The 85035-nt window shown below is 70.7% G+C and carries 80 protein-coding genes; 45 read left to right on the top strand and 35 right to left on the bottom strand.

Annotated elements, in window-relative coordinates; translation table 11 throughout:
• Positions 1 to 1086: 1086 nt before the first annotated feature.
• The gene (locus AB0I89_RS30640) at positions 1087 to 1443 is read left to right on the top strand and encodes a PadR family transcriptional regulator (protein WP_357133841.1); all 357 of its coding nucleotides are present in this window, start codon (positions 1087 to 1089) and stop codon (positions 1441 to 1443) included.
• 1324 nt (positions 1444 to 2767) lie between these two features.
• Here AB0I89_RS30640 and AB0I89_RS30635 read toward each other — a convergent pair.
• Positions 2768 to 3190 (bottom strand): DUF4259 domain-containing protein, encoded by a 423-nt coding sequence (locus AB0I89_RS30635; RefSeq protein WP_357133839.1) that lies wholly within the window; start codon positions 3188 to 3190, stop codon positions 2768 to 2770.
• A gap of 182 nt (positions 3191 to 3372) precedes the next feature.
• Here AB0I89_RS30635 and AB0I89_RS30630 point away from each other — a divergent pair, with 182 nt between their 5' ends.
• The 8 genes from AB0I89_RS30630 to AB0I89_RS30595 all read left to right on the top strand — a co-directional run bounded on the left by AB0I89_RS30630 (position 3373) and on the right by AB0I89_RS30595 (position 13714).
• Positions 3373 to 4677, top strand: coding sequence for a DNA cytosine methyltransferase (locus AB0I89_RS30630; RefSeq protein WP_357133837.1), 1305 nt, complete (start codon positions 3373 to 3375; stop codon positions 4675 to 4677).
• A 395-nt stretch (positions 4678 to 5072) separates the two neighbouring features.
• The gene (locus AB0I89_RS30625) at positions 5073 to 5468 is read left to right on the top strand and encodes a very short patch repair endonuclease (protein ID WP_357133835.1); all 396 of its coding nucleotides are present in this window, start codon (positions 5073 to 5075) and stop codon (positions 5466 to 5468) included.
• A 337-nt stretch (positions 5469 to 5805) separates the two neighbouring features.
• Entirely contained in the window at positions 5806 to 8163 is a 2358-nt protein-coding gene (locus AB0I89_RS30620; protein WP_357133833.1) for an ATP-binding protein, read from the top strand.
• Positions 8160 to 9830 carry a DEAD/DEAH box helicase family protein gene (locus AB0I89_RS30615; RefSeq protein ID WP_357133831.1) on the top strand — a complete coding sequence of 557 codons (1671 nt, stop codon included), beginning with the start codon at positions 8160 to 8162 and terminating at the stop codon, positions 9828 to 9830. The genes AB0I89_RS30620 and AB0I89_RS30615 overlap by 4 nt, the downstream gene beginning before the upstream one ends.
• Before the next feature lie 4 nt (positions 9831 to 9834).
• Positions 9835 to 10419: a hypothetical protein gene (locus AB0I89_RS30610; protein ID WP_357133829.1), complete on the top strand. Its 585-nt coding sequence runs from the start codon at positions 9835 to 9837 to the stop codon at positions 10417 to 10419.
• Positions 10416 to 11828: a hypothetical protein gene (locus tag AB0I89_RS30605; RefSeq protein WP_357133827.1), complete on the top strand. Its 1413-nt coding sequence runs from the start codon at positions 10416 to 10418 to the stop codon at positions 11826 to 11828. The genes AB0I89_RS30610 and AB0I89_RS30605 overlap by 4 nt, the downstream gene beginning before the upstream one ends.
• A 77-nt stretch (positions 11829 to 11905) precedes the next feature.
• Positions 11906 to 12778: an Eco29kI family restriction endonuclease gene (locus tag AB0I89_RS30600; protein WP_357133825.1), complete on the top strand. Its 873-nt coding sequence runs from the start codon at positions 11906 to 11908 to the stop codon at positions 12776 to 12778.
• A gap of 165 nt (positions 12779 to 12943) precedes the next feature.
• Complete coding sequence (locus tag AB0I89_RS30595; RefSeq protein ID WP_357133823.1) at positions 12944 to 13714, top strand: transposase family protein; 771 nt, start codon at positions 12944 to 12946, stop codon at positions 13712 to 13714.
• Here AB0I89_RS30595 and AB0I89_RS30590 read toward each other — a convergent pair.
• The 8 genes from AB0I89_RS30590 to AB0I89_RS30555 all read right to left on the bottom strand — a co-directional run bounded on the left by AB0I89_RS30590 (position 13636) and on the right by AB0I89_RS30555 (position 20343).
• On the bottom strand, positions 13636 to 14583 hold the full coding sequence (locus tag AB0I89_RS30590) for an S-4TM family putative pore-forming effector (protein WP_357133821.1): 948 nt from the start codon (positions 14581 to 14583) through the stop codon (positions 13636 to 13638). The genes AB0I89_RS30595 and AB0I89_RS30590 overlap by 79 nt on opposite strands.
• Positions 14580 to 15440, bottom strand: a complete 861-nt coding sequence (locus tag AB0I89_RS30585; protein ID WP_357133819.1) for a CBASS oligonucleotide cyclase — start codon at positions 15438 to 15440, stop codon at positions 14580 to 14582. Before AB0I89_RS30585 ends, AB0I89_RS30590 begins: the two co-directional genes overlap by 4 nt.
• Before the next feature lie 14 nt (positions 15441 to 15454).
• The gene (locus AB0I89_RS30580) at positions 15455 to 15955 is read right to left on the bottom strand and encodes a hypothetical protein (protein ID WP_357133817.1); all 501 of its coding nucleotides are present in this window, start codon (positions 15953 to 15955) and stop codon (positions 15455 to 15457) included.
• A complete protein-coding gene (locus AB0I89_RS30575) occupies positions 15952 to 16314 on the bottom strand; it encodes a hypothetical protein (RefSeq protein WP_357133815.1) in 363 nt (120 codons plus the stop codon). Before AB0I89_RS30575 ends, AB0I89_RS30580 begins: the two co-directional genes overlap by 4 nt.
• Positions 16315 to 16414: 100 nt before the next feature.
• Positions 16415 to 17326 (bottom strand): AAA family ATPase, encoded by a 912-nt coding sequence (locus AB0I89_RS30570; protein WP_357133813.1) that lies wholly within the window; start codon positions 17324 to 17326, stop codon positions 16415 to 16417.
• Between the two features lie 118 nt (positions 17327 to 17444).
• Complete coding sequence (locus AB0I89_RS30565; RefSeq protein WP_357133811.1) at positions 17445 to 18449, bottom strand: ImmA/IrrE family metallo-endopeptidase; 1005 nt, start codon at positions 18447 to 18449, stop codon at positions 17445 to 17447.
• A gap of 47 nt (positions 18450 to 18496) precedes the next feature.
• The gene (locus tag AB0I89_RS30560; RefSeq protein ID WP_357133809.1) at positions 18497 to 19402 is read right to left on the bottom strand and encodes a hypothetical protein; all 906 of its coding nucleotides are present in this window, start codon (positions 19400 to 19402) and stop codon (positions 18497 to 18499) included.
• Positions 19403 to 19458: 56 nt separating this feature from the next.
• A complete protein-coding gene (locus AB0I89_RS30555; RefSeq protein WP_357133807.1) occupies positions 19459 to 20343 on the bottom strand; it encodes a hypothetical protein in 885 nt (294 codons plus the stop codon).
• 718 nt (positions 20344 to 21061) lie between these two features.
• Between AB0I89_RS30555 and AB0I89_RS30550 the strand changes: the two genes are divergently transcribed.
• Positions 21062 to 22144, top strand: a complete 1083-nt coding sequence (locus tag AB0I89_RS30550; protein WP_357133805.1) for an NAD-dependent epimerase/dehydratase family protein — start codon at positions 21062 to 21064, stop codon at positions 22142 to 22144.
• A gap of 83 nt (positions 22145 to 22227) precedes the next feature.
• Here AB0I89_RS30550 and AB0I89_RS30545 read toward each other — a convergent pair whose 3' ends face one another.
• The 7 genes from AB0I89_RS30545 to AB0I89_RS30515 all read right to left on the bottom strand — a co-directional run bounded on the left by AB0I89_RS30545 (position 22228) and on the right by AB0I89_RS30515 (position 28208).
• The gene (locus AB0I89_RS30545; protein ID WP_357133849.1) at positions 22228 to 23391 is read right to left on the bottom strand and encodes a hypothetical protein; all 1164 of its coding nucleotides are present in this window, start codon (positions 23389 to 23391) and stop codon (positions 22228 to 22230) included.
• An 87-nt stretch (positions 23392 to 23478) separates the two neighbouring features.
• Positions 23479 to 24228, bottom strand: a complete 750-nt coding sequence (locus tag AB0I89_RS30540; protein ID WP_357133803.1) for a ZIP family zinc transporter — start codon at positions 24226 to 24228, stop codon at positions 23479 to 23481.
• Between the two features lie 42 nt (positions 24229 to 24270).
• Positions 24271 to 25461, bottom strand: a complete 1191-nt coding sequence (locus tag AB0I89_RS30535; RefSeq protein ID WP_357133801.1) for a GNAT family N-acetyltransferase — start codon at positions 25459 to 25461, stop codon at positions 24271 to 24273.
• Positions 25462 to 25515: 54 nt separating this feature from the next.
• Positions 25516 to 26208: an ABC transporter permease gene (locus tag AB0I89_RS30530; RefSeq protein WP_357133799.1), complete on the bottom strand. Its 693-nt coding sequence runs from the start codon at positions 26206 to 26208 to the stop codon at positions 25516 to 25518.
• A complete protein-coding gene (locus AB0I89_RS30525) occupies positions 26205 to 27050 on the bottom strand; it encodes an ATP-binding cassette domain-containing protein (protein ID WP_357133797.1) in 846 nt (281 codons plus the stop codon). The genes AB0I89_RS30530 and AB0I89_RS30525 overlap by 4 nt, the downstream gene beginning before the upstream one ends.
• Positions 27047 to 27385: a PadR family transcriptional regulator gene (locus tag AB0I89_RS30520; protein WP_357133795.1), complete on the bottom strand. Its 339-nt coding sequence runs from the start codon at positions 27383 to 27385 to the stop codon at positions 27047 to 27049. The genes AB0I89_RS30525 and AB0I89_RS30520 overlap by 4 nt, the downstream gene beginning before the upstream one ends.
• A 103-nt stretch (positions 27386 to 27488) precedes the next feature.
• Positions 27489 to 28208, bottom strand: coding sequence for a protein phosphatase 2C domain-containing protein (locus AB0I89_RS30515; protein ID WP_357133793.1), 720 nt, complete (start codon positions 28206 to 28208; stop codon positions 27489 to 27491).
• 62 nt (positions 28209 to 28270) lie between these two features.
• Here AB0I89_RS30515 and AB0I89_RS30510 point away from each other — a divergent pair, with 62 nt between their 5' ends.
• Positions 28271 to 29293: an AAA family ATPase gene (locus tag AB0I89_RS30510; RefSeq protein ID WP_357133791.1), complete on the top strand. Its 1023-nt coding sequence runs from the start codon at positions 28271 to 28273 to the stop codon at positions 29291 to 29293.
• Between the two features lie 7 nt (positions 29294 to 29300).
• Here the strand turns inward: AB0I89_RS30510 and AB0I89_RS30505 are convergent, their stop codons facing one another.
• The gene (locus tag AB0I89_RS30505; protein WP_357133789.1) at positions 29301 to 29861 is read right to left on the bottom strand and encodes an XRE family transcriptional regulator; all 561 of its coding nucleotides are present in this window, start codon (positions 29859 to 29861) and stop codon (positions 29301 to 29303) included.
• A 57-nt stretch (positions 29862 to 29918) separates the two neighbouring features.
• Between AB0I89_RS30505 and AB0I89_RS30500 the strand changes: the two genes are divergently transcribed.
• Positions 29919 to 31145, top strand: coding sequence for a benzoate/H(+) symporter BenE family transporter (locus AB0I89_RS30500; protein WP_357133787.1), 1227 nt, complete (start codon positions 29919 to 29921; stop codon positions 31143 to 31145).
• An 85-nt stretch (positions 31146 to 31230) separates the two neighbouring features.
• Here the strand turns inward: AB0I89_RS30500 and AB0I89_RS30495 are convergent, their stop codons facing one another.
• The 4 genes from AB0I89_RS30495 to AB0I89_RS30480 form a co-directional block, all read right to left on the bottom strand.
• Positions 31231 to 31599: a hypothetical protein gene (locus AB0I89_RS30495; RefSeq protein WP_357133785.1), complete on the bottom strand. Its 369-nt coding sequence runs from the start codon at positions 31597 to 31599 to the stop codon at positions 31231 to 31233.
• Positions 31600 to 31655: 56 nt separating this feature from the next.
• A complete protein-coding gene (locus tag AB0I89_RS30490; protein ID WP_355048337.1) occupies positions 31656 to 31907 on the bottom strand; it encodes a hypothetical protein in 252 nt (83 codons plus the stop codon).
• Between the two features lie 81 nt (positions 31908 to 31988).
• The gene (gene mscL / locus AB0I89_RS30485) at positions 31989 to 32450 is read right to left on the bottom strand and encodes a large conductance mechanosensitive channel protein MscL (RefSeq protein ID WP_357133783.1); all 462 of its coding nucleotides are present in this window, start codon (positions 32448 to 32450) and stop codon (positions 31989 to 31991) included.
• Positions 32451 to 32489: 39 nt separating this feature from the next.
• Positions 32490 to 33185: an FCD domain-containing protein gene (locus AB0I89_RS30480; protein ID WP_357133781.1), complete on the bottom strand. Its 696-nt coding sequence runs from the start codon at positions 33183 to 33185 to the stop codon at positions 32490 to 32492.
• Between the two features lie 179 nt (positions 33186 to 33364).
• Between AB0I89_RS30480 and AB0I89_RS30475 the strand changes: the two genes are divergently transcribed.
• Complete coding sequence (locus AB0I89_RS30475) at positions 33365 to 34510, top strand: MFS transporter (protein WP_355048772.1); 1146 nt, start codon at positions 33365 to 33367, stop codon at positions 34508 to 34510.
• 13 nt (positions 34511 to 34523) lie between these two features.
• Here AB0I89_RS30475 and AB0I89_RS30470 read toward each other — a convergent pair whose 3' ends face one another.
• A complete protein-coding gene (locus AB0I89_RS30470; protein WP_007454464.1) occupies positions 34524 to 34880 on the bottom strand; it encodes an STAS domain-containing protein in 357 nt (118 codons plus the stop codon).
• Between the two features lie 166 nt (positions 34881 to 35046).
• Here AB0I89_RS30470 and AB0I89_RS30465 point away from each other — a divergent pair, with 166 nt between their 5' ends.
• From AB0I89_RS30465 to AB0I89_RS30425, 9 genes are all read left to right on the top strand, one after another.
• Positions 35047 to 35907, top strand: a complete 861-nt coding sequence (locus AB0I89_RS30465; RefSeq protein WP_357133779.1) for an STAS domain-containing protein — start codon at positions 35047 to 35049, stop codon at positions 35905 to 35907.
• Complete coding sequence (locus AB0I89_RS30460; RefSeq protein ID WP_355048333.1) at positions 35907 to 36317, top strand: STAS domain-containing protein; 411 nt, start codon at positions 35907 to 35909, stop codon at positions 36315 to 36317. Before AB0I89_RS30465 ends, AB0I89_RS30460 begins: the two co-directional genes overlap by 1 nt.
• Positions 36314 to 36733 carry an anti-sigma regulatory factor gene (locus AB0I89_RS30455; protein WP_357133776.1) on the top strand — a complete coding sequence of 140 codons (420 nt, stop codon included), beginning with the start codon at positions 36314 to 36316 and terminating at the stop codon, positions 36731 to 36733. The genes AB0I89_RS30460 and AB0I89_RS30455 overlap by 4 nt, the downstream gene beginning before the upstream one ends.
• On the top strand, positions 36721 to 37743 hold the full coding sequence (locus AB0I89_RS30450; RefSeq protein ID WP_357133774.1) for a SpoIIE family protein phosphatase: 1023 nt from the start codon (positions 36721 to 36723) through the stop codon (positions 37741 to 37743). Before AB0I89_RS30455 ends, AB0I89_RS30450 begins: the two co-directional genes overlap by 13 nt.
• On the top strand, positions 37733 to 39094 hold the full coding sequence (locus tag AB0I89_RS30445; RefSeq protein ID WP_357133772.1) for a sensor histidine kinase: 1362 nt from the start codon (positions 37733 to 37735) through the stop codon (positions 39092 to 39094). Before AB0I89_RS30450 ends, AB0I89_RS30445 begins: the two co-directional genes overlap by 11 nt.
• Positions 39095 to 39096: 2 nt before the next feature.
• Positions 39097 to 40635: a SpoIIE family protein phosphatase gene (locus AB0I89_RS30440; protein WP_357133770.1), complete on the top strand. Its 1539-nt coding sequence runs from the start codon at positions 39097 to 39099 to the stop codon at positions 40633 to 40635.
• Between the two features lie 201 nt (positions 40636 to 40836).
• Complete coding sequence (locus AB0I89_RS30435; RefSeq protein WP_357133768.1) at positions 40837 to 41373, top strand: PadR family transcriptional regulator; 537 nt, start codon at positions 40837 to 40839, stop codon at positions 41371 to 41373.
• On the top strand, positions 41370 to 42071 hold the full coding sequence (locus AB0I89_RS30430; RefSeq protein ID WP_357133766.1) for an ABC transporter ATP-binding protein: 702 nt from the start codon (positions 41370 to 41372) through the stop codon (positions 42069 to 42071). The genes AB0I89_RS30435 and AB0I89_RS30430 overlap by 4 nt, the downstream gene beginning before the upstream one ends.
• A gap of 8 nt (positions 42072 to 42079) precedes the next feature.
• The gene (locus tag AB0I89_RS30425) at positions 42080 to 43594 is read left to right on the top strand and encodes an FtsX-like permease family protein (RefSeq protein ID WP_357133764.1); all 1515 of its coding nucleotides are present in this window, start codon (positions 42080 to 42082) and stop codon (positions 43592 to 43594) included.
• A 46-nt stretch (positions 43595 to 43640) separates the two neighbouring features.
• Here AB0I89_RS30425 and AB0I89_RS30420 read toward each other — a convergent pair whose 3' ends face one another.
• A complete protein-coding gene (locus tag AB0I89_RS30420) occupies positions 43641 to 45737 on the bottom strand; it encodes a S9 family peptidase (protein ID WP_357133762.1) in 2097 nt (698 codons plus the stop codon).
• 96 nt (positions 45738 to 45833) lie between these two features.
• Between AB0I89_RS30420 and AB0I89_RS30415 the strand changes: the two genes are divergently transcribed.
• Positions 45834 to 47192: an FAD-binding oxidoreductase gene (locus tag AB0I89_RS30415; RefSeq protein WP_357133760.1), complete on the top strand. Its 1359-nt coding sequence runs from the start codon at positions 45834 to 45836 to the stop codon at positions 47190 to 47192.
• A 56-nt stretch (positions 47193 to 47248) separates the two neighbouring features.
• Here the strand turns inward: AB0I89_RS30415 and AB0I89_RS30410 are convergent, their stop codons facing one another.
• Positions 47249 to 49318: a SpoIIE family protein phosphatase gene (locus tag AB0I89_RS30410; protein WP_357133757.1), complete on the bottom strand. Its 2070-nt coding sequence runs from the start codon at positions 49316 to 49318 to the stop codon at positions 47249 to 47251.
• 251 nt (positions 49319 to 49569) lie between these two features.
• On the opposite strand from AB0I89_RS30410, the gene AB0I89_RS30405 reads away from it, so the two are divergent.
• Together AB0I89_RS30405 and AB0I89_RS30400 are read left to right on the top strand one after the other, a co-directional pair.
• Positions 49570 to 53937 (top strand): HAMP domain-containing protein, encoded by a 4368-nt coding sequence (locus AB0I89_RS30405; protein WP_355048323.1) that lies wholly within the window; start codon positions 49570 to 49572, stop codon positions 53935 to 53937.
• On the top strand, positions 53934 to 54488 hold the full coding sequence (locus AB0I89_RS30400; RefSeq protein ID WP_357133755.1) for a response regulator: 555 nt from the start codon (positions 53934 to 53936) through the stop codon (positions 54486 to 54488). Before AB0I89_RS30405 ends, AB0I89_RS30400 begins: the two co-directional genes overlap by 4 nt.
• A gap of 66 nt (positions 54489 to 54554) precedes the next feature.
• Here AB0I89_RS30400 and AB0I89_RS30395 read toward each other — a convergent pair whose 3' ends face one another.
• Positions 54555 to 55049: a helix-turn-helix domain-containing protein gene (locus tag AB0I89_RS30395; protein ID WP_357133753.1), complete on the bottom strand. Its 495-nt coding sequence runs from the start codon at positions 55047 to 55049 to the stop codon at positions 54555 to 54557.
• A 90-nt stretch (positions 55050 to 55139) separates the two neighbouring features.
• Between AB0I89_RS30395 and AB0I89_RS30390 the strand changes: the two genes are divergently transcribed.
• Both AB0I89_RS30390 and AB0I89_RS30385 read left to right on the top strand, forming a co-directional pair.
• On the top strand, positions 55140 to 56036 hold the full coding sequence (locus tag AB0I89_RS30390) for an ABC transporter ATP-binding protein (protein ID WP_357133751.1): 897 nt from the start codon (positions 55140 to 55142) through the stop codon (positions 56034 to 56036).
• Positions 56033 to 57676, top strand: a complete 1644-nt coding sequence (locus tag AB0I89_RS30385; RefSeq protein ID WP_357133749.1) for an ABC transporter permease — start codon at positions 56033 to 56035, stop codon at positions 57674 to 57676. Before AB0I89_RS30390 ends, AB0I89_RS30385 begins: the two co-directional genes overlap by 4 nt.
• A 116-nt stretch (positions 57677 to 57792) precedes the next feature.
• On the opposite strand, the gene AB0I89_RS30380 is transcribed toward AB0I89_RS30385, so the two are convergent.
• Positions 57793 to 58128, bottom strand: coding sequence for an STAS domain-containing protein (locus tag AB0I89_RS30380; protein WP_357133747.1), 336 nt, complete (start codon positions 58126 to 58128; stop codon positions 57793 to 57795).
• A gap of 143 nt (positions 58129 to 58271) precedes the next feature.
• Between AB0I89_RS30380 and hemL the strand changes: the two genes are divergently transcribed.
• The 6 genes from hemL to ccsB are packed head-to-tail and all read left to right on the top strand — an operon-like array spanning position 58272 to position 64318.
• Positions 58272 to 59609: a glutamate-1-semialdehyde 2,1-aminomutase gene (gene hemL / locus AB0I89_RS30375; RefSeq protein ID WP_357133745.1), complete on the top strand. Its 1338-nt coding sequence runs from the start codon at positions 58272 to 58274 to the stop codon at positions 59607 to 59609.
• A gap of 6 nt (positions 59610 to 59615) precedes the next feature.
• On the top strand, positions 59616 to 60263 hold the full coding sequence (locus AB0I89_RS30370) for a histidine phosphatase family protein (protein ID WP_357133743.1): 648 nt from the start codon (positions 59616 to 59618) through the stop codon (positions 60261 to 60263).
• On the top strand, positions 60263 to 60832 hold the full coding sequence (locus tag AB0I89_RS30365; RefSeq protein WP_357133741.1) for a TlpA disulfide reductase family protein: 570 nt from the start codon (positions 60263 to 60265) through the stop codon (positions 60830 to 60832). Before AB0I89_RS30370 ends, AB0I89_RS30365 begins: the two co-directional genes overlap by 1 nt.
• Positions 60832 to 61689, top strand: coding sequence for a cytochrome c biogenesis protein CcdA (locus AB0I89_RS30360; protein WP_357133739.1), 858 nt, complete (start codon positions 60832 to 60834; stop codon positions 61687 to 61689). The genes AB0I89_RS30365 and AB0I89_RS30360 overlap by 1 nt, the downstream gene beginning before the upstream one ends.
• A complete protein-coding gene (locus AB0I89_RS30355) occupies positions 61686 to 63341 on the top strand; it encodes a cytochrome c biogenesis protein ResB (RefSeq protein ID WP_357133737.1) in 1656 nt (551 codons plus the stop codon). Before AB0I89_RS30360 ends, AB0I89_RS30355 begins: the two co-directional genes overlap by 4 nt.
• Positions 63341 to 64318, top strand: coding sequence for a c-type cytochrome biogenesis protein CcsB (gene ccsB / locus AB0I89_RS30350; RefSeq protein ID WP_357133735.1), 978 nt, complete (start codon positions 63341 to 63343; stop codon positions 64316 to 64318). The genes AB0I89_RS30355 and ccsB overlap by 1 nt, the downstream gene beginning before the upstream one ends.
• A 69-nt stretch (positions 64319 to 64387) precedes the next feature.
• Here ccsB and AB0I89_RS30345 read toward each other — a convergent pair whose 3' ends face one another.
• Together AB0I89_RS30345 and AB0I89_RS30340 are read right to left on the bottom strand one after the other, a co-directional pair.
• Complete coding sequence (locus tag AB0I89_RS30345; RefSeq protein WP_357133732.1) at positions 64388 to 65752, bottom strand: hypothetical protein; 1365 nt, start codon at positions 65750 to 65752, stop codon at positions 64388 to 64390.
• 269 nt (positions 65753 to 66021) lie between these two features.
• Positions 66022 to 66498, bottom strand: coding sequence for a MarR family winged helix-turn-helix transcriptional regulator (locus AB0I89_RS30340; RefSeq protein WP_357133730.1), 477 nt, complete (start codon positions 66496 to 66498; stop codon positions 66022 to 66024).
• A gap of 59 nt (positions 66499 to 66557) precedes the next feature.
• Between AB0I89_RS30340 and AB0I89_RS30335 the strand changes: the two genes are divergently transcribed.
• From AB0I89_RS30335 to AB0I89_RS30325, 3 genes are all read left to right on the top strand, one after another.
• Positions 66558 to 67115, top strand: coding sequence for a carboxymuconolactone decarboxylase family protein (locus tag AB0I89_RS30335; protein ID WP_357133728.1), 558 nt, complete (start codon positions 66558 to 66560; stop codon positions 67113 to 67115).
• Between the two features lie 137 nt (positions 67116 to 67252).
• Positions 67253 to 68032: a helix-turn-helix transcriptional regulator gene (locus AB0I89_RS30330; RefSeq protein ID WP_357133847.1), complete on the top strand. Its 780-nt coding sequence runs from the start codon at positions 67253 to 67255 to the stop codon at positions 68030 to 68032.
• Positions 68023 to 68211, top strand: a complete 189-nt coding sequence (locus tag AB0I89_RS30325; RefSeq protein WP_357133726.1) for a DUF397 domain-containing protein — start codon at positions 68023 to 68025, stop codon at positions 68209 to 68211. Before AB0I89_RS30330 ends, AB0I89_RS30325 begins: the two co-directional genes overlap by 10 nt.
• 54 nt (positions 68212 to 68265) lie before the next feature.
• Here AB0I89_RS30325 and AB0I89_RS30320 read toward each other — a convergent pair whose 3' ends face one another.
• Entirely contained in the window at positions 68266 to 69081 is an 816-nt protein-coding gene (locus tag AB0I89_RS30320; RefSeq protein ID WP_357133724.1) for an alpha/beta hydrolase, read from the bottom strand.
• Positions 69082 to 69390: 309 nt separating this feature from the next.
• Here AB0I89_RS30320 and AB0I89_RS30315 point away from each other — a divergent pair, with 309 nt between their 5' ends.
• Positions 69391 to 70848, top strand: coding sequence for a menaquinone biosynthesis decarboxylase (locus AB0I89_RS30315; protein WP_357133722.1), 1458 nt, complete (start codon positions 69391 to 69393; stop codon positions 70846 to 70848).
• Positions 70848 to 71759, top strand: a complete 912-nt coding sequence (mqnP, locus tag AB0I89_RS30310; protein WP_357133720.1) for a menaquinone biosynthesis prenyltransferase MqnP — start codon at positions 70848 to 70850, stop codon at positions 71757 to 71759. Before AB0I89_RS30315 ends, mqnP begins: the two co-directional genes overlap by 1 nt.
• Here the strand turns inward: mqnP and AB0I89_RS30305 are convergent, their stop codons facing one another.
• Positions 71760 to 72728: a terpene synthase gene (locus tag AB0I89_RS30305; protein ID WP_357133718.1), complete on the bottom strand. Its 969-nt coding sequence runs from the start codon at positions 72726 to 72728 to the stop codon at positions 71760 to 71762.
• 160 nt (positions 72729 to 72888) lie between these two features.
• Here AB0I89_RS30305 and AB0I89_RS30300 point away from each other — a divergent pair, with 160 nt between their 5' ends.
• Positions 72889 to 73518, top strand: a complete 630-nt coding sequence (locus AB0I89_RS30300) for a UbiX family flavin prenyltransferase (RefSeq protein WP_355048303.1) — start codon at positions 72889 to 72891, stop codon at positions 73516 to 73518.
• A gap of 71 nt (positions 73519 to 73589) precedes the next feature.
• On the opposite strand, the gene AB0I89_RS30295 is transcribed toward AB0I89_RS30300, so the two are convergent.
• The gene (locus AB0I89_RS30295) at positions 73590 to 73856 is read right to left on the bottom strand and encodes a BldC family transcriptional regulator (RefSeq protein WP_007454516.1); all 267 of its coding nucleotides are present in this window, start codon (positions 73854 to 73856) and stop codon (positions 73590 to 73592) included.
• A 269-nt stretch (positions 73857 to 74125) separates the two neighbouring features.
• On the opposite strand from AB0I89_RS30295, the gene AB0I89_RS30290 reads away from it, so the two are divergent.
• Both AB0I89_RS30290 and AB0I89_RS30285 read left to right on the top strand, forming a co-directional pair.
• The gene (locus AB0I89_RS30290) at positions 74126 to 74584 is read left to right on the top strand and encodes an Lrp/AsnC family transcriptional regulator (protein WP_357133716.1); all 459 of its coding nucleotides are present in this window, start codon (positions 74126 to 74128) and stop codon (positions 74582 to 74584) included.
• Between the two features lie 22 nt (positions 74585 to 74606).
• Positions 74607 to 75698 carry a PLP-dependent cysteine synthase family protein gene (locus tag AB0I89_RS30285; RefSeq protein ID WP_357133714.1) on the top strand — a complete coding sequence of 364 codons (1092 nt, stop codon included), beginning with the start codon at positions 74607 to 74609 and terminating at the stop codon, positions 75696 to 75698.
• 37 nt (positions 75699 to 75735) lie between these two features.
• Here AB0I89_RS30285 and AB0I89_RS30280 read toward each other — a convergent pair whose 3' ends face one another.
• From AB0I89_RS30280 to AB0I89_RS30265, 4 genes are all read right to left on the bottom strand, one after another.
• The gene (locus tag AB0I89_RS30280) at positions 75736 to 76356 is read right to left on the bottom strand and encodes a putative glycolipid-binding domain-containing protein (RefSeq protein ID WP_357133845.1); all 621 of its coding nucleotides are present in this window, start codon (positions 76354 to 76356) and stop codon (positions 75736 to 75738) included.
• Between the two features lie 108 nt (positions 76357 to 76464).
• Positions 76465 to 78474, bottom strand: coding sequence for a DEAD/DEAH box helicase (locus tag AB0I89_RS30275; protein ID WP_357133843.1), 2010 nt, complete (start codon positions 78472 to 78474; stop codon positions 76465 to 76467).
• A gap of 293 nt (positions 78475 to 78767) precedes the next feature.
• Positions 78768 to 80480 carry a hypothetical protein gene (locus AB0I89_RS30270; RefSeq protein ID WP_357133712.1) on the bottom strand — a complete coding sequence of 571 codons (1713 nt, stop codon included), beginning with the start codon at positions 80478 to 80480 and terminating at the stop codon, positions 78768 to 78770.
• A gap of 112 nt (positions 80481 to 80592) precedes the next feature.
• Complete coding sequence (locus AB0I89_RS30265) at positions 80593 to 82146, bottom strand: NlpC/P60 family protein (protein ID WP_357133710.1); 1554 nt, start codon at positions 82144 to 82146, stop codon at positions 80593 to 80595.
• Positions 82147 to 82383: 237 nt separating this feature from the next.
• Here AB0I89_RS30265 and mqnE point away from each other — a divergent pair, with 237 nt between their 5' ends.
• From mqnE to AB0I89_RS30245, 4 genes are all read left to right on the top strand, one after another.
• Positions 82384 to 83553, top strand: coding sequence for an aminofutalosine synthase MqnE (mqnE, locus tag AB0I89_RS30260; protein WP_357133708.1), 1170 nt, complete (start codon positions 82384 to 82386; stop codon positions 83551 to 83553).
• Positions 83554 to 83576: 23 nt separating this feature from the next.
• Positions 83577 to 84014: a hypothetical protein gene (locus AB0I89_RS30255; RefSeq protein WP_357133706.1), complete on the top strand. Its 438-nt coding sequence runs from the start codon at positions 83577 to 83579 to the stop codon at positions 84012 to 84014.
• A gap of 38 nt (positions 84015 to 84052) precedes the next feature.
• Entirely contained in the window at positions 84053 to 84331 is a 279-nt protein-coding gene (locus AB0I89_RS30250; protein WP_357133704.1) for a DUF4229 domain-containing protein, read from the top strand.
• A gap of 78 nt (positions 84332 to 84409) precedes the next feature.
• A complete protein-coding gene (locus AB0I89_RS30245; RefSeq protein ID WP_357133702.1) occupies positions 84410 to 84883 on the top strand; it encodes a hypothetical protein in 474 nt (157 codons plus the stop codon).
• Positions 84884 to 85035: the final 152 nt, after the last annotated feature.

Genomic DNA, 85035 nt, shown 5'->3' with positions numbered 1-85035 from the left:
CCCTGACCCAAGCCGGGGCCGGCACCGTGGCCGCCACCGTGGCCGCCACATGCCGCCGAACCGCCCCCACCCGCCAGCTCGCCGGGCCGGTAACCGTCACCCGCCCTACGGGCGCGAACCGAGGCGACCGGAACCGGACTGCGCCCCGATCGGGAAGCTGTCAGAGTCTGTCAGCCACGCTGTCCGGCGCCCGCGCCCGCACTCACACCGGCGGCATGCCGCTGTGAGTTGCTGTGAGTGGCGAACGTCTTCACGCGACCCGCCGCCGACTCCGGCCGGCGGAACTCGGCGATCAATCTTCAGCGAATTCCTACCACCGCCCGGAGCGGCGGATCAGCCGCAGTGCCAACTATCGCCGAAAAGTGACAGTTGTAGCTGACCGGTCACAACAACCTTCGCGCCGCCAGTCGGAAAGCCGAAGAGACCGGACGACTTGATCTTTGGGCAAAGGTGAGCGTCGATCGTGTCCACCGTCCGTCCGGTAGTCCGTGCCGGACGACGTGACCGTCGACGAAAGGACTCCGTCATGCCTCGTGAACGCCTCAGCCTGCTCGCCGTGATCCCTAACGACGTGACCGACCCGCTCCTGTGGCGGCTCGCCCTCGACGTCACCGCCGCCCACCAACCCGACAACCACGGCGACTGCCGCAACCTGCAGTGCGCCGGCCAGCGCGGCATGTGCGCTGCCGCCCGCACCGCCCGCCGAGCCATGAACTTCGCCCGGCCAGCACGGTCAGCAGCCACCTCGTCCACAACCCGGCGACCGCACGGCCGAGCGACCGTGTCAGCCTCCAGGTCGCTGCCGTTTCGTGGCTGGTTCACCACTTCGCCGGCAGAGTCGGCGGCGGACAGGCACCCGCAGCGATCTCCTCGGCCATCCTTGTCGGCGCCGACGGCCGCATAGGACGACACCCGGCCTGACCGGCAAGATCCGCCAGCGATTGCCCTTGTCTAGGACCGGGCCGGCGTTTCTCAGCGCCTGGCCGCCGGTATAGCTTCATCACCGACATATTGAAGCCATGGCCACACCCACGCCGCTGCGGGAGCCCCACCTTCCTGATTCTTACCGCGCTTGCGCGGGAGCCCATGCACGGTTATGGCATCATCAGCGACGTCGCCGCGCTCTCCGGCGGTCGGCTGGCGCTGCGGCCCGGCACCCTCTACGGCGCGCTTGATCGCCCCACCGACGAGGGGCTGGTCGAGCGGGACCACGAGGAGGTCGTCGAGGGACGGCTGCGCCGCTACTACCGGCTCACCGCAGCGGGCCGGTCCGTGCTCACCGCGGAGACCGAACGACTGCGCCGCAACGTCGAGGCCGCCAGCCAACGGCTACGGATTCGGCCCGCAGGCATCCCCGCCGCCGGCGGCACCTCACGCGCCCCTGTCAACCTCCCGGGGGCGATCGCCCGCCCCACCCTTCGACCGACCGGAGGCCTGGCATGAACCAGCCCAACCCTGCGCCGGAGCAGGCCGGGTCACCGCTGGAGGCCCGTTACAAGCGACTGCTGCGGGCCTACCCGGGTGACTACCAGGCCGAGCGAGGCGACGAGATCGTCGCAACGTACCTCGACACGGTCGGACCGGGGCGGCGCTGCCCCTCCCCGCACGGCGCCCTCGACCTCCTCGGCGCCGGGCTCCGGGAGAGACTGCGCGGGTACGGCGCCCTCGGGCTGGCCGCCGCCTTGCCACTGGCCGCGACCGCCGCGCTGAACACCCTCGTCGCGGTCGCGGCCTTCCTGCTCCTGCAGGTCGAGCTGAACGACCCCCGCGTCACCGGGCTGGACCCGGCGGGTCCGTTCCAGACCATCAGCGCCGTCATCTGGCTGGGCTGGCTGGTCGTCGGCCTCACCGCGACGGCGCTGTGCGGGTCTTGGGCACGAACCGCTGCGGCCGGCGGCCTCCTGCTAACCGTCGCACTGCCACTCGTGGCCGCTCTCATCGGACGACCCGACCGCCGCTGTCCGTGCTGCTCCCCGCCATCGCGCTTGGCCTCGCCACCCTCGCGCTGGCCTCTCATCCCAGCTGGATCGCACGAGGCCTGCCGCTCCTCGCGGCCGGCTTCGGAACAGCCGTATCCGCGGCTTTCAGCTCCGCCGAGAACGGCGGGAATTGGTTCGTCTCGTACAGCTCGACCCCCGAACTCATGGCGATGGCCGGGGGCTTCTGTTCGCCCTGGTCCTACTCGTCGGACTCCGCGCCCTGCGCGCCGATGACACCGGACTCTGGGCGACACTGCTCCTCACCACCCCCGCCGGTCTGTTCGGCACCGATCAAATCAGCCCGGCGATCTGGGGGACCAGCGGCGGCGGACACACCCCGGCGGGCCTCGCCGGTCACCACTGGATCATTGATTTGTCTCGCCGGCGCGGCGCTGCTCACAGTTGCCCTCGCGTGTCAGGCCGCACGACACCGGAGCGTCCGTCGACGAGTGCTCGACAACGCCTGCGCGACCTGCGGACACCGGCCGGAAGCGACAGCAGGGGCATGACCATCCCGTAGTCCTCAGCTACCCCGGAGGTGGCCAGGCGGGTTCGGGCGTGGGTAGCTGATCGTCTCGTCGGTGTCGGGTCGGAGCCCGGCCGCCCGCGGGGAGGCGTCGAGGAGCGCTTGGCCTGTCGACCTGCCCTCGGGACTCGAGGCTGTCGTACGCGGGCCACTCGCCGACGAACGTGGTGGCCTGGACGGGCGCAGCGGCCAGACCCAGTAGCGTGCCACGCGCCGCCAGGCGTCCGACTTCGCGCCTTGTCGCCCGGACCTTGCGCCGAGGCTATGGCCGCTCTGCGGCGAGGCTAATTCGGAGATCCTCAATGACCTCCAACGCATCCTCCTCTTCGATGTTGTCGGCCCACCGTAGGCGCCACCTCGACTCCTCGGAGAGCACCATGTCGAGCGCCCGCCTGGCCAGGTCGCGCAGCGACGAGTTGACCCGAATATCGTCGCTGCCGAGAAGAAAACGGGGGGCGTAGGCCGAGTCTGACGATGGTGTGCCAGTGAGTGCCTGGAGCACCGTCGCGGCGGCGGCGATGGCTTGAGCGGCGCCTTCCGGGGCGAGGGAGGGTCCTGTCATGACGGCCGCTGCGAGAGTCTGACGCACGAGGTCTAGGCGTTGGTCGGGTGCGCTGCCTTCGAGTGCTCCGCACCACTCGACGGCGTCGTCGTTGTCGAACGGGCCGAGTTGCCACGTCGCCATTGCTCCTCCTTGCGATCGCGTAACCAAATCACACTGCGCGCGCGCCCGGCGCTGAGGCTCGGATTCCGGGTTTCTCATCTCCCAGCTCGAGCTTGATAAGAGCTTCGGTTGAAGACTGCTCCGACCGCCCAGGGCAAGGCGTGTCACTAGGATGATCCACAACTCCGCGGTATGCTTCTGGCATGCTTGAGCCGCCAGAAGAGCCAGTCTCTGATCGCACTTCCGTGGAGTTGTTCGCCGGCGGTGGCGGTCTGGCGATGGCCGTGCATCGCGCGGGATTTCGGCCTCTGCTGGTGAACGAACTGGTGAAGTACGCCTGTGAGACGCTCACGGCCAACGCGGCCGATGTGAGGGGCGACGAGGAGCGGATCCCCGAACCTGGTGAGCGCTGGCCCCTGGTTCCGGGAGACGTGAGCGGCGTCCAGTTCGAATACTTGTGGGACCGGGTTGACCTACTCGCGGGCGGACCGCCCTGCCAGCCGTTCAGCCTTGGCGGGGTGGCCAAGGGCGACGAGGATAAGCGCAACATGTTCCCGGAAATGTTTCGCGCTATACGCAAGATTCAACCCAAAGCCGTCATCTGTGAGAACGTTCGCGGTTTGCTGCGTCCGTCCTTCAAGCCATACTTCGAGTACATCGAGCGTGAGTTGCGACTACCGTTCGTGAATCGCGACCCCAACACCACCTGGCGTGAACATGACGAGGTGCTTCGGGAACAGCTGGCCGAGGAGCCGCCAGATCCGAAGCAGCGCTACGACGTCGTGACGACGGCCGTCAACGCCGCCGACTACGGCGTTCCCCAGATCCGCAACCGGATCATCATCGTGGCGTTTAGGTCAGACCGTGGAGTCGACATCGAGCGATTCAAGCAAGCAGTGCGCCCGCGCTACTCCGAGACGGCGTTGATCCGTTCGATGATGGACGGCTCCTACTGGGAGCGGCACACGGACGTCCCCGGAGACGTCCGTGAGCGTGTCATGTCTCGGCTGCCTGACACTGCTCCGAAGGATGACGGCATGCTTCCTTGGCGCACTCTGCGGGACGCGCTTAAGGGGCTTGACGGTCAGCGCCCGCTACCCGCAGTCCCGTGGGACAGGCTCGACCGGCGTGAATACCGACTCGGTGGGTTCACCGATCACATCGGGTGGCCGGACGCGCGCATATACGCGGGCCACACTCCAAACGAGCTTGATCGGCCGGCTAAGACGGTGAAGGCCGGGGTGCACGGCGTACCCGGCGGAGAGTCGGTGATGTTGACTGACGATCTGCTGCCCGAGCCGGTCGAGGGTTCACCGTACGTGTACAAGCACCGATACATGACGGTACGCGAGACAGCGCGAGTCATGACCTTCCCGGATGACTGGAAGCTCATCGGACCGCGGGGTGAGCAGATGCGCCAACTCGGCAACGCCGTGCCCGTAATGCTTGGCGAGTTTTTCGCCCGAGCAATCGCAACAGCCCTCGACGAGGCCGAGAGTGAACGGTGACTTCGACGGCAGCCCGGTCCGACAACCGATGGGCGGACAAACCCCCGAGCCCAAAGGCGTGGAAGGGTCGGCAGGGCCGCACAAGGAAGGCGGCGTCGCTCGAACAGGACCGCGCCGCTGGCGGGTCAGACCGGCGCTGGGTCGACCTCGGCGACGGACGGCGGGCCCGCGCGTCCGTCGAACTCAAGGTGCTGCCCCGAACTCGCCGGATCCGAGCTTACCTACGATGGTCCGATAGAGGACGCTCCCCCGCCCGCTATCTCGGCGAGGTCGAGCACGCCACCCGAGCCGAGAATCTGGCCCAGGGGTGGCGCCTAGCCTCGGCCAAGGGGCTTCTCGCCGCGCCGCATGTTCCCGAGGGCTCTTGGGCGAAGAGCCCAGCCGTGCGAGCGGCCATGCGCGCCAACAAGGCCCGCGATACCGGTCCCGAACGGCGCTTACGCTCGGCCTTGTATAAGAAAGGCCTGCGTTACCGGGTCAATGCAAGACCGCTGCCGGGTCTCCGCCGCACCGCCGACGTCGTGTTCTTCGCCGCTCGTGTCGCGGTATTCGTCGATGGTTGCTACTGGCACGGATGTGCTGAGCACTACCGTCCCGCCCGGGCCAATGACCGGTTCTGGCGAGACAAGATCGACGGGAACCGCGCCCGAGATCAGGAAACAGGCCAACTGCTCGCCGAGGCTGGCTGGACGGTGATCCGAATCTGGGAACACGAGGATCCCACTGAGGCTGCCTGTCGGGTGGAAGGCGTGATTCGCGGACAGCTCCCGCAACAGCCTTGCTCGGAATGACCCTTGATGTCGATCCGCCGCTGCGATCTTCCGCCAGGGTTCACGCCGATGGGAAGAGGAAGATCGAAGGTCCGGAGTGGCCGGGGCTACCACCCCGGAGGTGAGGCGCTCCGATCTGCCTGGCGGCGACATGGACCGATAGCTCGCGAGCGATCGACGTGGCGCTGCAGCTGAGCCAGTGCCCGGGACCACGGCCATCGTGAGGTGGCGACGACCCAGCCGAAATGTCAGAGGCGCCGTCTAGTCTCACCCCGCCCCCCACGGCGCGGGGTTTGGTGATATCAAACGGATTGCCATCTGGTCGCCCAGCGGCGCGATACGACTGGAGACAACACATATGAAGATCACGCCCTCCGCCCGGATCCTCAGCATGCTGGGTGAGATCGACTTCGACCCTTGGCAGTGTGTCGCCGAGTTGATCGACAACTCGTTCGACGACTTCACAGAGATCGTGCGGGCGGACCAGCCATGGGCAGGCGGTTTCAAGGTCCGGGTCAGCCTGCCGGGACCTGCAAAGTCCTCCGAAGCGCGTTTGGAGATCGCTGACACCGGGCGGGGCATGAGCCGTGACATTCTTGAGCTGGCGGTGCGCGCGGGATGGTCCAGCAACGACCGTTACGACAAGCTGGGTCTCTTCGGCATGGGCTTCAACGTGGCCACCGCACGCCTGGGTCGCCGCACCCGCATCCTCACCACCCGCGCCGGCGATCCTGAATGGATCGGCGTTGAGATCGATCTTGACGAGATCGGGGATGACTTCGAGGCCACTGACATCAGTGAGCCTAAACTCGACCCGAACGACCACGGTACGCGGATCGAGATCAGCAAGCTTGACGGGGACCGAGCCGACTGGCTACGACGCAACGCCAACAACCTCCGCAAGACCCTAGGCAGCGTCTATGCCTGGCTGCTGGACAACCGGCCCTTTGAGCTGTATGTGCAGGGTGTGCGGGTCAAGCCCCGTCGCCACTGCCGGTGGGGCGAGGACAGGTGGATCACCTACGGCGCGGGCGCCAAGGCCGAAACCATCCCCGCCTACATTGAGATCAACGAGAAGTACGCCGATGCTGACGCCTGTGCCGACTGCGGTAACTGGCAGGAGCCCGACCGCGGTGCCTGCCAACGGTGCGGCGGTGGCCGCCTTACCCGACGCGAGCGGCGCCTGCTCGGCTGGCTCGGTGTGCAACGGCACCTGGACAAGCGTGAGTTCGGGATCGACTTCCTCCGTAACGGCCGCAAGATCCTTCAATGGGACAAGCGAGTCTTCGACTGGCAGAACCCCAACGATCCGCTGAGCCTGGTCGACACGGAATATCCCATCGAACTCGCCAACCAGGGCGGGAGGCTCATTGGTGAGATCCACCTCGACCATGTGCCGGTCGTCTACCAGAAGAACGCCTTCGACTATGGCGATCGCGGCTGGCGTGCAGCGATCGACTATATCCGGGGGGAGGGCCCCTTGCAGCCGGAGAAGGCCAAGCGCCTTGGGTATCCGGAGAACGACAGTTCGCTGGGCCGGCTGTACAAGGGCTTTCGGCGTAATGCTGTCGGCAAGCGACACCTAATCCCCGGCGACGGCCACGGGCCCATCCACGATGAGACCCGTCGCTGGGCGCAGCGGTTCCACGACGGCGACCAGCGCTACCAGACCGACGACTTGTGGTGGGAAGCCGTCGAGAGTCATGAAGCGCGGGCCAAACGCGGCAAGCTCGACACCGCCCAGCGGGACAATCCCGCCACCCACGACGAGGCGGCCGTCCTGGAGGCGCTCGGCTTGTCCAGTGGGTCGGGATCGACCGGCGAACCAGCCGGGCCGGATGGAACCACAACGCCACCCGAGCAGAATCGACCCGCCACCGCGCCGACGTGGAGGAGGGAGACTAGCCAGGAGCGCATCGAGCGTTTACGCGCGGACTCAGAAGTCATTCCGGAACTGTCACGCGACTTCGGCCTTGCCCGTTTGGGTTACTTGACCGTCGAAACGCGACGCTTGTCCAGTGCCCGGCTGGTCGATGAGGACGGCCAGACGACCCCGGTGCTGCTCGTTCAGGGCTCTGGCGGCAGTGCCACCGCCTTTGTCGATCCGATTCATGAGACGTTCGCCAAGCTCGGTTCTGACGTGACCGAGCCTTTGTTGATAGAGATCGCCGCCGTGCTGAGAGTGCGGGCGGACAGCTCGACGAGCCTGTCCCAGTTGGTCGCGTCGCTGCGGTCGGAGTGTCTTCCCCATACCGCGCTCAACGCCCACGCCGTCGTCGGTGAGGCGCGAGAGCTACTCAGCGTCATCCGCACACGCATGGCCGCCTGTGTCCAGGACGAACCTCATCGCGCCTTTCAGTACCTCAGCCCCGACGAAGTTAGCAGCGTCGAGAACGACATGATCGCCAACGGCATGGTCTCCCGCACCGCCACCCTGGGTGAGGACGGCGACTTCGTTTTGCACGCCCCGCCTCTCTACCTGGTGACACTTTTGGAGTCTTGGCCCGAGGCTTTCATGGACGGCAAGACGTTCACTAACCCCTACGCTACGTTGACTTCCCGCGCTGCCGCCCGGTTGAGCCTTGCCCGTACGGCCGGTCCGCTCGGCGATGTTGCGATGCTGGTGGAGCACCCGAACGCGGACAACCCGCTGATCTTGCAGCGAACTCGTCTGAGTGTGCGCATGCTCGATGACCAAATCGCGGCCGAAGCATGAGCGATGGATTCCTCTCGGTTGAGGAACTCCTCAAGGGTGGCCCACGGGGGCTTACTCATGCCGTAGAGCGAGCGTTGTGGCACATGGGCTTCTCCGACGTGCGGATCGTCGACGGCGCTGGCGATGAGGGCGCCGACCTGCTGGCCGTTCGTGATCGCGAGCAGTGGGTGTTGCAATGCAAGTGGTCCAGCCGGGGCGCGATTGGCCGCGAGGGCGTCGATGACCTCGAACGGGCCCGCACCCGCTATCGGGCCGACAAGTGCGTCCTTGTCACCAATACCGCTGTCAATTCACCCGCCATCCAACGTCTGGAAGCGTTGGGGTCCATCGGCGTGGGTATCCGGGTGTGGGACGGCCCGACCCTCGCAGAGTTGTGGCAGCGCATGCCGGATCGGGTGCCGGCCCGCTACGCTCTGCGCGACTACCAGTCCGCTGCCACCGCCGCCATCGAGGCCGACCTCGCCGCGAATGGCACTGCCTTGCTGATCCTGGCCACGGGGTTGGGCAAGACGGTGGTAGGCGGGGAGACCATTGATCGGCTTCTGCGAAGACGCCCTCAAGCTCAAGTTCTCGTCGTCGCACACATGAAGGACCTCGTCGAGCAATTGGAGCGCGCGATGTGGCGGCACGTCGACAAGCGTGTCCCCACCCGGCTACTCACCGGGGACACCAAGCCCCACACCCACGACGGCGTCCTCGTCGGCACCGTCGAGTCGGTGCTTGGTGCCGTGAGGTCCGGGTGGCGCCCCGACCTGGTCATGGTTGACGAGACGCACCACGTTGCCGAGCAGGGTAGGTTTGCGGAACTGCTTGACCTGTGCGGTGATGCGCTGACGTTCGGAGTCACCGCGACCCCATGGCGGGGCGACAAGTTCGACATCACGTCCCGGTTCGGTCCGCCGAGCTTCTCCATGGGGATCGCCGAAGGCATGCGCGCTGGCTTCCTGTCGGCCGTGGACTACCGGCTCTTCGTTGACAACCTCGATTGGGACACGGTCAAGGAAGCAAGCCAGCACGGGTACTCCATCAAGGAACTTAACCGCAAGCTGTTCCTGCCTCAGCGCGACGAGGAGATCGTCGAACGACTCCGAGACGCCTGGCGTTCGACCCCCGATCCACGGGCCATCCTGTTCTGCCAGACCATCGAGCACGCGGAACGTATGGCCTCCCGGCTCGCTGGCGCCGATCGGGAGTGGCGTTCAGCATCATTCCTGCACAGCGGTTTGTCGCGCCAGCGCCGCCAAGTCTTGCTCAACGAATTTCGGCTCGGCCGTGTCCCCCTCATCACCTGCGTGGACGTATTCAACGAGGGCGTCGATGTCCCCGATGTCAACCTCATCGCGTTCCTGCGCGTCACTCATAGCAGACGCATCTTCGTCCAGCAACTCGGCCGCGGGCTGCGGCTGAGCCCTGGCAAGAAGGCGCTCAAGGTGCTCGACTTCGTCACCGACATCCGCCGGGTCGCCGCGACCCTCGACCTTCGGCGATCATTGGACGCCGCTGAGACCGAGGACTTGACTCTGTCCCGGCGGCACGGCTCGCGGATCACGTTCAGCGACGAGACCATCGGCGACCTACTCGATCACTGGATCAAGGACGCCGCCAGTCTGGAGACTGCGGCCGACGAGGTGCGCCTGCAGTTCCCTGCCGACGGAGGAATCGACTAAAGCTATGGCAATACCCAAGGAAGTCGAACTGGACATCGTTTGGTTCCTGTACGCCGATGCGCGAGACCTGGACTGGGAGCACCTGTCTGACACCGAGAAGAGCGCCAGCTATGACCAATGGGCGCAGGATCCCCGCTTCACTGACCGTCTGTCGCTATGGGTCAAGACTCCTCAAGAACGCAGGGTGTGGATCAAAGACGGGCCCATGAAGGAGTACGCCCGGGCCCGCAACGGTGTAGGCAAGTACGCGGCCGTCCTGGATAGCCCTACCGCCGAAGTCAGCGACCACGTCCGTTCGGCCCTTGGGGCCGGCTGGGAGGTCGACCCGGACACCTTGCAAATCAAGCCGCTGAGGGTCGTCGCCCGCCGGGCTGATGAGGCCATCCGCTTCGCCTGGGCGCCCGCCAAGGACTTCAAACATCTCGTCTGGGCAGCGCTTAAGGCCCAAGCGTACGGTGACAGCTATCCCTGGGTTCTTTGCGTGGTCAGCTCGTTCGCGAAACCCGCCAGACGGGAGGACCGACTCTTGCATGAGAAAATCGGTGAGCGCTGCGGGCTGCGCGTTGCACACATTACGAGCCGCGAATGACCGACGAGTCACTTATGACCGCGTCCCCGGCGCACATAAGCGATCATCGGATAGCGATGGCGTGGACCAGGCTGGACGACCGCGCCCGCGACATGATCGCTCGCCGCAGCACCGGGCAGACCCTCGATGTCATTGGCACAGCCCACGGTGTGTCCAGAGAACGGGTCAGGCAAGTCATCCGCGACACCGAAGGTGCCCTGGCGACCCTCGCCGATGCTTGCTGGCCCGGGTGGCGTGACCGTGTGATCAGCCAGGCAGCCGCCGAGGTAGTTATCGCGGCGGAAGACCTCAGAGGGATTCCAGCTACCGGCGTCCCGGAGGCCAGGCGAGCTCTGCTACGCCATGTAGGTCTACATCCCTCGATTACCTGGGCCGGCCGGCTCGACGATCTGTGGAGCGTCTCGTCGACCAAACTTGATCGCGCGCTGCGTGACTTGGCCGCGCAGGCCCCTTTTCTATCCGGCGAACTACGCGAACAAGCGGCAGCGCTCGGCATCCCCTTCGCTGTGCCCGTAGAGCGGATCGCCGGGCATCCGTCCAGTCCACTGACTCGCGACTCGCGAGGCCACTGGGTCCGGCGCCGTGCTGAACAGCGTGACGCGGCCTACCTGTGGCTCACGCAAGAGGGCGAGCCCCGTGAAGCCACCCGCCTCGCTGACGCCATCCAGGCCACCAGCGTTCGCGCCATCGAAGAGGGCATGCGCCGCGACGAACGGTTCCGCAAACTCCAACCCGAGGGGCTCTGGGCACTGACCGAGTGGCCCCTGCCTCACATCAGTGGGCACGGCAATGCCCTCGACGCCATGATCGAGGTGCTACGGGAGGCGGCACCGCTTACGCGCGATGAACTCTTCGCCCGCACCGCCCAGCGCTACCCGGTCACCCGAAGCCGACTGCAGCAGTGCTTGCTCAGCGATCAGATCGGCGTCGACGGCGACGGCCGCCTTGACCTAGTCGAGAACGGCGCTACACCTGTGGAGGAGAGCGAGCCACGCCGTCCTCCGACCATGGCCATCGACCCGGGCGGACGCGTGCTCGGGGCGCGCCTGACCGTGGACAAGGACCTGCTACGCGGCAGCGGTGTCATCGTGCACCACTGGCTGACGTGGCGCCTCGGTCTCCGGCTCGCCCCGACCTCACGCAACTTCCGCCTCCGGGGCACCGATGACATCCTCACCGTGCGGCGCACTACCAGCGCCGCCCAGGTTTCCGCCCTGCGCGCCCTCGTGCAACCGATGGGTGTGACGGTGGGCTGCCAGCTAGCTCTCCTACTCCGCCTGGACGACGGCGAGGCGGACCTGCGGCACACCTGCGATCCGCACGCATGTCAGGCCCGCTCAAAGCGAGTGGCGTCGAGCGCTGAACACGAGGCAGTGAGAGCGGGGTCGCGCGAGCCCGACGATGGCTGACAAACTGGTTAGCCCCTTACCGTCCGCATCCTGCGGCGGTCCATCACCTCGACATCGGCCGACGGGGGAGCACAACCATGGTCAACCAGCAGGACGGACCACCCATCGCCATCCCGCCTGCGGCTACCACAGTCGAAGGGGCCGCGAAGGGCAAGGGAGCCAAGCGCAGGCGTAAGCCCCCGCGAAGCAAGAAGTGGTTCGCGAACGCGGAGCGGCCTGAGTTTTACGACCCGCTTACCCTGGTCAACCTCGCGCGTAGCGTCGAACTGGCCCTTCTTGCCGGCGACCCGGTGCCATTGGCCGCGGTCCCACCGTTCCTCGGCGCTGGCGTCTACGCGATCTATTACACCGGCCCGCACGATCTGTACGCGCCCATTAGCGACCCCGGCTGCCATACGCCGATCTACGTCGGGAAGGCTGTCCCCGCTGGCGCCCGCAAAGGAAAAGTCGACGGTCGTAACCAGACGGTCGCCCTGTGGGACCGGCTCGAGGAGCACCGGGATTCTATTGCCGCGGTCGATAGTCTCGACGTCTCCGACTTCGCAGTCCGGTACCTGGTCACCGTCGAGATCTTCATCCCACTGGCAGAGCGCGTCATGATTCGGCAGCTCAAGCCGGTCTGGAACCTTCAGCTCGACGGCTTCGGCAACCACGATCCCGGCAAGAACCGGCGCCTAGCCCAGCAGCGTCCCGCTTGGGATGAACTGCATCCGGGGCGATGGTGGTCAACGCACGAGACGATGCCGACGCCTTGCGGGGTTAGCCCGGATATCTCCCTCGAGCGAATCCGTGCCCACCTCGACGTTCACGGCAACCAGGACCTCCGGGCCCTCGCTGATTCCAACGCGCTAAAGGGATATGGCCAGAGAGACCTCCTTCATGACGTCGCCGTGGAAGAAGAGGCGACGCGGAACAAGGAGACGGCGCAGGAGTTTAAGGCGGCTGAGTGAAGGTCCCCGAAGAAAGCGTTGCCGTCGTATCAGCCTCGTCTGGTTATTAAGCTACCTTAATGCTGAGGATTCGGAATTCTCTCTGGCGGCATCATCAGGTCCAGCAAAGGGACGTCTCGTAACCCCGGTGTCTGTCTAGTCAGGACGATCCGTCAGGATCTCTGGGTGCAGGTGATCACCGCAGTCAAACTTGACTGGATCTTTCCGTTCACCGGACTGCAGTCCGCCCAGTTCCCCACGTTGGTCCGGCTGGTCGCCGAGCGTGGCGGTGTCGCCGACGGCCGGCCGGGCCGGCAGTGGGCCCTAGACCTCGCCGATCGGGTGCTGCTGGTGGCCACCTACTGGCGCACCAACCTAACGATGCGCCAGATCGGTCCGCTGTTCGGGGTGTCGCACTCTGCGGCGCATCGGGTCATCGACACCCTCGCGCCGCTGCTGGCCCTGGCGCCGGTGCGCAAACGGCCGGTCGAGCAGATCGCGATCGTCGACGGGACTCTGGTCCCGACCCGCGATCACCGGCTGGCCGCCCGGAGCGAGAACTACCGGTACTCGACGAACCTGCAGATCGCCATCGACGCCTCCACCCGCCTGGTCATCGCCGTCGGCGACCCTCAGCCGGGCAACCGCAACGACACGATCGTCTACCGCACCTCAGGCATCACCGAGAAGCTTCACGGGCGGCCGGTGATGGCCGACAGCGGCTACCGCGGCAACCCGGAGGTGATCATGTCGTACCGCAAGCCCTCCGACGGCAGCGAGACGTCCCTTAGTGTGGACTCGCACTTTCGGTCGCGCCGTTCAGTAACTGGTTTGAGGCAGGTCGAATGTTGTGCCGAGCCATGGCCCGCGTATGCAGGTCATCCTGCTAGTCGTCGACGGTGGCCTTCAGCTGTGCTGGCGAAGTCACGTTCGTCGGCGTCACGATGGCGTCGATAGAACCATTCGGGCACCCGGGCGGCATCGAGGCGAGTGCGGAAGATACCGTCCTGGATGTCCCGGGTGATCTCACACAGCCTTCGCCTGTCCTCATAATCGATCGGACCCGGTTGTGCCTTACGTAATTCTGTCTGCACCAGCCCCGATAGCCGATCGCGTTCGTTAGCGACACGACGCTGCCCTGCCCAAATCTCGTGGGCTAGCTGAACAGCTGCCAACGACGGGATGAAGAAGCTGAGCAGCGTTTGGACGACGGCGGCGCCGGTGAGCAACCCGGCGAGGAAGCCGATGGCTGCCCAAAGGATCGCGGCGGTCGCTACCCAGTTGCTATAGATGCGGCGCAGCCGGGCGTCCCAGGCAAGGTTTTGATCTTGTGCGATGAGGACGTCATGGGGGTGATGAACACCGTTGGTGGGGTCGTACCAGCCGCTGGTGATCCTCCTGTCGCGGGTTCCGCCTGGCTTAAGGCCGCGGGCAAGTCTGAACACGTCGTGATCGGCCACTGGGTCGCCGGCAACGGCGTGCCGCCACGGCATCTGGAACAGGGTTGTGTCAAACGCCTCTTGAAGGAGGGCGCCCTCCCGGGCCGTTGATGAAGCCCAGCTCTTCAGGATGAACGCTGAGATCAGGAACCAGATGAACCCGCAGATCGCGGATGCGTTGCGGCCATGTCCAAGGAAGGTCACGACGAGACCGCCGGCGGCCAGCATGATCGCCAAGGTGTTGCGTACAGCCTCGATGATCTGGCCACGCCGATGGCTGGTCGAGGCAGCACGCTGCAGCAGCAGCAAGTCGTCGTCGAGCTGCCGTTCATGGATCGGCCGGACTGGGACGCCGCTGGGCCCAGCGGCGACATTCTCGGTGGTCACGGACGGGTTATCCGATCCCCGAACAGCTTCTTCCATTCGGTGTACGCGGCGCGGTCCTGCCCCTCGTCCTCAAGGTCGACGGCATGCTCGGCAATCTGCTGCGCTTGGCGTAGCGCGGTAGTGGCGGCGAGCTTGTCGGCTGGGGTCATCACGGTGTTGACGTCTCCGCCGAGTCCGGCCGGGTCGGGCCAGGTCTCGTCGATCCGGTCGGCGGCGGTGGCCAGGAAGAGCACAATCTCGTCCTGGTAGCGACCGACCGGAGTCTTGACGATGGTCTGGGCCATGACCTCGAGCAGGAAGGACGGCGAGACCGGCTCGTCGAGCTCCCGGTTGATGGTTTTGATCATCTTGACCAAGGGGACGTACTTGCCGCCGCAGTCGTCGTTCTTCGCGATGCTCAACTCATGGTGCCGCTTGGGGTTGGTCGCGATCCAGGCGCCCGCCGAGGGCTCAGGGATGAAGTAGCCGCCGTTGGTGCGCTTGAAGGCTGGTACGGCCTCGATCGACATGACATCATCGCCGTAGGGGATGACGATGGCCATGCCATCGCGATAGGCCTCGGGCCACCGCTCGTTGAGCAGCTCAAGAAGGGCGTTGAGGACGTCTAGCGGCGGCTGCTTGCGGTAGCCCCCCTGCGGGCCGCTTGGGGCGATGACGAGGAAGATGTCGACGTCCTTGAGCTTCTTCGTCTTGGTATCGCGCCGGTAGCTTCCGGTGAGGAAATCGTCGTCGAGGTCCCACTTCTCCCGGACGAAGTCCCGCATGGCGATGTGCCTGGAGGATGCGAGCTTCTGCTCGCTGGTGGTGATCTCGAGGTTGCTCTTCAGCTTGACGAAGGCGTCGTCGATGTAGCTCATGGTCTCGTCTCTGATCAGTGGTAGTAGCGCAGCCTGGCCGAGGCGTCCGGGGCGGAGCCAATGGTGCCGAAACTGAGGCTTTGCAAGTCGCTGGTGGAGGCGCGGGTCGTCGCTCTCCAGCCATCCTGTTGGCTGTGCGGGCCGTTGAAGGTGCATACCATCTTGAAGGTGGTCCCGGCTGGCACCCGGTCGAGCTTGGCCCGAAACCGGGCAAAGCGGGCGCGCGAGGTGGTGAAGTCGGCATCGCCGGTGCCGGATGCGGCGTAGGCGACGGGGAACTCGATCACCGGCTTCGCCGCCCCCGTCGGCGGATGGCACTCCAGCACGACCTGGTTGAGAGAACCCTCGGCGATCCAGGCCTTGATGGCGTTTTCGTAGATCGGCCATTGGCGCTGCAGCGGGCCGGCGCTGATGCCAAGGTCGGCGAGGATGTCCCCGATTGAACCGAGGATTACTTCGGTGAGATGCGTGGCCGTATGAACCCGTGTATAGCTGTAGGTCGAGGTGGCCGTCATCGTCCCGCCACCGCCTTCCGCAGAGCCTCGGCGTCCACCAATGCGCCGGACGCGGGGGTCTTGTCAGGTGCGGGAGGCGCCTCATCGGACAGGCAGGCGTGACCGGCGACAGCGTCGGCGACAACCTGCTTGTGTGGGTCAGGGGCCGGCAGGTAGACGGTGAAGGACGTGGCGAGCGCCGCGCCGGGGAGGGCGTTGAGGTTCTCCTCGGTACGCAACGCCTTTGCCCCCGAGATCGTGGTGATCTCGCAGTGCGCCGCTCCGGCGATCAGTACGACGGGGTGCCTGTCAAGGTGTCCGCCAGCGATGAGCATGTGCCCGGCCGGTGCCGCCGTCCGCATGGCGGCCTCGGCTTCCACTCGGGTGCAGGCTGCGGAAGTGGCCACTGTGTCGGCCACGAGATTGGTGATTACCTGCCAAGTGGCGGTCGCGCTGCGTACGGGTGACGCGGCGATGGTCCTACGCCGCAGCATCGTGGGCCCCCTTGTGCTCGGTGGGGTCCTCGGCCACGACGAGGCTGATGGTGTCCGCCAGGTCGTCGAGGGTCAGCCTTTCCGGGTCCAGGACGGTGTCGAGCCGCCGAGCGAGGGCCTGGAAGACGGTCTTGCGGGTGCGGCGGCCATCGAGTCCGAGGGCGCGGTCCGCGACAGTGCCGAGCCGGGCGTCGTCGGCGAGGTTGCGCAACTTCGGGTACTGCTCACCGAGCCGAATGAGCGTGGAGCGCAGGATGGCGAGCAGCGCAGGCTGGTTCGGCAGCGGCACGAGGATCGCGGCGTCCGAGCGGGAGAGGAACGCCTCGTCCAAGGCGTCGGTGAAGTTGCTGGTGGCCACGACGAACAGGTGAGGGTGCCGCTGGGCGTTGCGGTCCAGCGCGGTCAGGACGGCGTCGGTCGCCCTGTGCACGTCCGCCGGGTTGGCGGCGAGCGACGCCGCCGACCGGGCCACGGCCATGGACTCCACCTCGTCGAGCACCACCACCGTGGGCATGCCGTCGGCGGCGAGTGACGGCAGGTAGTCGCCGAGGAGCTCGTCGACCCGCTGCTGGGACTGGCCGTGCTCGGCGCTCATCAGCCCGTGCGGGTTGACCTCGATCAACCGCACCGCGCGGTCGCGCACGTACATGGCTAGCTGCTGCGGCAATCCGCGGGCCAGGGTCGTCTTGCCGGTGCCGGGCGGCCCGTACAACGTGACCATGCCGTGGAGCGCGGTGGTCACGAACGGCACGGCCGGGCGTACCATCAGCGCCAGCAGTGCCTGGTTCCTGATCTGATCTTTCACAGTGTCAGGGACGATGATCGCGTCCCAGAGGATCTCGTGGCGCTCGTCGTCGCGGACGATCTCGTCCGTGACGACACACTCCTCTACCTTCACGTGCGGGTGTCCCCCTCATCGATCACCGGCCCCCCGACCGGCGGGAGCCGCCGATCGGCTCCGTCAGGGGCAGACGACCTAACTCCCGGGACTTGTCTGGCGGCGACGCGAGGGTTGGTCAGGAGCAGCTGACGCAGCGGTCCGCCGGACCAGTGAACGCGCGGCTGGGCAGGGATAGAAAGCACGCGTCGCATCGGCGCTCGGTGACGGCCGGGGCGCAGGCACATCGCTCGCAGGCCGGGCAGGCTGGTTCGCGGCAGCGCTCGCATCGGGTTGCAAAGGCCGGGAACTCGTGACCGCACTCGGGGTAGCTGCAGGTCCACAACGTCGCAGTCGGGCCAGCATCAGGGGACGAGAGTGAGAAGGTCTCCCACGGGGCGTTGTCTACGACGGCGACAGCGACGAGGAACCCGTCCATCGGCACGACCTGGGCGTGTAGTTCCTCACCGAGAATCCCATCGCGGTATAAAAGGCGGGTTCGACCAGTGGCCCGGCCGGAGGGGCGAGGCAATGCGTCTCGAACGACAGCCGCCGAGGACTGATCGGTGCCGCGGCGAACCGGAGGCAGTCCGTTGCTTGCCGCGAAGGACACCTTTCCCACCTTGTCAAGGAGGACGACGTGTCCAGGAGCGGTGAGTCGCTGGCTCGCCCGCACACACACTGCGGCCCTCGACGCTGACCCTGCCGCCCACAGGTCAGCAACACTCTGTCCAGAGGGCCCCTGGGGCCCGATGTGGACATTGACGAGACGGTCCGGCAGCAGGACCTCCGCTGCGAAGGCGTCACACGCGGCGTCTTCTAGCGCCAATCCCCCGTCAGCCTGTTTCAGAAGCAGTTCCATCAGGCCGATTTGGGTGCGTTGCAGATGGTGCCCCAATTCGTGCAGGCCGGTGAACGCCTGGCGTCTCCGGCTAGTGGATCGGGCGATCGCCAGTACCGCTGGTCCCGTCCCTGCAAAGTAGGCGCCCGCCACACTGCATCGCGGCACATTCAGATCCTGCTCAACCTCGATGTCGGCGCCGAGTCGGACGGTGATGTCGGGCCAGGTTGCCAGCTCCGCCAAGGTGTCCTGCCGCAGAAGGTCGGCAGCGCCGTGTCGCAGCTGTTCCAACTCGTCGAGCATCGTACGGGCTTGAAGCGCCGCGAGGTCTCGCGACATCTGAATCACTGCTACTCCAGCACCATCGAAAAATATCTGTCGATGCGCTCGGCCCACGCGGGCTGGGCTACGCCACCCGTCTGCCGGGCGGCCAACTCGTATACTCCGAACGCGGCGACCTGCCACACATCACGTTCGTCACAACCCCACTCGAGCGCAAGGCGCGAGACATTTTCCCTACAGCGCGGCATGCTCAATGCCTGCACCAAGTCCGGCGGTAACGACGGGTTGGCGTTCAAGATCTCCGCTACGGTCAAGCTGAGCATGGCCGCGAGCCCTCGCGCTTCCCTCTCGCTGGCTGCGGCCTGGCCTCGGCGAATCGCCAAGGCTCGCTGCGGGGCCACGCCAAGTTGCTGTATCAAGTCGCTTATGGTGACCCCTGCAGCCGCGATCAAGTGACTTAATCGTCCTGTTCCTGCCGGTGCCCACGTTGCTTCCTCCAGAGTCGTCATCGCATCTAGAAGCCGGCCGCGAAATTCAGCGAGCGGATCGATAGCGCCGATCACTCGCCTTCCCCGGACCGCCCCATTTGCGGTGGCCCATTCGACCAAATTGAGGGTCGGATCAAGCCTTGTGTCGCCGATCTGACGGTCGAGGGCACACACGGGCACGTTGCGAGATGCCCCAGCCCAAACAGCGATCGGGCTGTTGAGGGTTGTGAGTGTGGGGGGCAGTACGACGGTGTCGACATCACCGAACGCGTCCTCCAGCGAAGCCGGAGCGGCATCCACCTCGCTGGCATCGACATGTAGCAACAGCACCAACTCGGTGACATCCGCCCAGCGCGCGCGCCAGAGCTGGCCGGGACGAGGGGGCCCCGGCCTCCCGTTGAATATCTGGAGAACCGGGTCTGGAACCCGGTCATGCGACAACGCTTCGAGCAAGCGGGCCCGAGCGATACTCTCGTGGGCGGCCATGGCAGACACCTCTTTCGCCCAATCAGGCACTTCTAGCCTCGACATATCCGGACGACCTAACCGTCAGGCAACTCGGCGCGGCATCGCTCTGCTAGCCGAAGAAGCAGTTCGTCCCGCGCTGCATCATCTACGGTTGCGTCGCGCAGCTTTGCCGCCAGGGCATGCCCAACCGCAGTCGCCGTTGCTACGCCGAGGCCCAAGAGGCCGGACCATCGGCGCGGCTCAGCGAGGTGCGGCAGCAGGAGCCGCTCGTTGGCAGAAAGTCCTCTCCACAGCAGCTCGACCTTATCGGCTTCGATGTCACTCGAAGAACCGGCCTCGTGCAACTCGGCACCGTGCAGCCAGACGTTGTCCGTCTCGAGCGGGGTAAAGACAGGAGGCCGGAGCAGCGCAAACCGCTGCTCGACGAGCCATGCTAGATCCTCGATCGCGACGGATCCTGCGGCATCCGTCAAGGCTGCCTGCGCTACCGCAAGGATCGCCATCCTTGCTTCGCGTGGTGTGGGTCCTGATTCGGGCAAGCGGCCGAGGGTGAGGCCACGCACCGCCATCGTGGCCTGCGCGAGGACCTGGCGGTCACCCTGCCATGGCCTGTCGGGGCATCCCGCCAAGATCCAGCGCAGTGGTGTCTGGCTTCGAGTGAATCGATCATCTCCGCTCAGGAGGGTCTCTAGCCTGCGCCGAAGTTTGCCGCGCTCGGTGCCCTTTGCTTGGTCAATAAGGAAGTTTCGAATCGCTGCCAGTAGCAAGCGCTCGAGCGACTGCCCGTCGGTTGCCTTCACGTAACAGGTCAGAACGAACTTATGCCCCGAGCCCGGTCGACTGAACATATCCGCAAGCAGATTCTCGACCGCCTCGTCGTTCCACGTCGAGTAGCCGTCGGGTGGGGGGAAGCTGTGCGAGCGCACAAATTGCCGACCAAGCCGCACCAGCAACTCCACTGTGGCAGGGCCAGCTCGACCAGATGACCTGAGTTCCGCAAGAGCGTGCTCGCCGTGCGAGCGGCTCTCGTTAAAGCTCACGTCGGGCACGGACCGCTGCCCGACGACACCCACTCCCACCCGCACACCGTCTTGCTGCCGCGTCATTCAGACCTCATCCAAGCCAGTCGTTCCCCTAACAGGAAACGACTGAACGACGATGAGGTCACGGCCTAGTTGCATAGTCGGCGTGAGACGTACGGGTTGCCGGTTGGGCAACCTAGTGCCATGAGCTCGCCAGCGTCTCAGGGCTCATCCTCAGCGCTGTCTCGGCCACATCCGACGGCACGATCAGGCGAGCACCCCGCGATGGGCGCCAGCCCACATAGGATGTGGGCCATCGCGTCTACACGTGAGAAGCCGCAGGTGAACCCGGCCATAATTTCGACGAGTGTCTATGACGCGCGACCGCGCCTATGGATTAAAAGTCCACAGCTCTGCCATTGAGCTAGCGGCCCGCGCGCTCAGGTTACCTGACAGTCAGCGATGCCGGCTCTCGGCTTCCGGCCGGCCGTCGATGCCTCGTCAGAGCACCTCGCCCTTGATCGACTCGCCGTCCGGGAAGTCGGGGTATCCGAGTGGCCGGGACGCCCCGGTTTTCGGGAAATTGAGTCGATCAAGAAGGCCGCGGCGGGACACACGGTGGTTGAGCTGGTCCTGGGCGGGTACGGGGTCGGGCATGCGGATCGTGGTGGTGGGGGCGAGCGGCAACGTCGGTACGGCGGTGCTGCGGCGGCTGCGCCGGGAGCGCGGTGTGGAGCTGGCCGGGGTGGCCCGGCGGCTGCCCGGACCGGATGCCGGTACGCCGTACGACCAGGTCGAATGGCACTCCTGCGACATCGGTGCGCCGGCTGCCCCGGCTCAGTTGGCGGAGATCTTCGAGGGCGCGGACGCGGTGGTCCACCTGGCCTGGCAGATCCAGCCCAGTCACGATCAACGGATCCTGCGGCGGACAAACGTCGACGGCAGCCGGGCGGTGTTCGAGGCGGTGGCGCGGGCCGGGGTGCCGGCGCTGGTGTACGCGTCGTCGGTCGGCACGTACGCGCCCGGCCCGAAGGACCACCCGATCAGCGAGCGGTGGCCGGCCACCGGAGTGTCCGGCTCGTCGTACAGCGAGCACAAGGCCGAGGTCGAGGCGCTGCTGAACGGGTTGGAGCGGGAGCACCCGGCCCTGCGGGTGGTGCGGCTGCGACCCGGTCTGATCTTCCAGAGGGACGCCGGCGTGGAGATCACCCGGTACTTTCTCGGCCCGTTCGCGCCGGTACGACTGCTGCGCTTCGGTCGGATTCCTCTCGTACCCACGAACCGGCGGCTGCGGATGCAGGCGGTGCATGCCGACGATGTGGCTGACGCGTACGCCAGGGCGGTTCTGGGTGATGCCCGCGGCGCTTTCAATGTCGCCGCAGACCCGGTGCTGACGCCGGAGCTGGTGGCTCGGCACTTCCATGGTTGGACGGTGCCGGTCGCGGCGCCGGTGCTGCGGGTGGCGGCGGCGCTGACGTGGCGGGCGCGGCTGCAACCGGTCGACGCGGGCTGGGTGGAGCTGGGGCTGAACGCGCCGCTGATGTCCAGCGAGCGGGCGGAGACCGAGTTGGGCTGGACTCCCAAGATCGACGCGTTGACCGCGCTGAAGGAGCTGTTCGCCGGCATGGCCGGTGGCGAACACACCCCCAGCCCGCCCCTGTCCGCCGCATCCCGGCAGCCCGGCCGCCCCACCGGCCTCCTGGCGGGCCGTCCCCCAGGCCAAGGAAACCCCTACTGAGGTGATCAAGAGGTTCGCGTCACCAGACGGACGAAATCTGACGCAAACCTCTTGATCACCGGGCCAGAAGACCAGAAGGGGGGTCAGGTGAGCGCCGCGCCTAGGAAGAAGATGCCGGGGTGGCCGGGGGTCTCGAACTTGCCGCTGGGGTTGCGGCGCAGGGTCGAGTTCTCGATCTTCATGGTGCCGGTGCGGTTGTTGCTGACGAAGAAGATCGCGCCGCCGCCCTCGTTGGCCCTGTTGTTCTCGATGATCGTGCCGGCGATGCGGACGGCGAACTCGTTGCCGTCGCAGTAGATCGCGCCGCCGCTGCCACCGCCGGGCGTCCCCGACTTGGCCGGGTTGGCGCCGTTGCCGATGGCCTCGTTGTTCCGCAGCAGGCTGTTCAGCACCGTCCACGACACGCCAATGCTGCTCAGCGCCCCTCCGTTCGAGCAGGAGCCGCCGTCGAAGGTGCTGCTCACGACGTACACCGGCTTGTTCTCGTACTGGCTCAGCACCCGCACGGCCGCGCCGCCCAGGTCCGGGCCGGTACGGTCGCAGCGGTTCCGAACGAAGCGTGAGTTGACGATCTTGAGCCGCCCGCCGCGGACGAAGATCGCGCCCCCGCCGCCACCCTCGGCCCGGTCGCCCGTGGAGTTGCCGTCGGCGAAGGTCAGGTTCTGCACGGTGAGCTGCGGGTGGTCCTGGTTCTGGCAGTGCGAGGTGGTCCAGCCCTGGGCCTCGTCGCAGGTGTTCAGGTAGAGGATGCGGCGCTGTCCCTGGCCGCTCAGCGTGACCTTGCCGCCGCCGTCCAGCACGACCTTCGGCCCGTTGGCGTTGCGGACCTTCGCCGTCGCGGCCATCTTGATCGTCACCGGGGCCGGTCCACAGTCGAACGTGATGACGCCACCGGCGGCGACCGCCTTCACCACGGCCGCGGAGGTGCAGCTCGCCGGGGTGCCGGTGCCGACGGTCCGGGTCGGCTTCGAGGTGTCCACGGCACGGGCCTCGGTGGGCACGCTCGCGTGGCCGTTCGGGTTGCCGGCCGCAAGCACCTTGGCTGCCGAAGTGGTCGGCTTCGGGCTGGCGCTGGCCCCCGGACCGCCGAGGCCGTCGCGTCCCGCCGGCACGACGTCCTGGTCGCCGGTCGCCACGGCCTGCGGCGAGGCGGGCGGCGTGGCGTTCGGCGTCGGCGCGTCGGACGCGCACGCGGGCAGGGTCGCGGTGGCGACACCGAGGACGAGCAGGGCGGCAAGCGACGTCATGCGCACCCCGTGACTCTAGGAGTCGCGACGCCGCGCCGCCGAATCCGCCGGGCCAGGTTTAACCCCTGGCTAAGGCTCGACCCGCGGTCAGGCGTGGGAGAGGGCGAACGCGGTCAGGAAGCCGGCGACCGTGATGAGACCGACCAGCAGGTGGGCGTTCTCGAACGCCTCCGGGACCATCGTGTCGGTGATCATGGCGAGGATCGCCCCGGCCGCCAACGCCGTGATGGCCGCCAGCACCTCCGGTGGCGCGCCACCCAGCAGCGTGTTACCGACCAGCGCGGCGAGCCCGCTGATCAGCGCGATCCCGGTCCAGAGCAGGAACACGTACCGGCGGGTCCGGCCGGCCTGGCGCATGCCGGCCGCGCTGGACAGCCCCTCCGGGATGTTGCTGAGGAACACCGCCACGACCGTGACCAGGCTGACCGCGCCGCCGGCCAGCAGGCTCGCGCCGATCACGACCGATTCGGGTACGCCGTCCAGCAGCGCCCCCACGGCGATGGCCGACCCGGAGCCGGGTTGCTCGCCCTCGGAGGGCTGCTGACCGCCCGAGCGCTTGCGGTGTCGCGCGCCGCGCCGGGCGAGGCCCACGTTGGCGAGGGTGTACGCGCACGTGCCGCCGGCCGCGCCGATCACCGTGGGCAGCATCCCGCCCTGGTCGTGCGCGACCTCGATCAGCTCGTACGAGACGGCGGAGAGCAGCACGCCCGCGCCGAACGCCATGACCGACGCGATGAGCCGCTGGGGCACCCGCGCGAACCAGCCGACCGCTGCTCCGATCAGCAGCGCCGACCCGGCCAGCAGTCCCCATCCGCCCGCCTGCAACCACTCCGGCATTCCCGGGACCGTACCCCGGGTGGTGGGGGCGGCAAACCGTGCTCAGAAGTCGGCGAAGAGGTACGGGACCGCGCGCGGAAAGATGCCGCGCAGCTCGGCGGCGGCGTCGAACGGCACCTCGCCCAGCCCTCGCAACGGCAGCTCGGACGGATCCAGCACCCCGTACGCCAGAGCGGAGAGCCCGGCCGCGGTGAGCGTCGCGGTCGGCGCCGGGCCGCGGTCGCCGGCAACGATCTCCAGGTTGCCGGTCGTGCCGTCCAGCAGGTGGGTGCCGGCCAGCCACCGGTCGTCGGTCAGTTCGACGCGGACCCGACCCGGCCCGGCGGGCAGCCCGCGCAGCGCGTCCAGCGACAGGAGCCGGGCCATCGGCGCGGACGCCCCGGGGCGGCCCGCCCGCGCCTCGACGTGCACGTCCAGGTCGGTGAGCCACAGCTCGGGCAGCTCGTCCGGCGGCACCTGGACGCTGACCCGTCCGACCTGGTCGACGTGCCGGGCGAGGAACTGCAACAGCAGCATCCGGGCGAGCGGGTCGGTGGCGAGCAGTTCGTTGCCGTGCAGCGTGCCGCCGTGCTCGTCGATCCGGTAGGTGACCGCGCCGGTGACCTCGCCGTCCACCCGGGCGGTGAGCAGCCAGTGCTCGTCGCGGTCCCGCAGCCCGACCGCCCGGTAGTCCGGGAAGACCGAGAAGCCGTGCCGGTCCCGCAGGCAGCGCTCGGTGAACGCGCGCCACGCCGGGTAGCCCGCCCCGATCCGCTCCCAGCCCACCTCGCCGGGGAGTTCGGCGCGCAGCAGCGGCCCGAGGTCGGCCGGGGTGAAGGTGACCGTGCGCGGCTTGGGGAGCCCCACATAGCCGAACCGGGCGTAGAAGCTGGGTCGGAACGGGTAGAGCGCGCTGAGCGCGTGCCCCTCGTCGCGCATCTCGTCGAGCAGTTGGTGCAGCAGCGTCCGTACGTGCCCCTGCCGGCGGGCCAGCGGATGGGTGGCCACACTGGCGACGCCGGCCATCGGCAGCACCACCCCGCGCAGGTTCTGCCGCATCGGGATGGCCGAGGCGGCGGCCAGCGTGACGCCGTCCTCCTCGACGGTGAGCGTCGTGTTGCCCTCGTTGTAGGGCAGGTAGTCACGGAACTGCTCGACCCGCGCGGCGCCCAGCGGTGACGAGTCGAACGCGTACGCGGCCAGCGGGAAGCTGGTGGTGAGACGGTCGTCGGCGGTCACCCGGCGGATGGTCATCCGCTCATCTCAACCCGCACGGCCTGCGACAGCAACCGGATTGACCAGATCCGCTCAGCCGACGGGTAGGTGGCGCAGGTGCCGGCGGCGGCGCAGCCGCACACTGGCCACGGTGGCCACGCCCACGACCAGCAGGGCGGTGACGATGAGGCCGTGCAGCACACCCCGGGTCAGGTAACCGTCGTCGGTGTGGTCCACCGCCCAGGTCGCGATCTCCCGGCTCGACCAGAACGGCGTCAACCTCGCCCCCGACTCGGCCGGGTCGATGAGCATCTGCACGGTCACCACCGTGAGCAGCAGCAGCGTGCCCTCCATCTCGCGGGGCAGCAGCGTGCCGATCAGCACCCCGAACGGCGCGGCCACCGCGACGCAGCACAGCAGCGCCGCGACCAGGCCGCCGTAGCGCAGGTCCGCGCCGTCGAGCATCGGCAGGAGGAAGAAGGGTACGGAGATGACGAGCCCCACCGCCCACAGGCCGAGCATCCGGCCCAGGTAGAGGTGGTGCGGACGATAGCCGGCCAGTCGAAGCCTCGGCTCCAACTCCCGCGCCGCGGTGGTCGCGAAGAGCGCCGCGGTGCTCACCGCCCAGCAGACGCCGAGCAGCAGCGACCGGACCGACTGACCGAGGTACGCGTCCCGCCGGATCAGGTAGAAGGTCAACGGCATCAACAACAGCAACAGGAGTACGCCCCGACGCCGCAGCAGCTCCCGTAGCGTCATCTCGGCGACGGTGACGAGCCTGTTCACGGGCGGCCTCCTCGAACACCGGGCGCGACCCGCCCGGACTGGTGTGCCGGGGTCAGGTCGAGCACGGTGTCCACCCGGTCGAGTTGGTTCAGGAGGTGGGTCACCACGACGATCGCCGCGCCCCCGTCCCGCAACCGGCTGAGCTGATCCCAGAAGTTGACGTAGGTGCCCTGGTCGAAGCCCTGGTACGGCTCGTCGAGCAACAGGACGTCCGGCTCGCTGAGGGTGGAGATGGTCAGGTTGAGCTTCTGCCGTGTGCCGCCGGAGAGGTGCCGGGCCTGCACGGTGCCGCCCGCCTCCCAGCCGAGCTTTCGGGCCGCCGCCCGGCCGGCGCGGCGGGCCGGTCCACGGGCGATGCCCTGGCCGGCGCCGACCAGCACGAAGTGCTCGTCGGCGAGCAGGAAGTCGGAGGTGCCGCCGGACTGCGGGCAGAAGCCGAGCCGGCCGTTGACGGTCACCTCGCCGGCGTCGGGCGACATCAGCCCGGCGCAGATCCGTAGGAAGGTGCTCTTGCCGCAGCCGTTCGCGCCGACCACCGCCGCGATCTGTCCGGCCCGGACGGTCAGTGAGACGTCCCGCAGCACCGTCTGCCGGCCGTACCGTTTGGTGATGCCCGCCGCGTGCAGCCGGACCGGTCCGGGGCGTGGCCCGGGCGCGGTGCCGATGCTCTCCACGATCGCGCCCGCGTACTGCTGGGGTGGACCGAAGACGACCCAGGGATCACCGCCGGAGTCGCGCAGGTGTGTGGCGGCCTCGGCGACCACGTGCCGGGCGGCGTCCGGCGCGACCCGGCGCTGGTGCAGCTCGGCGGCGAATGTCCGGAGCCAGTCGTTGGCGTTCACCCGGCAACCCCCTTCGTGACGATGTCGTTCACCGGCCGCACGAAGGTGAGCCAGGCGCTGCCGCCCTCGCGCAGCGCCGCCTGCCCGTCGTCGGTGAGCCGGTAGTACTTGCGGGCCGGCCCGGCGGTGCCCTCCCGCCACTGGGCGGTTACCAGACCGGTCTTCTGTAGGCGCAGCAGGACGGGGTAGAGCGTGCCGCCCTGGATCGGCCCGACGCCCGCCGCGTCGAGCGCCTGGGCGAGTTGGTAGCCGTAGGACTCGCGTTCGGCCAACAGGGCCAGGACGCAGATGTCGAGCACCCCCCGCAGCCACTGCCCGCGCCGGTCGGAATCCACAGCCGGGACACTAGTGCCGCAACCTAGATGGCACAACCACCTAGTTGAGGTGACCGGGCCCGATCGGGCGGCCCCCATGGGACCGTCGAGCGGGCCGGATCGGTCAGCGGGTGGTGACGTCCGAGACGACGACCGTGACATTGTCGGGAGCACCGGCGTGGTGGGCCAGCTTCACCAACTGCTCCCCGCACTGCTGGCGGTCGGAGTACATGCCCAGCGCCGCCGCGATGGCGTCGTCCTCGACGTAGTCGGAGAGCCCGTCGCTGCACAGCAGCAGCCGGTCACCCTGCGCCACGGTGAGCACACCGACGGCCGGCGGCGTGTCCGCGCCCTGCACGGCCCGGGTCACCAGGGAGCGCTGCGGGTGGTGCCGGGCCTGGTCGGGGGAGAGGGTGCCCTGGTCGACGAGCGCCTGCACGAACGTGTCGTCCCGGGTGAGCTGGGTCAGCTCCCCGTCGCGCAGCAGATAGCAGCGGGAGTCACCGACCTGGGCCAGCACCAGCGTCTCGCCGGCCAGCAGCGCGGTGGTCAGCGTGGTGCCCATCCCCTCGCGCGCCGGGTCCACGGTGATCGCGGCGTGGATGCGCTGGTTGGCGGTGCTGACCACGGCACGCAGGGCGTCCGCGGCCGCGTCCGGTTCGGTGGGTGGGGTCAACTCGTCCAGGATCCGGATCACGATCTCGCTCGCCACCTCGCCCGCGGGCAGGCCACCCATGCCGTCGGCGACGGCGATCAGGCGGTCACCGGCGAGGGCCGAGTCCTCGTTGTTGGTGCGGACCAGGCCGATGTCGTTGAGGATGGCCGAGCGGAGGATCAGCGTCATGGTGCCAGCTTGCCAAGAACACCCCGCCTTCGTCTCTACGCACTACTGCGTAGGGTTGAGAAATGATGCCGGTGTCCATGGTCGGACGCGCCGGCGAGCTCGCCGAGCTCGACCGGGCGTGGTCGTCCGTGGCCGCCGCCGAGCGTCGCGCGCCGACCGTCGCGGTGCTCACCGGCGCGGCCGGCGTGGGCAAGAGTCTGCTGGTCGCCGCCGCCGTGGATGCCCTCACGCCGCGTCCGTCCGTGGTGCTCTCGGGGGCCGCCCGGGTGTACGGTCCGGCCCCGTACGACTGGTTGGCGTCGGTGCTCACCGGCCGCGACACCGGCTCGCTCGCCCTGCCGCCGGACGCGCTGGCGTGGCTCGCCCAGCAGCCCACCGCGCCGCGCGAACGGTACGCGCCGGGCACCCTGCTGCGCCTCGCCGTCCGTACCGTCCAGTTGCTGGTCGGCCCCGGCCCGGCGGTGCTGGTCGTGGACGATCTGCACGCGCTCGACCCGGCCAGCGTCAACCTGGTCGGTGAGCTGGCCACCGTGGCCGAGCTGCCGGCGCTGCTGATCGTCGCCAGCCGGCCGGCCGCCGACGCGGTGGCCCCGGACCTCACCCGCCGCGCGTTGGCCCGCCTCTGCGGGGTACGCGGCGTCGTCCGCCAGCATCTGGGTCCGCTGCGCCCGGCCGAGGTCGCCGAGGTGTTGACCCAGGTGTACGAGGGTGCGCCGCCGTCCGACCGGCTGGTCACCTCGGTCTGGCGACACACCGGCGGCAATCCGTACGCGTTGACCGAGCTGCTGGCCGCGTACGCCGGGGAGGGGCCGGACGCGTTGCTGCGACGGTTACCCGGGCCGCGTACGCCGCCCGGCCCGGTCGAGGCGGTCGACGTGGAGTTGACCGCCCGGGAGGTCGAGGTACTGGGCTGCCTGGTCAGCGGTATGTCGAACAAGCAGGTCGCGAAGGCGCTCGGCATCTCGGTGCGGACGGTCACCGTGCACGTGTCGAACCTGCTGCGCAAGACCGGCTCGGCGTCGCGGACCGAGGTGGCGCTCTGGGCGGTACGCCGGCGGATGCCGGTCCCCGCCCCGGTGGACTGAGCCGGGTTCAGTTGCGGGGGTAGCGGAGCAGCAGGCTCGCGGCGACCTCCTCGTCGCCCACCGCCGCGTACGTGTGCGGCACGTCGGAGACCCAGCGGAGGTGACCGCCGGCCGGGGCGGTCAGTGGCGCGTCGGCCGGGCCGGCCCGCAGCACTCCGCCGAAGACGGTGATGTGTTCGGTGACGCCCGGCTGGTGGGCGGGGGACGTCTGCACGACGCCCGGTGCGACGCGCATCCGGTACAGCTCGTAGGTCGCGTCGGTGTCGGTGAACACTTCCAGCAGGGTGGCGGTGACGGCGGCGCCGTGCACGACGGGCCCGGGGGTCGGGTCGGCCAGCAGGGCGGTGAACGGTACGCCGAGCTGCGCGGTGACCGCCCAGAGCGTCTCCAGGGTCGGGTTGCGGGTGCCGTGTTCCAGGCCGGAGAGGGTCGCCTTCCCGATGCCGGCGAGCCGGGCCAGTGTGGACAGCGAGATGCCCCGCTCCTCGCGCAGGGCGCGGACGCGCCGACCGACGACGACGGGGTCCACGTCGAGGCCGGGACGGCCCGCTGGTGGTGGCTGCGGCATCCGACTATGGTGCTACACACTGCCGTTCCGTAAACGGAACGCTCCGGGGGTGGTGACATGGGTGGACGCGCGCAACCGGTGCTGGCCGGCGTGGTGACCGCGCTGGTCGGCTTCGCCAGCTCATTCACCGTCGTGCTGGCCGGGCTCCGGGCGGTCGGCGCGTCGGACGCGCAGGCCGCCTCCGGCCTGCTCGCCCTCTGCGTGGCGTGCGGGCTCGCCGCCGTGTGGCTGGGTTGGCGGCACCGCATCCCGATGAGCGTCGCCTGGTCGACGCCGGGCGCGGCGCTGCTGGTGGCGACCGGGCCGCCGCCCGGAGGTTGGCCGGTCGCGGTGGGCGCGTTCCTCGTCTCCGGGCTGCTGATCGTCGCGGCCGGTCTCTTCCCGCCGCTGAGCCGGGCGGTGGCCGCCATCCCCAAGCCGGTGGCCGGCGCGATGCTCGCCGGAGTGCTGCTGCCCCTGTGCACCGCACCGGTCCGGGCGCTCGTCGAGCTGCCCCTGGTGGCCGGTCCGGTGGTGGTCGGCTGGCTGCTGCTGCACCGGTTCGCCCGCCGCTGGGCGGTGCCCGGGGCGCTGCTGGTGGCGGTGGTGGCGCTCGCGCTGACCGCGCCCCCGGCCGGGCTGAGCGGCACCGCGCTGATCCCGTCGGTCACCGTGACCGTGCCGGCCTGGAACGTGTCCGCGCTGGTCGGCTTGGCCCTTCCGCTGTTCCTGGTCACGATGGCGGCGCAGAACGTACCGGGCATGGCGGTGCTGGTCGGCTACGGCTACCGTCCGCCGTTCGGCGCGGCCCTGCGCGCCACCGGGCTCGCCAGCCTGCTGGCCGCCCCCGCCGGCGGACACGCCGTGAACCTCGCGGCGATCACCGCCGCGCTGGCCGCCGGCCCCGACGCGCATCCCGACCGGGAGCGTCGGTGGGTCGCCTCGGTCACCGCCGGCGTCGGGCTCGCCCTGCTCGGGCTGGGCGCGGGCGTCGCCACGGCCCTGGTGGCGGTCGCGCCGCCGATCCTCATCGAGGCCGTCGCGGGGCTGGCCCTGCTGGGCGCGCTCGCCACCGCGCTCGCGGCGGCGGTGACCGACCCCGAGGGCCGGGAAGCCGCTGTGGTCACCTTCGTGGTGACCGCGTCCGGGGTGACGCTGGTCGGCGTGGGAGGCGCGTTCTGGGGGCTGATCGCCGGCTGCCTGATGCTGCTGCTCTTCCGTCGCCCGGCCGCGCCCGTCCCGCCCGCGCCCGTCCCGCCCTCGTCGGAGAGTTCGACCGAGCCGGCACGACGGCTCCCGGCCTGATCCACTCGGGCTTCTGGAAGGCGGGGTGTCCGGGGTGCGGTGATGCCGCTGTTTACGGGAAGCCGGGTCGATCAGGGCGACCGGGTTACTCCTCGCGGGGGAGGTCGGCCATGCCCACGGCGAGGAGGACCCGGCCGTCGGCCACCGAGCCGATCCGGTCGGCCGGGACATACACGGCTCCGTCGGCCGACTCGGTGGAGACCTTCAGGTAGCCGGTGTGCAGCAGACGTGCCGCCAGGTCGGCCGGCACGTCCGGCTCCTCGACCGCGGTCGCCTCGATCAGCTCGTCCAGGCTGCTGCCCGGGTCGGCGGTCGGTGTCTGCACGGTCACCGCGTTCGGGTCGCCCCGCTGGACGAGGTCCACGGTGCCGACCTCGGTGCCGGCCACGTCGATCACCGGCATCCCGGTGGTGATCCGCGAGATGGTCGCCTGCTGCGCGTCCTGCTGGTCCATCTCTCAGCGGTTCCCGAGGCGGCCCGCCGCTAAACGCCGCCTCCGGAGCCGCGCGCTCAGCCGTTCGGGAGGGTCCAGCCGCCCGGTGGGCGGGGAGACAGCTCCCGCCAGGTGTCCGTGCCGTCGAGCAGTGCCCGGACCGTCTCCTCGGCCTCGTCGGCGCTGCCGTACTCGTAGAACCGGGAAATGCCCTCGGCGCCGCCGGCCCGCTGCTCGACGTGCCACCGGTCGGCGTCCACCCGGAGGAAGACGTCCCGCCGGGCCAGCCGCCCCCACTTCCCGTTCCACCAGTGCTTGCGCTGCTCCATGGCCGGACTCTATCGAACACACGTACGAGAAGATGCGGCCCCTGCGGGAATCCCGCAGGGGCCGATGTGCATCCGTGTGGGTCAGCGCTGCGTCGGCGGTTCGATCCGGCGGCCCAGCACGTCGTCAAGCGCCCCGCGCTGCTGGCCCGGGGTCGTGTGACCGGCGGAGACCAGGGCGTCCCGGATCTCGGTGAGCAGCTTGACCTCCTCGCTGGGGGCCGCGGGCGGCGGCTCCTCGCCCCGCTGCCGCCGCTCGGCCAGCTTGTTCATCGGGAACACCACGAAGAAGTAGAGCACCGCCGCGGTGAGCAGGAACGTGATCACGGCGTTGATGAATGCCGCCCAGTCCACGTAGTTGCCCTCAGTGAGCTTCCATTTCCCGGCGCTGAGGGCGGTGCCTCCGCCGATCGCCTTGATCAGCGGTTCGAGGAACGACTTGGTGAGCTGGGTGACCACGCCGGTGAACGCGGCGCCGATCACGATGCCGACCGCCAGGTCGACGACGTTGCCGCGCATGATGAAATCTTTGAAGCCCTTGAGCATCCGTACTCCCGAGGTGTCCGGTTTTCCGTCGCGGACAACCTATGCCCCGTCGGCCGGCTCCAGAAAAGCACCGGCCTCGATCGCCGCCCGGCCCGCGTCGCCGGCCCGGATCGCCTCGACCAACCGGGTGTGGTCGACGTAGCGCTCGGGCGTGAGCGCGCCCCCCATCGCCTGGGCGACGGTGCTGCGCAGGGCGGCGCCGAAGGAGGCGTACAGCTCGGCGAGCATCGCGTTGTGCGCGGCGGCGACCACCGCGACGTGCAGCGCCGCGTCGGCCTCCACGAACGCGTCGACCCGGCCGCCGCGCCAGGCCGCCTCGCGGTCGGCGAGCGCGCCGTCGAGCGCCGCCAGGTCCTGCGGGGTACGCCTCAGCGCGGCGAGTCGGGCCGCCTCCACCTCGAAGGCACGGCGTACCTCGATGACCTCGGTCATCCGGTCGTCGCCCAGTCGACGGGCCACCACCGGGGCCAGCTCGTCGGTGGACACCACGTAGGTGCCGGAGCCCTGCCGGCACTCCAGCACCCCGGCGTGCACGAGGGCGCGGACGGCCTCGCGGATCGTGTTGCGCCCGACGCCCAGCGCGGCGACCAACTGTGGCTCGGTGGGGATGCGGCCGCCCACCGGCCACTCGCCGCCGAGGATCCGGGCCCGGAGCTGCTCGATGGTCTGGCGGACGCGGTGCCCCCGGGGAGGCGTGGCTGGCTGCGCGGCGGGGGAATCGACCGACGGTGGCACTGGTTACATCACCGGCCTGAAATTCATCCCATGATTGTAGGTTAGAGGTCATGACCCCGCCAGCCGCCGCCGCTCCGGCCCCGCCAGCACCCGTCCTCGCCGTCGACACCCGCCCGGCGGACGGCACCACGGCCCGGCGGACGCACCCGGTGACCGGTGGCGCGCTGGTGCTGGTCGGGATGCTGCTGGTCGCGCTGAACCTGCGCATGGCGGTCACCAGCCTCGGCGCCCTGCTCGACGAGATCCGCGCCGGGTTGGGGCTCTCCGGCGTCATGGCCGGACTGGTCACCACCCTGCCGACCATCGCGTTCGCCGGCCTCGGCGCGCTCACCCCGTGGCTGGTCCGCCGGGTCGCCCCGGCCCGGGTACTGGTGGTCGCCATGATCGTCCTGGCCGTCGGCCAGGTGCTCCGGGCCGCCACCGACTCGGCCTGGATCTTCGTGCTCACCAGCGCGTTGGCACTGGCCGGCATCGCGGTCGCCAACATCCTGCTGCCCATGCTCGTCAAGCAGCACTTCGGCCACCGGACCGGCCTCGTCACCGGGGCGTACACCATGGCGTTGACCCTGGGCACGACGGTGGCCGCGGCCTCCGCCGTGCCGATCGCGCACGCCTTCGGGTCCTGGCGGGCCGGGCTGGGCGTCTGGGCCGGGCTGGCCGCGGTGGCCGTACTCCCGTGGGTGCCGCTGGCGCTGCGGACCCGCCGGGGCGCGCGGCGCGCGACCCCGACGGCGGCCGTCGCCGCGCGGGTCCGGCCGGCGCGGACCCGGCTGGGTTGGGCCATGGCGATCTACTTCGGGGCGCAGTCGCTCAGCGGCTACGCCATCATGGGTTGGCTGGCCCAACTGTTCCGCGACGCCGGCTACCGGCCCGAGTCGGCCGGGCTGCTGCTCGCCGGGGTGACCGCGCTCGGCGTGCCGATCGCGCTGCTGATGCCCACCCTCGCCGGCCGGCTCGCCACCCTGCGCCCGCTGGTGTTCGGCCTGACCGGCGCGTCGGCGCTGGCCTACCTGGGGCTGGCGCTGGCACCGCACGGCGCCGCGCTGCTCTGGGTGACCCTGCTGGCGCTCGGCCAGGGCGCGTTCCCGCTGATCCTCACGACGATCGGTCTGCGCGCGCGGACCGCCGACGGGACCGTCGCGCTCTCCGCCTTCGCGCAGAGCACCGGGTACGTGATCGCCGCCCTCGGCCCGCTGTCGGTCGGCATCCTCTACGAGATCACCGGCGGCTGGACGGCGCCGATCGGATTCCTGCTGGCCGCGCTCGCCGTGCAGACGGCGGCGGGCATGGCGATCGCCCGTCCCCGCTACGTCGAGGACGAGTAGGTCGAAACAGTGGTCAGGAGGACGCCGGCGTCGGTTCGCCGGCGACGGCCTCGTCCACCGTCGGGTAGGTGTGCAGCACCTCGACGAGCCCGCTCACCTCGAGGATGCGCAGCACGCCACGCTGCGGAGCGGCCAGCCGCACCACACCGCCGGCCTCGTCACAGCTGTTCTTGGCGCGAACGAACACCGACAGACCGGTCGAGTCGCAGAACGAGACGTCCGCCAGGTCGAACACCAGCCGGTTGCGGCCCTTGTCGAGCAGGTCGGTGATCTGGTCCTGCAACTGCGGTGCGGTTGCCATGTCCAGCTCGCCCGCGACCGACACGACGACCACGTCGCCGCGTTGTTCCGTGTGCACCGTCAGGGACATTCGCCAGACCTCCTGTTATCGGGGGAACGGTATCCCACGACCGGGGTCGTACGCAGAACGGGAGCCGGCATCCGGTGGTCCCCGTCATTCCATTGCTACGGAGCAAGTAGTTGTGCAGGCCCCGGTGATAGAGTCCGGCCGGTCCAGGTCGAGGGGGGTTTTCGCGATGGCGTTGAACGCCGAGGAAAGTGGTCGACTGGCCGCGCTGCTGGGCGGCCACGCCGAGCAGATCACGCAGCGGTGGACCGACATCGTGGCCGGCTCGCTGCGGGGCCGGCTGAGCCACGCCGAGCTGCGCCGACAGGTCGAGGATCTGCATCAGGCCATCATCGGCGTCGCCCAGCAGGGCAGCTTCGACCTGTCCGCCGAGAGCACGGGTGAACTGCGCGCCACGCTCTCCGAGTTGTCCCGGGGCAGGGCCCGGCAGGGCTTCTCCGCCACCGAGACGACGATCAGCGTCTTCGCGCTCAAGGACGTACTGGCCGAGCTGCTCCAGGAGTCCGGCGGGGCCGACGCGCTGCACGACTTCGTCGCCTACTCCAAGCTCGTCGACGAGCTGGGCCTGTTCACCTTTGAGAGCTTCGTGCGTACCCGCGAGAGCCTCATCGCCGACCAGGCCGAGCAGTTGCTCGAACTCTCCACCCCGGTGGTGAAGCTGTGGGAGGGCGTGGTCGCCGTCCCGCTGGTCGGCACCCTGGACTCCGCCCGGGCCCAGGTGGTCATGGAGCGGCTGCTGCAGACCCTGGTCGACACCGGCTCCCCGTACGCGATCATCGACATCACCGGCGTCCCCGCCGTGGACACCCAGGTCGCCCAGCACATCCTGAAGACCGTGGTGGCCGCCCGACTGATGGGCGCCGACTGCATCATCTCCGGCATCCGGCCGCAGATCGCGCAGACCATCGTGGCGCTCGGCATCGAGTTCGGCGACATCGCCACCAAGGCCAGCCTCGCCGACGCGCTGCGCCACGTGCTGCGGCTCACCGGGATCGAGTCCGCCCGTCGCCAGTCCCGCAGGGACGCCTGATGGAACGCGTACCGATCCTCAAGATCGGTGACATCCTGCTGGTCTCCATCCAGCTCGACATGTCCGACCAGACGGCGGTCCAGCTCCAGGACGATCTCGCCGAGCGGATCGTGGCGACCGGCTGCCACGGCGTCATCATCGACATCACCGCGCTGGACATCGTCGACTCGTTCGTCGGCCGGATGCTCTCCACCATCGCGTCGATCTCGAAGGTCCTCGACGCCGAGACGGTGGTGGTCGGCATGCGCCCCGCCGTCGCCATCACACTTGTCGAACTGGGGCTGTCGCTGAACGGCATCCGTACCGCGCTGAACGTCGAGCGCGGCATGGAGCTGATCGCGGCGGCCAACGCCGACGAGCTCGATCACCAGCTCGACGACGATCCGGACGCCGAGACGGCCACGCCGTGACCACGGGCATCGACCTGGGCCACCCGCAGGCGCAGTCGGTCCGCAGCGACGAGGACGTGGTACGCGTCCGGCAACTGGTCCGGTCGGTGGCGGTCGCCGTCAAGCTGTCGCTGGTCGACCAGACCAAGGTGGTCACGGCCGCGAGCGAGCTGGCCCGCAACACCCTGGTGTACGGCGGCGGCGGCACCGTCGAGGTGGCGACCGTGGACAACGGCCGACGTAAGGGCCTGCGGATCGTCTTCGCCGACTCCGGCCCCGGCATCGCCGACCTCGACCTGGCCCTGACCGACGGGTACACCACCGGCGGCGGCCTCGGCCTCGGCCTCAGCGGGTCCCGCCGGCTGGTCGACGAGTTCGAGATCGAGACGTCGGCGGAGGCCGGCACCCGGATCACGGTCACCAAGTGGGCCCGGTGAACGGGGACCCGGTCACCGACAGCGGCATCTGGTTCCGGGTGGAGGCGGGCAGTACCGCCAGCGCCGTACGACGCGCTGCGGAACGCCTCGGCGAGCAGATCGAGATGGGTGCGGCCCGCATCGCGGACCTGGCCATCGTGGCCGCCGAACTGACCAGCAACCTCGTCAAGCACGCCGACAACGGCGTCCTGCTGCTGCGGCCGGTCCGCCGTGCCGGGCAGGCCGGCGTGGAGATGGTCGCCATCGACTCCGGGCCCGGCATGGCCGACCTCACCGTCTCCTCCCGGGACGGGCACTCCACCACCGGCACGCTCGGCATCGGCCTCGGCGCCATCGTCCGGCAGGCGAGCTGGTTCGACGGCTACTCCCTGCCCGGTAAGGGGACCGTCTTCGCCGTCCAGGTCTGGCCGGCCGAACCGGCGACACCGTCCTGGGCCGGTGGTCTCACCCGGCCGATCCCCGGCGAGACGGTCAGCGGTGACGGGTACGCCGTCCGGCTCGTCGACGGCCGGCACCAGGTGCTCGTCAGCGACGGTCTGGGGCACGGCCCGCTGGCCGCCGCCGCCACCGAGGCCGCGCTCGCCGCCTTCCGCAACGCGCCGGCCGGCGCCCCGGCGGCGGTGGTGAGCCACCTGCACCGGAGCATGTCGCACACCCGTGGCGCGGCGCTCGCGGTCGCCGAACTGGCACCTGGCGTGCTGCACTACGCCGGGCTCGGCAACATCTCCGGCGTGATCGTCGACGACGATGGCCAACGCCGCGGGCTCGTGTCGCTGCCCGGCATCGCCGGGCACCAACGGCCGACGGTACGCGGCTACGACTACCCGTTCGGGCCGGGTTCCCGGCTCGTCATGCACAGCGACGGCGTCGTCGACCGCTGGCGGTTGGCCGACTACCCGGGCCTCGTCGAACGGTCCCCGCTGGTGCTGGCGGCAACCCTGCTGCGCGACGCCGGAACGCGGCGCGACGACGCCTGTGTCCTGGTGGCGAGGTCCGGGCATGAGCGTTGATCCGGCCTCGGTGCCGCTGCTGCAGATGGCGCTCCGCGTCGAACAGGACATCTTCGTCATCCGCCAGCGTGGCCGCGAGGTGGCCGGCGTGGTGGGCCTCGAACACCAGGACCAGGTGCGGATCGCCACCGCTCTCAGTGAGGTCGCCCGGGACCTGCTGCGGCTGACCGGCGGCGCGGACGTCATCTTCCACCTCGAGGGGCGGCCCGACGGCCGCTTCCACCTCCGCGCCGACCTGGCGCCGGTGGGGCCGCTACCCGACGGCCGGTACGAGCCGCAGTCCGGTGCGGTGTCCCGCCTGGTCGACTCCCTGAGCGTGACGACCGCCGAGGGGGTTACGGTCGTAAGGATGTCCCGCAGAGTCCCGGCGAACGCGCCGATCCCGACCCCGGAGCGGCTGGCCGAGTTCCGTTCCGAACTCGGCCGCACCGCGCCGGGCAGCGCGTTGGACGAGTTGACCGTGCAGAACGGCCAGCTCATCGCGGCGCTCGACGAGGTGCGCAGCCAACGCGACGAGCTGGCCGTGCTCAACGAGGAGCTGGCCGAGACCAACCGTGGCGTGGTGGCGCTCTACAACCAGCTCACCGAGGAGCTGGAGGCGACCAACCGGGGAGTCGTCGCCCTCTACGCCGAGCTGGACGAGAAGTCGGCCCAACTGCGTGCCGCGAGCGAGTCGAAGAGCCGGTTCCTGGCGAACGTGAGCCACGAGCTGCGCGCCCCGGTGACCGCGATCATCGGGCTGGGACGCCTGCTCGCGGACTCCTCCTCCGACCCTCTCACCACCGAGCAGGTCCGTCAGGTCGGCCTCATCCGCTCCTCGGCGGAGGATCTGCTCGGTCTGGTCAACGAACTGCTGGACCTCGCCAAGGCCGAATCGGGCCGGATCGAGCCCGACTGGGCGGACGTGGACCTGCGCCCGGTCTTCGGTCAACTGCGCGGCACCATGCGGGCACTGGCCACCCGGCCCAGGGTGGAGCTGACGGTGGAGGAGCCGACCGTGCCGGCCGTGCTGCGCACCGACGAGGTGCTGCTCGGCCAGGTGCTGCGCAACCTGCTGCACAACGGGCTGAAGTTCACCGAGCGCGGCGAGGTGCGGCTGCGCGCCCGACGCCGCGACGACCGGTGGCGCTTCGAGGTCAGTGACACCGGCCCGGGTATCCCCCCCGAGCTGCACGATCGGATCTTCGAGGAGTTCTACCAGGTGCCCGGCGCGACCCGGGTCGGCGGCACCGGCCTCGGCCTGCCGTACGCCCGGCGACTGGTGACCCTGCTCGGTGGCACGCTGGAGCTGGCCAGCGAGCCCGGCCGGGGCAGCACCTTCACCGTCTCACTGCCCATCGGCGGAGCGTGACGGTGGACGCCGTACCGACGACCGTCCTGGTGGTCGATGACAGCCGTACCAAGCGTTACCTGCTGGTCAGTTGGCTCAGCCGGGCCGGGTACACGGTGCTCGAGTCGGAGAGCGGCACCGAGGCGCTGGCCCGGGTCGAGACGGAGCGGATCGACCTCGTGGTGCTGGACGTCCGGCTGCCCGACCTGAGCGGCTACGAGGTGTGCGAGCGGATCAAGGCGGCCCACCCGGCGCTGCCGGTGATTCACGTCTCCGCGCACGCCGTGGACGTGGCCGACCGCGCCCAGGGGCTCACCCGGGGGGCGGACGCGTACCTGGCCGAGCCGATCGAGCCGGAGGAGCTGATCGCCACCACCCGGGCGGTGCTGCGCTACTACCAGGCCCGGCAGCGTGCCGAACTGCTCGCCGAGCGACTGCTCGGCCTCGCCGACACCACCGTCGCGGTGCACGCCGCGGCGACGTTCGGGCGGCTCCTCGAGGTCGCCGCGGAGGGGGCCGCGCAGATCTTTAAGAGCCCCGCCGCAGTGATCGCCGAGACGTTCGACGGTGACTGCATCGCCGGTGTCTGCGCCGGCCCCGGCGCCGAAGCCGCCGTTGTGCCGTGGGTCGTCGACGACACCGGAGTGCCCACCGGCGCCACCGTGCGGGTGGAGCCTCCGGAGAACTGGGGTCTGCTCACCTGGCCCGCGGACGACACGGTGACCGTGGCCGCGGCCCGGCTGCGGGAGGACCGCGCGCCGCTCTACGTGGTCGTACCCACCGCCACCCAGACCGCCCGGACGCCGGTGCTCGTGCAGCTCGCCCAGGCCGTCGCGGCGGCCGTCGAGGCCCAGCGCTCCTTCGACGAGGAGCACCGGATCGCCGTCACCCTCCAACGCAGTCTGCTCCCGCGCAGCCTGCCCACGGTCGCCGGACTGGACTTCGCGGTGCGGTACGAGCCGGCCAGCGCGCAGACCGAGGTGGGCGGCGACTTCTACGAGCTGGTGATGCTCGACGGGCACCTCCTGCTCGCCATCGGGGACGTGGCCGGCCACTCGCTGCACGCGGCCACCGTGATGGCCGAGCTGCGGCACGCGGTACGGGCGTACGCCGTCGAGGGGCACCAGCCCGGCGAGATCCTGCACCGGGTCAACGAGCTGATGCGTACCCTGCTGCCGAACGAACTGGCCACGCTCTGCGTCCTGCTGCTGCACCCGCCGAGCGGTCACGTCCGGCTGGCCAGCGCCGGTCATCTGCCGCCGCTGCTGCATCGGGACGGCAAGGTGGAGTTCGTGCAGCACTCGGCACCCCTGCTCGGCGTCCGCGCGCCCCGACCGGCCGACCTGGAGTTCGTCCTCCCGACCGGCGCCACGCTGGTGTTCTACACCGACGGGCTGATCGAGCGCCGGGACGCCACCATCGACGAGGGGCTGGCCGCGCTAGCGGCGGTGTCGACCACGGTGGACGACAACCTGGACGACTTCTGCGCCCGCCTCCTGGTCGAACTCGCCCCCGACAAGATCCAGGACGACGTAGCCGTAGTAGTCCTCCGCCGCCACTAAACCCCCACCCCACCCCCCGGCCCTCCGCCCCCCAGGCCCTCCGGCCCCCTCTCTGCTCCGGTGATCAAGAGGTTTGCGTCAAATTTCGCCCTGTCGATGACGCGAACCTCTTGATCACGCGGGTGAAGGGGTGGGGGTGGGGGTGGGTGGGGGTGGGTGGGGGGTGTTGACGGGGGTATTCGCTGGGTGAATAGTGGGGCGGTGTCTACGCCGCATGTTCTGCTTGGGTTGCTGGCTGGGGGGAGTCGGCACGGGTATGAGCTCAAGCGGGCGCATGACCAGCGGCTGCCCCGGGCTCGACCGTTGGCCTTCGGGCAGGTCTACGCGACCCTCGGTCGCCTCGAACGGGACGGTCTGGTGGCCGCCGCCGGTCAGGACCGCGCCTCCGGGCCGGACCGCACGGCGTACGCGCTGACCGACGAGGGTCGCTCCACCCTGGATCGGTGGCTGTCCACGGTGGAGTCGCCGATGCCGTACGTGGCCAGCACGCTCTTCGCCAAGGTCGTCGTGGCGCTGCTGGTCGCCGACGTCGACCGGGCGCGGTCGTACCTGGTCGCCCAGCGCGCCGCGCACACCGCGCGGCTGCGGGAGCTGACGGCGGTCAAGACCGACCCGGCCGCCACCCTCAACGACGTGGTCGCGGCCGACTTCGCGATCGCCCATCTCGACGCCGACCTGCGGTGGCTGCACACCACGCTGGGCCGGGTCGCCGACTGGCACCGGGAGGTGCACGCGTGACGCAACTCCAGGCTCGCGGCGTGGTTCGGGCGTACGGCCCGACGCCCGCCCTGCGCGGTGTGACGCTCGACGTGGCCGAGGGCGAGATCGTCGCGGTCACCGGGCCGAGTGGCTGCGGCAAGTCGACCCTGCTGCACTGCCTGGCCGGGATCCTCCGGCCCGACGCGGGCGAGGTCACCTGGCGCGGCCACCGGCTCGACACCTGGTCGGAGGCGGCCCGGTCCCGGCTACGGCGTACCGAGTTCGGGGTGCTGTTCCAGTTCGGGCAGTTGGTGGCCGAGCTGACGGCGGCCGAGAACGTGGCGCTGCCCCTGCTCCTCGCCGGCACGGGGCGGCGAGAGGCGCGGACGGCCGCGCTCACCTGGCTGGAGCGGTTCGGGGTGGCCGACCTGGCCGACCTGCGGCCCGGCGAGATGTCCGGCGGCCAGCAGCAGCGGTGTGCGACGGCGCGGGCACTGGTCACCGAGCCGCGGGTGCTCTTCGCCGACGAGCCGACCGGCGCGCTCGACACGCTCACCGGCGAGCAGGTGCTCACCCAACTGGTCCGGCTCGCACGGGAGCAACGCACCTCCGTCGTGCTGGTCACCCACGAGCCGCGGATCGCCGCGTACGCCGATCGGGAGATCGTGCTGCGCGACGGCCTGGTGGACCACACCGGCCTGGGGCTGGACGTGCCGTTGGCGGGCGGCGCACGGTGAGGCCGGCGATGCTGGTGCGACTCGCGTTGGCCGGCAACCGCACCGACACGGCACGCGTGGTGCTGACCGCGCTCAGTGCGCTGCTGGCGGCGCTGGCCGGGCTGGCGGCGCTCACCGTGCTCGCGATCCAGAAACCGGCCGGCGACGCCTGGGCGCAGTCCGAGCAGTACCGCAACGCGCTGCTGCGTGAACCGGGACTGCGCGGCGGGACCGCCTTCGCGCTGCTGATGCTGGCCGTACCGGTGCTGGCGCTGGCCGGCCAGTGTGCCCGGCTCGGCGCTCCGGCCCGGGACCGGCGACTCGCCGCGCTCCGGTTGGCCGGCGCGACCCCCGGTCAGGTCACCCGACTGGCGGTGCTGGAGACCGGCCTGGCCAGCCTGCTCGGCACCGGTGTCGGGCTGGGCGTCTACCTGGTCGGCCGCGAGCTGCTGCACCGGCCGGACGACCAGGGCCGGTTGGCGCTGCCCACCGACGTGCTGCCCTCGGTCGCCGCGCTGGCCGCGGTGGTGCTGGGTCTGCCGGTGATCGCGGCGCTGGCCACCGCCCTCATGTTGCGTACCGTCACGACGAGCCCGCTCGGGGTCAGTCGCAAGGCGGCCCGCGAGCGGGGTCCACGCCCCTGGGCCGGAGTGCTGATCGGCCTCGGTCTGGCCTGCTTCGCGGCCACGCGCCCGATGCTCCGATGGGTCGACGGGAACGACGTGGTGCGGGGCTGGCTGGTGCCCCTGCTCTTCCTGGCGGGCGGGCTCGCCGCGATGATCGGGGTGGTCGTCGGCGTCGGCTGGATCTCGTACACCTGCGGGCGTCTGCTGCGCCGACATGCCCGCGGCGCGGCGGCGTTACTCGCGGCGGGCCGGCTGATGGCCGACCCGTGGGCGGGCAGCCGGACGTTCGCCGCCTTGCTGGCCGCCATGATCTTCGGTGCCGGCGCGGCGGTCCAGCGTGCCTACTTCGTTGCCCAGGCCGCGCTGGAACGGGAGCAGAACCGTCTCGCCGGGGTGGACGACGGCGGCGCCAACCCGTTCTACCTGTCGACAATGGACCTGGTCGACGCCGCAGTCGCCGTCGCGGTGCTGATCGCGGCGGGCGGTCTGCTCGTCGCGCTGGTCGAGGGAATCGTGGCCCGCCGTCGCGCGTACGCGGCGCTGGTCGCCACCGGCGTGCCCCGCAGCACGCTCAGCGGATCGGTGGCCTGGCAGGCGCTCACCCCCGCGGTGCCGGCGATCCTGCTGGCGCTCACCGTCGGCGTGCTGCTCGGTAGGGGACTCTTTCCCAGCGTCACCACGAGCACATCGTCGACGACGGTGTGCGACGCCACGGCGGCGCTCTGCGACGACCCGGCCACCCGTGACCAGTACACCCACCTCGTGCCGACCGCTGCGCAGGAGCGGACTGTCGCCGTACCTCTTGAGCACCTGGCCTGGCTCGGCGCCGGCGCTCTGGCGGCGGTGCTGGTGACGGTCGGTGTCGGCCTGCTCTTCCTGCGGGTGAGCACGGCGGTGGACGAGTTGCGGACGGCCTGAGCGGCCGTGCCGGCGGCGGCCCGCCGGCACGGCCAGGCCGGACCGCTCAGGCGCGGCCCAGGCGGTCCAGGATCCAGGCGTTGATGAACGCCTCCTCGCGCCAGGCGTCGTACCGGCCGCTCGGGCCGCCGTGCCCGGCGCCCATCTCGGTCTTGAGCAGGTAGTCGCCCTGCGGTGCGGTCGCCCGCAGCCGCGCGATCCACTTCGCCGGCTCGGAGTAGAGCACCCGCGTGTCGTTGAGGCTGGTCACCGCGAGGATCGCCGGGTAGTCCACCGCCGTGACGTTCTCGTACGGCGTGTACGACTTCATGTACGCGTACACCTCGGGATCGTCGAGGGGGTTGCCCCACTCCTCCCACTCCGTGACCGTCAGCGGCAGCGACGGGTCGAGGATCGAGGTGAGCGCGTCCACGAACGGCACCTGCGCCACGATCCCGGTGAAGGCGTCCGGAGCGAGGTTGGCGACCGCGCCCATCAGCAGGCCGCCGGCCGACGCGCCCCGGGCCACCAGCCGGTCACTGGCCGTCCAACCGGCCTTGACCAGGTGCCGGGCGCAGGCCACGAAGTCGGTGAAGGTGTTCTTCTTGGCCAGCATCTTGCCCTGGTCGTACCAGCGCCGGCCCAGCTCGCCGCCGCCCCGGGTGTGCGCCACGGCGAAGACCACGCCCCGGTCCAGCAGGGACAGTCGGGCTACCGAGAACCACGGGTCCATGCTGGCCTCGTACGAGCCGTAGCCGTACAGCTCGCAGGGCGCCGAGCCGTCCCGGGGCGTGCCGACCCGGCAGACCAGCGAGATCGGCACCCGGGTGCCGTCGTCGGCGAGCGCCCAGTCACGGTGCTGCTCGTACTCCGCCGGGTCGTACGGTCGGCCGTCCGGACCGGGCAGCACCGGCTTCTGCTTGCGCAGCACCATCTGCCGGGTGACCAGGTCGTAGTCGTACACCGAGTCGGGCGTGACCAGCGAGGAGTAGCGCAGGCGGACCTGCCCGGTGCGGTACTCCGGGTTGGCGTCCAGGCCCACGCTGTAGAGCGGCTCGGGGAAGTCGATGTCGTACCCGTCGTCGCTGCCGACCGGCAGCACCCGCAGGCCGGTGAGGCCGTCGGTGCGCAGCGACACCACCAGGTGGTTCGCGAACGCGTCGACCGCCTCCAGCCGGGTGCCCGGGGTGTGCTCGATCAGCGGAACCCAGTCGCCCGGGGTGTCCGCCGACGTGAACGCCAGCGCGAAGTCCTCCGCGCCGTCGTTGTGCAGGATCAGGAAACGGTGGCCGTGGTGCTCCACCGCGTACTCGACGCCCTGCCGGCGGGGCGCGATCACGGCCGGCGCGCCGGTGGGGTTGCCGGCCGGAATCACCAGCACCTCGCTGGTGATCTTGCTGTGGATGTCGATGAGGATGAACTTCTCCGACCGGGTCAGCTCGACGCCCACCCAGAACCGCTCGTCGTCCTCCTGGTGCACCACCACGTCGTCGGAGGCGGCGGAGCCGATGGTGTGCCGCCAGACCCGGTTCGGCCGCCAGGCGTCGTCGACCGTCACGTAGAACAGCGCCGACGCGTCGGCCGACCAGGCGGTGCCGTAGAAGGTGTCGGGCACCTCGTCGGGCAGCAGCTCGCCGGTGTTCAGGTCCTTCACGCGCAGGGTGAAGCGCTCGTCGCCGGAGAAGTCCGTCGAGTACGCCAGCCAGCGCCCGTCCGGGCTGACGTCGAACGCGCCCAGCGAGAAGAAGTCGTGCCCCTCGGCCAGCAGGTTGCCGTCGAGCAGCACCTCCTCGCCGTCGAGCGGGGCGCCGTCCGCGCTGACCGGTGGCTCGGACTCGCCGTCGCGGACCGCGCGCCGGCAGTGCACCCCGTACTGCTGGCCCTCGATCGTGCGGGTGTAGTACCAGTACCCGCCCTTGCGGGTGGGCACCGACAGGTCCGTCTCGCGGGTGCGCTGGCGGGTCTCCTCGAACAGCTCCGCCCGCAGGGCGGCCAGGTGCGCGGTGCGCTCCTCGGTGTACGCGTTCTCGGCGGTCAGGTAGGCGATCGTCTCCGGGTCGTCCTTGGCGGCGAGCCAGGCGTACTCGTCGACGACGGTGTCGCCGTGGTGGGTGCGCTCGGTGGGCACCCGCTTCGCCGCGGGCGGGGCAGTCTCGGTGGTCACGGCGGCCACGTTACCGGCCGACTCACCCTCCGTGCCGGACCAGCGGCATCCCGAACATCCCCACCCCGTCTTTCGTACACATGTACGATGGCCGGCATGGCGGCAGCAGCGAGTTCCCTCGGCCGGTCCGGAGCCCTCGAGATCACCCGGCGATTGACCGCGATCTGCGGTCCGCCGTTCGCCCGACTCGCCGGCTCGGCCGACGAGGTGGCCGGGCGGCCCGCGCGCTGGGTGGCGGTGCCCGGCGGGCCGCACGCCGCGGCCGAGGTGCTGCGGCTGGCCGCCGTCCACGATCTGACGGTGGTTCCCCGGGGCGCCGGCACGAAGATCGACTGGGGTGCCACCCCGACGCAGGTCGACATCCTGCTCGACACGGGTCGGCTGGCCGGCATCGGCCACGAGCCGGTGGGCGCCCCCGTGGTCGAGGTGGGCGCGGGCACTCCACTGCGGGCGGTACAGGCCACTCTGGAACGCACCGGGCAGCGGCTCGCGATGGACACCCCCTCGCCCGGCGCGACCCTCGGCGGGGTGCTCGCCGCCGGGGAGGCCGGTCCACTGCGGCACCGCCACGGCAGCCCGTGCGACCAGCTCGTCGGCGTCCGCTATCTGGCCGCCGACGGTGAGCTGGTCAGCGCCGGCGGCGGCGCGCCGGGGCTCGACCTGGCCCGGCTGCTCTGTGGTTCGCAGGGCGCGCTCGGCGTGCTGGTCTCGGCGAGCCTGCGGGTGCAGCCGGTGCCCGCCAGCCGGCTGTGGGTGTCCCGGCCGGTGTGGACCCCGCTGGAGGTCCACGAGCTGATCCGGTCGATCCTCGCCGCCCGCCTCGACCCGGCGGCCATCGAGCTGGACCTGCCCGGCGGCCTGCCCCGGCCACGCAGCGTGTACCCGCCGGGCCATCCGTCCGCCACCGCCCGCGAGCGCCACCCGTCGATGTCCGGCCGGTCCGGGGCCCCGTCCCGGGCGGGCAGCCTCGTCGTGCTGCTCGAAGGCGGCCCGGCCGAGGTGAACGAACGCGCCGAACGGCTGGTCGGCCTGCTGCACGGCGAGGCGACCGTGACCCATTCGGCACCGCCGTGGTGGCGTCGTTACCCCTTCGCGCCCGGCGACACGGCACTACGGCTGGAGGTGCCGATCAGCGATCTGCACGCCGCCGTGTACGCGCTGCGCGACGCGGCCGGCGCTCCCGTGCCGGTGCGGGGCTCGGCCGGTCTGGGTGTGGTGCACGCGGCCCTGCCCGGCGCGGTGCCACCCGACCGGGTGGCGTCCATCCTGGCCGCCGTCCGGGGGGTGCTGCTGGCCCGGCAGGGTCGCTGCGTGGTCGTCTCCGCCCCGGCCGCCGTCCGACAGGCCGTCGACCTGTGGGGCGAGTTGGCCGGCCTGGTTCAGCTCCGCGCCGCGAAGGAGCACCTCGACCCGGAGCGACGCCTCGCCCCCGGCCGCCTCCCCGGCGGCCTGTGAGGCCGCCCCGGCCGGTGCGGACGTGACGCAACGCCGGCGGGGTGAGCCTGCGCCGGTCAGACCGCGTCGTTGCGGAGCACCAGGACGGCGATGTCGTCCCGGGGTGGCTCGACCGAGAAGTTGATGGCGGCGGCGCGCAGGCGCGCGGCGACCACGTCGGCGGAGTAGCCGGCCAGCGGCGCCGCCGCGTCGCGCAGCCGGTCGGTGCCGAACAGCTCCCGACCGTGCCGCCGCTCGGTGACCCCGTCGGTATAGAAGATCAGCGAGTCGCCGGGGGTGAGCGTGATCTCCGTCGTCGGTGAGGTGATGGTGTCGAGCAGACCCAGCGCCGTGCCCCCGGCACCGACGAACCGGGCGCCACCCGCGCCGGCCAGCAGCACCGGCCGGTCGTGCCCGGCCAGGTGCAGCGACACGTCGAGGTGGTCGCCGTCGCCCGGCCCCACCGCGGCCAGGGCCAACGTGCAGTACCGGCCGCCGCCCCGCTCGACGAGCGTCTCGTTGAGCCGGGCCAGCGCCTCCGGCAACGGCTTGCCGTCACCCACCAGCACCCGGATCACGTCCCGGACGAGCCCGGTGACCGCCGCCGCCTGGACGCCCTTGCCCGACACGTCGCCGATCACCACGAGCCAGCGCCCGTCGGGCAGCGGCACCACGTCGTAGAAGTCGCCACCCACCTCGGCGTCATCGCCGGTGGGTACGTACTCGGCGGCGAAGCCGATGCCCTCCACGACCGGCAGCACGGGCGGCAGCAGGGACTTCTGGAGCGTCTGCGCCACCCGTCGCCGCTCGGCGTGGATCCGGGCGTTCTCGATCGCCAGCGCGGCCCGCCGCGCCACGTCCTCCAGGACGGCCACCTCGTCCGGGTCGTGCCGGTGCCGTTGGTGCCGGCCCACCGCGAGAGTGCCGAGACGCTGGCCGCGGGCGATCAGCGGAACCGCGAAGCCCTCCATCGGGCCGCCGAGCGGGATCTGCGCCGCACTCCGGGACGCCTCCCGCAGCCGGGCCTGGATGGAATCCGGGCCGGTCTCCGCCAGCACCCGGTGCAGTTGTGGCAGCACCGACTCGTCGGCGTGGCTGGTCGCGGCCAACCGCAGCCGCCCCCACTCGTCGGTCGTGTGCACGGCGCACCACTGGCCCAGGCGGGGCACCACCAACTGCGGAATCAACGCCATGGTCAGCTCGACGTCCAGCGACTGGGCCAGCAGCTCGCTGGCCTCGGCGAGGAACGTCAGCCAGGCCTGGCGGCGGACGTCCGCCCGGCGCAGCCGGTCGTTCTCCAGGTGCAGCGACAGCCGCTCCGCGGTGAGCACCGCCAACGGGCGGGCGTACGCCGATGGCGCTGCGTCCAGCTCCAACTCCCCGGCGTACGGGCGGTGCACGGTCAGCGGCACCCGGAGCAGTTCGCTGTCGGGGCGGGGCTGCCGGCCGAAACGTGCCAACAACTGTCGGCCCTGCCCGTCGCCCCGGTCGAGGCGGACGGCCCCACCGGCCGCGCCGACCATCTCGGCGACCCGGTTGAGCAGGCTGGCGGCGAAGTCCGGCAGCGGGTCGTCCGCGTACATGTCGGGGGCGGTCTGCATGAGTTCGCTCATCGCGCCCGCGCTCGGCGCCGAGCCGTCGCCGGCCCCGGGTCCGGCGGCCACCGACGTGCCGCCGGCGCTGGCGCCGGCGCCCGGCTCGGTGCCGGGCCGGTCCAGGCGGAACCAGACGCCCTTGCCGGTCGGCAGGTACGTGGTGCCCCAGCGGCTGGCGAAGTGGTCGACGAGCAGCAGTCCGCGACCTCGCTCGGAGACCTCGTCGATCTCCGCCGTGTCGTTGCGGGTGCCGACGGTCAGCTCGTCGTTGCCGGAGCTGGGCGCGAAGTCGGAGACGGTCACAGAGAGCCCGACATCGTCCGCCACGACCTCGATGTCCAGTTCGGTGCCGGCGTGCTCGACGGCGTTGGTGGTCAGCTCGGTGGTGAGCAGCAGCGCCTCGTTGACCAGGTCGTCGAGGTGCGCCTCGGCCAGGACGGAGCGGACGACCGCGCGGGCGGCGGCGGGCGTACGGCGGTCGGCGGGCAGACGGACACGCCGGACAGCCCCGTTCCGGGCCCCGGCCGTCGCGGGCCCCGCCTCGGCTGACACCCCCGTATCCTCTACCGTCCCCCGGCCGGGTGCCAAGCGGATCGGTGATCGGTGGGGGCGGCGCGGCGTCTCCAACGTGACGAGCGCCACTGGGCGACTTCTGTGTCCGGTTGGGTACCGCCGCGAGGATCCCGGGGGCCGACGGGTTCGATCGGCGGGTCGCGCACCCTGGCACTACGGCCGACGCGGGCACAATATGGGGTGCCGGTGTGTCTGTACGGGCACGGACCCCCCCAGGTGAGCGAGGCATCATGACCACGGCGAAGCAGTCGTACGCGGATCCGTCCGCGCCCGACCAGGACGCGCTCCTCGATGAGCTGACCGAGGCGCTGCGACGGGTTCGTCGCGGTGATCTGAAGGTCCGGCTGCCCCGTCGCGCCGGCAAGGCGGGCGAGGTCGCGGACGCCTTCAACGAGGTGGTCTCGGTCCAGGAGCGTCAGTACCTGGACCTGCGGCGGATCAGCCGGATCGTCGGTCGGGACGGTCGGCTCACCGAGCGGCTCGATGACGAGGGGCTGGACGGCTCCTGGGCGGAGGGGCAGCGGGCGATCAACTCGCTGATCGACGATCTGGGCCGGCCGACGACCGAGATCGCCCGTGTCATCGTGGCGGTCGCCGACGGCGACCTGTCCCAGCACATGGCGTTGGAGATCGACGGTCGGCCGCTGCGCGGTGAGTACCTGCGGATCGGGCGCACCGTGAACACGATGGTCGACCAGTTGTCGTCGTTCTCCAACGAGGTGACCCGGGTGGCCCGTGAGGTGGGCACCGAGGGCAAGCTGGGCGGCCAGGCCGACGTACGGGGTGTCGCCGGCACGTGGAAGGACCTCACCGACTCGGTGAACACCATGGCGTCGAACCTGACCGGCCAGGTGCGGTCGATCTCGCAGGTGGCGACGGCGGTGGCCAAGGGCGACCTGTCGCAGAAGATCACGGTCAGCGCGCGCGGTGAGGTGGCCGAGCTGGCGGCCACGATGAACTACCTCACGGACACGCTGCGGCTCTTCGCCGAGCAGGTGACCCGGGTGGCCCGCGAGGTGGGCACCGAGGGCAAGTTGGGCGGGCAGGCCGAGGTGCCGAACGTGGCGGGCACCTGGAAGGACCTGACCGACAGCGTCAACTCGATGGCGTCGAACCTGACCGCCCAGGTCCGCAACATCGCGCAGGTCTCCACGGCGGTGGCGCGGGGTGACCTGTCGCAGAAGATCACCGTGGCGGCGCAGGGCGAGATCCTGGAGCTGAAGGACACCGTCAACACGATGGTGGACCAGTTGTCGTCGTTCGCCGACGAGGTCACGCGGGTGGCCCGTGAGGTGGGCATCGAGGGCAAGTTGGGTGGTCAGGCGCAGGTACGCGGCGTCTCGGGCACCTGGCGTGACCTCACCGAGAACGTCAACCAGTTGGCCGGCAACCTGACCAGCCAGGTCCGCAACATCTCCCAGGTCTCCACGGCGGTGGCGAAGGGGGACCTGTCGCAGAAGATCACCGTTGACGCGCAGGGCGAGATCCTGGAGCTGAAGAACACCGTCAACACGATGGTCGACCAGCTCTCGTCGTTCGCGGACGAGGTGACCCGGGTGGCCCGTGAGGTGGGTACCGAGGGCAACCTGGGCGGTCAGGCGCAGGTCAAGGGCGTCAGCGGTACGTGGCGTGACCTGACCGACAACGTGAACTCGATGGCGTCGAACCTGACCAGCCAGGTCCGCAACATCGCCTCGGTGACCACGGCGGTGGCGAAGGGCGATCTGTCGCAGAAGATCACGGTGGACGCGCGGGGCGAGATCCTGGAGCTGAAGTCGACGGTCAACACGATGGTGGACCAGCTCTCGTCGTTCGCGGACGAGGTGACCCGGGTGGCCCGTGAGGTGGGCACCGAGGGCAAGCTCGGCGGTCAGGCCCAGGTGCGTGGGGTCGCCGGCACCTGGCGCGACCTGACCGACAACGTGAACTCGATGGCGTCGAACCTGACGGCCCAGGTCCGCAACATCGCCCAGGTCTCGACGGCGGTGGCGAAGGGCGATCTGTCGCAGAAGATCACGGTGGACGCGCGGGGCGAGATCCTGGAGCTGAAGTCGACCGTCAACACGATGGTGGACCAGCTCTCGTCGTTCGCGGACGAGGTGACCCGGGTGGCCCGTGAGGTGGGTACCGAGGGCAAGCTCGGCGGTCAGGCCCAGGTCAAGGGCGTGTCCGGCACCTGGCGTGACCTGACGGACAACGTGAACTCGATGGCGTCGAACCTGACCAGCCAGGTCCGCAACATCGCCTCGGTGACCACCGCGGTGGCGAAGGGCGACCTGAGCCAGAAGATCACCGTGGACGCCCAGGGCGAGATCCTGGAGCTGAAGTCGACCGTCAACACGATGGTCGACCAGCTCTCGTCGTTCGCCGACGAGGTGACCCGGGTCGCCCGCGAGGTCGGCATCGAGGGCAAGTTGGGTGGTCAGGCGCAGGTCAAGGGCGTCTCCGGCACCTGGCGCGACCTCACCGAGAACGTCAACCAGCTCGCCTCGACGTTGACCACCCAGCTACGTGCCATCGCCCAGGTGTCCACGTCGGTGACCCGGGGCGACCTGACCCAGCGGATCGCCGTCAAGGCGCAGGGCGAGGTCGCCGAGCTGAAGGACAACATCAACCAGATGATCGTCACCCTCCGGGAGACGACCAAGAAGAACGCCGAGCAGGGCTGGCTGGACTCCAACCTGGCCCGCATCGGCGGCCTGTTGCAGGGCCAGCGCGACCTCGGCGAGGTCTGCCGCATGATCATGACCGAGGTGACGCCGCTGGTCGACGCGCAACTCGGCGCGTTCTTCCTGGCCGACGACACCGACGGCAGCATGCGGCTGCGGTTGACCTCGTCGTACGGCTATGTGGCGCGGGGGCACGACGTGACCTTCGGGCCGGGTGAGGGGCTGGTCGGGCAGACCGCCCTCTCGCGTCGGACGATCCGGGTCAGCGCCCCACCGAACAGCCGCCTCACGCTGCGCTCCGGTCTGGCCGAGACACCCCCGACCGACCTGGTGGTGCTCCCCGTGCTGTTCGAGGGGGAGCTGCTCGGGGTGATCGAGTTCGCCAGCGTGTCCGCCTTCTCCGAGCTGCACCTGTCGTTCCTGGAGCGGCTGGTGCTCACCATCGGCATCGCGGTCAACACCATCCAGGCCAACCGGCGTACGGAGGAGCTGCTGGCCCAGTCGCAGCGGCTGGCGCACGAGATGCAGGAGCAGTCGGCGGAGTTGCAGCGCACCAACGCCGAGCTGGAGGAGAAGGCCACCCTGCTCTCCGAGCAGAAGGGCAACATCGAGACCAAGAACCGGGAGATCGAGCTGGCCCGCCTCGGCCTGGAGGAGAAGGCGCAGCAGCTCACCCGGGCGTCGGCGTACAAGTCGGAGTTCCTCGCCAACATGAGCCACGAGCTGCGTACGCCGCTGAACTCGTTGCTGCTGCTGGCCCGCCTGCTCGCGGAGAACTCGGAGCAGAACCTCAGCCCGAAGCAGATCGAGTTCGCCCGGACGATCCACGGCTCCGGCTCCGACCTGCTGCGGCTGATCGACGACATCCTCGACCTGTCCAAGATCGAGGCGGGCCGGATGGACGTCGAGCCGACCGAGATCCGCTTCACCGAGCTGCGCGGCTTCGTCGAGCAGGCGTTCGCGCCGCAGGCCGAGGAGAAGAATCTCGACTTCCAGGTACGCGTCAGCAAGGATCTGCCGCCGGCACTGGTGACCGACGCGCAGCGGTTGCAGCAGATCCTGCGCAACCTGCTCTCCAACGCGGTGAAGTTCACCGACAACGGCGCGGTGACGTTGCGGATCGCGCCGGCCGCGCCGAACGCGGTGTTCGACGTGCCCGCGCTGACGAACGCCCAGCAGGTGATCGCCTTCACGGTGATCGACACCGGGATCGGCATCTCCGACGACAAGCTGTCGATCATCTTCGAGGCGTTCCAGCAGGCGGACGGCACGACCAGCCGCCGCTACGGCGGCACCGGTCTGGGTCTGTCGATCAGCCGGGACCTGGCGCGACTGATCGGTGGCACGATCACCGTCTCGTCGGCGCCCGGCCAGGGCTCGACGTTCACGTTGTTCGTACCCCAGGTCCTCGCTCCGGACGCGGTCGTCGCGCCGCAGCCGCCGTCGCCACAGCGCGCCGGCCTGCCGTCGTCGCTGCTCATGCCGCCGCTGGAGCTGTTGCCGGAGCGGCCGGAGGCGCCGGCCACCCGGCAGCTGGACGGGGCCACTGTGCTGATCGTGGACGACGACGTACGCAACGTCTTCGCTCTGACCAGCGCGTTGGAGCTGCACGGCATGACCGTGCTGTACTCGGACAACGGGGCGGACGGCGTCCGCCTGCTGGCCGAGCATCCGGAGGTGGACATCGTGCTGATGGACGCCATGATGCCCGACCAGGACGGGTACGAGACGACCCGTCAGATCCGGCGTAACCACCGGTTCGCCGACCTCCCCGTCGTCTTCCTGACCGCGAAGGCGATGCCGGGCGACCGCGAGTCGGCGCTCGCGGCCGGAGGAAGCGACTACATCACCAAGCCGGTCGACCTCGACGACCTGATCGAGCTGATGTCGTCCTGGATCAGCGGCAGCCGCACCGAGGAGACTTCGTGACCCAGATGGCCAAGGCGCTGCTCGTGGACGACCGCCGGGAGAACCTGATGGCCCTGGAGGCGATCCTCCAGGGCCTGCCGGTCCAGTCGGTGGCCGTGGAGAGCGGCGAGGCGGCCCTCAAGCAGTTGCTGGTGGACGACTTCGCGGTGATCCTGTTGGACGCGCAGATGCCGGACATGGACGGCTTCGAGACGGCCAGTCACATCAAGCGCCGGGAGCGCACCCGGCACGTGCCGATCATCTTCCTCACCGCCGCCGACCGGGACGCCCAGCTCGCTCTGCGGGGCTACCAGGTGGGCGCCGTGGACTACCTGACCAAGCCGTTCGACCCGTGGGTGCTGCGGGCCAAGGTGTCGGTCTTCGTCGAGCTGTGGGTGAAGACCCGGCAGTTGGCCGCCCAGTCGGACCTGGTGCGGGATCGCGACGCGCAGTGGCGGCGACTCACCGACGCGGTCGACGAGGCCACCACCCTGCTGCGCTCGGACGACCGGGAGGCGCGGGACCGTGCAGTCGGGCTCCTCGAACAGGCCCGCTGGGGCAACACGGCCTGACCAGCCGCGTTCGGCAGCTCGTGGCTGGGGCCGGGCCGGCTCACGCTCGCGGCGCCGGCCTGCGGGTCAGGCTTCGCCGGGTCGGAGGTGGCCGGTGGCGGCCCGGCGGACGCGCCAGCGTTCGCCGAGTGAGTCGATCTCTTCCTGGACGAAGATAAAGAAGTCGCGCATCTCGGCCACCCGTTCGCCGGCCGGCGTCTCCGCGCCGAGCGCCCCGATGCCGCCCTCGGCCACGTCGATGAACGTCTTGTAGATCGCGGTCTTCGTGATGGTCCCCTCGTACCAAGGGTTCTCCGGCATCCGGTAACGGTCGCGGCGGGAGCGGGGGACCGGCTCGCGGATCAGCATGCCGAACTGGGTGAGGTAACGGACCGCGCCGCTGACCGCCGCCGCGCTGACTCCGAGCCGTTCGCCGATCTCGGCGGCCGTCAGCGGATCGTCCGCGCTCATCACGGTGAACAGCACCCGAGCGGCCATCCGGGGGAAGCCGACCTCGGCGAACGTGAGGGCCATCCGTTCGACGAAGAGGTGCACCGGGTCGTGGCCGTCGGCCGCTGCCATCTCTGCCCCTCCCGTGTGGTTTGTGGGCACCGATGGTGCCGCGCTCACACTGTCTTCACAACTTTGTGAAACGAGTGTAGCTTCCGATATATGGAAACTCCGATTGAAGTGTCCGGCCTGGTCAAGACCTTCGGCCGCGTCCGGGCGCTCGACGGTCTGGACCTGAATGTCCGCGCCGGCGAGGTGCACGGGTTCCTCGGGCCGAACGGCGCCGGCAAGTCGACGGCCATTCGGGCGCTCCTCGGTCTGCTGCGGACGGACGCGGGGGCCGTCCGCCTGCTCGGGGGCGATCCGTGGCGCGACGCGGTGGCCCTGCACCGCCGGCTGGCGTACGTGCCGGGCGACGTGACGCTCTGGCCCAACCTCTCCGGCGGCGAGGTCATCGACCTGCTCGGCCGGATGCGCGGCGGCCTCGACCCGGCCCGCCGAGCCGAACTGCTCGAATCCTTCGAGCTGGATCCCCGCAAGAAGGGCCGGACGTACTCCAAGGGCAACCGGCAAAAGGTCGGCCTGGTGGCCGCCCTCGCGTCGGACGCCGAACTCCTCATCCTGGACGAGCCGACGTCCGGCCTGGACCCCCTCATGGAGGAGGTCTTCCAGCACTGGGTACGCCGGGCGAAGGCCGACGGCCGCACCGTGCTGCTCTCCAGCCACATCCTGGCCGAGGTGGAGGCGCTCTGCGACCGGGTGACGATCATCCGCAACGGGCGGGACGTGGAGACCGGCACCCTGAGCGAGCTGCGGCACCTGCGGCGCACCTCCATCGAGGCCGAGCTGACCGGTCCGGTGGACGGGCTGGGTCAGCTCGCCGGCGTGCACGACCTGCGGGTGGACGGGCAGCGGGTGCGCTTCGACGTGGAGGACGCCGCGCTGGACAGCGCGCTCCGTCGACTCACCGAGATCGGCGTACGCAGCCTGGTCAGCCAACCGCCGACGCTCGAGGAGTTGTTCCTGCGGCACTACCAGGGCGAGCAGGTGCGCTCGTGACCGCGAGGAGTGAGCCGGGTTTGCGCGGCACCGCGTTCACCGGCACCCGACACCTGATGCGCCTGATCCTGCGGCGGGACCGGATCGTGCTGCCCATCTGGATCCTTCCGCTGGCCGTGCTGCCGGCCAGCTACGCCGGCGCGTTCACCGGCCTCTATCCGACCGCCGCCGAGCGGGCCGCCTACCTGGCCAGCACGGCGAGCAACCCGTCGATCGTCGCGCTGCTCGGTCCGGTGTACGGCGACAGCATCGGCGCGCTCACCGTCCAGCGAGCCGGGCTGTTCGCCATGATTGCCGCCCTGGCGAGCGTGCTGACGGTGGTACGACACACCCGCACCGAGGAGGAGGCCGGCCGGCGGGAGTTGCTGGGCGCATCGGTCCTCGGCCGGTACGCCGGGCTGACCGCGGCGCTGCTGGTCACGTACGCCGCGAATCTGCTGCTCGGCCTGCTCATCGCCGGCGGCCTGGTCGCGGCGGGCCTGCCCGGTGCCGGATCGCTGCTCTTCGGCGTCGGCGTGGCCCTGACCGGCATCGCGTTCGCCACGGTCGGCGGCCTGGCCGCGCAGCTCACCCAGAGCGCCGGCGGGGCACGCGGCATCGGGCTGGGCGTGCTCGGGTTGGCGTTCGCGCTGCGCCTCGGCGGCGACGCCGGAGGTTCCGGTGGCAGCGGCGGACGTGCCGAATGGCTGAGCTGGATCTCCCCGCTCGGCTGGGGGCCCCGGGGGCGGGCCTTCACCGGCGAGCGTTGGTGGGTGCTGCTGCTACCGGTGCTGTTCAGTGTGGCGGTGGCGCTGGTCGCGTACCCCGTCTCGGTACGCCGGGACGTGGGTGCCGGCGTGCTGCCGCCCCGGCTCGGCCCGGCCACCGCGGGCGGCGCGCTGGCCGGACCGTTCGGCCTGGCCTGGCGGCTGCACCGGGGCCAGTTGCTCGGCTGGGCGGTCGGCTTCGGGCTGCTCGGTCTGGTGCTGGGCGGCGCGGCGGACGCGGCCGGCGACGCGGTGCAGGGCAACGAGCAGGTCGCCGAGCTGCTGGCCCGGCTGGGTGGGTCGACGACGTTGGCCGAGGCGTACCTCGGCAGCACGTTGAGCCTGACCGCGCTGGCCGCCGCCGGGTACGGCATCCAGGCCGCGCTGCGGGCGCGGGCGGAGGAGACCGCCGGGCGGGCCGAACCGCTGCTCGCCACGGCGGTGAGCAGGTTCCGCTGGCTGGCGGCGCACCTGGTCTTCGCGCTGCTCGGCCCCGTGGTCGTGTTGGCCGTGACGGGGGCGGCGACGGGACTGTCGTACGGCCTCAGCGTCGGTGACGTCGGCGGCGAGGTGCCCCGGATGCTCGGCGTGGGGCTGGTCCAGGTTCCGGCGGCGTGGGTCCTCGCGGGGCTGGCGGCGCTGCTGGTGGGGTGGCTGCCCCGGTTCTCGTGGGCGGCCTGGGCGGTGCTCGCGGGCTGCCTGCTGCTGGGTCAGATCGGCGCGATCCTGGAGCTGAGCCAGTGGGTCCTGGACATCTCCCCGTTCACCCACACGCCCCAGGTCCTGAACAACAACTGGACCCCGCTACCCCTGCTGGCCCTGAGCGCAGCAGCAGCCACCCTCCTAACCCTGGCCCTGAAGACCTTCCACACCCGAGACATCCCCACCCCCTGAAGCACGCGTTGATCAAGAGGTTCGCGTCAGCGGAAGCGCGATTTCTGACGCAAACCTCTTGATCAACAGGGTGGTCGAGGTCGTGCGCGGGGTTGGGGGTGGGGGTGGGGTGGGGGTTAGCCGGTGGGTTGGTCGTTTTTGATCATCAGGGCGCTGCGCAGGCCGGTGATGTCCAGGACGCGGATCAGGAAGTCGCCGACGTGGGTGAGCATCAGCAGGCTCTGCGCGTGGCTGGCCTTGCGGCTGAGCACCACGAGCGTGCCCAGGCCCTGCGAGTCGCAGAAGGTGACGCCGCCGAGGTCGAGCACGATCCGCGGGGGCGGATCGGTCAGCACCTCGTTGACCACGGTGCTGAGCTGGGCGGCCGTGAGCATGTCGATCTCACCGGCCAGGCGAAGCACTGCTTCGTCGCCCGTCCGGTGTAGCGTGATGGACAGTTCGGCACGATCCACTCGGTCAGCCTAGCGCGATCCAGCCGACCCGGCCTGTCGAGGCGACGAGCCGGTCCATCGGGCACCGGAGCTGGGTGAGCCCGGTAACCCTCGCCCGGGGTGGCTGCTGGTTGACCGTCCGGCGCTGACACAATGGCGGCATCGTGACCGACATCGTTTCCGCCGGATCTGGCCGCTACCCGGCCGACGCGCCGGCCTCCGAGGCCCTGTTCGACCGCGCCCGCGCCATCGTGCCGGGCGGGGTCAACTCCCCCGTGCGCGCCTTCCAGGCGGTTGGCGGCACCCCGCGCTTCATGGTCCGTGGTGAGGGCCCGTGGCTGTACGACGCCGACGGTCGCCGCTACGTCGACCTGGTGTGCTCGTGGGGTCCGCTGATCCTCGGGCACGCCCACCCGGAGGTGGTGGACGCCGTGCAGACGGCCGCCGCCCGGGGCACCAGCTTCGGCACGCCCACCCCGGGCGAGGTGGAGCTGGCCGCCGAGATCGTCGACCGGACGCCGGTGGAGCAGGTCCGCCTGGTCAACTCCGGCACCGAGGCGACCATGTCGGCGATCCGGCTGGCCCGTGGCTTCACCGGCCGCTCCAAGATCGTCAAGTTCGCGGGTTGCTACCACGGGCACGTCGACGCGCTGCTCGCCTCCGCCGGTTCCGGTGTGGCGACCCTCGGCCTGCCCGACTCGCCCGGCGTCACCGGCGCGGCGGCCAGCGAGACGATCGTGCTGCCGTACAACGACATCCGGGCCGTCGAGGAGGCGTTCGCCGCCGAGGGCCCGCACATCGCCGCCGTGATCACCGAGGCCGCCGCCGGCAACATGGGCGTGGTCGCGCCCCGCGACGGCTTCAACCAGCAGTTGGCCCGGATCGCGCACGCGCACGGCGCCCTGCTCGTCGTCGACGAGGTGATGACCGGGTTCCGGGTCTCCCGCGCCGGGTGGCACGGCCTCGACGCCTCCGAGGCGGACCTGTGGACGTACGGCAAGGTCATGGGTGGTGGCCTGCCCGCCGCGGCGTTCGGCGGGCGCGCGGACATCATGGCGCGTCTCGCGCCGGCCGGCCCGGTCTACCAGGCCGGGACGCTCTCCGGTAACCCGCTGGCCTGCGCCGCCGGTCTGGCGACCCTGCGGCTCGCCGACGACGCGCTCTACCGCAGGCTCGACGACACGGCCGCCGTCGTGGGCAAGCTCGCGTCCGACGCGCTGGCCGCCGCCGGGGTCCCGCACCGTTTGTCGTACGCGGGCAGCATGTTCTCGATCTTCTTCACGGACGCCGACGTGGTCGACTACGACAGCGCGCGCACCCAGCAGGTGCCGGCGTTCAAGGCGTTCTTCCACTCGATGCTCGCCTCCGGCGTCTACCTGCCGCCGAGCGCGTTCGAGTCGTGGTTCGTGTCGGCGGCGATCGACGACGCCGCTCTGGAGCACATCGCCGCCGCGCTGCCGACGGCGGCGAATGCGGCGGCAGCCGCTGGTCACGGGGGGTAGTAGACAGTGGCGAAGACGGTGGTCCACGTGCTCCGGCACGGCGAGGTGCACAACCCCGACCAGATCCTGTACGGGCGGCTGCCCGGTTTCCGCCTCAGTGAGCTGGGCGTGCAGATGGCCAAGGCCGCCGCGCAGGGTCTCGCCGAGCGGGAGATCGTGCACGTGGTGGCCAGCCCGTTGGAGCGCGCCCAGCAGACCGCCGAGCCCATCGCCGCCCAGTTCGGGCTGCCGGTCGGGGTGGACGAGCGGCTGATCGAGAGCGCCAACTGGTTCGAGGGCAAGAAGGTCTCCCCGGGCGACGGGTCGTTCCGCGACCCGCGCAACTGGTGGGTGCTGCGCGACCCGGTGACACCGTCCTGGGGGGAGGCGTACCGGGTGATCGCCGAGCGGATGTTCGCGGCCGTGCACGCCGCCCGGGTCGCCGCCGAGGGACGCGAGGCGGTGCTGGTGTCGCACCAGCTCCCGATCTGGACGCTGCGTCGTCACGTCGAGCGCAAGCGGCTCTGGCACGACCCGCGCAAGCGCCAGTGCGGGCTGGCCAGCCTCACGTCGTTCCACTTCGACGACGCGAAGGTGGTGGGCATCGGCTACAGCGAGCCGGCCGCGCACCTCGTCGCTCTCTCCGCGACAGCCCGGACGGCCAAGGGGGCCTGATGACCGCCCGGAGGTGGACCGCCGGTCTGCTCGCCGCCGTCGCCACGGTGGCGCTGGCCGGCTGTACGTCGGCGAAGGGGCAGGAGAAGACCTGCTCGACCACCTCCGACGGCATCATCGAGTGCGCGCCGGACCAGCGTTCCGCGCCGCCGAAGCTCGCCGGTGAGCTGCTCACCGGCGGCACGTACGACGTCAGCGAGGCCCGTGGCCAGGTGGTCGTGGTCAACTTCTGGGGCTCCTGGTGCCCGCCCTGCCGGGCCGAGGCGGACGACCTGGAAGCCGTCTACCAGGCCACCAAGGGCTCCGGGGTGAGCTTCCTCGGCGTCAACGTGCAGGATTCGCGGGACAAGGCCAAGGCGTTCGAGCAGGGACGGGTCACCTATCCGAGCCTGTTCGACCCGCCGAGCAAGCTGGCGCTGTCCCTGGACATCCCGCCGAACACCGTCCCGGCGACCGTCGTGCTCGACCGGGAGGGCCGGGTCGCCGTGGTGATCCGGGCGGCCGTCACGCAGGAGGGCCTGCGACCGGTCGTCGATCGGATCGCGGCCGAGAAGCCGGCGTCGAACTGATGGGCGAGACGTTCAAGGAGCTGGCCCAGAGCGGGCCGCTGGTGCTCGCCATCGGCGCGGCGGCGCTAGCCGGCCTGGTCAGCTTCCTCTCCCCGTGCGTGCTCCCACTCGTCCCCGGCTACCTCTCGTATGTCACCGGCCTAGCCGGCGCCAACCTCGAAGGCCGTGTAAGGAAGGGCACCTTGTTACCGCCTGCGGTAGAGGAAGGGGCCCTTCCTTTCACTTCGGCGGGCGGGGGTGGAGCTGTTGCCGTACGGGAGCGGACCGCGGCGGTCGCCGTCAAGGGCCGGGTGCTCGCCGGGACGCTGCTCTTCATCGCCGGCTTCACCGTGGTCTTCGTGGCCACCGCGATCCTGTTCGCCAGCATCGGTCGGGTCTTCTTCGACTACGAGCGGCAGTTGGAGATCGTCGTCGGTGTGCTGATCATCGTGCTCGGCCTGGGCTACCTGGGGATGATCCCGGCGCTGCAACGCGAGTTCCGGATCTCCCGGCTGCCGTCGGCCGGCCTGCTCGGCGCGCCGGTCTTCGGGGCGGTGTTCGCGCTGAGTTGGGTGCCGTGCACCGGGCCGACCCTCGGCGCGGTGATGGGCATGGCGGCCACCAGTGGGCAGAGTGACCGGGCCGTGGTGCTCGCCGTGGCGTACTGCCTCGGGTTGGGGATACCGTTCGTCGTCTTCGGGCTGGGCTTCCAGCGCCTGCTCGGGGTCTTCCGCGCCATCCGGCGCAACAGCCGCTGGGTCACCCGGGTCGGCGGCGCCCTGCTCATCCTGATCGGCCTGGCGCTGGTCACCGGCGGATGGCAGAGCTTCGTGATCTGGTTGCAGACCACCGTCGGGGTGGGCGAGGTGAGCATATGACGGTCGTCGACGAGCGCCCGGAGGCCGAGGCCCCGGCGCCGCGCCGCCGGCCCAGCCGGCTGCTGGCCCTGCTGCGCAACTCGTGGCGGCAGCTCACCAGCATGCGTACGGCCCTGATCCTGCTCTTCCTGCTGGCGATCGCCGCGATCCCCGGATCGGTGCTGCCGCAGCGCGGGATCAGCCCGGAGAAGGTCAACCAGTACTTCGTCGACCACCCGGACTGGGCGCCTCGGCTGGACCGGATCGGCGCGTTCGAGGTTTTCGGGTCGGTCTGGTTCTCCGCCATCTACCTGCTGCTGTTCACGTCGCTGATCGGCTGCATCACGCCCCGGCTGCGCGACCACTTCCGGGCGCTGCGGTCCCGGCCACCGGTCGCGCCCAGGCGGATGGCCCGGCTGCCGCAGCACACCACGTTGCCCGCCCCGGCCGGCGGCGTGGACGCCGTCGCCGAGGTGCTGCGCAAGCGCCGTTGGCGGGTCGAGGTGCGCGGGAACGAGGTTTCCGCCGAGAAGGGCTACCTCAAGGAGACCGGCAACCTGCTGTTCCACACCTCGCTCATCGCGGTGCTGATCGGCGTCGCGCTCGGCTCCTGGTACGGGTGGAGCGGCAACCGTCTGCTGGTGGCGGGCGCGGACAACGCGTTCTGCAACACCCGCCAGCAGTACGCCGAGGCCAAGCTCGGCCCTCGCGTCGACAGCGCCGACCTGCCCCGCTTCTGCCTGCGGCTGGACGATTTCCAGGCTCGGTTCCTGCCGTCCGGCCAGCCGGAGTTCTTCAACGCCCGGGTGACCGTGGACGGCCCCGACGAGCCGACCCGCAGCGCGGACTTCTCGGTCAACTCGCCGCTGCGTCTCGCCGACGCGAGCGTCTACCTGCTCGGCCACGGGTACGCCCCGGTGATCCGCTACACCGACCGGTACGGCAACAGCCAGGTCAGTGACGAACCGTTCCTGACCACCGGTGACATGGGCCTGACCAGCGAGGGGCTGGCCGCCTTCCCGGACGCGAACGTCGACCCGGCGACCGGCAAGCGGGTACCGGGTGAGCAGGTGGCCTTCACCGGCATCTACCTGCCCACCGCGCCGCAGCAGCCGCCGTTCGTCCGCTCCGAGTACCCCACCGAGCGCAACCCGGCGCTGAACCTGGTCGCCTACCGGGGCAATCTCGGCATGGACGCCGGCATCCCCGGCTCGGTCTACCAGCTCGACCAGCGGCAGGTGCGCAACGGCAAGGTCAAGGAAGTCGGCAGCAAGCTGCTCCGCAAGGGCGAGAAGTGGACGCTTGACGACGGCACAACCGTCGAGTTCCTGGGCACTGAGCGGTACGTGACGCTCTCCGTCCGGCACGATCCCGGTTCGACACCGTTGCTGGTGAGCTGCGGTGTGCTGCTGGTCGGGCTGATGGGTTCGCTGTTCGGGCGGCGTCGCCGGGTGTGGTTCCGGGTGCTGCCGGCCGACCCCGCTGATGGATCTCCGACAGGCGGTAGTAGCTTGATGGAGGCCGGTGGGTTGCCGCGCACCGACTATCCAGGGTTCGCCGACGAGTTCGCCCAGTTGGTCGCCGCCGTGAACGGTGACGAACGGGCGGCCGAGCGGGCCGGTGCCGACACCGAATCCGGTGGCCCGGCCGGTGTGCGAGAAGGGACCGAGTGATGTCCGCGCTCTCCGACAATCTGGTGACCTTCGCGATCCTGACGTATCTGATCGCGATGATCAGCCACGCCGTCGAGTATGCGTTGGGCAACGCGCGTACCCGGGCCGCCGTGGCGTCGCCCGCTCGCGAGCTGGTGGGTGCCGGGGTCGGCGGTGCCGGCGGCGTGACCGCCGAGCCGTCCGGGCCGGTGCCGCCGTCCGTCGACGGCTCGGCCGACCGGGCGCGGATCGCCGGGCTGGTCGCGGTGGGTGCCACCGCCCTCGCCGCCGTCCTGCACCTCGCGGCGCTGGTCACCCGCGGTCTCGCGGCGGACCGCATGCCGTGGGGCAACATGTACGAGTTCGTGCTCACGGTGACGTTCATCGGGGTTGCGGCCTGGCTGGTGGTGCTCTGGAAGCGGCCGTCGCTGCGCAAGCTCGGGCTGTTCCTCACCCTGGTCATGGTGCTCCTGGTGGCCACCGCCGAGCTGGTCCTGTACGTGCCGATCGTGCCGCTGGTGCCGGCGCTGAACTCGTACTGGTTCGTCATCCACGTCTCGACCATCGTGTTCGCGTCCGGCATCTTCCTGCTCGGCGCGGTGCCGGCCGTCGGCTTCCTCATGCGCAACGGGTTCGAGCAGGGCAAGCGGAGCTTCCCGTACACCCTCGCCAAGCGGCTGCCCGCCGCGGTGAGCCTGGAGCGGCTGACGTTCGCGTTGCACGCGTTCGCCTTCCCGATCTTCACGTTCGCGGTGATCGCCGGCGCGATCTGGGCCGAGGCGGCCTGGGGTCGGCCGTGGGGCTGGGACCCGAAGGAGACCTGGGCGTTCATCTCCTGGGTGGTCTACGCCGGATACCTGCACGCGCGGGCCACGCCCAGCGTGAAGCGGAACGTGGCCACCTGGATCGCCGTGCTCGGCTTCCTCACCATGCTGATGAACCTGTTCGGCGTGAACATCTTCTTCACCGGCCTGCACTCGTACGGCGGGCTGAACTGACCTGGCAACACAGCGCGGGCCGGCCACGGAATCGTCCGTGACCGGCCCGCGTCGTCAGGGCGTGTGCGGTCAGCCCACGGTCACCGGCGCGACGTCGTTGCCCGGGTTGTCGTCCACCCGCGGGAAGCTGCCGTATCGCTGGACCTCGCCGGGCGTCCCGGAGAGGCTGTCGATCCGCAGGTCGAAGGTGACCGTGTTGCTGGTCCCGGCGGTGAACACGGCCCTTCCCCCGTCGCAGTACCAGGTCTTCGGGGCGTCGTCGCCGTTCTCCTCCTCCTCACTGCCCGTCTGTGAGCAGCGCGGGCTGCCCAGCACGGTGACGCCGGCGGGCGGGGTGAAGTAGAACGCGCCGACCGTGTCGCCGGAGATCGTGCCGTCCGGCACGCCCGGCCCTTCGTTACGGATGCCCACGGTGACCTGGACGGTGTCGCCGACCGCGCCGGTGACGGCGGCGCCCTGGGCGACGATGTCGAAGGCGCCGTGCACCGCACGCAGGTAGGTCTGCCCGCCGACGCCGTCGACCTCGACCGGGATCACGCCGAGCGGCTTTCCGACCGGCCGGAGCCGCAGTGCCTGGTCGCTCTCGCGGTGCGTGAGTCGCACACCGCTCGGAAGGGGCCCGGCGGTCGCCAGCGGCTCCACGATCTGGGTGATCCGCTTGTCGCCGAGGGTGGCCGGACCGACCGTGGTGGCGAGCCCGCCGCGCAGCTCGTGCCGCTGGCCGGGCGCGAACGTGCCCCGCACGGTGCAGACGACCACGGTGGCGAGCACCTGGTCGGTGCCGTAGCGGCAGTTGCGGTAGCTGGCCGGGACGAGGCCGACCGGGAAGCGCATGGTGAGCCGCAGGTCGACGGCCGGTTGGTCGCCGGCGTTGACCACGGCCACCGGGGCGGCGCGGGTGTCACCCACGTCGACGCCGTCGACGTACTCGTCGACCATGTCGAGCAGGTCGGGCCCGGACCGCACGGTGATCGTCGCCTGCTGGGTGGACACCTCGGTCTGCTCGCCGAGCGCGGTGTAGGTCAGGGTGCCGGTCGCGCCGTCGACCGCGCCGGGCGCGGCCCGGAACACCACCGGCACCGTGCCGGTGACCGTGCCGAACTCCTCGGTGGCGTCGGCCGGCATCGGGCAGGTGACCGAGGTGCCCTCGGTGACACACGCGGTGGGGAAGGTGGCCGTTGCGACGCCGGCCAGGCCGGTCAGGTCGAGGGTCACCCGGGGTTGGGCCGCGCCGGTGCTGGTCAGGGTCAGCGGAACCGTCCGAGCGGGAGCGTCCGGGCCGCCGACGGTGGCGTCGTAGAGCAGGGCCTCGACCCAGCCGGGATCGTCCTGCGCCAGGGCCGGCGTGGCGGCCACACCGACCGTCGCGGCGCCCACGACCAGCGCGGTGAAGCCGCGCAGGAGCCTGCCCCGTGATACACGCACAGATCTCATCGATCTCCTTGGTGAGGGGGACCGGTCGGCGTCACTTCAGCCCGACCGGCACCCCTGATCCTAGAGATCGCCTATGACAGTTTTCGATCAGTCGATCGGTGCGCGGACACCGTCGGATGGCCTTGATCCACTCCAGATCGCCGACGTGGGGGCAATGCCGGGCGTCGGATGCCGCCACATCGGCGATCCGGTGTCGATCACGATCGACGGCCCACCCACGCGAGCGGGCCGTCGATCACGATCAACGGCCGAACCGGGCTCGGTCGCGGTCAGCCGCCGAACCAGCCCGGCATGTCGAGGCGGAACCAGTTGGTGGCGGCCATCGTGCGCAGGTCGTCCTCGATCGCGGCCACGCGCTCCTCGCCCAGGGTCGCGGCCCACCGTTGCCGTAGCCGATCGAAGATCTCGGCCGAGCGACGGAGCCCGTCGACGCCGCGCGGTGTCATCCGGACCAGCCGTCGGCGGGCGTCGGCGGGGTCGTCGACCCGTTCCAGGTAGCCGACGGCGACCAGCCGGTCGACGGTCTTGCCGGCGGCCTGCTTGGAGATGCCCAGTCGCTGCCCCAGCTCGCTGGCGGTGGTGCCGTCGACGCCCACGGCCTGGAGCACGAACCCGTGCAGCGGGCGCAGCTCGGGGTGCCCTTCGCGGGCCAACTCGGCGTGCAGGTCGTCGATCAGCGTGCGGAAGCCGGCCAGCAGCAGCAGGGGGAGCTGGAAGCCGGGCCGGGACGGCTCAGGGGTTGCCATGTTCGACAACCACGTTTACTATTTCGTCAACCACGTTGACTATCTTAGGGCAGGCAACCATGTCCGTCTTCACCACCCACACCGCCGAGACCGCACCCGCCGCCGCACGCCGGGCCATCGAGGGAGTACGCGGCCGATTCGGCTGGCTGCCCAGCGCGGTGGCCCTGATTGCCGAGTCGCCACAGCTACTCAACGGCTTCCTCGCCGCCAGTGCGGGATTCGAACAGACCAGCCTCGCGCCCGTCGAGCGGGAGGTGGTCATCATGGCCCTCTCCACCTCCCACGAATGCCACTTCTGCGTGGCCCTGCACACCGGCAAGATCACTGAGATCGGCGCGAGCGCCGCGCTGATCACCGCGCTGCGCGCCGGCACGAAGCTGCCCGAGCCGCGACTGGAAGCGCTGCGCCAGTTCACGCTGGCCGTGCTCGAGCACCGGGGCGCGGTGCCCGACGAGGAGCTGGAAGCCTTCCTGGCGGTCGGCTACCAGCCCCGGCAGGCGCTGGACGTGGTGCTCGGGGTCGGGGCGTACACCATGTCCACCTTCGCCAACCGGCTCACCCGCGCGCCGCTCGACCCGCCGCTGGCCGCTCACGCCTGGACGCCGCCCGTGTCCTGAGCGAGCCGCGTTACCGCGACATGCCGGCAGAGGCTGACTCAGGGTCGCGGTTCCGCTACCTTGCGCCAGAAGGGCCGATGGGCCTCCTCGGCAGCGGAAGGTGAGGCGCGGTGACCACGACACTGTCCACAGCGGAAATGATCAGAGACCAGCTCCGGCGGTCCCGGCTCGCGGCCGGGCTCAGCCAGGAGGAGTACGGCAAACGGGCGCACTACTCACCGTCCATGGTGTCCTCGGTCGAGGTGGGCTCGACGGTGCCCAACCTGGCGTACCTGACCCGGGCCGACGAGGTGCTCGACACCGGCGGCCTGCTGGTCTCGCTACGCGAGCTGGGTCGTCGGCACGCCGAGCCGGTGTGGTTCCGCCCCTGGTTGGAGGTCGAGCGGGTGGCCACCCAGTTGCGGTGCTTCGAAGCGACGATGGTTCCCGGGCTGTTGCAGACCGCCGACTACGCCCGCGCGGTGTTCCGGCTCGACCTGGGGCTCACCGCCGAGCGGGTGGAGGAGTTGGTGGCCGCCCGGCTGGAACGGCAGACGATCCTCGACCGGGAGCACCCGCCGCAGCTCACCGCCGTGATCGACGAGGCCGCCCTGCGACGCTTCGCCGAGGGCAACGCCGGGGTGCTGGCCGGCCAGCTCCGGCACCTGGTGGCGTGCGCCCGCCGCCCGCACATCCGGGTGCACGTGCTGCCCCAGGCGGTCGGGTTGCACGCCGGCATGTTCGGGCCGTTCATCCTGGGCCGCACCGCCGACGGCAGTTGGCTCGGTTTTCTCGACAACCAGACCGGTGGCACCGCCGTCGACGAGAATAACGAGGTGGCGACCCTGCTCGGAAGGTGGGAGAGTCTGCGCAGCGACGCGCTGCCCCGGCAGCAGTCCATCGACCTGCTCGAGGAGATCGTGAAGCCATGGATCTGACCGGAGCTCAGTGGCGCAAGTCCACCCGCAGCGGCAACAACAGCGGCGCCTGCGTCGAGGTCGCCGACAACCTGCCCGGCCGGGTGCACGTCCGCGATTCGAAGGACCGCGACGGCGGCGTGCTGACCTTCAGCCCGGCCGCGTGGCGCTCCTTCGTCGAGCTGACCCGCACGCCCTGACCCCAGGGCTCCTGCTCAGGCCGCGTGGCCCGCACCCACTGACCTAACCCGGGCTCAGGCCGCGAGGAAGTCGCGCAGCAGGGCGAGCATCACGTCCGGGCGCTCCTCGTACAGCCAGTGCCCGCAGTCGTCGATCACCTCGCCGCGAACGGTGTCGGCGTACCGGCGTACCTGCTCGGCGACCTGGCCGCCGAGGCTGGCCGCCGCGCCGACGGCCAGCACCGGCATGGTGAGCTTCGTGGCCCGGTACGTCGCGTTGTCGGCGATGTCCCGGTCGAACGCCCGGAAGTGGGCGAAGCTCGCCCGCAGGTGCGCCGGGTCGCGCAGGTGGCCGGCGAACTCCTCGATGTCCGACGCCCTGATGCTGCCCTTGTGCACCATCAGGGCGTCGGTGAACCGGTCCACCCAGAGCGACTCCCGCCCACGGACCAGCTCCTCCGGCAGCCCGTTGTCGAGCGTGAAGAAGCCGAAGTTCCACACCGCCGGCCCGGCCGCGGTGAGCGCGGGAAACGTGTAGATGCTCTCGTCGGGGATCGGCGCCTCGGTGAGCGCCAGCCGGCTCACCCGGTCGGGATGGGCGGCGGCGTACGCGTACGCCACCATCGTCCCCAGGTCGTGCCCGACCACTCGCAGGTCGTTGACCAGGCCGAGTTGGTCGAGCAGGCCGTGCAGGTCGGCGGCGACGCTCTTCTTGTCGTACCCGTCGACCGGGGCGTCGCTGTCCCCGAAGCCGCGCAGGTCGGGCGCGACCACCTCGAAGGACCGCCCCAACTCGGGCAGCAGGTGCCGCCACATGTACCAGCACTGCGGGTACCCGTGCAGCAGCACCAGCGGTGGGCCGCTGCCACCACGGACATAGTTCATGGTCATCCGACCGACCCGTGCCCGTTGCTCGGTGAACCCCGCCGGAACCCGATCGCCACCCATCCGCCGCCCCCGTCTGCCGGCTGCCCGGCTACCCGCTCGACCGGCGGCCATGCCTGCGCACGGCGCGCATGCCTGCGACACGGCGCTCGAACGTTGATCGACTCGGGTTCCCGGAAGTCGGGCCGTCCCCGGCCGCTGGACACCCCGACTTCCGGAAACCCGACCGGACAGGCCGGGGCTCGCCGGGGTCGTCGCGGGTCTCACAGCACCCGGCGTGGGCCGCGCCGCACCCGGTGCGGGAGACTGGGCGACATGGCTCGTGGCTTCCCGTACACCGATCTCAAGGACTTCCTCGCGGCGCTGGAGCGCGCGGGGGAGCTGCGTCGGGTCGACGTCCCCGTCGACCCGACCCTGGAGATCAGCGAGGTGGTCACCCGCACGGTGCGCGCCGGCGGGCCGGCGCTGCTGTTCGAGCACCCCACCCGGGGTGAGATGCCGGTGGCGATCAACCTGTTCGGCACCGAGAAGCGGATGGCGATGGCCCTCGGCGTCGACTCGCTGGACGAGGTCGGCGCGCGGATCGGCGCGTTGATCAAGCCGGAGTTGCCGGTCGGATGGTCCGGCATCCGCGAGGGCCTGGGCAAGGTCATGCAGCTCAAGTCGGTGCCCCCGCGCAAGGTCAAGACCGCGCCCTGCCAGGAGGTCGTCTACCGGGGCGACGACGTCGACCTGGGCCGGCTGCCGGGGTTGCAGGTGTGGCCCGGCGACGGCGGGATCTTCCACAACTACGGGCTGACGCACACCAAGCACCCGGAGACCGGCAAGCGCAACCTGGGCCTCTACCGGCTTCAGCAGCACGGCCGCAACACCCTCGGCATGCACTGGCAGATCCACAAGGACTCCACCGCGCACCACGCGGTCGCCGAACGACTCGGGCAGCGCCTGCCGGTCGCGATCGCGATCGGCTGCGACCCCGTCGTCTCGTACGCGGCAAGCGCGCCGCTGCCCGGCGACATCGACGAATACCTGTTCGCCGGGTTCCTGCGCGGCGAGCGGGTGGAGATGGTCGACTGCCTCACCGTGCCGTTGCAGGTGCCGGCGCACGCTCAGATCGTGCTGGAGGGCTACCTGGAGCCCGGCGAGCGGCTGCCCGAGGGGCCGTTCGGCGACCACACCGGCTTCTACACGCCGGTCGAGCCGTTCCCGGTGCTGCACATCGAGGCGATGACCATGCAGCGCGACCCGGTCTACCACTCGATCGTCACGTCGAAGCCGCCGCAGGAGGACCACGGCCTCGGCAAGGCCACCGAGCGGATCTTCCAGCCGCTGCTCAAGCTGATGATCCCGGACATCGTCGACTACGACCTGCCGGCCGCCGGGGTGTTCCACAACTGCGCGATCGTGTCGATTCGCAAGCGCTACCCGAAGCACGCGCAGAAGGTCATGAACGCGATCTGGGGCGCGCACCTCATGTCGCTCACCAAGCTGATCGTGATCGTCGACGAGGACTGCGACGTGCACGACTACAACGAGGTGGCCTTTCGCGCGTTCGGCAACGTCGACTACGCCCGTGACCTGCTGCTCACCGAGGGACCAGTGGACCACCTCGACCACTCGTCGTACCAGCAGTTCTGGGGCGGCAAGGCAGGCGTCGACGCGACCCGCAAGCTGCCCACCGAGGGCTACACCCGAGGATGGCCGGAGGAGATGACCATGGCCCCGGAAGTCGCGGCCCTGGTCGACAAGCGCTGGAAGGAGTACGGGATCTGATGGCCGTCCTCGACGCACCCGTGGAGAAGCCGGGCCGGGTCAAGTCCTTCCTCAAGCTCGTCGCGATCGAGCACTCGGTGTTCGCGCTGCCGTTCGCGTACCTGTCGGCGCTGACCGCCATGCAGGTGAACGGCGGGCACGTGCGGTGGCTCGACCTGCTGCTGATCACCGTGGCGATGGTCGGCGCGCGGACGTTCGCGATGGCCGCCAACCGGATCCTCGACCGTCGGATCGACGCCCGGAACCCGCGTACCGCCGGACGGGAACTGGTCACCGGGGCGGTGAGCGTGCGGACGGCCTGGACCGGCGCGGCCGTCGCGCTCGTGGTGTTCCTCGCCGCCGCCGCGCTGCTCAACCCGCTCTGCCTGGTGCTCGCGCCGCTCGCCGTGGTGCCGCTGGTCGTCTACCCGTACGGCAAGCGGTTCACCAACTGGCCGCACGCCATCCTCGCCATCGCCCAGGCGGTCGGCCCGGTCGGCGCCTGGCTCGCGGTCACCGGCACCCTGGACGGCTCCGGGCCGGCCTGGCTGCTCGGCGCGGCGGTCGGGCTCTGGATCGGCGGCTTCGACCTGATCTACGCCTGCCAGGACTCCGAGATCGACCAGCAGATCGGCGTGCACAGCGTGCCCGCCCGGTACGGTCGCCGCTTCGCGCTGCACGCCTCGACGCTCGCGCACGTGGTGACCTTCGGGCTGTTCGTGTGGTTCGGGGCGCTGATCGGGTTCGGCTGGCTGTGGTGGGTCGGCCTGGCGCTGACCGCCGTCGCGTTCGCCTACCAGCACCTGGTGGTCAGCCCGACCGACCTCAGCAAGGTCAACCGGGCGTTCTTCACCGCCAACGGGTTCGTCGGCATCGCGCTGTTCGTCTTCGCCCTGCTCGACCTGGTGATCCGCCTCGGCCTGCGGCCCTAGCTAGCCGGCCGCGGCCGTCGGGTAGCGGCCGCTCTCCAGGGTCCAGTCGATGGTGCCGCGCACGGCGTACGCGACCCCGTCGAGATGGTCGGTGACGGCCTCGTCCAACGCCGGCCCGAACGACGGCACGGCGGCGCGGAGCGCCACGAACCGCCGCATCGACTCGCGCCAGCGCTCGGCCACCCGCCGTACCGCCTCGTCCGAGGACACGCCCCACTCGGCCTGTGTCGCCAGGACCAGGTTGTGCCCGCCCGAGGTGGCCCGGTCCTTCTCCAGCGAGGCCAGGTCGTTGTACCAGGAGAGCAGGTCGTTGCCGGTGCGGGCGATCTGGCGCAGCAGCGGATGGTGGTAGACCGGATCGGGCAGGGGCCGGCCGCCGACGAACTCCACCAGCGGATACGACACCTCGGCCGCCGAGGTGGCCCGTCGCAGCTCGACGTACTCGTCCACGCCGGGTCGGACGGCGGCCTCCTTGTTGGCCGCCTCCCGCCAGGTGCCGTCGAGGTGCCGGCCCACCGCGTCGGCGAAACGTAGCCGCCACCGGGACGGCATCCGTCTGCGCGGTTCCCGCCAGGCCAGCACCAGCAGTCGCCGCAGCGGCCCGGTCAACCCACCGTGCCGGAGGCGGGGACCGTCGTGCAGCAGTGCCAACGTCCCGTCGCGCAGCGCCCGGATCTGCGCCGGGCTGATTCGGTGCGGGCCGTCGCAGGCGTCGTCGACGAGGAAGAACCAGGTGAAGAGGGCCGTCAGCACCCGCAGGTCGGCCTCGCTGGCGTCCGGGTAGAGCCGTCCCGCGTACCGGGCGAAGCCGCCCCGAGCCAGCCGGTGCAGCGCGGCGTCGTCCAGCGGCATGCCCAGCTCGGGCAGGATGTCGACGAGCCACTGCTGGACCTGGTCGGCGTGCGGCGAGAGCCGGGGTGGGATCGGGCACTCGGCGCGCAGCGCCCAGAGGACCTCGCCGGTCGTCACCGATGCCTCCCGTGCGAACTGCTCCCGGTGCGAATCGCCATCGGCAGCATCGCAGGTCGGCGGGATAACCACCTACCCGGCCGGACAAGTCGGGCGGCTGCGGCGCGGCGGATCGTGGGGTGCCCAGCGGCGCGCGGCGTCGACCAGGCAGGCTGGGGGCATGCGGGAACCATGGGTGGTCGGTGTCTCCGGGGCCTCCGGTACGCCGTACGCGGCGGCCGTCGTCGGCGGGCTGCTCGACGCGGGCGAGCCGGTGGACCTCATCGTGTCCCGGGCGGCCCGGCTTACCCTGCTGGACGAGACCGGGCGCTCGTTCCGCGACGCGCACTGGGCCGAAGACCTCGCGGCCTGGCTGGGCCGGGACCTGACCGGAGCGGACGTACGCCACTGGCCGGCCGGCGACCTGGCCGCCGGACCCAGCAGCGGTTCCTACCGGGTACGCGGAATGGCCGTCGTACCCGCCAGCACCGCGGCCTGCGCCGGCATCGCGATCGGGCTCTCCAAGGATCTGCTGCAACGTGCCGCGGAGGTCAACCTGAAGGAGCGCCGACCGGTCGTGGTGGTGCCCCGGGAGACCCCGGTGACCCGCAGCCACCTGGAGCACCTGATCGCGTTGCACGACGCCGGCGCGGTCGTGCTGCCGGCCAGCCCCGGCTTCTACGGCGCGGGCGCGGCGGCCAGCGCGCAGCAACTGGTCGACTTCGTGGCCGGCAAGGTGCTGGACGCGCTCGGCGTGCCACACACCCTGTTCCGCCGGTGGTCCGGCCAACTCGGCGCGGCCCGGAGCTGAGCCGTCACCTGGGTTGCAGTGGTGCGCGGACCGGACAGGTGTCCGGTCCGCCTGACATTGTCCGCACCAGTTCAGTACATGCCGGCGTTGGCCGGACCCGGCCCGGTGGAGGCGGCCGGACCCACGTTGCGTGGCTTTCCGACCTCGTCCACCTCGTCCAGCATGCCCTCCCCCTCAAGCAGGGCTCGCACCTCGGATTCCCGAAACCGGCGATGCCCGCCTGGAGTCCGGATGCTTCCTATCCGGCCGGCCGCCGCCCATCTCGTCACAGTCTTCGGGTCTACCCGAAACAGCGCGGCGACCTCACCCGGTGTCAGCAGGCGATCTCCAGTGTCCACAGCCCCCTCCTCGCGTCGACGAAGCCCCTGGCTGAACACACTGCCCCCGGCTGGTGCGAGCCCAGAGCCGTCATGAGGGACGTATGGCAATTACAGCACCAGGGACCTGGCCTGTCCGCCAAACGCGAAAAATGCACTGACTGGGAAGTTAGTAAATGGTACTGGTGCAACCCCTACCTAGACCGTCAGTTTATGAACAGTTACTCACTGTTCTGACCAACGGATGCCGAAGGCCTCGCGTTACGCCCAACGCGTTAAGGTCACTCTCCGTGGACGCCATCGACCTGAGCCTCGTCGACCTGCTGCGCGGCAACGCCCGCCTGTCGTACGCCGAGCTGGCCCGACAGGTGGGCCTCTCCGCCCCGGCCGTGCACGAACGCGTCGGCAAGCTGGAGAGCAGCGGCGTGGTGCTGGGCTACCGGGCGGACGTGGCGCCCGAGGCGATCGGGCTGGGCGTCACCGCGCTGATCGGCATCGTCGAGGACTCCGGCGCGGACTCCGACGACATGCTGGAGTCGCTGCGGGTGCTGCCCGAGATCGAGTCCTGCTACTTCATGGCGGGCGTCGAGTCGTTCCTGCTGAAGGCCCGGGTCGGCACGATCGCCGAGCTGGAGCAACTCATCGTGCGGCTCAACCGGACCCCCGGGGTCGCCTCCACGCGCACCGCCATCGCCCTCTCCACCAAGTGGGAGAACCGCCCCCAGGCGGTCGGTCCGCAGCCCACCTGAGCTGGTTGCTAGGTTTCCGGGCGTGACTCATCTCGACCGGTGCGACGAGGCCAGCCGTAGCTGGGTGACCGAGGCGATTGCCGCCGTCGAGGCCGACGCCAACCGCTCGGCCGACACCCACCTGCTGCCCTTCCCGCTGCCCCGGGCGTGGGGGATCGACCTCTACCTCAAGGACGAGTCGTCCCACCCGACCGGCTCGCTGAAGCACCGGCTGGCCCGCTCACTGTTCCTCTACGGCCTGTGCAACGGCTGGATCGGGCCGCAGACCACGATCGTCGAGGCGTCCTCGGGCTCCACGGCGGTCTCCGAGGCGTACTTCGCCCGCATGCTCGGCCTGCCGTTCATCGCCGTGATGCCCGCCTCCACCTCGCCCGAGAAGATCGCGCAGATCGAGTTCCAGGGCGGCCGGTGCCACCTGGTGGACGACCCGGCGGGCGTGGTGGTCGAGGCCCGCTGGCTGGCCGAGGACTCCGGCGGCCACTTCATGGACCAGTTCACGTACGCCGAGCGGGCCACCGACTGGCGAGGTAACAACAACATCGCCGAGTCGATCTACGCGCAGTTGGAGCTGGAACGACACCCCATCCCGGCCTGGATCGTGGTCGGCGCCGGCACCGGTGGCACCAGCGCCACCATCGGCCGGTACGCCCGCTACCGCCGCCTGGCCACCAAGCTCTGCGTCGTGGACCCGGAGAACTCCGCCTTCTACCCCGCCTGGGTGGCCGCCGACTGGTCCGTACGCACCGGCAAGGGCTCCCGCATCGAGGGGATCGGCCGGCCCACGGTCGAGGCGTCCTTCCTGCCCTCGGTCGTGGACCGGATGGTCCAGGTGCCGGACGCGGCCTCGCTGGCCGCCATGCGCGCCGGCTCGACGGTGCTCGGTCGTCGGGTGGGCGGCTCCACCGGCACCAACCTGTGGGGCGCGTTCAGCCTCATCGCCGGCATGCTGGCCGAGGGGCGGACCGGCTCGGTGGTCAGCCTGATCTGCGACGCCGGTGACCGGTACGCCGACACGTACTACTCCGACGACTGGGTCGCCGCCCAGGGCCTCGACCTGACGCCGCACGCTGCGACCGTCGAGCGCTTCCTGAGCAGCGGCGACTGGCCCGCCTGAGCTGCCTGTCCGGTCCGACGACGGGCCCGCGCTGCCGTCAGCGGGGGTCGATCCGTTCGGCAAGACCGGGATAGCGCACCACGTACCCGTCGGCGTCCAGGTCGATATCGGCCGTGAAGGTGCCGCTGGCGAACCGTACCCGGCCCGGACCGAGCCCGGTGTAGATCTGCTCGGCCGGCACCACCTCCAGGCCCGGCAGCAGCACCCACGCGACCGTGATCCGGCGCGGCATGTCGGCCGGTCCGCGGGTCAACCCGAGCCGGCGTACCGGAAGGGCGTTGAACAGCGGCGAGCCACTCAGATCGACGTCGAGCGCGTCGGCGAGGCGATCCGGGTCGTCGGTGCCGGGCAGGCCGGCGCGCGGGTGTCCGGCCCCGACCAGTGCGGCATCCAGGTCGCCCTGCTCGGCGGTGGTGACCCGCCACCGGGACGTGGCCCGCTCGAGGGTCACGCGCCGAAGCCAACCCGACCCCTCGGCCTCGACCTCGACCCGGGCGGTGCTCCCGTCGGGCGCGGTCGTCAGCCGGTAGCGGGCGGTGAACGGAATCGGATCGACGGCGAGCACGGTGCCGCGCGCCGACAACGCGTCGCCGTCGTCGAGCAGGGCATGTTCGCTGCCGGCGGTGTCCGTCCGGGACCAGAAGATCGACTTGGTCATGGTCGCCATGAGCCGGACGTTACGCGACCCGGACGCGGTCGGCAGCGCATGCGCGAACGCCGCCGCGGAGCACAAGCTCCGCGACGGCGTTCGGCGTGGATCGGAAGATCAGTGGGTACGCGCCGGCGGCCGCCCGCCGAAACCCCGCCGATCATCACGCGGTCGGTCGTCCCGACCACGGCCCTCGGAGCGGTAGCCGCCCCGGCTGTCGCGGTCCGGGAAGCGCCGCTCACCCCGGTCGCCCCGGTCGGCCTGCGGCCGGTCGCCGTAGCGGCGCTCACCGGTCGGCCGGTCACCGTACTGCCGGTCACCCTGCGGGCGGTCACCCTGCGGGCGGTCGCCGAAGCGGCGCTCGCCCGTCGGCCGGTCGGCGTAGCGGCGCTCGCCCTGCGGGCGGTCGCCGTACTGTCGGTCGCCCTGCGGCCGGTCGGCGTAGCGGCGCTCGCCCGTCGGCCGGTCGCCGTACTGTCGGTCGCCCTGCGGGCGGTCGCCGAAGCGGCGCTCACCGGCCGGTCGGTCACTCCGGTCGGTCTGCGGGCGGTCGCCGTAGCCGCGACTGTCGCGATCGGCGTACCGGCGCTCGCCGGTGGGCCGATCGCCGTAGCGGCGCTCGCCCTGGGGACGGTCGCCGTACTGCCGGTCGCCCGTCGGCCGGTCGCCGAAGCGGCGCTCGCCGGTGGGCCGGTCGCCGTAGCGGCGCTCGCCCTGCGGGCGGTCGCCGTACTGCCGGTCGCCCGTCGGCCGGTCGCCGTACCGGCGCTCGCCCTGGGGACGGTCGCCGTACCGGCGCTCGCCCTGCGGCCGGTCGCCGAACCGGCGCGGGCCGCCGGAGCGGTCGTCGAACCGTCGGCCACCGCCGGAGCGGTCACCGAAGCCGCGCGGCTCCGCCTCGACACGAACCGGAACGCCGCTGGGCTCGCGGGCGCCGATCAGCTCCGCCAACACCGGGTCGCCGACCCGGACGCGGGTCTCGGCCGGCGCGACGCCGGCCTTCTCCATCATCGCGAGGGTGGTACGGCGCTGCTTGGGCAGCACCAGCGTGGCGACCGCGCCGGACTCGCCCGCGCGGGCGGTACGACCGGCACGGTGCAGGTAGTCCTTCGGGTCCTTCGGCGGGTCGACGTGCAGCACCAGCGTGACCCCGTCGACGTGGATACCACGGGCCGCCACGTCGGTGGCGACCAGGACGTTCATCCGACCCTCACGGAACTCGGCGAGGGTCTTGGTCCGCATCCGCTGGGTCTTGCCGCCGTGCAGCCCACCGGCCCGCACGCCGACCGCGGCCAACTGGTCGACCAGCCGGTCGACGCCCATCTGCGTACGCGCGAACACCATGGTCCGTCCGTCCCGCGCCGCGATCGAGGCGGTCACCGGAAACTTGTCGTGCGGCGGGATCAGCAGCACGTGGTGGTCCATGGTGGACACCGAGGCGGTGGACGGCGCGGTGGAGTGCGTCACCGGGTCGTTCATGAATCGCTTGACCAGCGCGTCGACGTCGCCGTCCAGAGTGGCGGAGAAGAGCAGGCGCTGACCGCCGGCCGGCGTCTTCGCCAGCAGTTCGGTCACCTCGGGGAGGAAGCCCATGTCGGCCATCTGGTCGGCCTCGTCGAGCACCGTCACCTCGACGTCGTCGAGCTGGCAGATGCCCCGTTCGATCAGGTCGCCGAGCCGGCCCGGGGTCGCCACGATGATCTCCACGCCCCGCCGGAGCGCGTCGATCTGGCGGTCGTACGGAACACCGCCGACGGCGGTCTTCAGGAACACGTTGAGCGCCTTGCCCAACGGCAGGAGCGCGTCGTTGACCTGCATGGCCAGCTCGCGGGTCGGTACCAGGACCAGGGCGCGTGGCCGCATCGGACGCGCCGGACGCCCGGCGGCGACGCGGGCCAGCAGCGGGAGGCCGAAGGCGAGGGTCTTGCCCGACCCGGTCTGCCCACGACCGAGCACGTCCCGCCCGGCGAGGGCGTCGGGGACGGTGGCCTGCTGGATCGGGAAGGGTGCGGTGATGCCCTGTCGGGCCAGAGCGCGAACCAGCGGCTCGGGCAGGCCCAGACCGGCGAAGTCGATCGACTCGGCGGTTTCGGCGGGAACGGCGTCAGACGTCTCGGGGGCGTCGATCGTCACGGGGGCGTCGGACGTCACGGGGGCGTCGACCGCCGTCGTGGCGGAATCGAAAACGGACGGAACGGTGCTGGGGTCAGCAGAGGTGGTCAACAAATGCCTTTCAAGCGGGGCGCATCTTCGCGATGGCCTGCCGCGGCTGTGCCGCCGGATCGCCCGCAAGATCGCCCATGGGCGCACATCGGGCGCGCCAGGTCAGTGATCCCGACCAGTGTACGGCGATTCGGCGGAGTCGCCAGCCGGTTGACCGACCGTAGTGGGCGGACTCACCCTCGCAGCCGTGGTGTCGATCAGCCGTCGAGCATGCCGCCCATCAGGCCGTCCAGGGCGTTGTTCGCGAGCAGGACGACCAGCACGCTGATCCCGATCAGGAGCCCCAACGCGGCGATCAGGACGATCACCACGCGGGTGTTCCGGGAGCGCTCCGCCGGGGTGTCCGACCAGCCCTGGGCGAGGATGTGCCCGGTCAGCGAGCCGGAATTCTCCACCGCCGCGTTCGCCGGTAGGGCGATCGTGGTGAAACCCGGCCCGTCGCCGCTGGCGTAGACGGTGCCCGCCTGGTCAGCGCCGCCGGCACGGGCTCCGGTACGACCACCGGCCGTCGTGCTCCGCCGCTCGGGCCCGCCGTGCGGGGTGGTCGTCCGGTGGTCCGAACCGCCGGTCAGGGGGGTGGTGGTGGACGGCGGCCACGTCGGCAGCGCGGGCGCGGGAACCACCGGCGGGGCGGACCCGGGTGTCCCGGCCCAGGCGCTGCCCGGGGCGGGCGGCGCGGCGGTCCATCCGGAGAAGGTGGCCGGCGGCGCGGAGACCGACCCCGTGGCGGGTGCGCCCGGCGTGCCGGTCGTGGCTGGTGGCGGCGGGAACGGTGGCGCCGGCATCGGGCCGGGCTGCGGCGGTGGCGCGGGCACCGGCGGGCCCGGCGGTGGCATCGGCGGCCCGGGGACGGGTGGCGTCGGCGGCCCCGGGACAGGCGGCATCGGCGAGGGTGGTGGCACGGGCGGTCCCGGAACCGGCGGCACCGGGTCCGGTCGGGGCGTGGGGAAGGGGCCCGGCGTCGGCGTCGGACCGGGCGGGTACGGCCCCGGGCTCGGTGCGGGCTCCGGCTCGCCCGGCCCCGGCGGTGTCGGTTCCGGGGCCGGACGCGCGGGCGGCTGCGCCGGCTCCGGGGGTTGCGCCGGCTCGGGCGGTTCGGGATTCACCGGTCCCGACCGGTAGACGGCGGACGTGCTCGCCCGGGGCTCCGGCGCGGCCCCGCCGCCGGCCGCGACCCGGCTGCTGCCGGGGACCGTGGCGCTGGCCCGCGCCGACGTCGGGCCGGTGGCGGTGCCCGTGGCGGTGGCCTGCGTCGGCGTCGAGCCGGTGACGGGCGCTGGCGTTGGGCCCGTGGCCTGCGTCGGCGTCGGGCCGGTGGCGGTGGCGCTGGCCGGCGCGGTGGCGCTGGCGGTCACCGACGCCGTCGCGCTGGCGCGCGCCGGGGCGGTCGAGGTGTCGGCCGATGCCGGTGCGGGCGAGCTGTCCCGCTGTGCGGGCAGTGTGCTGGCCGAGCCGGCCGCCCGGTAGGTGGTCGCGGTGGCTGGAGCGCTCACCGGCAGATCACCGGGGCGTGGGTGGGCTGTCGCGACGCTGGCCCGCGCCCGCACCGGGGCGGCGGTCGGATCAGCGGCGGCGTCCTCCGACGGCTCGACGTCCGCCCCGTGGCCGTGCGCGTCGTCGACGGGGTCGCCCGCGGCGTCGTCTCCGGCTGTCGCGTCGTACGTGCCGGCGGCCTTTCCATCGGACTCCGCGACCCCGTCGCCGGTGTCGCCGTCGAGCGCGGCGTTCCCGTCCCGCACCGCGGCGTCGGTGAGCGCGGTGTCCCGGTCGGCGCTGGTCAGCGTGGCGCTGGGAGCACCGGCCGGCGAGCCGGCGTCGGTCGTCGGATCAGCGGTCGTCGGATCCGCGGTCGTCAGCCCCGCGGCCCGGCCGACGTCGACACTCTCCGCCGGATCTCTCTGCTCGGCCATCTCCGCCCTCCGCGCCACGCTCGCACCCGGCCCGTGACGTCGGACCGGGTGTGCCTGGTTGTCACCGTGCCACAGATCGTCCCAGGCGGACAGCCGGAGCCCCGGTGGCGGATCAGCGTCCCGCGCTCGGGCTGTCGCTGGTCGTCCCGCTCCGGCTGGTGGACGGCGTGCTGGCGGCGGAGGCCGATGAGCTGGCCGGTGCCGTGGTGGGGGGCGGCGGCAGCGTCGTCGGCGTGTTGGTCGGGCTGTCCGTCGGGGTCGGCGAGGTGCCGCCGGTCGGCTCCGGCGTACCGGTCGGCGTACCGGTGGGCTTCGGCGTACCCGTGCCGGTCGGCGGGGTCGGCGGCTTCGTGGTCGGCTTGCCGGTGGGGGTCGGCTTGGGGGTGGGCGTCGGCTTCGCGGGCGGCGTCGGCTTGCTGGTGGCCGGCGGCGGCACCGGCGGAAGGGGCACGTTCGGGGTCGGCACCGCCCCGATCACCCGGGTAACGGCGTAGAGCCGGGACCAGTTGACCACCGAGACCTTGACCACGTCGCCGGTCGTGGGCGCCTGCACCATCTTGCCGTTACCGATGTACATGGTGACGTGGTGGATCGTGGTGTAGCTGCTGCCGGAGGCGAAGAACATCAGGTCGCCGGGGAGCGCCTCGCTGGGTCGTACGGTGCGGGACCGGGTGGCGGCGTACTGGTCGCGGGAGACCCGGGGCAGATCGAAGTAGTCGGCGCCCGGGGAGCGGTACGCGGCCCACATCAGACCCGAACAGTCGAACTGGTCCGGCCCCTCCTCGGACCACTTGTACGGGTCACCGAGCTGGGCGAGCGCGTACCGGACGGCGGCCAGCGCCCGCGGGTGCGCGGACATGCCGCTGGTGCTCTGGCCGGCGACGTAGCCCGATCCGAACTGCTGCTCGGCGGCCTCCTGCTGCCGTTCGAGCAGGATCAGCTGGGCGGCGTTGTCCTTGCGGAGCTTGAGCAGGCTGGCCTCGGCGGTGCGCAGGGCATTCTCGCCGGTGGCGAACTCCGCCTCGACGGCGTCGACGGCCGCCTTGGCCGCGGTGTGTGCCTGGTAGGCGGTCTGTTCGCTGGCCCGGGCCCGCGCCAACTCGCCGGTCACGGCGGTGGTGGCACCCTCGACCTTCTCGCCACGGTTGATGCGCTGGAGCCGGCTCAGGCCCTGGATGTCGTCGACGAAGTCACCCGGCGGCAGGGCGGCGGCCGCCTTGACCGCGTCCGAGGCTGCGGAGTCGGCTGCCTGCTGGGCGCGGAGGAGAGCGTCCTGCGTGGTCGCCAGCACCTTGCCGGCCGCGACGAGCTGCGCCTGCGCGTCGGTACGTTTCTGTCGGGTCAGCAGTAGTTGGTCGCCGAGCAGGCCGACCTGACTCTCGGCGGCGGCGATCTGGGCGGCCAGCGGGCCGTTGCCGAGGTTGACCGGGGGGGCCGGGACGCCGGCGAGGGGCGGGCTGCCGGGCACCTGCGGGGCACCGATGGCCGGTGGACGCGCGCCGGTGTCCGGCACGGTCGAGGGCACGGTTGGCTCGGCGTACGCGGGGGTGGCCAGCACGGCGGCGGCGATCGCGCCGAGCAGGGCGGCCCAGAGCTTCGGCCGCAGCACCGGCGAGATCACCGGGCTCCGTCGTCGCTGCCGTCGCCCGCGCCCGCTGTCGACCATTCCGCTCCCCGTCCGGTGCTCGTCGTCGCGCTCGGTGGGCGCGACCGTCGGGACGGTACCAGTGTGTGAGTTCCGCCCCACCTTGTCTTACCGCACGGCGGCAGTGATGTCGATGCATCGGCGGGTTACGGGAGGCTGAGAGTCCGGTGAAGTGGGTCGCTGTCGCGGACCGTGCCGCCCGGCCCACCGGGGGGTCGACGTACCCTCGGGAAAGACCGCAGGTGGAAGGGACGTGCCATGGACGCCGGACTCAAGCGTGAGCTCGAAGCGAAGGTGTACGCCGGTGAGCGGCTGACCCGGGAGGACGGCGTCGCCCTCTACGACAGCGACGACCTGACCTGGTTGGGGCGGCTGGCGCACCACAAGCGCACCGAGCTGAACGGTGAGCGGGTGATGTTCAACGTCAACCGGCACCTCAACCTGACGAACGTCTGCTCGGCGTCCTGCGCGTACTGCTCGTTCCAGCGTAAGCCGGGCGAGAAGGACGCGTACACGATGCGCATCGACGAGGCGGTCCGCAAGGCCAAGGAGATGGAGGATGAGCAGCTCACCGAGCTGCACATCGTCAACGGCCTGCACCCGACGCTGCCGTGGCGCTACTACCCGAAGGTGCTGCGCGAGCTGAAGGCGGCGCTGCCGAACGTCAAGCTCAAGTGCTTCACCGCGACCGAGGTGCAGTGGTTTGAGAAGATCAGCGGCCTGAGCGCCGACGAGATTCTCGACGAGCTGATGGACGCCGGCCTGGAGTCGCTGACCGGTGGCGGCGCGGAGATCTTCGACTGGGAGGTCCGCCAGCACATCGTCGACCACGAGTGCCACTGGGAGGACTGGTCGCGCATCCACGCCCTGGCCCACAGCAAGGGCATGAAGACCCCGGCGACCATGCTGTACGGCCACATCGAGGAGCCCCGGCACCGCGTCGACCACGTGCTGCGCCTGCGGGAGTTGCAGGACGAGACCGGCGGTTTCGCGGTCTTCATCCCGCTGCGCTACCAGCACGACTTCGTCGACTCGGCGGACGGCAAGATCCGTAACCGGATCCAGGCGCGCACGACGATGGCCTCCCCGGCCGAGTCGCTGAAGACGTTCGCCGTGTCCCGGCTGCTGTTCGACAACGTGCCGCACGTGAAGAACTTCTGGGTGATGCACGGCCTGTCGGTGGCCCAGCTCTCGTTGAACTTCGGCGTGGACGACCTGGACGGCTCGGTGGTCGAATACAAGATCACCCACGACGCCGACTCGTACGGCACCCCGAACACCATGCACCGCGACGACCTGCTGAACCTGATCTGGGACGCCGGCTTCCAGCCGGTCGAGCGGGACACCCGCTACAACGTCGTCCGGGAGTACGACCGGGCGCCGTCGCTGGCCGAGCGCCGCGCCGAGCCGCAGCAGGTCTGGGCCTGAGACACCACGTACCCTCGCAGTCGATGACCGAGCAGCGCAGCGCCGAGCAGCAGGGCGGCTTCCCCCGACGAGACGCCGAGGGGCGCGTCCGTACGCTTGGTGACCTGCTCGGGGTGTGCCTCGCCGGCCTGGTCATCGGTGTGCTGGCGCTCGTGCTGTTCGAGTGGGCGTTCGCCTCGTTCGGCGCTGCCGACTTCGGGCACACCAACGGTTGGCTCGCGGTGATCCTGCCGGCCTGGCTGTTCTGGGACGACTTCCGCGCCTGGGGGTTCGGGGCTGCCCGGGTGGTGGCGGCGCTCGTCGCGGCGGCGGTCGCGGTGTTCGTGGGGCTGCTGGTCGCCGGGCTGGGCGCGGGGTTGCCGCCGCTGCTGTCCGGCGCGTTGGCGGCGGCGGCGTTCACCGTGGCGTACGCGACGATCTGGTTCCCCGGCGTCCGTTGGCTGGCCCGCCGGACGGGCTGAGTGACCCGCCCATCGGGCGCGGAGAAGGAGTACATGAGGTGAGCGCGGCGCTCAAGTACACGCTGGGCCGGATCGGGCTGTTCGTCGCCGTACTGGCGGCCCTCTGGCTGGTCGACGTGGACATCTTCCTGAAGCTGATCCTGGCGCTGGCGTTCTCCGCCGCGCTCTCCTTCTTCCTGCTGCGCGGCTGGCGCGACGAGATGGCCCACGAGATGGCCGAGGCCACGGCTCGTCGCAAGGCAGAGAAGGAGCGCCTCCGCTCCGCCCTGGCCGGCGAGGACGAGCAGTCCGACGAGGGTGAGCGGCGGCAGCCGTAGGGCCTGCGGACGCGTGCCGCGCGGGGACCGTCGAAACGGGGCGGCGGGAGCGGCTGCCTGCCGTTAGTGTCTCCCGCCGTGGAAATCTTCAACAAGATCAGCGACTGGCGGGCCAAGATTTTCGTCTGGGTCGGCCTGCCTGTCATCGCCGGCATCGGTCTGCTGCTGGGCGTTGGTGATCTCGGACCGGCCTGGCAGGCCAAGGGCGGTGGCGGCACCGCGGGCACCTTCACGGCCGTCTCGGAGGAGTGTTCCCGTCGAAGCTGCACCTGGCACGGCGACTTCGTGGCCGACGACGGTGCCAAGCGGGCGGACGTGATCCTCTACGACGCCCCGGACACCCTGTCGACGGGCGAGACGGCCCCCGCACTGGACACGGGCGCGCGCAAGGGCGTCTTCGCCGCCGCCGGGGGTTCCACCTGGCTGCTGGTCACCGCGCTAACCCTCGCCGGAGTGGTGGCCGCCGTCGCCTGGGTGCTCTTCCTCACCCACACCGTCCGCCGCCACCGCGCCCCAAACGAACCCCTCCCCGAGCCAACCAACCGCGCCTGAGAAGCGTGATCAAGAGGTTTGCGTCAGCAGAGTGGCATTCGGTGACGCAAACCTCTTGATCAACCGCGTTCCGTCCGGACGGGGGCCCATCAAGAACCTCGGCGACCCGGTCAACGGTTGGACGCTGGGCTGGACCTTCCCCAACTCCAGCC

Source organism: Micromonospora sp. NPDC049801, from assembly GCF_040656575.1.
Taxonomy (GTDB): Bacteria; Actinomycetota; Actinomycetes; order Mycobacteriales; family Micromonosporaceae; genus Micromonospora.
The sequence above is the reverse complement of the archived record's forward strand: the minus strand, read 5'-3'. Positions and strand labels throughout refer to the sequence as shown.

What these genes read in the sequence shown, in the direction of transcription:
- AB0I89_RS30335 (WP_357133728.1), top strand. Translation starts at nt 66,558, where the DNA reads ATGTCCGTCTTCACCACCCACACCGCCGAGACCGCACCCGCCGCCGCA.
- AB0I89_RS30255 (WP_357133706.1), top strand. Translation starts at nt 83,577, where the DNA reads ATGACCGAGCAGCGCAGCGCCGAGCAGCAGGGCGGCTTCCCCCGACGA.
- AB0I89_RS30315 (WP_357133722.1), top strand. Translation starts at nt 69,391, where the DNA reads ATGGCTCGTGGCTTCCCGTACACCGATCTCAAGGACTTCCTCGCGGCG.
- AB0I89_RS30490 (WP_355048337.1), bottom strand. Translation starts at nt 31,907, where the DNA reads ATGGAGCAGCGCAAGCACTGGTGGAACGGGAAGTGGGGGCGGCTGGCC.
- AB0I89_RS30465 (WP_357133779.1), top strand. Translation starts at nt 35,047, where the DNA reads ATGGCGTTGAACGCCGAGGAAAGTGGTCGACTGGCCGCGCTGCTGGGC.
- AB0I89_RS30355 (WP_357133737.1), top strand. Translation starts at nt 61,686, where the DNA reads ATGACGGTCGTCGACGAGCGCCCGGAGGCCGAGGCCCCGGCGCCGCGC.
- AB0I89_RS30330 (WP_357133847.1), top strand. Translation starts at nt 67,253, where the DNA reads ATGATCAGAGACCAGCTCCGGCGGTCCCGGCTCGCGGCCGGGCTCAGC.
- AB0I89_RS30515 (WP_357133793.1), bottom strand. Translation starts at nt 28,208, where the DNA reads ATGACGCTGATCCTCCGCTCGGCCATCCTCAACGACATCGGCCTGGTC.
- AB0I89_RS30280 (WP_357133845.1), bottom strand. Translation starts at nt 76,356, where the DNA reads ATGACCAAGTCGATCTTCTGGTCCCGGACGGACACCGCCGGCAGCGAA.
- AB0I89_RS30580 (WP_357133817.1), bottom strand. Translation starts at nt 15,955, where the DNA reads ATGACGGCCACCTCGACCTACAGCTATACACGGGTTCATACGGCCACG.
- mqnE (WP_357133708.1), top strand. Translation starts at nt 82,384, where the DNA reads ATGGACGCCGGACTCAAGCGTGAGCTCGAAGCGAAGGTGTACGCCGGT.
- AB0I89_RS30500 (WP_357133787.1), top strand. Translation starts at nt 29,919, where the DNA reads ATGGGTGGACGCGCGCAACCGGTGCTGGCCGGCGTGGTGACCGCGCTG.
- AB0I89_RS30605 (WP_357133827.1), top strand. Translation starts at nt 10,416, where the DNA reads ATGACCGACGAGTCACTTATGACCGCGTCCCCGGCGCACATAAGCGAT.
- AB0I89_RS30265 (WP_357133710.1), bottom strand. Translation starts at nt 82,146, where the DNA reads ATGGTCGACAGCGGGCGCGGGCGACGGCAGCGACGACGGAGCCCGGTG.
- AB0I89_RS30510 (WP_357133791.1), top strand. Translation starts at nt 28,271, where the DNA reads ATGATGCCGGTGTCCATGGTCGGACGCGCCGGCGAGCTCGCCGAGCTC.
- AB0I89_RS30505 (WP_357133789.1), bottom strand. Translation starts at nt 29,861, where the DNA reads ATGCCGCAGCCACCACCAGCGGGCCGTCCCGGCCTCGACGTGGACCCC.
- AB0I89_RS30325 (WP_357133726.1), top strand. Translation starts at nt 68,023, where the DNA reads ATGGATCTGACCGGAGCTCAGTGGCGCAAGTCCACCCGCAGCGGCAAC.
- AB0I89_RS30425 (WP_357133764.1), top strand. Translation starts at nt 42,080, where the DNA reads ATGCTGGTGCGACTCGCGTTGGCCGGCAACCGCACCGACACGGCACGC.
- AB0I89_RS30630 (WP_357133837.1), top strand. Translation starts at nt 3,373, where the DNA reads ATGCTTGAGCCGCCAGAAGAGCCAGTCTCTGATCGCACTTCCGTGGAG.
- mqnP (WP_357133720.1), top strand. Translation starts at nt 70,848, where the DNA reads ATGGCCGTCCTCGACGCACCCGTGGAGAAGCCGGGCCGGGTCAAGTCC.
- AB0I89_RS30550 (WP_357133805.1), top strand. Translation starts at nt 21,062, where the DNA reads ATGCGGATCGTGGTGGTGGGGGCGAGCGGCAACGTCGGTACGGCGGTG.
- AB0I89_RS30625 (WP_357133835.1), top strand. Translation starts at nt 5,073, where the DNA reads ATGCGCGCCAACAAGGCCCGCGATACCGGTCCCGAACGGCGCTTACGC.
- AB0I89_RS30565 (WP_357133811.1), bottom strand. Translation starts at nt 18,449, where the DNA reads ATGCTCGACGAGTTGGAACAGCTGCGACACGGCGCTGCCGACCTTCTG.
- AB0I89_RS30585 (WP_357133819.1), bottom strand. Translation starts at nt 15,440, where the DNA reads ATGAGCTACATCGACGACGCCTTCGTCAAGCTGAAGAGCAACCTCGAG.
- AB0I89_RS30610 (WP_357133829.1), top strand. Translation starts at nt 9,835, where the DNA reads ATGGCAATACCCAAGGAAGTCGAACTGGACATCGTTTGGTTCCTGTAC.
- AB0I89_RS30470 (WP_007454464.1), bottom strand. Translation starts at nt 34,880, where the DNA reads ATGTCCCTGACGGTGCACACGGAACAACGCGGCGACGTGGTCGTCGTG.
- mscL (WP_357133783.1), bottom strand. Translation starts at nt 32,450, where the DNA reads ATGCTCAAGGGCTTCAAAGATTTCATCATGCGCGGCAACGTCGTCGAC.
- AB0I89_RS30300 (WP_355048303.1), top strand. Translation starts at nt 72,889, where the DNA reads ATGCGGGAACCATGGGTGGTCGGTGTCTCCGGGGCCTCCGGTACGCCG.
- AB0I89_RS30270 (WP_357133712.1), bottom strand. Translation starts at nt 80,480, where the DNA reads ATGGCCGAGCAGAGAGATCCGGCGGAGAGTGTCGACGTCGGCCGGGCC.
- AB0I89_RS30620 (WP_357133833.1), top strand. Translation starts at nt 5,806, where the DNA reads ATGAAGATCACGCCCTCCGCCCGGATCCTCAGCATGCTGGGTGAGATC.
- AB0I89_RS30360 (WP_357133739.1), top strand. Translation starts at nt 60,832, where the DNA reads ATGGGCGAGACGTTCAAGGAGCTGGCCCAGAGCGGGCCGCTGGTGCTC.
- AB0I89_RS30365 (WP_357133741.1), top strand. Translation starts at nt 60,263, where the DNA reads ATGACCGCCCGGAGGTGGACCGCCGGTCTGCTCGCCGCCGTCGCCACG.
- AB0I89_RS30560 (WP_357133809.1), bottom strand. Translation starts at nt 19,402, where the DNA reads ATGGCCGCCCACGAGAGTATCGCTCGGGCCCGCTTGCTCGAAGCGTTG.
- AB0I89_RS30475 (WP_355048772.1), top strand. Translation starts at nt 33,365, where the DNA reads ATGCTGCTGGTCGCGCTGAACCTGCGCATGGCGGTCACCAGCCTCGGC.
- AB0I89_RS30540 (WP_357133803.1), bottom strand. Translation starts at nt 24,228, where the DNA reads ATGCCGGAGTGGTTGCAGGCGGGCGGATGGGGACTGCTGGCCGGGTCG.
- AB0I89_RS30320 (WP_357133724.1), bottom strand. Translation starts at nt 69,081, where the DNA reads ATGACCATGAACTATGTCCGTGGTGGCAGCGGCCCACCGCTGGTGCTG.
- AB0I89_RS30460 (WP_355048333.1), top strand. Translation starts at nt 35,907, where the DNA reads ATGGAACGCGTACCGATCCTCAAGATCGGTGACATCCTGCTGGTCTCC.
- AB0I89_RS30340 (WP_357133730.1), bottom strand. Translation starts at nt 66,498, where the DNA reads ATGGCAACCCCTGAGCCGTCCCGGCCCGGCTTCCAGCTCCCCCTGCTG.
- AB0I89_RS30395 (WP_357133753.1), bottom strand. Translation starts at nt 55,049, where the DNA reads ATGGCAGCGGCCGACGGCCACGACCCGGTGCACCTCTTCGTCGAACGG.
- AB0I89_RS30600 (WP_357133825.1), top strand. Translation starts at nt 11,906, where the DNA reads ATGGTCAACCAGCAGGACGGACCACCCATCGCCATCCCGCCTGCGGCT.
- AB0I89_RS30415 (WP_357133760.1), top strand. Translation starts at nt 45,834, where the DNA reads ATGGCGGCAGCAGCGAGTTCCCTCGGCCGGTCCGGAGCCCTCGAGATC.
- ccsB (WP_357133735.1), top strand. Translation starts at nt 63,341, where the DNA reads ATGTCCGCGCTCTCCGACAATCTGGTGACCTTCGCGATCCTGACGTAT.
- AB0I89_RS30635 (WP_357133839.1), bottom strand. Translation starts at nt 3,190, where the DNA reads ATGGCGACGTGGCAACTCGGCCCGTTCGACAACGACGACGCCGTCGAG.
- AB0I89_RS30615 (WP_357133831.1), top strand. Translation starts at nt 8,160, where the DNA reads ATGAGCGATGGATTCCTCTCGGTTGAGGAACTCCTCAAGGGTGGCCCA.
- AB0I89_RS30390 (WP_357133751.1), top strand. Translation starts at nt 55,140, where the DNA reads ATGGAAACTCCGATTGAAGTGTCCGGCCTGGTCAAGACCTTCGGCCGC.
- AB0I89_RS30545 (WP_357133849.1), bottom strand. Translation starts at nt 23,391, where the DNA reads ATGACGTCGCTTGCCGCCCTGCTCGTCCTCGGTGTCGCCACCGCGACC.
- AB0I89_RS30495 (WP_357133785.1), bottom strand. Translation starts at nt 31,599, where the DNA reads ATGGACCAGCAGGACGCGCAGCAGGCGACCATCTCGCGGATCACCACC.
- AB0I89_RS30640 (WP_357133841.1), top strand. Translation starts at nt 1,087, where the DNA reads ATGCACGGTTATGGCATCATCAGCGACGTCGCCGCGCTCTCCGGCGGT.
- AB0I89_RS30345 (WP_357133732.1), bottom strand. Translation starts at nt 65,752, where the DNA reads ATGAGATCTGTGCGTGTATCACGGGGCAGGCTCCTGCGCGGCTTCACC.
- AB0I89_RS30535 (WP_357133801.1), bottom strand. Translation starts at nt 25,461, where the DNA reads ATGACCATCCGCCGGGTGACCGCCGACGACCGTCTCACCACCAGCTTC.
- AB0I89_RS30445 (WP_357133772.1), top strand. Translation starts at nt 37,733, where the DNA reads ATGAGCGTTGATCCGGCCTCGGTGCCGCTGCTGCAGATGGCGCTCCGC.
- AB0I89_RS30405 (WP_355048323.1), top strand. Translation starts at nt 49,570, where the DNA reads ATGACCACGGCGAAGCAGTCGTACGCGGATCCGTCCGCGCCCGACCAG.